Here is a 115,343-nt window from a genome sequence, read left to right on the forward strand (position 1 = left end):
TTTTATAAGGATATTAGGAAAGGATTAATTATTAACTTATCGTTTTCAAACAATGTTGAGGGAGTGAAGGACTAATTAATTCTTTATGGAATAAATAAGTAACAGGAGTCTAAAGAAAAGAAAAGGAAGGCTGTGTGGATTAAATGCAGGATGAAATAAAGAAATTTTCACTTGTGGGTACAGTCATAGCGGTAAGCTTAAGCAAAAAGCATACTTTCAGTAAAAAAAATCAAAATATCATAAAACTGGTAAAGGGGTTAGGGGTGGAAGGGGATGCCCATTTTGGTTCAAAAGTTAAACACCGATCAAGAGTGATACAAAACCCTGACCAGCCGAATCTAAGACAGGTTCATTTAATTCACAGTGAGTTATTTGAGGAGCTAGCAGTCCGGTTCCCTATTGAACCTGGACAAATGGGTGAGAATATTACAACAGCCGGAATTAATCTTCTTGAATTGCCCGTAAACTCAATCTTGTTTCTGGGTCATTCCGCTATGATCAAGATAACAGGACTGCGGAATCCCTGTGCTCAGATCGATCAATTTCAGCCTGGGCTTTTAAATGCAGTTATAGAGAAGGATGAAAATGGGAACCTCATTAGAAAGGCCGGCATAATGGGAATTGTTTTGGAGAGCGGGGAAGTGAAGCCGGGCGATGAAATCCGAGTTGAATTACCGCCAAAGCCTTTTAAAAAACTGGAACGGGTTTAATACGCGGCACAAGGAGGTTGAATAATTTTGAATAACCGGCTGGTTCCAATTTTAATTGGATTAATGGCTATACTGTATATTTTCATTGTTCCTTCTGAGCCACTGGCAATCAAAGTTACCTTTAAGCTGATTCCTATGGGACTCATTATTTTTTATGCATGGCAAAAACTCCCTGCCAGCCCTGGGCCGCCATTGCGTTTAATCGTTATCGGCCTGTTTTTCTGCATGCTTGGTGATGGATTCATTGCTGTTTCGTTTGTTGCCGGGCTTGGTGCTTTTCTTGTTGGGCATCTATTTTATTTGACTGGTTTTTTGAAGATGTCCCGGATGACAAAGTTCCGCATATCAGCCATCATCCCGATAGGCTTGTATTCTTTGATCATTGGCAGCCAGCTGGTTGCTTCCTTGTCCGGAGCAGGAAATGTTGCATTAGTGATTCCGGTTATGGCTTATATGCTGGTCATTTCCTTAATGGCGTTATCAGCCATCCTAACCGGGAACAGGCTGGCCATTGCGGGAAGCATTTTGTTTGTAATCTCTGATTCCATCCTTTCATGGAATATGTTTGTTTCAGACATTGTTTATTCAGATGTGCTTATCATGACCACTTACTACTCTGCTCAATTCCTGATTGCGAGAAGCCTTGCTTCATTCAGAGAAGCGGCAGGGCAAATCACAGCCATACCGGATGTTAAGCAGCGCCTATGATTACTAAACCAATAGTAAAAAAGACTTTCTGATAAAAAGGAAAGTTTTTATTTTTTTCCTGTTTCTTTTTCCAGACCTTGAAAACTCTCCATTCTCGTTATCCAGTACCCGCAGTAATAAAGAGTGAGAAAGATGACAAAATCATATAAAGTAGACCAGTTTTTTGGATCATAAAAGTCGATGGCATTAAAGAAATTCATCCCTCCAAAAGCTCCAATGGCAGAGAAGAGTATTCCTTTTAACAAGCTATTCATTTCAGGCTTTATTTGAAGGGCAAACATGATTCCGACTGGTGCTAATGAAAAGTGATATGGCAAAAATAAAAAAGGTGCCAGTGGAATAATGATCATAGGGTATGTCCATAATCCCAAAGATAATGCAGCTAAATCGATAATAAGAGACAATATGATGACTATAAACCCAGCTAGGAGAAGACGTCCGGTGCTGTCTTTTTTTCTATACTTAAACCAGATCAGCCAGGGAATGATAAACAATGCAAGTCCTGCCCACCATTGCCACGTATTGATAAATTCGTCCTTCACAATCTCCGCGAATACAGAGCTAATATTCGTATATTGTTCATATGCTTGTTCAGACCTGGACAGTCCTTTTTCAAATGCCATACCTATCACCCATTCATTCTAGTGTAGCTTCCAGTCGTCCATCCGTTTTTGGAAAGGTTTCCTAAGCTGTTCCTCCTGTGCTATTCAGGCTGAGAATCTGACGAAAACTATGCATTTTTCACCATTCTGTAGACAACCTATACAGTATAGGAGGTAAAAATAGATGCCTAATCCATTAGAAGCAATTTTTAATATGCTCAGAATTGCGTTTGATAATACCAATGAACCTAAATCACCTCTGCATGTCATTGAAGTTGGAGACATGTGGACGTATTTGGCATTGGTGGAGGAATTCATACGATACGAAGAAATTGGCTTAAACACGACTTCTGATGACGAAGTGAAAGAAATGCTTACCGATGTAGTAAAAATATGTGAGTCACAGGTCAAGAGATTAAGCACGTTTATGAGAAAAGAAGGAATTCCTTTACCTGACGTGACCTCAGCAAAACCCCATTCAGCTCCAAATGAGATTCCTTTAGGCGTTAAGCTGACAGATGATGAAATTACCAATGGGGTCGCATTTAAGCTAGTAACATGTTCCACTGCCTGTGCTAAAGGACAAGCAGACTCTGTCCGTAATGATGCAGGCAATATGTGGACTGAATTCTTTTTAGAATGGACAATGTTCGGAGCTACTTTAAAAACACTCATGAGGAAGCGCGGATGGCTGAAGGTGCCGCCGTATTACTACGCTCCAGGTGCTCCAAAAATGTAAAACCCAATTCATGCCGGAATTGGGTTTTTCTCTGGGCAGAGACCAAAAATCTGTCAAAGATTTACCATGCTATTCATAAGTATCTTAAGCGGAAAAAAAAGCCATTAAAAAATGTAACAGTTTATTTACAATCAATATCATTATCCTCTATAGTATATTGGATCCAATTTTTCTCAACAGGCTTTTAGACAAGTAATGCTATTTTTGCTGTTCATGAGGAAGAGAAGGACATATCCAGGTTTGAAAGCCTATTACTAATGCTTTAGACTAATGATATGGAAGATTTTTGTTATTTTAGGTTTAATAGTCTTATTTAAAAATAGAAAAAGTACTTTTGACCAATTGCTACTTTTTTAAACGAGGTGTACGTAATGGAGCTGAAAAAATATAAAGTTCTATTATTTGAGAAAATAAAAACGCAGATTACAGACTGGTTTGAAAATAATCTGTCTGAGAATATAAAAAAAGAAGAGGTATACAGGTTCCTGCATTCCATAAAGGGCACTGCTGGAACCCTGCAGCTCACCGGGCTCCATCAGCTGGCCGATAATCTGATCTTGGATATTGAAGATATGGATGAAAAAGAGGATTGGGATAAGGAGGCTTTGCGAAATTATCTTTTCGATTTAATTGAGATGAGCTATGAGTATGAGCATTTCGAAAGCTCTTTAAAGCAGCAGGCTCCGATAAGGGTGGAAAATGCCCCTCTTGTTCAGCTGATTGATGATGATATTTCCATGCTGATTCTTCTGAAAGATGCACTCGAAAGCAGGGGCTGGATGGTTATTGCCAGTACTGAGCTGGAGGTTGCAGCAGAGCAGTATTATGACCATCGCCCAGATTGTTTAATAGTAGATATTAATTTGGAAGGGGAAAGTGGTTTTAAGTTTTTGGAAAGTTTAAAGAAACATACTCGAAATAAGTATGTTCCAAAGATAATGATCAGTGTAAGCAATGATCGGGAAACCAGATTAAACTCCTATAAAATGGGTGCAGATGATTTCATCTCTAAGCCGATTGACATAGAGGAATTTCTATTAAAGATAGACAGGCACTTAGCAAATAAGAAATTATTTGATCAATCTGCAATGCTAGATGAATTAACCCGAGTATATAATAGAAGGTTTTTTGAAGACAGTTTAGCAGTATTTATGAATGAATTGTCCAGAAATCATCGGACCTTTTCACTGGCTATACTTGATCTTGATTTTTTCAAAAACATTAATGATACATATGGCCATCCGGCAGGTGATACAGTCCTTGCTGAATTTGCAAAGTACTTAAAAGAAAATGTCCGGCAAACAGATTATGTGTTCCGATATGGCGGCGAGGAATTTGTCGTTTTATTCTCTGGCGCTACAGATTCAGAGAGCAAAATAGCCCTTGAAAAGATTTTACAAGGGTTTTCGGAAAAGAGGTTTGAACAGTGCGGCAATTCATTTAGCGTTACTTTTTCTGCAGGAGTTTTTATGGTCGATCAGCCGGGGATAGAGAAAGAAACCATTGTAAGGGCTGCTGACCAGGCTTTATATGAAGCGAAACAAAAGGGAAAAGCAAGAGTGGAAATAGGTAAAGCCGATCCTATTGCAAAGCATAAAAAAAAGCTTTATGTCTCCGTTATTGACGATGACTCGATTATTAGAATGATGCTCACTAAGGTTCTCAGCAATATGGAGTTCGATCATGCAGACTTGGATATCCAGGCATTTGAAGACGGGCGAAAATTTCTGCATTCAAATCGTATAGAAGAAAAGGGGCCCCATTTTCTGGTTCTTGATGGGATAATGCCTGTAATGGATGGTCTTGAGGTTATGCAGGAAATGAAAAAGTCGAAGAGAGCTAAGGACATTCATGTTCTTATGCTGACAGGGCGAAAAAGTGAGCAGGATATAGCACGTGCACTGAAACTCGGAGCTGAAGATTACGTGACAAAGCCATTTAGTCTTACAGAACTGGAAGCTAGAATTCAGCGTTTAATTAAGAGGCTGATCTAAATGCTGAAGAATGAAATATTCTTCCTCGGTCTATTAGCTGCTGTCATTTCTGGATTACTGCTTCTCATTCTGTTGTACCTTGTCATAAGAAAATGGCTGGAAGATCGAGAGCGCAGAAAAATTAATGAATGCATTGAAACCCTTAGCCCGCTGATCTTCGAATTTATCTCAGAAGGAGAAATAAGCCGGCAACTTCATTTGGATAATGATATAAAAAAGAAGGCTGCAGAAGAGATTTTGTCTAAGTTCGCAGCCAATTTAACAGGAGAAGAGGAAACGGGAAAACTCAGGGAGTTTGCTGACAGGAATCTGAGAAATTACTTTCAGAGACAGTTGAAGAGCAGAAGGTGGAGTACTAGAATGAACGCACTCTACACTATCGAAGATCTGCATTTCATTGAGTTACAGCCTCAAGTTTTGGAATCAGCTATAAAAGAGAAAATATCACATGATGAAAGGGTACAATCCTTGAGAATACTTGCGGCATTTCAATTCGAAGGAATTCCTGATCTTCTTCTGTATAATAGTGAAAATCTATCGGACGGTGAATTAAGGAATATCATCCTCCGGCTGAATGAAAACTTGTTCAGTCGTTTAATTTCAGATTTCCATAGTGCTGCAAACCCATTGAAATACGCCATAATAGATTCTGCTGGAATAAGAAAAGAATTAAGATATTTACATTTCATTGAGTCAGTCTATGCCAGCTATGATGGGGAGACTCGTTTAAGAGCAGTAAAGGCACTTTCTTCACTAGGGATGGTTAAGGATATATCACCCTATCTGGACTTGCGTCATTCCGAGGATTGGAAGGAAAGGATGATGGCTGCGAAGCTCTTCGGTTCATTAAAGGAACCTGAACTCATGCCACATTTACTCGACCTTCTTCATGATCGTTCCTGGTGGGTGAGATCTCAGGCTGGGCAATCCATTATGATGTTCCCTCGCGGAAATGAAGAATTGCAGATTGTACTGGATACCTCGGATGATTCGTATGCAAGGGACATGGCCTGGGAATGGATGAACAAAGGAGAATTTGGTTGATTATGGCTCTTATGTGGGGAAATATATTGGTCGGATTTGCTGCATTTATAGCAGTCTTTATGGTGCTGGTCATTAGTTTCTATTCAATTATTTTAGTAATCTCAGTTTTTCAGCTAAGGAAGGAATATTTGCTGAACCGAAACCAGACATTTGACGAGTATATGAATGAATCCTTCGCAAAACCGGTTTCCATCATTGTACCAGCATATAACGAAGAAGCGGGGGTTGTTGCCAGTGTACGCTCCCTTTTGAGTATAGACTATCCTTCTTTTGAGATTATCGTTGTCAATGACGGTTCAAAAGATGACACCATTGAAAAAATGATTACACATTATCAAATGAAGGAAATTAATCCAGCTGTCAGGAAGCAGGTTGAAACAAAGGCTGTTAAAAAAGTTTACCAGTCCGCTTCTCTTCCAAATCTATTTTTAATAGACAAAGAGAATGGAGGAAAAGCTGATGCGCTGAACGCAGGAATTAACTTTTCCCATTTTCCTTATTTCTGTTCATTGGATGGAGATTCTGTACTGGAAAGGGATGCTTTCTTAAAGGTAATGAAGCCTATATTGGATTCTGATGGAGAAGTGATTGCTTCGAGCGGAAGCATCCGCATTGCGAATGGCTGTGAAATACAGGACGGCAATATTTTAAAGGTTGGCTTAGCCAGGGAGCCTTTAGTCATCATGCAAATAATCGAATACTTAAGGGCCTTTTTAATGGGCAGGATTGGGTTAAGCCGGCATAATTTACTTCTGATTGTCTCTGGAGCCTTCGGTGTTTTTTCCAAGCAATGGGTCATTGATGCGGGAGGCTATAAAACCAATACAGTTGGCGAGGATATGGAGCTCGTAGTAAGGCTCCATAGACTTATCAGAGACAAAAAGCAAAAGAAAAAAATCGTCTACGTCCCTGACCCTGTTTGCTGGACCGAAGTTCCGGAAAGCACAACATACCTTAGAAGACAAAGGCGAAGGTGGCATCGCGGATTATTTGAAAGTCTGTGGACACACAGGAAGATGACCTTTAATCCAAGATACGGCCTTATAGGGTTTATTTCCTTTCCATACTTTTGGATCGTAGAGTTTTTGGGCCCGATAGTTGAATTATTGGGATACATTTATGTGGTCATTTCCCTATTTTTGGGTGGTATCTATCTTGAGTTTGCCATCCTGATTTTTCTGCTATCGTGTTTATATGGTTCACTTTTCTCCATGGCCGCCGTTTTGCTTGAGGAATGGAGCTTAAGGAAATTTCCAAAAATCTCTGATTTAATCAAACTGTTTTTCTATTCATTGACTGAAACGTTATGGTACCGGCCTTTGACGGTTTTTTGGAGATGTGAAGGAATATGGCAGCTGGTCAAAGGCGATACAAGCTGGGGAGAAATGAAAAGAAAAGGTGTTTCCGGATGAGACAATTTACCAAAGGGCAAACAGCCGTTTTTCTGTTTGTTCTTGCCGTGCTGACCGTTGTTTCCAGTCCTTTCTGGTCATGGTGGCTAAAGCAGGATCAAAAACTGAATGTGTTTATTTTGGACAAAACAGTGCCGGATGATTCTTATCGGGAGCATAAGGGACTTATATGGATTTTAAATAATGAAAAATATATCAAATCAGATGGGGATCGATACAGTATTGAGGCTGATTATAGCGGCTTTAAACCAGGAATGAAAAATGAATATACGATTAAGCCATTACCGGACAATCTTGAAAAATATCAGGTTCTTTACCTTGCAGATACGTATGGGGTTTATGAGGAAGAATTCTATGGAAGCAATCCATTGGGAGAACGGTCTTCTAATCTATATGGCGGGCTGCAGGAGGAGGAAGTTATCCAGTTGGAGGAAACGTTAGTTTCCTCCAAAGGGAAAACACTCATTGCCGAATTCAATACGTTTGCAAGTCCTTCATCAGATGAGGCCCGGCACCGATTGACCAATTTATTGAATATCAGCTGGAGCGGGTGGATTGGGAGGTATTTCCCTGACCTGTCTGGCAATGAGGTTCCTATCTGGGTAAAGGAACACTATGGAGACGGAAATTGGGGGCTTAAAGGTCCCGGTCTCGTATTTGTGGACTCGAATGATTACGTTGTGGTTGTCGAAGAGAGTGAAATGGAAGGTAAAGGGGTTGAGTTCCGCCTTACGGATAAGGGCGAGGATTTCTTCGGAAAGAAGGTGGGAGCGCCCTATCGGTATTGGTTTGATGTGATCGAGGCAAGAAATGCGGATGAAGTACTGGCTGAGTATTCATTGCCTCTTACTAAGACAGGAAAAAGCAAGCTGCAGAATGCCGGAATCCCTGAAACCTTCCCAGCTGTTATTCAGCACAGCAACGCTGCTTATTCTTCCTATTATTTTGCAGGCGATTATGCAGATGAAGCAGAAGTGCCAACTATTTATCAGACGAGAGGACTGGCCAAGTGGAAAGAACATTTTAGTGCCAATGATTCTTTTTACTGGGAAGCGTACGTACCAATGATGAAAAAGGTGCTGCAGGTAAAGCCGCAGCTGGCAAATAGCAAATTCACTCCGAAAATAGATGAGACCAATGGAATACAATTCAATAGCCAAACAAGTGAAGATTATATTCAGATAATGAAAAATGGCACCTGGGAGGATCTGCTAATAAAAGGGGTCAATATGGGAATAGCCAAGCCTGGCCATTTCCCGGGGGAAACAGGAATTACTGAAGCTGAGTATTTCCGCTGGTTTAAAGCAATAGGTGAAATGAATGCCAATGCCATCAGGATATATACTTTGCATCCGCCGGCATTTTATGAAGCATTTCATAAATATAATCAGATTGCTGAAAAGCCATTATTTCTATTCCATGGTGTCTGGGTCAATGAAGAAACACTGGTTAAGGAGCAGGATGCTTTCTCAGATGCTGTAACTAAAGATTTTAAAAATGAAATGGAGAAAATGATTGATATTATTCATGGAAATGCTGTCATTGAGGAGAGGGCGGGGCATGCTTCAGGCGAATATACATTTGATATCTCACCATATGTGCTTGGCTTTATGGTTGGTATTGAGTGGGATCCTGAGGCCGTCAAAGGCACGAATGATAAACATAAGGGACTTCAGCAATTCTCCGGTGAGTATTTCCAGACAGCTGATGCCAGTCCGTTTGAAATCTGGCTTGCTGAAATGATGGACTATGCCGTAAATTATGAAACCGCGAGCTACGAATGGCAGCATTCAATGAGTTTTACCAACTGGGTAACGACCGATCTTCTGGAACATCCTTCAGAGCCGTCGGTTAAGGAAGATATGGTTTCTGTAAACCCTAATCATATAAAGAAGACAGATAGGTTTCATGCTGGCCTTTTTGCCTCTTATCATGTTTATCCATATTACCCTGACTTCCTTAACTATGAGGAGAAGTATGTCAATTACATCGATTCAAAAGGGGAAAGGAATAACTATGCAGGCTATCTTCATGATTTAATCGCTGTCCACGAGATGCCAGTAATGGTAGCGGAATTCGGAGTCCCTTCGTCCAGGGGGATGACCCATGAAAACGTTGGGGACATGAATCAGGGATTTCACTCCGAGGAGGAGCAGGGAAAAATAAACAGCCGGCTGTTTGAGTCCATTGTTTCTGAAGGTTATGCGGGCGGTCTCGTGTTTTCCTGGCAGGATGAATGGTTTAAGCGAACCTGGAATACGATGGATTATGATAATCCTGACCAGCGTCCATACTGGTCCAACAGGCAAACAAATGAACAGCATTTCGGCTTGCTGAGCTTTGAACCAGGTAAAAATGAAGCTGGAATATATGTGGATGGCATTACAGGTGATTGGAAAAAGCTGAATGAGAAACCTGTCTACAGTTCTGGCCGCAAGAATTCTTACTTGAAGGATATGTATGTTCGTTCTGATGAGGAACACTTATATATCCGGCTGGATTATAACCATCCTATTGACCTGGAGAATGAGACCACACGTTTACTGATCGATACCATTACAGAGCAGGGACAGACTTCGATCCCGGTTCTGACAGGAAAGGTCAAAACGGACTTCGGAGTTGACTTTATGGCAGAAATAGGCGGACAGGATAAATCCAGACTTTTAATAGATAGCTATTATGATACTTTTTATTATCATTATAGCCATATGCTGAATATGATTCCGAATGAAAGCTATGCCAATAAAAAGGATAATGGAGTCTTCCACCCTATCAGGTTAGCACTGAATAAGGAATTAACTATTCCATCCACTGGGGAAACGAAACCGTTCAAATCCTATGAGACAGGCAATTTACAGTTTGGGAATGCAAATCCTGCTCATGAACACTTCAATTCATTAACCGATATAAGTATTAGCAGGAGTAAAAAAGTAATGGAGATCAGACTTCCGTGGGCATTGCTTAATATAAAGGATCCAAGCCAGAAAGAGATAGCTGGGGATCTATGGAGAGAAGGGCTCGCAGGCAGCCAAACAATTGAGGGATTAAGAATTAGTGCCTTGTCGGAGGACAGAGAAGGTATCTTGGATTCTTTTCCAAAGATGCAAGATGGAGTGCTCCATGGAAAAGATTCTGCCTATTATTCCTGGGAACAGTGGGAGGAGCCAGATTACCATGAAAGGCTTAAAAAGTCCTATCATATTATGAAAAAATTATTTGACTCCGCAGAGTTGGGAGAGAAGTAAATGAAAAAGATATTGATTGCTGAGGATGAAGAAATTCTGCGCATGCTTATTGCTGATACTCTGGAAGATGGGGACTTTGAAGTCGATGAAGCTGAAGATGGAGAAGAAGCCCTGAAGCTGCTTGAAAAAAAGCAGTTTGATTTGGTCATTCTGGATTATATGATGCCTGGACTTACCGGTCTTGATGTCATCAGGAAAATCCGGGGTGAGCAGGCTCTTAACAAAGAAGTGAAAATATTAATGTTATCTGCCAAAAGCCAGCAAAATGAACAGGAAGAGGTTTTAAAGGCAGGGGCCGATTATTTCATGGTTAAACCATTCAGCCCTCTTCAATTATTTGAGAAGGTTGGAAAAATAGTAGATGAAGCTTAATCATTTTATAAAAAAGAGCCTGACCAGGCAGATTGTTGCGCTTATAGGAGTATTCGTCCTTCTCTTTCTGACGGGAACCAGTATTTTAATTTTGCTGCAAGAGCAAATAAACAGTTCTTATTACAAAGAACGCGAAAAGCTTATAAAAAAAGAAGAAATTGTTCAGCAAATTGATCATAACTTCAATCTCGTCTTTTTTGATGTCAGAGGCTACTTCGCCTTTGGGAATCCTGAATTAAAAAACCAGGCTGCTGCCTTAAGGCCACAGATCAGAAAACTTATCAGTGAATACAATGGCCTTGCTTCAACCAATGAGGACAAAGCCTTTGGGAAGGAAATGGATGAATTTGCGGATTATTATTTCATTGAAAGACTTCCCGTGTCCATCGAATATTTTGAAGCAGGCCGTATGGACGAAATCATTAAAATGGCAGATTCCGGTGCTACTGCAAGGATTAATACCTTTCAGGATGATATTCAGGTTTATCTGCAAAATTTGAATGATGAGCTGAACGGAAGGGTTCAGGATTTAATCCAAAAACAATCCTATATACAAACAGGTTTCTTTCTTTTTCTTGTTGTCATTCTGGTCATTCTGTTTCGGATGATCCGGATTATGTTCAAGCAGGTAGGACAGCCGCTTACTCAGTTTGCCAATGCTGCTGAAGAAATTGCCAGGGGAGGAAAGGCGGAACTGAATGTAGGGCAGGATCGTATGGATGAATTAGCAGTCCTGTCTGTTGCCTTTCAAAAAATGGTGGTGACCCTGCAGGAAAAAGAGCAGGATTTGCTTGCGCAAAATGAGGAGCTTATTGCTCAGCAGGACGAACTTCAAGCGCAGAGGGGAGAATTGGAAGATGCTCTTGGAACCATGCAATCAAATGAAAGAAAACTTGAGCGCCGGAATGAATTGATTAATGGCATCTCCAATTCATTAAAAAAACAGGAAGTGCTGGAAAGTATTGTAATGAATATGTCCAATGTCATTGAAGCGGACTGCGGGATAATTGTGATGCTTGAAAATGAAGAATCTGCTTCATTTGGAATTTCATCTTTTGGAGTAGAACAGTTCAAGAATCATTTGAGAAGCGGATTAATTGTGAGGCTGAAACAAACAAAAGAAGGTTTTGCTGTTAAGAGACAATTGCTTCAAGAAGAGAAGGGCTACCATGTAAGAACCGTTTTCGGCTATGACCTTTATTTGCCGGTTATTTCTTCAAATCAAGAGGTTACGGCTGTCATGGTTTTCACCAGATACGGCTTTCCTTTTGCACAGTCGCATATGGATGAATATTCGGCACTATCAAAACAGATTGGGCTGTCGCTCGATAAAATCAGTTCTTATGAAAACTCTGAAGCGAATAGAAAATTAAACCAGGATATTCTCAACACTGTAAAGGAAGGTCTGCAGTATGTTGACAGCGACGGCTGCATCCTGCAGGTCAACAAACAGCTTTGCGAAATGTTCCACTGTGAGGGTGGCTTTGAAGGGATTGTTGGACTGACTTGGGATAAATGGAGCGTACTTCTAAAACAGCAGGTAGAGGATGAAGATGGTTTTACCGAATTCATCTGGCGGGCCTTTAATGGTAAAACATCCAGCGGGGAAACGTTTGTATACAAAACAAAGGATAGAGGGCATATCTGCCAGATGTACTGTGAAGATCTTTATCAGAATAATGAGTGTGTTGGAACTGTATTGGTCCACAGGGATATTACAAAAGAATTTAAAGTGGATGAAATGAAATCGGAGTTTGTCAGCACCGTCAGCCATGAATTGAGAACACCGCTTGCCAGCATTTTAGGTTTCTCGGAGCTGCTGCTGAACAGGGAGCTCAAGGCGGAAAAGCAGAAGAAATATTTGATGACAATATTAAATGAGGCGAAGAGGCTTACGTCTCTAATCAACGATTTTCTTGATGTCCAGCGGATGGAATCCGGTAAACAAACATATGAAAAAAAATATATTGAGCTTATTCCTATTATTGAGAAAGTAATGGATAATCAGCAGGTGCAGACGGATGTTCACAATATTACATTAGAACCATTTAGTGGAAATGATGTCATTCTTGGTGATTCCTGCAAAATCGAACAGGTATTTTCCAATTTGATAAGCAATGCCATCAAGTATTCTCCATCTGGAGGTCCCGTCAATATAAGGTTGTTTGAAGAAAACAGCCTGCTTCATATAGAAGTGGAAGATCATGGATTGGGAATTCCGGAAAATGCAGCTGCGGATATTTTTAACAAATTTTACAGAGTGGACAATTCAGATCGACGCCGAATTGGCGGAACGGGGCTTGGGCTGTCCATTGTACAGGAAATAGTAAAGGCTCATGATGGAAATATAGGTGTCAAATCAAAATACGGGGAAGGAAGCACCTTCATAGTTTCTGTTCCAGCTGTCTATAAGCCTTCCCATGGACTGGATGAGAACATTCACCAAAGAGGCACACGCTATGAAGTGCTGGTTATTGAAGACGACCAAAGCCTGGCAGAACTGTTTATTCAGGAGCTTACGGAAAACAATTTGCATGCGAAGCATTTCAATAATGGAAGGGATGTCCTGGAGTATTTGGAAAATCACCTGCCTGATGCGATTGTTTTGGATATCATGCTTGATGAGGGGCTTGATGGATGGAGTATTATGAAGATATTAAAACGAAATGAAGTGTTAAGTCACATTCCAATCATTATTTCAACTGCATTGGATGAAAAGGAGAAAGGCCTGTCACTGGGAGCTCATGAATACCTGATAAAGCCTTACCAGGCGGGAAGCCTGTCGATGGCCATTATGCAGACACTGCTTAAGGTTGGAAAAGCCGGTCAGATATTGATTCCTGAGAATTCACCCGGTGATTGATTAATATAGGCTCTACATTAAAAAATTTTCCATGGAAAACCTTCCGGCATTCGTATTTAAAATAGAGAGCAGCTGCTCCCTGTTTAAAGATTCAAATTTCCGTAAAAGATTTATTAATAACAGGTTCCCGGATCTTTAGTCATCAAAATGACTCAAGGTCCGGTGCCTTTTTTTGTATGTTTCAGCTATTTTCAGCCGGGTACAAGAGATTAAAAGCAATTAATACTAAAAAAAGAATCTAGTAATTTATAGGGGAACCTATAGGAGGGATTCAATGGATAAGGTAGATACCAGACACATGGAAAATGACACTGAGGACAAGAGGCAGAAGGCGACTGGCACTCATGGAATGGCTGCTTCTGCAGTACATGAAGCAACAGAAGCCGGTGCCGCAATCTTAAGGAATGGCGGCAATGCCATGGATGCCCTTGTTGCCATTCAATTTGCCCTTAGTGTGGCAGAAGTGTTTAACACAGGAATTGGGGCAAGCGGATACATCGTCTATTATGATCAGAAATCAAAAAAGACAAAGGTGATCAACGGCCATTCACAGACTCCTTCAGGGGCAGATAAAGATCAGTTCTTAAATAAACAAGGAGAGATTACTCCTTACTTTCAGCAGACCATTGATGCCAAGTCAGTAGGCATTCCCGGTATCATGAAGGCTATGGATGAGGGGCATAAAAGGTTTGGGACAAAACTGATGGAGGACCTGATTGAGCCTGCCGTTAAACTGGCTGAAGAAGGCTTTAGGGTGAACTGGCAATGGGACGAAGTCATCGAAATTCTTCATATCAGGATGGGGGAAGAAGCAAAGAAGTTTTTTATGCCGGAAGGTGTTCCGTTAGTGCAGGGAGACTGGGTACAAAACAAAGACCTGGCAAAGACTCTTAGAATACTGCAAAAGAATGGGATACAAGCGCTTTATGAAGGTGAAATTGCAGATGCCATCATCAAGACGCTTAAAGAGCAGGGCGGTATTATGACGAATGAGGATCTGAAAAACTATCGGGCTCCAATTGAAGAACCGGTGATGGGAACCTACAGAGGCTATGATATTGCCGTTCCAGGACCACCTAATGGCGGAGGGATTGCCCTGCTGGAGCTATTAGGAATACTGGAAGGTTTTGAACTTAACAAGTATGGAGTATCTTCCTGGGAAAAGTATTATTTATTCTCAGAGGCAATGAGATTAGCATTTTCTGATAAGCTGGCTTATATGGGAGATCCTCATTTTTCTGAAATTCCGGTTGAAGGTCTGCTTCATAAAGAGTATTTAGAGGAACGGCGGAGAAAGATTGACTGGAAATCGAGAAATCCGGAAATTGACTGCGGCAACCCCTGGAAGTTCCAGGGCAGCGATCGTCCAAAGGGCGAAGTAAAGGTATATCAAACTGGACAAGATACTACGCATTTTACCGTTGCGGACAAATGGGGGAACATTGCAGCCTGCACATCTTCCAATGAGCATATTATGGGTTCAGGCATCATGGTACCAGGTTACGGATTTTTGCTTAACAATGATTTGACCGATTTTACACCTGAACCGGATCATATTAATAGCCTGGCACCAAATAAACAGCCGGTCAGCGCAAAAGTACCTGCAATAATATTCAAAGATGGAGTGCCTGTTTTAACGCTGGGCTCTCCTGGCGGCCCAACCATTGTTGCTTCAGTTTCGCAGGTTATCAGCCATATACTCGACTTTGAAATGGATGTAAAAGATGCAATCGAAGAACCAAGGATTTATAACAGTGTAGGACCTGATGTCTGGACCGAACAAGGCATTGGCCAAGGTGAAATTGACAAGCTCCGCAAAATGGGATTTCAGTTTGATGATACAGACAGGCCAATTGGGAATGTGCAGGCAATCCTGATGGATCCCAAAACTGGCATGCTGCATGGAGCTGCTGATTCAAGCAGGCCAGGATCAGCCATTGGAATTAACGAAGAGTAACCCGGTGATAATTTGAATAGGAGTGATTTCATTGAAACAATATGAAGCGTATTTGGAGGACAAAATGCCGGAAATGATGAACTTGCTCGAGGAACTGGTTAATATAGACAGCGGCTCTTATCATAAAGAAGGAGTGGACAAGGTTGGCAGTGTTTTGAGAAAGGAATTTGAGGATTTGGATATGGATGTTCTTGTTCACCGTGAATCAGAGTATGGAAACCATCTTGAGATAAAAGCTGAAAAGGATAGCGACCCTAAAATCATCATTATTGCCCATATGGATACTGTATTTCCAGAAGGTGAAGCAGAAAAGCGCCCATTCAAAATGATTGGGGATAAAGCCTATGGACCGGGAGTGAGTGATGAAAAGGCAAGCCATGTATCCGTGTTGTACGCATTGAAACTTCTTAAGGAAAGAGGATCGGACGCATATAAAAATGTACACCTTATTTTTAATAGTGATGAAGAAATCGGCTCACGAAAATCAAAAGCCATTATTAAAGAGGCGTCGATAGGTAAAAAATTCTCACTTGTCGTTGAATCCGGAAGACCAGATGACGGCATAGTCACAGAAAGAAAGGGAATTGGCAGATTTATCTTTGATGTTAAAGGAAAAAGTGCCCATGCAGGGGTTGAACCCGAAAGAGGACGAAGCGCCATTGATGAACTGGCACATAAAGTAGTGAAACTTCATGATTTAAATGATTACGAGAGAGGCTTATCGGTCAATGTGGGCTTAATTGACGGCGGCATCTCGTCTAATACCGTCGCTCCAGATGCAGAAGCGCAAGTGGATGTTCGAGTCAAGAACATGGAACAGGCAAAGGAGATTACGGCAAAAATCACAGAAATTGCAGAGGAGGAGGAAGTGCAGGGAACAGAAACCAGCTTATCAGGTAAAATTGGAAGACCGCCAATGGAAAAAGTGGCGGGAACGGACAAATTGATTGAGGAAATAAAGGCTGCAGGGGAAGAACTTGGAATGTCTATAAGGGAAGTCAGCACCGGCGGAGGTTCGGATGCAGCGTATACATCCACTGAAGGAGTCCCAACTGTGGATGGCATGGGGCCGCTCGGAGAATTTTCCCATAGTGAGACAGATGAGTATATCGATTTGAAAACGTTTCCGAAGCGAACGGCATTACTGGCAAGAACGATTGAGAGGTTAAGCAAAGTAGAATAGGAACGTTAAAGCCCGGCCAAAAGCGGCCGGGCTTTTTGATGGTGTTTGCAGGCGATTCTGTGAAGTAAGAAGAAAAGCATTATACCTGCTGATTTGATTAATTTTCACCTCCTATTCAATAAAAAAATAATCAAAAACATTAAATATTTATTGAAAAACGATAAATAATAGATTAAAATCAAATTGAAAATAAGAAGTGAGGTGCTTTTTATGGAAAAGGTAACAACGCTGTTTTTAAAAATAGCCGTTATTCTATTAGGAGTCCCAATTTTGGTTTTGTGCATTTTTTTAGTGCCTGAGCTGGGAAAGGTCGCAGGTGAATTGCTGCCGAAGTTTGCTTTTTTTAAGTATTGGGTTTACATCGTATTTTATGGGTCTACGATACCGTTTTACTTTGCACTGTATCAGGCTTTCAAACTTTTGCGCTATATTGACAAAAATAAAGCGTTCTCGGATTTATCTGTCATCGCATTAAAGAAAATTAAATACTGTGCCATCACCATTGCCTGTTTGCATGTGCTGGTCCTGCCGCTATTCTATGTTTTTGCAGAGATTGACGATGCCCCGGGTGTCATCTTCGTCGGAATGGTAGTTCCTTTTGCTTCGATGGTGATCGCAGTGTTTGCGGCTGTTCTCCAAAAGCTGCTGCAAGAAGCAATTGATATCAAATCAGAAAATGATTTAACGGTCTGAGGTGAGAACATGACAATTATAATCAATGTTGATGTGATGCTCGCAAAAAGGAAAATGAGTGTAACGGAACTTTCAGAGAGGGTAGGAATCACCATGGCCAATCTCTCTATTTTAAAAAATGGAAAAGCAAAAGCGATCCGGTTTTCAACTTTGGAGGCCATCTGCAAAGCACTGGACTGTCAGCCTGGAGATATCCTGGAGTACCGCAGTGATGAATAAGGGGACAGATTCATCGTCCCATGAAAGGGGAATTTCGGATGCAATTGACTATTCGCAAATTAGAAGCTCTGCCCATGAGATCATTGAAGCAGCTGTTTCGTTTCGGCTGGGAGCAGGCCTTGTCCTGTTTGTTTCCTGTTGTCATTTTTGCTTCTTTAGCTTTAACTAAATTCCTGCCGATGCCTTTTCTCCCGCGGTATGACTGGCTGCTGATCATCTGTCTTCTGATGCAGTGGGCGATGCTGAAATCAGGGCTTGAAACGAAGGATGAGTTGAAGGTTATCACTCTGTTCCACATCATTGGCCTTGCACTCGAACTTTTTAAGGTACATATGGGCTCGTGGGCATATCCGGAGGAGGGGTATTCCAAAGTTTTTGGGGTTCCTTTGTACAGCGGCTTCATGTATGCCAGTGTAGCAAGTTATCTCTGCCAGGCGTGGAGAAGGCTGAAGGTTGATCTGATCAAGTGGCCGCCATTCCTGGCAGTAGTGCCACTTGCCGCTGCAATTTATTTAAATTTTTTCACGCACCATTTTTGGATTGATATCCGCTGGTGGCTGTCGGGTTTGGTGATCATTGTATTTTGGAAATCCTGGGTCCGTTATGAGGTTGGCGGAAAGGGTTACCGAATGCCTATTGCGCTTTCTTTTGTTCTGATCGGGTTCTTTATATGGGTAGCTGAGAATATTGCGACATTCTTTGGGGCCTGGGAGTATCCGAATCAGGCAGAGGCGTGGAGCCTTGTTCATTTAGGGAAAGTGAGTTCCTGGCTTTTGCTGGTGATTGTCAGCTTCCTGATCGTTGCCACCCTAAAGCAGGTTAAGGGGAAGACTGCAGGGCAATAACCATCTAATTTACTTGGCATGATCAATCAGCATGGTCTCTATAGATAATCAAACAAGAACAAATAAACGGCAGCAATCGGAACGGAAAGAATTAATGCCCGCAGTTTATGGATATAGTGTAAACGGATCATCGGAAACATGATGGCCACAAATTGAAAAGACCACCAGATATTCCACCCATTATGATAGGTTATGAAATGAAAGCGGGATGCCAGCCATTCAGCCGCCCAAAACAAAACCATCCATCGCGCATAATAAAAAATTTTATTTTTAAGACAGCTGGGATAATTAGATAAAAACACAAAGCCAATTAAAGGATTAATAATAATGTTATGCAATAAGTGTACGCCCATCAGATTCAAAAGCCCTTTTTCAAGTTCCCATAAGTGAAAATGGCTATGAGAAATAAATTCATAAATAAAAGATGCCACGGAAATATACAGCATGGTGGGATAATATCTTTCCCAGTTTTTCCAGTCGCCTTTTATGTAAGAAAGAATGCTGACCAATAATACAAGGATGCAGTGCATAGGTTCACCTCATTTTACTGGTACCTATTATGGACGATATTTATCATAAAATTACCATAAACTGTAAAAATAGGTAATTTTTCCTTGTTGAATTGTGTGGGAACCGATTAATTATCAGTATGCTATTCAGCGGAAGTTCCTCTTTTCACCAAATACAGTGCGATAAACCAGGAAGTAACAGGAATCACCATTGTTACTTAAGGTCAGAAGTTCCTTTTTTTGCCGCATTCTTCTATGTTATATTAGGAGATAGGTCTCAACATGAGGGAGAGGATTATCCTGATCAATCACACAGAGGTTGATTATAAGAAGAAAATTTCTGAGAACATACTCAGCAGAAAGCATCAATTAATCAAGCAAAAAAAAGATTTAGAATCCAACGAGATTTCAGAATCAATGGGTACCAGATTACAGCAATGGCGGGAAAATATAATTGAGATTTATGCACATTCAATTGCAAGTGATAAAGAAACAACTTATAAAATTCTTAATGAATGGGGAGAGGAAGCTGTAGACACATTAGTGAATTATAGTCTCCCAATTGATATAGCACTAAAGGAAGTCAGGGATTATAGAAACCTCATTGGCCGTATTATCAGGGACGATGCATCCCAGCGGGAACTGACAATAGCACAATTCTATGAAATCATTTCAGACTTTGATTCTGTGGTGGATCGGGCTGTTCATTGGCTAAGTATTTCATATTCAAAGAAATTCTACACACGAATTAATTTAGCAGAAGCGGCAGCATTGGAATTATCGATTCCAGTTATTAAAATCACTGATAAAATCGGAATCCTGCCTTTGATAGGAGATATTGATACTCAAAGAGCCCAGGAATTAATGGAGAAGGCTCTTACAAAAAGCAATGAGTATTCTTTGGAGCATATCATTATCGACTTATCAGGCGTTCCTGTTGTGGATACGATGGTTGCAAACCGAATAATTAGAGTTGTAGAATCATTGATGCTTTTAGGTGTTAAAGCTACATTAACAGGAATCAGACCTGAAATTGCTCAAACAATGATTCATCTGGGGATCAATATTTCTCACATTGAAGTGGCCACAAGTCTTCAAAAAGCATTACAAAGCTTATTGAAGATTAAACTTTAAAATTACAAACCTTTTAATCATATAGATCGCATAAAAATTGGGTTGTTCATATGATTAATATAAATTCAGTTTTACAGGGATTGCAGAAGCAGTCCTTTTTTTATTGGCATTGCAGGTGGGATAACGCGACGGGTTCTATTTCCCTATTCGCAAATTGGAAGCTCAGCCGATGAGATTCCTAAAGCAGGTTAATGGCGGGCTGCCGGTCAGATGTTTATTTTGTCATATCAAAAAATAACTCCCCGCAAAGGGGATATTGAAATCTGCAGATTTCTTTTTCTGCATCAAGTTTTAAATCTATTGCTCACTAAATTTCTCAGAAGTATTCTTCTCTATTATTTTCCCGTCCATTATTAATTCAATTGGGACATCCTTACGGGGTGTCATTTTCAATATATAAAATAATTGACCATGTACATTTAAGTTTCTTAAGCTATTCAGCCGAATTTCCTCTTTTCACCAAATAGAGTGCGGTAATCCAGGAAGTAATGGGAATCACCATTGTTACTCCAATTCCTGCACAGAAGATAGTAATCATCTCGCCGCTGAAAATCTTTGAATTGATAATTTCACCTGGTGAATAGGATAGGTCTTTAAACCATATCAGCAGTGCTAAATACCCGCCAAAGAAGGCGAAAAATAATGTGTTGGTGCTTGTTCCGAGAATATCCTTGCCGATGCTGATGCCGGCTTGGAATAATTCCTTTCTGCTAATGTCCGGGTGATGATAATGAATTTCCCTCATTGGGGAAGAGATGGCCATGGCAGCGTCCGTTATGGCGCCTATGGTACTCATGATAATGACAGACGCAGCCACTTTAACGAAATCAACCCCAATATAAAGCGAAAATATACTCAACTCTTCTATTTCCTCTTCTCCAAATCCCTGAATCATGGCTTTTTCTGCAATGATGACAATGAACACAATGAGAACGACCGTAGTAATGATCGAAGCCAGAAATGCGGTTATCGTCTTAATGTTCACTTCATTTATAAAAAATAGATTGATACAGCCAATGAAGGCACAGGCAATTAATGTAACGATAATTGGATTGATGTTTGGATCGTTCATAAAGAAAAGGACGAAAATAATCACTCCGAAGTTGAGGAAGATCGCAAAAAATGATCTGGCCCCTTTTTTTCCGCCTATAAGGGTCATCAGAATAAATAATATGGCTGCCAGCACTAGTATTGCATTCATTTTTGTGCCCTCTTTCTATTAATGAAATATATGGCAGTATACAGGCCAATCGGAATGGTGATCACGATTCCGATTCCTCCGGCAAGTGCCCGGGCTATTTCCAGTGAAAGGTTCATGGATAGGCTGAATCCGAGCGGTGAGTCATTTTTTATATACAAAATAAGCATCGGAATGGAGCCGCTGATATAAGCGAAAAACAAGATATTCGTCATGGTGCCCATAATGTCTTTGCCCACTTCCATTCCAGAACGCTTTAGAGCCTGCACGGGAATGCTGTTATTCTTCTCATATAAGCTAAACAGTGAAGATGACATAGTAATGGCTACATCCATAACCGCTCCTAACGAGCCGATAAATAATCCGGCTAAGAACACCATTTGATAGGGCCGGGTTGTAAACTGGAGCTCTTCGTATCTCAGCCCTTTTCCGCCAGTTACCCAAATGACCAGATAAGTGATCAATAAAGACAAAAATGTTGCCGCAAGCGTTGCGATAATGGCAGCATATGTTTTTTCGTTAAAGCCGTTTACGAGCAGAAGGGAGGTAACGGCAAATAAGATGACTGCTGCACTGCATATCAGCAGCAGGCTTATTTCCGGATTCTTCAGATAAACATCTAATGCATAGGAAAGCAGCACGGCATTAACTGCGAGGCTGATGATGGAAAAGAGACCTTGCTTTTTACCGACAAAGAGCAGTATCAGGATAAAGATCCATCCTGTCAAAAGTATGTAATGATCCCGCTTCAGATCAAGGATATCTCCGCTTAATTCTGCAGCATCCGCTTCATTCTCCTTTATGGACACAAATAATTTTTGGCCGCTTTGAATTTCATAGTCATATGCTTTGGCTTTCGAATACTGATTTGTTAAGAGAATGTACTGTCCTTTTGCTTTTCCATTCGTAATTTCTGCTATGATCCGCTGTTCATATACGCGGTCTTCATTATCATAAATATCTGTTACTTCTTCAGAGTGAACAAGCTGGACTTCCTTTACTTCAGCTATTGTGCGTTCATAGAAAGAATCATTGTTCTGGACAAATAGTACGGAGGCAGCTATGCATATTGCCAATATGATATAAGAATAGACCTTTTTAATGGGGATGTTTTTCAAAATAAACCTCCGGAAGTATAAAAATAGAATATCTTTGCAACGGAATAAGGATATCAGTACCTTTTTCGGATAGTCAAGTTTATCAGAATTCAACGAAAGGCGGGAAAGAAGGATTCTCATTTAGTCAGATCGAATTACCTTAAACATAGCAATTAAATTATTTTTTATCAGGAGAGAAGAAAGGTGAATCTGGGCAATCCGATAGCTGTTGGAAATACAGCTGAAATCTATCAATATGATGACAAAATCGTTAAATTATTTAAAAAGCCTTTACCGCCATCAGAACATCTGCACGAAGCAAAAAAACAAGAATATGCCTCCTCGTGCGGGCTTCCTGTTCCTAAAATTTTCAAAGTAACAGAAATAGCCGGCAGACAGGCAATTATTATGGAGTATATAAAAGGGAAACCAGCAGGTGATTTGATACTTGATACAATGGAATCAGCAGAGATTTATTTAAACATTTGTGTAGATATGCAGCAAAAAATCCATGCTTTGCCTGCTGATGCATCAATAATTGGTTCGATGACTGCTAAGCTGCACAATCAGATTCAATCAGTGGAAACACTGAATAAAACTCAGAAAAGTTTTCTATTGAAAAAATTGGGCTCAATGAATTTTGAACCAAAACTGTGTCACGGAGATTTTCACCCATTTAATTTGATATTGAGAGATGGGAAGGTGTGCGTTATTGATTGGGCCGATTCGAGTTCTGGCGATGTTCGTGCGGATGTCAACCGTACGTTTCTATTGTTATCGGAAGTTTCCGTGAAACTGGCAGAAATGTATGTTCATAGTTATTGTAGAATTTCCGGTTTATCAAGAGACGAAATCTTCCAGTGGACTCCCATTATTGCTGCTGCAAGGTTATCGGAAAATCTATCTGCGGCAGAAAATACGAGATTACTGGAAATCGTTGAACAAACAAGTGGAACATAAGCTTGTACAAAAAAAAATCATCCAAAAGGATGAAAGAGAAGCAGCAGATTCATGTAACTATTTCTTTTGACCGTTCAGAATTTCCTTTTGCTGTTTTTCCTTTTTCTGATTTTCTGCATCCTTTTTGAAAGCCTCCATTGCTTTGTAAAAAATTAATGTCATTATGTTCACCTCCTTTTATTAGCATGTATCCCCGTGAAATTTTAAATAAAACTAAGAATAAAAAATTGATAATATTTGTTAATTTTCTTTGCGGAAAAATATTGACCACATTGGTCAATATTGATATCTTAAAAGTGACCAATGTGGTCATTTTTGGGGAAGGAGTGCAATATAATTAATACTACTTTTTACAGTTTGAAACCCGAAAAACAGGAACGGATTATCAATGCGGCCATGAAGGAATTTGTAAAGAGCGGATTTGAGAAGGCATCTACTAATGAAATAGTAAAGGATGCACAAATAAGCAAAGGCTCATTGTTTAACTATTTCAGCAATAAAAAGGACTTGTATTTCTTTTTGATTCAGAATGCAGTAAATATCATTGAACAAATCTATGTAGAAATAGACATGAATGAGAGGGACATTTTTGAAAGGATCAGTCAGGTGGGGTTCATTAAGTTAAACATCCAAAAGAAATACCCCCTTGTATTTGATTTCTTGAAGTCACTGCTTGAAGAAGATGCTCAGGATGTGAAATCGGATATAAATCAACTGCTGGCAAACATTCAAAAAGATGGCTTCAGAAGAATTTACGAAAACATCGACTGGTCAAAGCTTCGGGAGAATATAGAACCAGAAAAGGCAATGAATATCCTTAATTGGACCATGACTGGTTTTGCGGAGCTGCAAATTACCAAAATTAAGTCATTTGAGGATATCGGTAACGAGGTGTTTAACGAATGGGACAGCTATAAAGAAATTTTAAAGAGCTGTTTTTATAAAAACGGGGAGGAATGAGCATGAGCCTTTTAAAAGTAACCAATCTAACAAAAAAATTCGGCAAGTTTAAGGCATTGGATGGGGTAAATCTTGAGTTAAACGCAGGTGAGGTACTGGGGTTCATTGGCCCAAATGGGGCAGGAAAGTCCACCACCATTCGGGTGTTATTGGGAATTTTAAAGGCGACAGATGGAGAAGTAAAGCTTTTTAACAAGGATGCCTGGCAGGATGCTGTCGATATTCATAAAAGGGTTGCCTATGTGCCTGGTGACGTGAACCTATGGCCAAACTTAACAGGGGGAGAGGTCATTGATTTATTTATAAAATTGAACGGAACTGCCAATAAAGCAAAACGTGAGGAGTTAATAGAGAAGTTTGATTTGGATCCGTCCAAGAAGTGCCGAACCTACTCTAAAGGGAACAGGCAAAAGGTTGCTCTGGTTGCGGCGTTTTCCTCTGATGCTGACCTGTTCATTCTGGATGAGCCGACATCAGGACTCGATCCCTTGATGGAAAAGGTTTTTCAGGAATGTGTTTTGGATGTTAAAAGACAAGGAAAGAGTGTTCTCCTGTCCAGTCATATCTTATCGGAGGTAGAAAAGCTGTGTGACCGGGTAAGCATTATCCGTCAAGGGAAGATTATTGAGTCGGGAACTTTAAGTGAACTTCGCCATTTAACCCGGACTCAAATGCTCGTGGACACGAAGCTGCCGATTACAGGTTTAAATGAACTGCAGGGCATCCATGACATTCAAAAAAGTATACATGGGATGACGTTTCAGGTTGATACGACGGAAATGGATGCTGTGATCAAGCATATTTCGCCATTTGGCATCATCAGGATGGAAAGTGCACCGCCAACTTTGGAGGATTTATTTATGCGCCATTATGAAGGAGAAAAGGATACAGGAGGTGTCCGCTGATGGCAGGCAATCATTTGGCAAAAACCGCTTTCCTTTCAAAATTTATTTTTCGGCTGGACCGTTTGCGGATTCCAATATGGATACTGGCGCTCACCTTTTTTACGATAATCGTTCCAACAGCCTTTACTGGATTATACAGTTCCCAGCAGGAAAGGGACGCTATGGCACAAACGATGGCCAACCCGGCGATGACTGCCATGACTGGTCCCACGGATTTAAGCAATTATACTGTTGGTGTCATGACAGCCCATCAGATGCTTTTAATGACAGCTGCTGTGACCGGTTTAATGAGCATCCTGCTGGTTGCGCGGCATACCAGGGCTGATGAAGAGGATGGTCGCCTGGAATTGCTCCGTTCACTGCCAGTAGGGCGTCTATCCTATTTAAATGCAACCCTGCTTACAGTATCGGCAGCCTGCATCGGATTGGCTTTGATTAATGGATTCGGCCTTTATGCTCTTGGAATTGAAAGCATGGATCTCGAAGGCTCATTGCTTTATGGTGCTGCATTAGGGGCGGCGGGTATTTTTTTCGCAGGTGTAACAGCCGTTTTTGCTCAAGCTTCAGATAGTTCACGGGGAACAATTGGTTATTCAATAGCCGTACTTCTTATATCTTATCTTTTTAGAGCTATCACAGACATCAGCAATGAATCATTGTCCTGGCTTTCGCCGCTCGCGTGGGTAACCAAAGCAGAAGTCTATGACTCTAATAATTGGTGGCCTATTGTCTTAATGGCTGCTGCAGCCATAGTTCTTTTTGCGGTCGCGAATTATTTGAACGCTATTCGGGATCTGGATCGGGGATTTTTTCCATCCATGCCCGGAAAAAAATATGCATCCCGCTTTTTGCAGAGTCCAATCGGCCTTGCGTTAAGATTGCAGCGGACCGGAATCATTTCATGGGCAATAGGCATGTTTGTGCTGGGGGCCTCTTACGGTTCAGTATTAGGGGATCTGGAATCGTTTTTCGCCGATAATGAAGCCATGAAGCAGCTCCTAAAGCCAACAGAAGGAGTAACATTAGTGGAGCAATTCATTCCGATGCTGATGATTGTAATTTCACTGATGGCAACGATTCCTCCAGTGATGGCCATGAATAAACTTCGAGGTGAAGAGAAGAAGGAACGAATTGTTCATCTTTTAAGCAGAGCCGTTTCTCGGACCAAACTGTTAGGCAGCTATTTCGTTATTTCTGTCATTAATGGATTTCTCATGCTCTCGCTGGCAACACTTGGACTTTGGTCTGCCGGGACTGCTGTGGTGGAAGGCGGGTTATCCTTTGATATGATATTTGGGGCAGCATTGTCCTATTACCCAGCGATGCTGGTCATGATCAGCCTGGCCGTCTTTCTGATTGGATTCCTGCCAAAATTCACGGGTTTTATTTGGCTTTATGTTTTATATTCTTTTATTGTGCTGTATTTAGGAGGCTTATTCCAATTCTCTGACTGGATTGGAAGCCTTTCTCCTTTTGGCCATGTTCCGCAGGCGCCGATTGAGGAATTTTCAATTGTCCCGCTGCTGTTATTGTGTTTGGCTGCCGGCGTGCTGGCGTTAGCCGGGTTTATTGGGTTTAATAGACGTGATATTGAGCATTAAGTTAATGAGAGTATTGACAGTTCATAATTGAAATTTTAATACAATCGTGACTATTACCTCTGCATCAAAAGTCAGTAAATAGGATTGACTATTGTTATATGAAAAATAAAGGAGCTATCCCAATCTTTTTCTTTGGAATAGCTCCTTTAATTCGTTTAATACTATTCTGCAGGAATAAGGTATTTCCGCTTTAAGAAGCTGCTACTTATAACTGCAGAAATCTTTTTCATCGTATTCTCTCGTTTGTTTTTTTATCGTAATAATTTCGGCTGATTTTTTATTTTAAACTTTATGAATAGGGGCTTTAAAGATATTAATTTGTGGCTATTGACAAGGTATTACATACCTAAACTATTTGTGATTTAATAGTTTTATTCGCGTTTAAATCGTAATTATTGCGGTTTATGAAGAAGGAGTGAATTACTGGGATAAAATCAAAAATAGCTTAAGAACAGGCAGTTTGTGAAACAGGGTCAAGTTAGAGGAAGTACCAGAGGCTATTTTATGAATGATCGTTAAATATCTTTACCCTGTAAATCGTAATGACTCCTATTACGAAACAATATTATACTGGCCATGAATAAAGTATTACATGGCTTGCATTCAGATCATTAACATTGGTTCCGTCACGCTATACAACAAGAGTAACACCAGACAAACTCCGCAATAAATATTCAATTATTATACGATAAAAGGATGAAAAACAATGAAAAACAATGAAAAAAATCATGTGTTCAAGATGTCTTCTTTTAATAATTACCGGGTTATTCCTTCTGTTAACTACTGGCCTGCTCTTCAAAAGGAAGCAATTCAATTGCAAAAGATGAAAGAATGTGCAGGGAAAAAGATAACTGTTACCCCGCGCGAATTGGTGTAAAGTTAGTATGCGGATCTAAATTAGCCGATTTAAAACTGAAGATCTACGCTGCTAAAGCTTGATGTATTAATACATGGTGAATTGGATCGTCATGTTCCAGTAGAATTAAGCAAAAATTATTACAAATGTGCTGTTGATAAGGGGGAAAATGTAAAGATAGTAATTCTCCCAGATATAGACCACTTTAAAATAATTGAACCAACTTCTTCTGCATGGGCTTCTGTTATTAACTCGATATAGTCGCTTTATTGAGGGAGGTTAGTTCAACAAAAATACCTAGCCGTTGTTTTTTGCTCTGTTTAAGAATAATGGTGATTTTTGATAACTCTTCGAAATTTTACTTTAAGTTACCTGTCAGATGGTAAGAGATATAGGAATAGTATATTACTGGATTAAATAAAATTAAAACAGGAAGAAAAATGAGGTGATTTTATTTTAGAAAAACTCAGGAAAATTAATATGAAAACTGCTGTTTTTATGGGAATTATTTTTTACTCTTTGACTATCTTAATCCAATTTCTTATCATATGCAAAAGTATTCCATATACATGGGTTAATGGTGGAAGGTCTGAATCATTCGCTGAACATCTACCAATATCTGTTATAAATATCGTTATTTCTATTATTGGAGTAGTTTTTACGTTGATTGTTGGTAGAATTAAACTATATAAATACAAAAGAGTAATAACCGTTATATGTTGGTTTTTTGTTGTACTTTGGTCTTTTGGATTTATACAACAATTGTTTGGAACACCTTTTGAAAAAATGGTTTGTTCGTTAGTATTGTTTCTTGGAGTTATCTCGAACTTGCGTATGGCGATTGAAAAAAAATAGCTGTAACTATTTAATTAATAAGTTTGTGAACAATTACACTTAGGAGAAATAAGGATTAAAGTGTTAAAATTAATAAGGAAATCAAGAAGGAATTTGTACATTGTATTTTTTATAACCTTATTTCTTTGGTTTACATTTTATGATTTCTATACAGAAAACGATTTCTTAAATATAGTCCCTTCAATAGTATTTGTTCTGATATATGCTTTTTTTCTACAAATCTTAAATAGTAAAGATAATAATGAGAAGGAGGGATAGTAGGGTGCTTATAATCAAGATCAGCTACCGGATCAGGTAGCTTTTTCTTATTCAACAAACGGGGCAGGTTAGTTCAACAAAGAAATTTTTGATAAAATTTACTAAGGAAGATTCGGGGGGTTATATATATGATATTGGTAAGTTCTTGCTTAGCGGGGTTGAAGGTGAGATATAACGGCACACACAGTTTAAATAATGGAATAGCTAAACTTGTAGAAGAAAATAAAGCTATTACAATATGTCCAGAATTACTCGGTGGATTTTCAACTCCCAGAGAACCTGCTGAAATAATAGGTGGAAACGGAGAAGATGTACTCAATGGAAATGCTAAAGTAATTGAAAAGTCAGGAAAAGATGTCACGGAACTTTACATAAAAGGTGCTTACGCTACTCTAAATAAAGCTAAAGAAATAAATGCGACTGTAGTAGTTCTAAAGGAACACAGCCCATCCTGTGGCAGTTCAATGATTTACAACGGTGAATTCATTGGAAAAAAACTTGAGGGGATGGGCGTTACTTCTGCTTTATTAAAAAGAAATGGATTAAAGGTAATTTCAGAAGAACAATTTGCTGAAACCTTTCTTTAACTAAAATTAGCAGAGATCGTTTGTCCACATTTACCTTATAAGAAATGCCACTTCTATTTTCAAAGGAAAATTTGTGAAGAATGTACTTAGAGTAACCGGTGCGTTGATCCAGAAAGGATTGAGGCCCTTTTTGCTGAATTCCTTATTAAACAAACGGGGCAGGTTAGTGAAAGAGGGGGGTTCCAAAAAAACGGGAATTCTTTTAGTAATACAGAATATTTGTTATGAATAAACTGTGAGTTCAGGGTGTAGTACATGGTTATTAAAAGTGGGTTGCCCGGAGAAATTCTGGCTTTTTTAGTGAAATGAATCTCTATCTTATGTTTCCAAAATTTTTATTTGAATTTAACTTTTCTTTGAGTATAATTATCTAAATTACTCATAAAGGATGGACACCATGTTCAAAAAATTCTTTGGAAGAAACAATACAGTTGCTGACTTCTGGATTTGGTTTGAAAAGAGTTCACAAGACTATTATCGGTTAAAAGAAGAAAATTTAAATTCATTGTTCAACAAACTAAGTAAACAGTTATCTAAGATAAATGAAGATTTAGCATTTGAATTTAGTGTAGATCTTATCGAAGGAAAGAGAGAGTTTATAATAAGCGCTGATGGCATCTTGTCTGCCTTTCCAGACGTCATTGACCTTGTTGAAAATGCACCCCAACTTGAAGGCTTTAAAATAATTGCCTTCCGCCAAAAAAGTGCTGTTGATGATATATCCACTATAGAATATGATGATATAAGTTTAGGGGCTGATGATGTCTATTTTACTTACAGAAAAAATGGTGATACTTTAGACATTGTTCTATATCTCAGAGGCTATGACTCTGATTTTGAAGAATGGGAAAATGCTGCCTTTATATTATTAGACACTATTATTGGAGAGTATGATGTTGCTACTAAAATAGGAAGCATTGATATGCTACCTTATAAAGAAAGTCCTAATTTAAAATCCATTTTAGAATTACCTTCATTAATAGATAAGGAAGTAACGGGGATAAGCTTATAAGGCTTATCCTTTATTAGATAGCATCTCTTATTGTACTAAAGGGGCAGGTTAGTTGAAGAAGAGACCTTGAATGTTATCTCACTTTGTAGTCTTTCAAGAACTAATACAAAATAAAAAGGTACTTCACTATAGTGAAAGCACCTGTACTATAATTTAATCCCAGATTCGAATCCGTGGTACCCCTGCAGTTCTTAAATAATCCAAAAGCTGACCAGTGTGAATTGATTCGTGGTAAGCAATACGGAGGAGCATATCCCCCAAGTCTCTTATGTATCCTGAATCAGAGCGGTCTATCTTTATGTTTGTTAAATCTTCCTCAGAAAATGACTTGATTGTGTCGAAGAACTTATTGCGATATGGTTTTGCAAACTCCAATTCCGCGTTTACAGTAGTGAAAGGTCTGTTTTCAAAAGGTGAAATAAACTCAGAAAGACTTCCTCTATTTATAAGTGCTAGGTTATAGTAATGTTCGCTTTCCAGAACATGCCTGATCATCTCTATGCAATTCATGGCTTCATCATCAGGCTTCCATTTTAATTTTTCTTCAGGTATTGATGCCCACACATTAATGCTTCTTCTCCGAACTTCATTAAAGTTTAAAATAATTAGGTCAATTGAATTCAAAAGAACCCCTCCCTTAGTAGTCTTATATGAATTATACACGAATATATGTTCTGGTGGGCTTTTTGTTGAGGTTTAAAAGAAATTATTTTAACGAATTATTACAAGGGACTTGAGCCAGGTGGTATTCAAGCACTGTATTGTTAATGTTCTTACTAAACAAACGGGGCAGTTTAGTTGAAGAAGGAATTCCTTTTGTTTATATAGAAAAAATATAAATCAGGCTTTTAATCGGGGAATAAAATATAGAATCTTGGAAGGGTTTGAAGCAATTAATAGAAATAAGGTAACCAAAGGATTGGGAATTTAAAAAGATCTTGTCTCTCTCTCCACAAGCTGTATATGATGGTACATTAGGTAATGTAAAACCTTCGAATGAAAAAGTGAACCAACTTATTGAACCTCTTTTGCAGAAAGGAAGTTCTTATTTAATAGCAACAGAAAATGAAATTCTGATGGGATCGATTTTATTAGGGACAAGTAAGGACCAATTTACAGATGAGAAGTACGGTTTTATTTATGAATTATTTGTTTTAGATGAATTTAGAGGAAATGGGATTTCAAAAAAGTTGATGGAAACAGGTATTGAACATCTAAAGAAAGAAGGATATTCTGAAGTCCGTTTAAGTGCATTTGCAGGAAATCAAGCAATTAAACTGTATGAAAAATTAGGGTTTTACATAAGAACAGTAACAATGAGTATGCCAATTTAAAACAGCTGCCCTACTCAACTAACAGGGCAGGTTAGTTTAAGTAGGTCAGGTTTCTGGTGATGGGTTACGTAGATAGAACTGGCACTGCCCGATGATTAGTCCCTCATACCGATATTGTGGAGAAAATAAATTAAAAAAGAGCTATAAAGCTCTTTTTAGATGATTAGACTCTTAAGTGCAAAATATGTTGAGGACCTTTTGGGCCTTCATAAAATTCGTTCTCGTCTACAAATCCTGTTTTTAAATAAAGGTTATAAGCAGGTGTGTTTCTTTTATTGACACCAAGAACAATTTCATCAATACCAGGGAGATTTTTTCTAACAAACTCGGGTAATAGTTGAAGCCCAGTCTTTGCTAAGCCTTTTCCTTGATTTCTTGAATCAATTGAGAAGGATGTCAGCAAACGAGCGTTAGGATTAGTACTGTATTTTAACAGCTTCTCCCCATCTTCTAAAGAAAAATAACCTACAGTCATACTGTTTTCAAGAATTAATACATGTTTAGCAGTGTTGGAAACATTAGGGTTTTTGATTTTATCCAATGGTAAACTGGTAAATTGAAGTTGCTCTTCAGGTAAGTGGTAGTTGGATAGTTGCTCATCGTATTTATCGGTGTTCTCAAGCAATTCAACTGAATTTAAGGTATTAGACAGCATTATATCTACCCCCAATATTATGTAATAATTTAAGTATAGTCTTTAAACAGATAAAGAACAAGAAATACAGAACGTAAGTTCTTATTGGAGTTTTATAAAACGATTAGAAAACTTTTAATAAAGCGAGTTAGTGGAATACATTAAATTCTTACGGATAGGGAAATTCTCTAATTACTTGTCTCAATTCCTGCACTATTTAGTCACTTAATTGTTGAATATTAAATAAAGTCTGATAAAATTCACCTTTTTAATATTTAGATAAAAGGAGGCTTTAGATGGAAATTAGGCCGGTCAAAAGTCCAGATTACTATCGAATATCCCCATTACTTAACGAGTGGTGGGATGGTAGAAATATGGTCGATATGCTTCCGAAGTTGTTCTTCGATCATTTCACTGATACAAGCTTCGTTGCAGAAAAGGACGGAGAAATATTTGGGTTCCTAATAGGTTTTCTTTCTCAAACCCATCCTAATGAAGCATAGATACATTTTGTTGGGATAAACCCAGCAGTAAGAAAACAAAGTATTGGAAAGCAGTTATATAATAAGTTTTTTGATATGGTTAAAACCAATAATCGCCAAATTGTTCGCTGTGTAACATCTCCTGTTAATAAGACTTCGATTGCGTATCATACCAGGCTGGGATTCAACATTGAGGAGGGTGATAAGCTAATTGACGGAATATAAATAACTTCCGATTATGATGGTCCAGACCAAGATAGAGTCTTATTGGTTAAACAGTTGACTTAATCCCTGTTAGTATATAGAGAATTTTTTTCTTCAACAAAAGGGGCAGTATTGTTGAAGAAGGTGGAAGAAAGAAAGTAGTGAATTAATTAAGTATTCTATTAATGTGAGGTAGGATATGTTACCACCAAAACATATTGTTTCAGCAGCAACTATCGTACTTAATGAGCAAAAAGAGATTTTATTAATTAAAGGTCTTTGTAGAGGATGGGAAATGCCTGGGGAACAGGTTGAAGAAGGAGAATCATTAAAGGACGTGCAATCAGGGAAACAAAAGAAGAAACTGGTATTTGAAGTTTTAAAATTTTGTGGAGTATATCAAAATGTAAGTGATTCTATATAATTGGAGGAGTACTTTATACCGCAGGTTCTCTGTTTTATATTTGGAGGTTTTAAGTATCATCACACTATCTGGCATTTATTCACATTTATTCGTGATTGGCAGCAGTATATTTCACTTCTTCAGCGTTTTATAATATCTCCTGCCAGGAAACTAATATGCTACAACTCGACTTAGGGCGAGTTTTTTTTATTGTTTGCTGAAGTAGATAATAGCGTTCATAACCTTTCCAGTTACTACAATGCTCATAATATATTTCGAGTTTAGAGTCGTTGTTTATGTTCGTTTGATAGGTACAAATGTTGCCATAATAACGGCAACAAAAATATAAAGAAAACGCAGCTACAATATTTAAAAAGGTAAACTTTGCAGGCACACGACTGCAATAAGACTTATAACCAAGTTGAGTTCTTAACCGTCAATTACATAGTATGAAAACAGTGCTTTAATTAAGGAGGGTATAAAATGAATGAAAGTAAAGGTACAGAAATAAAACGCTCTTCAAAAGCAGAAAGCATTCTATCTCAGATCAATAGTAAAACTAAGCTAGGAGACTTACGAAAAATCGCGAAGGACATTAAAAAAGATCACGAACTAGCTATGGAACTATGGTCTACTGAAGAGTTTTTGCCCCGACTATTAGCAATCTTAATTATGGACAAAAAACTTCTTTCACAAGATGAGCTAAATAAGCTTGATAAGGATATGCAGACTCACACTTTTGATGAGCGAAATAACTTAATGGATTGGTTAATGGCTAATCAGCTCACCAAAGACAAGAAGAAAATTGCAATGATGGAGTCTTGGGAAAATAGTCCTTCTGCTCTTCAAAGGCGAGCTTTCTGGTATTATCAAGGGCGATTGAGATGGACTGGACAAACACCGCCTGATAATACCGCATATTTGCTATCTGCATTAGAAGCTAATATTACGCAGGAAGAACCGGAAGTTCAATGGGCTATGAATTTCACCGCAGGCTGGATAGGCGTTTATGATGAAAAGAATCGTGCACGCTGTATTAAACTTGGTGAGCAAACGGGTCTTTACAAAGATGAAATAGTAGCAAAAGGATGTACTCCCAGCTATTTGCCGGAGTTCATTAAGATTGAAGTTAACAAACGACATAATAATTAGTTACCTCTTAAAGATACATTAGTGTTTGATGCAAAGAATATTAGAAATCGGTAAAATATTAAATATAAATCTATCGACTTGTCCAGAGCTTCTTAACAGATTCTATGATGTGGTTACAAAATAACAGACCAAATCATTAGTAGAGTTGGTCTGTTATAATTGCAACAGTCTTAGACAATTCGGTAAGAAGGTTTTCCTTATTCAACGGGTGCTAATGGTTTAAGAAGGTTCTTATTTTAGTTCGGGCGCTTTTCGATGGTTAGTTCCTTCTTGATAAGCGTAGGCTAGTTTAATCAGTGTTGGCTCGTCAAATTCTTTTCCAAGCAGCTCGAGCCCTACTGGAAGGCCGTTGTCACTGAAGCCAGCAGGGACCGAGATTGCAGGGAATCCTGAATAAGGACTTAAGCGATTAGCATTCCCTGCACCTTGGCTATTGCCCACCTGTGCCGGTAGAGCACTCGAAGTTGGATAGAGCAGTGCATCAAGATCATGTTCATTAAAGGTTGCCATTAAGCTTTCCCTTGCCATTTTAGGACGATTGGTAACAATGTCTTGGTATTCCTCATCATTTTCTAATGATTCTCTTTCATTTCGGGATTTTAATCCACTTTCCAAGCTTGGATGGAATTTCCCGCTATCTATAATATCTGATAATGTTCTTACTGGTGCATCCGGCCCAAGGCCAGCCAAATAATCATTTAATTGAAATTTAAATTCGTATCCGCTTAAGCTTGGGTAAGAAAGAATTGGACGAAGGCTGGGAACTGTTACCTCGAACACCTCTGCTCCAAGGGCCTCCATGTCTGCAATCACTTGATCCATCACTTTATTGACTTCAGGATCATTCCCAAACAGGTCTCGTATAACGCCTATCCGAGCTTTTTTTAATCCATTTTTCTTAAGATAATGAGTATAGGTTTTTGGTACTTTTCCGATACTGGCTTCAGTAATTGGATCTGCCGGGTCATAGCCAGCAATTGCATCGAGCACGACAGCCACATCTTCAACGGTACGTCCCATCGGTCCGCCAACATCCTGTGAGAGTGCAAGTGGAATGATTCCATCGCGGCTGGCAAGTCCCATAGTAGGGCGAAGTCCAACCAGGTTATTAAAGGACGAAGGTATTCGGATGGACCCGCCAGTGTCTGTCCCTAATCCGACAGCGGCAAAGTTGGAAGCAACCGCAGCTGCTGTACCACCGCTTGAACCACCTGGGTATCTTGTTAAATCATATGGATTATAGGTTTGTCCGCCAAGAGAACTAATTGTTTGGAATCCGAAAGCAAATTCATGCAGGTTCGCTTTCCCTAAGATGATTGCACCTTGATCTCTTAATCTTTTTGTTTGATAGGCATCCTTTAGAGGGATGGAACCTTCAAGTGACAGGGATCCTGCAGTAGTTTGCATATCGTATGTATCATAGTTGTCTTTTAATATAACCGGAATTCCATGCAAGGGACCTCGAACTTTGCCCGCTTTGCGCTCTTTATCAAGTTGTTTCGCTTCTTCTAATACATTCTCGTCAACTGTTATGATGGAGTTAATGCTGTCATCGTACTCCTCAATTTGATTGAGATAGAACTGAACCAATTCCTCAGAAGTTAATCCCTCCTTCTGCATCGCATGCTGTAATTCAAATATCGTCGCTTCCTCAATCTCAACAGATAAAACTCTTTCAGCGACGGGACTCGCTGAATTAGAAACAGCACCTGCTGGAGCTGCGTACAGACCTAAAGCCATTACTAGAGCAGTGAAGAAAACTATAAATTTGTTATGCGACTTTTCCATTTGAAACTCCTTTCGTTTTTCGGAATAATTAGAATATACCAATCTATAAATATACTGTATATAAGAGGAAGGTCATAGAATATAAGGTTATATAGGGAGTTTTGACTAATTAGAAGGATTCGTTTTATTCCATTTGAACACGCTGTATAAATTCAGGTGCCAGTCTTTTTTTGTCCAGAGACGGGAGTTGCATAAATAAATTATTTATGATTTAATAACGTTATCAAATATAAATCGTAATTATTACGGTTTACATAATAAAAGGAGTGAATGCATTGGCAAAGAAATCAAAAGTGGCGAAGGAGATTAAAAGGCAGAACCTAGTCTTAAAATATGCTGATTTACGAAGGGAACTTAAGGAGAAGGGTGACTATGATGCGTTAAGGAAGCTTCCAAGGGACTCATCACCGACACGCCTGAAAAATCGCTGCCAGGTAACTGGAAGACCTCGGGGATATCTCCGCAAATTTAAAATGTCCCGAATCGCATTCAGGAAATTTGCTCATAAAGGACAGGTTCCGGGAGTTAAGAAATCAAGCTGGTAAAAAAATTGGAGGTAATGAGAATGAAGGAAAGTATTCATCCGGATTATCATAAAGTGGTATTCATGGATAGTAACAGTGGCTTTAAATTTTTGACAGGATCAACAAAAACAGCAAGTGAAACAATACAGTGGGAAGATGGAAACACCTACCCATTGATCAAGGTGGAAGTAAGCTCAGATACTCACCCGTTTTACACCGGAGTTCAGAAATTTACTGATCGCGGCGGGCGTACAGAACGATTTATGAAGAGATACAACATGAAAGAAAAGTAAGGTAGCCATGAGTCAAGTGAGGTGAAAGAGATGAATTCGCATTTGATGGAAATTATTTCAAGAGAAATCGTAAAATCACTTCCTCCAAAGCAAAAGGAGATTTATGAATTTGTCGTTGGGCTTGAAGATGAATTGGCTCAGGAGGCTTCGACATCTGAAGAATTTATGGCTCTTCTCGTGAAGCATTCACCTCATAGGCAGGCCGCAACTCATTTTAACCTTTCATTTGGCAAGCTCATGATGACCATGCACGAAATTGAAGACATGATAACCAGTCAGCTTGAGGAGAAATTAAGAAATGTAACATGGGTCGAATTAACTGACAGTGTCCGAACAAAAAGGAAGAGGAATAAAGTCAAATACTTTTATTTTTCGCTAAACGAAAGTCAATCTTAAAAAATTTTGCTCGATAAATCGTAATGATTTCGTATTAATGAAGCGGGAGGCTCATATGGTCTATGATTGGATCGTAGTAGGAGGCGGCATTCAAGGGACTACCATTGCAGCCTTCTTAGTTAAGAAAAATAAGGTATCACCAGGTAAGCTGCGCATTATAGACCCGCATAAAATGCCATTAGTTCAGTGGACTAAAAATACAGAAAAGATTGGCATGAAATTTCTTCGCTCTCCATTTGTCCATCATCTCGATGTCGATCCGTTTAGCTTAAGAAATTTTGCAGCGAATCACCAATGGAAAAAAAGTGAGTTCTATGGGATGTATAAAAGGCCTTCGCTTGAGATCTTTAATGAGCATAGTCAATCACTTTTCCAGGATCTCGGGCTGGGGGAGAGCTGGCATCAGGGATTTGTAACCGGCATCGACAGGGAAAACGAGGATTGGATTATAAGCGTAGACGAAGGAGATCGTCTAAAATCCAAAAATGTCGTTCTGGCGTTAAGCATAAACGATCAGCTATATTTCCCCGAATGGGCAGATTCTGTTATGAATGAGCAGAATCAGCTGTTTCACATTTTTGATGAAGCTGCCGATTTTTCTGCATTGCAGCCTCCAATTTCCGTTGTTGGAGGAGGCATTACAGCCGCGCATACTGCCATTAAGCTTTCAGCACTCTATCCTGGTCAAGTCACTTTAATAAAAAGACATCCGTTTAGAGTGTGTGATTTTGACAGTGATCCGGGCTGGCTGGGACCCAAGTATCAAAAAAACTATCAGCGAATCCAGGATTACTCAGAGCGAAGGGAAGTCATCAAGAAGGCAAGAAACCGGGGATCACTGCCGTCTGAATTATTTCATAAGCTTCGGAAGCTTGAAAATGATAAAAAGCTGAAGATTACAGATGGGGAAATCACCACCGTGAAGGAGAGCGAAAACAAAGAGCTGATCCTTTCAGTGGACACGAAGGAAGTCAAAGCGCATTCGATTGTTTTGGCGACCGGGTTCAGACCATCCAGACCTGGCGGAAGCTGGCTGGAGAGTGCCATTGAAAAGTTTGCTCTGCCGTGTGCGAAGTGCGGATACCCGATCGTCAGCCAATCACTGGAATGGTGTCCGCACTTATATGTCATGGGTCCGTTAGCAGAACTGGAGATTGGGCCGATTGCCCGAAATATCTCCGGTGCGCGCCAGGCGGCAGAAAGAATCGTCAGAAGTGTTTAAAAAAATTACAGGAGGCGTTTAAAAATGAGAGTTAACATCACACTTGCTTGTACAGAAACCGGGGACAGAAATTATATTACCACCAAAAACAAACGGAACAACCCTGATAGGATTGAATTAATAAAGTATTCACCACGTTTAAAAAAACGTACTTTGCACCGTGAGACGAAGTAAAAGAATATGATCATACATCAGCAGAGCTGGCGCGGAAATAAGGCTGGTTCGGAGTGAAATGACAAAGCAGCCATCCTTATTTACAGAGATTGAGCACAATCATACCGGATTGTGCTCAATCTTTTTTATATATCCTATTTATCTTTAAGCCAGAGTTTCCAGTCCCTTCTCTGTAATATGTGTACCGGATCTCCCCTTGCGGATCATGACATAGCCCAGCTGCTCTAACTCCTTGAGTCTGAGTCTTACCTGCTGTTCAGTGAGGGGCGAATTTGTTTTCCGGGTTAGAGATGACAGTTTTTTTCTGCTTGCTGGCATTCCGCTTTTATTTAGTTCGTCAATGCATTTCAGTAAGAAATGATGCTCGTTTTTTAAGTTTGAGAGGGTCCCCGGAATCAAAGGAGCATTTGCCGGAGATAGGTCTGCAGGCAAATCTGAAGCTGTCAGCTCATTGTGCTCCGAAACCGCCAGCATGTACTGAACGACATTCTTTAATTCTCTTATATTTCCTTTCCAGTCCATCTTTGATAGCAGCAATAAGGTTTCCTCTGTTATGGAAGCAGAAGGTTTGTGGCTCTGCCTTATGAACGCCCGAATTAAGATCGGGATATCTATTTTTCGCTGCCTTAGAGAAGGGAGGGAAAGTGACAGGACCTTTAAACGGTGGTACAAGTCTTCCCGAAACTTTCCAGCTTCTATCATTTCCTTCAGATTCCGATTGGTTGCGGCAATAATCCTAACATTAATTGGAATAATTTTATTGCCGCCAATTCTGCGGATTTCCCATTCTTCGAGAACTCGCAATAGCCTGGCCTGCAGTTTCATGCTGATATCCCCAATCTCATCCAAAAATAAAGTCCCTTGGTCAGCCTGCTCAAACAGTCCTTTTTTTCCGCCTTTTCGTGCCCCGGTGAACGCGCCATCCTCATATCCGAATAATTCACTTTCAAGCAATTCTTCAGGAAGAGCGTTGCAGTTAATCCCTAAAAAAGGTGCATTTCTCCTGCTCGATTCCGAATGGATGGCTCCGGCGAACAATTCTTTTCCTGTGCCGCTTTCTCCCTGAATTAAGATAGGCAGGTCGGATAATGAAAGTTTCTTGGCAATCCGAATGGTTTCCTGAAGGATCTGGCTCTCACCCAAAATGCTCTGGAATGTATATTTGGATACAAAACCCTTTTTCTGAAGCTCCAGCTTTACTCTTCTTTCCATTTCGATCGTTTCATCCATATTTTTGAATGTGGCAACAATCGTGTTATCATTTTTCATTGGAAAGCGGTGCACCAGCAAGTTTGTTTGTCTTACCGTAAAAGCTTCCTGATGACCAGATTCATCATTTAATAGAAATTCCAGCAGTTCGCTGTTTCTGAATACCTGGCCGATTTTTTTCTTAAACGCATATTCAGGTGAAATTCCTATCATTCTCTCAAGCTCTTTGTTGAAAACTGAAATCGAACCGGATCTGTCAAATGCCAAGATCCCATCATTTACTCCATCCACGACCCTTTTTAAATATTGATTGAGTTTATCGGCTTCCTGTTTCAAGGATGATAGTTTCTTGCTCAGTTCAATTATTTTTCCGGTGTACTTATCGGTGATATTTATTCTGAGGGTTTCCGGCAGTTCAAAATAATCTATAATAGCCATAATCGTGTGGATATCAATAAGACGTACACCGAGATTGAGTTTCGTCGGGATAGAAGAAGGGATTAGATCCATTTCTCCTGGAGTAACGGCAATCTCAATTGAATCGGGAACTTCTCCACCTGGTGAATAGGGAATATATCCGAGATGGCTGATTCCGAGTCTGTCCAGTGTTTCGATAGAATCCATGGTGCTCTGTGGAAAGTCATTTACAAAAAGGACATTTGTGTCCTTGGGTATTTCAAAAAGGTAATCGATATATTGATAATTTACGGTTCTGTGTGCTGTAATCACTTCACAGGAAGGAGCAATAACATGCTTTACTTCATCATGAATTAGGTAAGAAGAAAACACGATTAAGGCATCTTCGATTAATGGGGGCAGATATTCTTCCGACGCAAAGCTTTTTATCCGGATATACTTTCCGAGCATTCCTTTTAGCTGTTCTGTGAGCGCTTTACATGTCTCCCTTGTTCCGGCAAGCAGCACTAATTCATTTTTCATGGTAAGCTCCTTTAATGGTTGATTAATGGTTATTATTATACCAATTAAAACACCCATTAATAAACCAGTTTCTATTTTTTATCCTTTTATTCAGAATTTTCAACTTGGCACACAAATTGCATTAAGTATTACATCTAGAAATGAAGGGGGAAATAGAATGAAAGAAAAAAACAGAGCCTGGAAGGTGCCGCACACGTTTGTCATTGTTTTCTTTGTGGTCCTTCTGGCAGCCATGGTTACGTATTTGGTTCCCGTTGGCCAATTCCAGACGGAAGAAGTAACTTATACGCAAAACGGGGAAGAGTCCACCAAGACAGTATTGGTTCCCGACAGCTTTGAAATCGTGAAAGATGAACTAGGTAATCCTGTCCGACAGGGGACAAGCCTATTTGAGTCTGGGGGAGAAGCCGGGTTTTTAAATTATGTTTTTGAAGGACTCGTATCAGGAGATAAATGGGGATCCGCAGTTGGAGTTGTAGCATTTATATTGATCATTGGCGGAGCATTCGGAATTATAATGAAAACCCGTGCGATTGAAGAAGGCATTTTAAGTGTAATTGACAAGACAAAAGGCAGAGAAATCTTAATCATTCCGATTATGTTTTTCCTATTCTCGCTTGGAGGAGCTGTTTTTGGGATGGGAGAGGAAGCCATTGCGTTTGCGATGATCCTTGTGCCTCTTATGGTTGCACTTGGCTATGATGCGATCACAGGTGTGATGATCACCTATGTGGCAACGCAAATTGGGTTTGCAACTTCCTGGATGAACCCTTTCAGTGTGGCTATTGCACAGGGAGTTTCGGGGGTTCCTGTTCTGTCAGGAGCACCTTTTCGAATAGGCATGTGGGCTGTTTTCACATTAATTGGGATTATTTATACATGGAAATACGCTTCGGGAATTAAGAAAGATCCGTTGAAATCAGTGAGCTATGAATCAGACAGCTATTTCAGGAAAGAAATGAAAACAGGGGAGCTGAAGGTCCAATTTACTCTTGGACACGGTCTTGTTCTGTTAACCATAGCAGCCGGAATTGCCTGGATTGTATGGGGTGTTGTAGAGTATGCTTACTATATCCCGGAAATTGCCTCGCAATTTTTTACGATCGGATTGGCAGCGGGACTTATTGCTGTTTTCTTTAAGCTTAATAATATGAAGGTAGACGATATTGCTGAAGGATTCATTGAAGGGGCTAAAGATCTTTTGCCGGCAGCATTGGTTGTAGGCATGGCAAAAGGAATTGTGATCATATTAGGCGGAGACAGCCCGGATGCGCCATCTGTATTAAATACAATGTTATTTGGAGCTGGCCAGGTAATAGGAGATTTCCCTGCAGCCCTGTCAGCGTGGTTTATGTATCTTTTCCAATCTGTCTTTAATTTCTTTGTTGTATCTGGATCAGGACAGGCAGCCCTTACAATGCCTCTGATGGCCCCGCTGGCTGATATTGCCGGTGTATCCAGGCAGGTTGCCGTGCTTGCTTTCCAGCTTGGAGATGGTTTAACAAATATTTTTGTTCCAACATCTGCAGCCCTTATGGGTGCTCTTGGAGCAGCAAGGCTGGACTGGGGAACATGGGCAAAATTCATCATCAAATTTTTGCTGCTCCTCATGGGAGTTTCATCACTATTCGTGATTGGCGCAGTATTAATCGGTTTTTAACCAGACATCATATGTTAGACAGAAAGGGGTTTATCCTTGTTAACTCTTATAAAAAACGAAGAAATTTATTCTCCGCATTTTCTTGGGAAAAAGGATATCTTACTCGTTCATAATAAAATAGGCTATATCCGCGATTCCATTGAACTGCCTGAGCTTTCATTTGCGGATATTGAAGTCATTAATGCCGAAGGAAAAATGGCCGTTCCGGGATTTATCGATTCACATGTTCATATTATTGGAGGCGGCGGTGAGGGGAGCTATAAAACCCGGACACCGGAAATACAGCTGACAGATGCTACACTGTCTGGCATCACTACGCTGGTGGGTGTCATTGGTACAGACGGAACAACACGGACGATGGCCAGTCTTATTGCTAAAGCGCGGGCACTTGAGGAAGAAGGAATTACCTGTTATGTCCAGACCGGTTCTTATCAGGTGCCGGTAAAAACGCTGACTGGAAAAATTGAAGATGATCTCATTCTGATTGACAAGATTATCGGTGTCGGAGAGATTGCGATTGCTGATCACCGTTCTTCCCAGCCGACAGTTGAAGAAATGGCCAAAATTGCTTCAGCTGCACGTGTTGGCGGCATGCTTTCCGGTAAAGCGGGAATCGTAAATGTCCATGTGGGTGATAGTTATGATCATTTAAAGCTCCTGGAAGATATAGCGGAGAACACGGATATTCCAATCAAACAATTCTACCCGACACATATTAACCGTAATCCGCATTTATTTGAAGCTGGCATACGTTATGCCAAAAAAGGGGGATATGTCGATTTCACGACAAGCTCGATTCCAAAGTTTTTCGAAGAGGGGGAAGTAAAGTGCAGCAAGGCCCTCAGAATCATGCTGGACGAAGGGATTCCTGCTGGCCAAATTACGTTTACTTCAGACGGACAGGCCAGCCTGCCTGATTTCAATGAGCAGGGAGAACTAATTGGCCTGCAAATTGGCAAGGTTTCCACACTTTTTTCCGAAGTGCGGGATGCGATCCTTCAAGAAGGGGTCTCCATGGAAAATGCACTGTCTGTCATTACCAAAAATCCAGCGTCTATCCTCAAGCTTCACCAAAAAGGAAAAATTGAGGAAGGGAAAGATGCAGACCTTGTGATTTTGAATAAAGAAACACTGGCAATTGAAACCGTTTATTCCCTTGGAAGAAAGATGGTTGAAGACGGTAAGGCTGTTGTGAAAGGTACCTTTGAATAAAGACCATAAATGATTAAAGTATATTAAATGATATGATTGTTTTTCGCAACATCAAAAGTAGATATTTATCTAATATATGGCAATAGAATAAATAAAACCCCCCGGCACATACTAAAACTATGATTTGTTAAGTTTTGGAGGAGTGTCCGGTGGGTTTTTTTAAATCTAAATTAAAAAGGTTTAATAGGGACAATAAACAAAAGAAGAATGGAAATACTGAACGTGAATTAAGGATTGATGAACTCCTTCATCGCTGTAAAGAATCTGCGGATTTTGTTTCCTACAGATATTCAGAATCCAGCCCATTTTATATCCATTATTACCAGACTATTGTAGACATTAACATCCTGCATCAATATGTCTTGCCCTATATCAAAGAAAATGAGAGCAAATCCCTGTTTGATCTTCAGCAAGCTATTCCCATTGATAATACTGAAATTATAGATAATGTTCATGAAATAAGGGATAAGCTGCTGACAGGCTGTGTTGTCATAGAAGTAAAAGGTTCATTGCAAGAAGCTCTGGTCATTTCTGCTGTTTCGCTTGAGAAGAGGCCCGTCAGCATGCCGGAAGTCGAGTACAGTGTTGTGGGGCCAAAGGAAGCTTTCGTCGAATCGATTGATGCTAACATCAATCTGGTCAGGAAAAGGCTGCCTATTCCAGATCTTATCGTGGAAGAAGTAAAAATAGGCAGTCTGACGAAAACAAGAGTGGCTGTTCTTTATATTGAAGGAATTACGGACAAAGAAAACGTAAATACCATTCTGCAGCGGCTGAATGAGATTCAATTTGATCAAATCGTGGACAGCTCTTTTATTAACCAGATCATTTCCGATAACCACAATTCTCCCTTTCCTCATTTAATTGACACGGAAAGGCCTGATAGGGTAGCGAGTGTGCTCTCGGAAGGGAAAATAACGATCATTGTAGATGGCTCACCTCATGCCCTTACCGGCCCTACAACTCTCGTAGAGTTTTTTTCAGCTTTTGAGGATTACTTTTTATCATGGCATATTGCCTCCATTTTTCGGCTTGTCCGCTTGTTCGCCGTATTCTTTTCAGTGTTGTCGACTTCACTTTATGTCGCCGTGCTCACCTATCATTACGAAATGATTCCGGAAAACCTGCTTAACCCGCTTATTGCTTCAAGGAGCGGGATCCCGTTCCCGCCGATACTGGAAGCGATTATTCTGGAATTGACCATTGAGCTATTGCGTGAGGCTGGAGCAAGGCTGCCGACCAAAATCGGTCAGACGATTGGTATCGTAGGCGGTATTGTTATCGGAACTGCGGCAGTACAGGCCGGGCTGACCAGTAATGTGCTGCTGATCATCGTGGCGCTTGCGGCCCTGGCATCTTTTACAACACCTGTCTATCAAATGGGCAATACGATCCGCTTAATCCGTTTTCCTTTTTTAATCACTGCTCAGTTGTGGGGACTTCTGGGAGTTACCTTTTGTTTTTCATACATTTTGAGCCATTTGCTTAAAATGACTTCTCTGGGACGCCCATATTTGGCACCTGTCTATCCTTTGCGGCTGGATGACTTAAGGGATTCCCTCTTCCGCCTCCCGTTTTTCATGCAAACGAAGCGGCCTTTACAGGTCAGATCCCCTGTACGAACCCGTTTTCAGCCCAAAAAGCACGAGAAATCGAAAAGAGACATAGAAGATTAATTGGAGGAAATATGTTCCGATAAAGGAGGATAGCTGATGTTTCCATTGCCTAAAGAGGATAAGAAGGTATCTCCCTATTTTGTATTTTATTTAATACATGCGATGCAAATAGGTGTAGGGATTCTGGGCTTCGAAAGAATTATTGTCCAGTCGGCCGGCTATAGCGCCTGGATTGCAATCTTAACATCCGGCGCCTCCATTATCGGATTGGTATGGGTTTCCTATCGAATCTTGAATAAGGGGAATAACGACATCGTGGCCATCCACGCTGAAATTATGGGGAAATGGATTGGCGGTTTTTTCAGCTTTTTATTCTTGTTATACTTCTTTGCTTTTGCGTTGGTTGTACTTAGATCCTATGTGGAAGTACTCCAGGTTTGGGTATTTCCCGAAGTCTCAGAATGGATATTCATAATAATTATCATATTTTTAGCCTATTCCTATGTCACAGGAGGTTTTCGGGTTGTAACAGGGGTAAGCTATTTAGGGGTTTTATACGGCTTGCCGCTATTGCTGGTTAAATTTTATCCTTTACAGTATGCTGATTATGGTAATCTGCTGCCAATCTTGAATGCTTCTCCCGCAGAATTATTTAAGGCTTCAAAAGAGATGACTCTTAATTTTCTCGGGTTCGAGACGCTTTTTATGTTTTATCCTTTTATAAAAGATGGGCCGAAATCGGAAAAGTGGGCTTATTTCGGGGTGCTTTTCAGCATATTTATATACCTGGTCACTGCTTTTGTTACGTTTGTCTATTTTAACCAGGAACAGTTGAAAGGCACCATTTGGGCTACACTCACACTTTGGAAAATCGTGGACTTAATCATTGTGGAAAGGTTCGAATACATAGGAATTTCCGTATGGTTCTTTGCCATTCTTCCCAATATTTGCATTGGCCTCTGGTGTGCAAGCAGGGGAATGAACCGTCTGTTTCCCGTCTCTCAGAGAAGTGCCTTGAGGATTTTTTGCCTATTGCTGTTTTTCATCAGCGTTCTTTTAACAGATAGACAGCAAATTGATTTGCTGCAGAAAGCTGTCTCCCAAATCGGGCTATATAGCATCTATTTTTACTTGCCATGCTTAATGGTCTTACAATATATCATCATGAAGGTGAAAAAAGCATGAATGTTAAAAACTATTTATGCTGTTCCCTGATTCCAATCCTCCTGGCAGGCTGTACTCCCAGTCCAAAGGTTTTAGAGGATATCCAATTGGTGCAGACCATTGGCTATGATTATGTCAATGGTGAAGAATTTGAAGGAACAGCAGGCTCCTCCAATATACCTCCAGGTGAACAGTCCTTGCCTGTAAATGAGGTTTTTTCTGCGACAGGGAAGACCAGTAAACGGATCAGGCAAAAGATTCAGTCTGAAGCTGCAAGGCCCATAGTGGTTGGCAGGGTGGGACTGGTCATTTTCAATCAGGAACTTGCAGAGCATGGCATTGAAAATCAAGTAGACAGTTTGCAGAGAAACCCCAGCATTGGCCGGAAATTGCTGCTGGTTGTATCGAAAGATAAGGCGAAAGACATAATTGATTCCAATTACTCGCAAAGTGATTCTGTATCACAGTATTTAATTGATGTGGTTGAACAGAATCTTGAGCAGACTATTCCTGATGTGAATTTACACCGTTTTCTTGTTCACTATTACAGCAAAGATGCAGACCCTTTTTTACCTTTAATCGAAAAACAGGGTAAGCATTTAAAAGTCAGCGGACTGGGGATTTTTAAAGACGATAAGCTTGTTGAAACGATCAGCTTTGGTGACGCCTATATCTTTAAAATACTATATGAAAAATTCCGGCGGGGACAATTTGAAGTGGAACTTAGCGTCGGAGAAGATGTAAGTCTCGAAAACCTTTCATCAAAACCTAAAATAATGGTGGACAAGAGAAATGGGAAATATACAGCTGCTTTTAAGGTGAAAGTTAACGGCAGAGCAATGGAAGGGGTTGATTTAGATCTTACAGACAAGAAAACGATTGAGAGAATTGAAAAAGCAGTGGAAAAAGAAATAACGGAGAGAGCAGAGAAAATGGTCAAGAAGTTTCAGGAATTGGATGCAGATCCCCTGCGCATCGGGGAAAAGGCCCGGCAGCGCTCCGATTTTAATCGGAAAGAATGGAAAGAGCAGTATAGTGAAATGGAAATTAAAATCGAAGCAGATGTGAATGCTGTTCAATCGGGAATTATAGAATGATCATGTATATCATAAAAGAAATTGGCATCCGATAAGGGTGTCATTTTTAATTATAAAATTTTCAGAATTATTGTTGTTTTCCGAAGAAATATATGATAATTTAATTAAAACGAAGCGCAGGCTTCAAAAAACAAAAGAATACAGCTTAAACTTCATATTTTAAGGTGATCCTAAATGATATTAAAAGAAACCATAGAAAAAGAGTTTAATAACCTCTCCAAAGGCCAGCAGAAGGCAGCGAAGTATTTGCTCGACCATCCGAAGGATTTTGCCGTAAAGTCTGCGGGTGAGATCGGCAAAAGAATCGGGGTCAGTGAAACGACAGTCATCCGTTTCTGTTATTCGATTCAGCTTTCCGGCTATTCTGAGCTTCAGAAGATGGTAAGGGAACAGCTTTTGAAGGCGAATAGCACACTGGGGCAGTATTTTACGAGTAAGGTGGAACTGGCCGAAAAGCCGGAGTTCCTGGCAAGTGTGATGGAGAAGGATTGTCTGCATATACGGGAAACGATGCAGAATATCAGTCAGGATGATTTCGATGCTTTGGTTGACCGGCTGATCGAATCGAAAAATATATATATTACAGGACTTCGGTCTTCTTTCTCCGCAGCAAGCTGGCTTTCTTTTACCCTTGGAGTAGTAAGGGGAAATGCGAAGCTGATCCGGCCGGATACGGATGATCTGCTGTTGACGGTTACCGAAATGGATATAGATGCAACATTTATTGCCATTTCATTCGACCGTTATATGAAGGATACGATCAAATTGGCGGAATTGGCGAAAAAGCAGGGAGCTTTTGTGATTGGCATAACCGATTCAGCGATCGCGCCAATTAAAGAACATGCCGATTTGCTTTTTCAGATCCATTCATCGGAAAAATCGACGATTGATGCGGCACCCGCCCTCTTTTCCTTTCTGAATGCGGTGATTGCAGGGGTGTCCATTCAAGATCGTGACCGATTTGAAGCAAGGAAAGAACAATATGAAAAGCTGGAAAGTGAGCATTTTTTTATACAGCCGGGAGGGAAGTTAGATTGAAGGAAATGATTGAAGAGCTTAAACCCGCGTTAGAGATGGTATTTACACATTTGCACGAACATCCGGAAGTGAGCTGGAGGGAATATAAGACAACCGAGTTCCTGCAGAAATTTCTGGAATGCCGGGGATTCAAAGTTCAGCTGTTTGGGGATTGCACCGGTCTGGTTGTTGAAGTGGGGGAAGGGAGTCCATGTGTCGCGCTGAGAGCGGATATGGACGCACTTTGGCAGGAAGTGGACGGCAAGTTTCAGGCGAATCATTCCTGCGGACATGATGCCCACATGACGATGGGGGTCGGAGCCATGCTGCTGCTTCAAAAGGCAGGCTTCCCTAAAAAAGGCAAGCTGAAATTCATCTTCCAGCCGGCTGAAGAAAAAGGCACCGGTGCCTTGAAAATGATTGAGCATGGCGTGCTGGATGACGTGGATTACCTGTACGGTGTACATCTTAGACCCATCCAGGAAATTAGAGACGGGGAAGCATCGGCAGCCATTTACCATGGTGCTGCAAGATTTCTGACAGGGGAAATTATCGGGGAAGATGCCCATGGCGCCCGTCCGCATCTTGGCCAGAATGCCATCGAAATTGGCGCTTCTTTCATTCATGAAATCAAAAATATTCATTTGGATCCCATGGTCCCCCATACGGCTAAGATGACCAAGTTTCATGCCGGCAGTGACTCAGGCAATATCATACCTGGAAAAGCTTCCTTCAGTTTAGACCTGCGAGCTCAAACAAATGAAGTGATAAACGCACTGTCTGAAAAAATGGAAACGATCACGGAGTATTTATCCAAGCTCTACGGAGTCAAAATTACACTCGAGACGAAAGCGAATGTGGCAGCAGCCCAGGTAGATGAAGAAGCGCAGCATTTTCTGGAGAAGGCCATAATTGATGTACTGGGAGCCGGCCAATTACGGGAGCCAATTGTGACTTCAGGCGGGGAAGACTTTCATTTTTATACCCTCAAAAAGCCGAATATTAAGGCCGCAATGCTTGGATTGGGCTGTGATTTACAGCCTGGGCTTCATCATCCGGACATGACGTTTAATCGGGAAGCCATTTACTCAGGAGTGGAAATATTGGCCAGGGCGGTAATGGCCACTTTGGAGAAGGAGGAGTGAAGATGGCTGCTGTGACAATTGATTTGCGGGTATTAAAGACAGCATCCGATATGAGGCTCATTCAAAAACTGGAGGAGACAATCTGGAACATGGCTCCCCTGCCGGTTCATCAAACCATCACGGCTGCCCAGAATGGCGGGCTTCTCCTCGGGGCATTTATAGAAGAAGAACTGGTGGGATTCAGCTACGGATTTCCCGGTTTCAACAAAGGAAAAGGGTATTTATGCTCTCATATGCTGGGCATTCACCCCGACCACCAGGATAAGGGGCTTGGCGCGTTATTAAAGCAGAAGCAAAAGGAACTGGCCGCTGAGATGGGTTATGACCTGATCACCTGGACGTTTGATCCGCTTGAAAGCCGGAATGCTTATCTGAACCTGTCCAAGCTGAATGCGGTTTGTTCCACTTATGTGGAGAATTGCTATGGAGATATGGATGATAATTTGAATCATGGACTGCCGACAGACCGGTTAAAGGTGGAATGGTGGATTACCAGTCCACATGCCGGTGATCCGCTCAGGATTGAAACAGCGTCTGCCAAGAATCCGTTTGACTGGGGAATATCAGAGGACAACTTTCCTGTTTTATTAAATACGGAATGGGATGCTTCTGGAGGACCTGTACTTGTTCCGATTCCGGCAAACTTTCAAGCTATTAAAAATCAAAATTTCGAGCTTGCGATGGACTGGCGCTTCAAAACCAGAGGGATTTTTCAGGCGTTATTTTCAAAAGGATATGCCATGGCAGGTTTTGTAAAAGGTACAGAAGGCCCGGTACATTACTATGCATTAGTTCAAAGAAACGAGCTTAAGCTCAACTAACATGAAAAGGCGGGAATGAATATGAAAGTGACAGAAGTTGTATTGCGGCATATGAAAATGAGAATGAAAGCACCATTTACAACAAGCTTTGGCACGTTTCAGGATAAAGAATTTCTTTTATTGGAAGCAAAGGATGAGAACGGTGTTAGCGGCTGGGGAGAATCAGTTGCCTTTCATTCACCATGGTATAACGAAGAAACACTGAAAACGAACTGGCATATGCTTGAAGATTTCATCATTCCGAATCTATTAAACAAAGAAATGGAACACCCTGATGATGTGTCAGAAACCCTCTCCTACATACGGAAAAACAATATGGCGAAATCGGCATTTGAAGGGGCTGTTTGGGACTTATATGCCAAGCAGAAGGGAATTCCGCTTGCGAAGGCGCTTGGCGGGTCAGCGAATGAAATTGAGGTTGGAATCAGCATCGGGATTCAGGACCGTGTTGAGGATTTGCTGAACCTCATTGGTGAATATGTAGAGGATGGCTATAAACGAATTAAAGTGAAAATCAAACCGGGCTGGGATGTTGAGGTCATGAGAGAAGTGAGAAAGCATTTCCCGGATATAGCGCTTATGGCGGATGCAAACTCAGCCTACACACTTGATGATATTGAACTGTTAAAACAGCTGGATGAGTTTGATTTAATGATGATCGAGCAGCCGCTGGCCTCTGATGATATTATTGACCATGCTGTTCTTCAGAGGGAACTTAAAACACCGGTCTGTCTCGATGAAAGCATCCATTCCTATGAGGATGCGCGCAAGGCGATTGAACTAGGAAGCTGCAAAATTATTAATATCAAAATCGGCCGTGTCGGGGGCTTGACAGAATCCAAAAAAATTCATGACCTCTGCCAGGAACGCAGCATCCCGGTATGGTGCGGGGGCATGCTGGAATCCGGCATCGGCAGGGCGCACAATATTGCCTTAACCACACTATCAAACTTCATTATGCCTGGAGACACAGCTGCATCATCCCGCTATTGGGAGAAGGATCTGATTGAACCTGAAGTAACCGTAGAAGATGGGATGATCAAGGTTCCAGAAAGATCCGGTATTGGCTATGAACCGAATTATGAAACTATTAGAGAATTTACTGTTTTTGAAAAGAAATTTGCGTTGGGGGAGCAGAATGAACAAGCAGCCCTCATTGGCGGGAATAGTGCCACTCAAATCAAATAAAAAGCGTAAATGACACTCGGAGAGAGAGGATACTCTCTTTCTCTTTTAAACAAAGTTGTCGAAAAATTCAAATATTAAAAGGGGGAATAGGTTTGAAAAAGAGTATTCAGATTGCCGGGGCCTTTATTGGGGTCATTGTCGGAGCAGGTTTTGCTTCTGGGCAGGAGATTTTGCAGTTTTTTACGGGCTTTGGCTGGATGGGGATTGCCGGAGGCGTGCTCGCGACTTTTTTCTTTGCTTTTCTTGGCATGAATTTAACGCAGCTGGGAAGCCGTCTGCAAACAGATTCCCATAAAGATGTGATTTACCATATTTGCGGAAAGTATCTTGGGATGGCTGTTGATTTCATCATTACATTCTTCCTTTTTGGGGTGGCCGTCGTCATGCTTGCCGGATCGGGATCGATTTTCGAAGAGCAATTCGGCATCCCGAGTATGGCCGGGAATATTATTATGGCTGTGGTAACGATCCTGACAGTATGTCTAAATATCCAAAAAGTGATTTCAATTATCAGCCTGGTTACGCCATTTCTGCTGCTTATGGTGGTTATCATTAGCGTCTATGCCCTAAGCACGATGGGGCTGGATTTCTCAGAAGTTCAGAAATTGGCAGAAAGCCAAACGCCTGCTGCTTCCAACTGGTTTATGGGTGGATTATTATATGTTTCTTACAATATTGCGGCTGGTGCAGCGATGCTTGCTGTCATGGGCGGCACCACGAAGAATGAAAAGCAGGCTGGCTTGGGCGGAATCTTGGGCGGTGTTGGCCTGGGTGTCCTGATTTTACTGATCAATGTAGCCATGCTGGTCAAAATGGACGTGGTGGAGGGATCTCCAATGCCGATCCTTGCCCTTGCAAATGAAATTTCACCGGCATTTGGACTGTTAATGTTTGCTGTCCTGCTGGGTATGATCTACAACACTGCTGTTGGTATGCTGTATGCCTTCACAGCCAGGGTAGTAAAAAGGGAAAATCCTAAGTTTAACGTCTTTGTTGTATTATTTGGAGCTGCCGCTTTTGGCGCCAGTTTCATAGGCTTCATCACATTGGTCGGAACGGTTTATCCATTAATGGGGTACTTAGGATTTACATTGATTACGGCTATTGTCTTTGCTTGGGTTAGAGGGAAGAGGAAGGCTGTTGGGAGTATTGGTAATGGAGTTGCTTTGAAACAGTAGAAACCTAGAAAGCTCAGTTCTGCTGAGCTTTCTATAACCTCTTAAAATTTCGTCATACTTGCCTTGACTGGTATTCAATTCCTTAATAAAGATTGTAACCGCCATTCTCCGGTCCGCTTCCAGCTGAAGGAAAAGATACACCCATCGTACGCAAAGCTTCTTTAGCTTGAGATAGGTAATTTTCTGCCTGGTCTTGCCATCTGATGATCAAACTTATAAACGCCTTATACTCTGGACCTGCATTTTCCTCCATCGTTTTTAGTCCTTCCCGCACCTTTTTATCCTGATTTTCCGCATTCACGATGCAAGCCGCCATAGTGTCGATAATTGATTGCCGCTGTTCTCCATTTACTAGTCTATGTGCACATCCGACAGCGGTCACGCGGTGATAAGAAGCCGGAACCAGGTGGTTGTGCATCTCTGCATTACCTTTTAAATCTTTAGTCTCGGGAATATGAAAAAGTTCAGAACTCATGGAACAAACCATTTCTTCAGCATATAAACTTTGCTGCAGCAGTGTTAAAATATCTCCCCAGCTAGTTGCCCGATAATATGGATAATAATAAGGATTCAATCGAACCATCTCCTTTTATGGATATTGGAACCCCATCATTATAGATATGATTGTTAATCGGGGGTCATGTCATTTTGGGAAGTGGCGTTAGTCCATATTTGGATCTTTCAGGTTTAAAAATTGACTAACATACGAATCCCTTCCCCGATTTTTTTCACCCCAACCGCAATTTTCCTGTCATCCACCTGTGACACGCTTAACCGGATACGGTTTTCCTGCCTGTATTCAGGGAGGTACATACCTGTTGCATCCTGAACCAAAACATTTTTCTTTTGGAGATATTCCACAAGATGCTTTGCTTTTAATCTGCCTGGAAGCTCAATTGTTGAATAGAATCCCGAATCCCCGCCAGTAAAAGCAGCACCTGGAGGCAGATGCTCCAGGTACGCCTTTTTGAGAATGGTGCCTTTCTTTTTGTATTGCCGCCTGAGTTTTTCAATATGGGCTTTGAACATTCCGCTGCTTAAGTAAATCTCAAGTGCCCCTTGTGTGAGAACTGGTGTATGGACGTCCGCTGCAAATTTGGCTTGAGTAAAGCTTTTCATTAGTGCTTCCGGAAGAACGGCCAATCCCAATCGCAGCCCAGGCAGCAAAACTTTTGAAAAGCTTTTTGTGTAAATGACTCTTCCGCACGGATCAAAGGCAAACATGGGGTCTGCCTTTTTTCTGGTATCAAGGTCTCCCATATAGTCATCCTCGATAATGTAGACATCATATTTCTGAGCGAGCTCGACAATGTGCTTTTTTTCCTGGTTGGAGTAGCTGCAGCCTGTCGGGTTCTGGAATCGTGAAACTGTGTAGAAAAACTTGACGCTCCGTTCTCTGAATATCTTTTCTAAATAATTAAGATCTATGCCTTTCTGACTCACCTCAATCCCGATCGGCTTCAAGCCGCGCGAAATAATGGAATCTATGAAACTGAAGTGTGTTGGCTGTTCAGCGCAAATCTCATTTTTATTATTGGGAAAAGGCAGTGAGATTAATAGATCCAGAGCCTGCTGGGATCCTGATACAACGGCAATTCTTTCAGGCGGGGCGAAAACCTGCAAATCCTGAAGCTGAGCTGACAGCTGCTGCCGCAGACTCTCCAGGCCAAGGGGATGGGAATACTGAAACATTTCCTCTTTATAAAGCTCGATTGCCTGATTCATGCAATGCTGATAATCCCGGTATGGCATCTTGCTTTTATCCGGTCCTGCTGAGACAAAGTCTATTTTAATTTGAGTTTGTTTTTTGGGCATATCCGAGCCTACTGCAAAATAGCCGCTTTTGGGCACTGAATAAATCAGATGTGCCTTCTCCAATTCACTGTAGGCTTTCAGTACAGTGTTGATGCTGCAGTTGAATTCTTTGGCCAATCTGCGGATGGAAGGGAGCTTTTCTCCGGATTTCAGCCGTTCATCATCCAATCTGGATTGGATTTCTTCTATGACTTCATCATATTTATTGCCCATTATTATGCTCCTCTCAGGAATCTGTATGGGTACAGATAGCCGAAATATTACTTTTCTGTGTTCATTATGCTGTTTATAGTATAAGGGACAAATATGGAGCACACATCATGACGGAAATCCTATTTTATGAAGGAGGAAGAAAAGATGAAGTGGATGAGGAGAGCGGGGATGGCTGTTCTTGCGGTATTAGTGCTGCTGGCAGGTACAGGTGCTGAGGCATTAGGCGGAAGAGAAAACACGAAGGAGCTGCACATTGAAGAGGCTTTTGCAGGTAAAGAGGGAACTATGGTTCTCAAAAATCTTAAGAATGACAAGGTGTATGTCTATAACAAGGAGAGGAGTATAGAGAGATTGACGCCGGAGTCAACCTTCAAAGTCGCTAATGCCCTAATCGGGCTCGAGACTGCTGCAGTCCGAGATGAGTACGAGGTGAAAAGGTGGGATGGAGTCGAACGGGAATTCGAAAGCTGGAACCGGGATCATTCGCTTGCTTCTGCCATGAGGGAATCGGCTATCTGGTTTTATCAGGACCTGGCGAGGACGATTGGTGAAAAGAAAATGAATGAGTACGTTTCAAGGATAGGGTATGGGAACCAGGACATTTCTGACGGTATTGATTCGTTTTGGCTGGACAGCAGCCTGAGAATATCTGCAGCAGAGCAAGCTGATTTTATCGAAAAACTAGTTGAAGAAGACTTGCCTTTTTCACAAAAGAACCAAAAAACAGTCAAGCGAATGATGATTCAGGATGAACAGGATCACTTCATTTTACATGGCAAAACAGGGACAAGGCTCTCTGACATGGGACTTGGCTGGTATGTTGGTTTTATTGAAACAGAGAAGGGCACATGGGTGTTTGCGGTGAATATCGATGGAACAGGCACTGAGGCCAAAAATATTGCTTTGGAAGTATTGAAGGAGAAAAAAATTCTTAAGAAGTGAGCAGGATCAGGTAAGGGAAACCATGTCTATGGTTTCCCTATTACTGAACTTCCGCCACAAATGTATAGGAGATTTCACCGTTTTTCCATTCCGCTAAGACTTCATAAATATAAGTTCCTTTATCTGCTGGCACAGTTATTTGATTATCCTCCAGCTTGATTTCTTTTTCTTTTCCGGTTTCATTCCACAAAAATACTTTCATTACTGGATCATCTTCAATTTTAACTTTGACTTTCTGGTCCGGTTTTATACGAATTGGTTTAAGATGCTCTGCCATCTGATTCGGTGATGCGTGATCTGTTGTCACTGTTTCTGTTTCAAGCCCTTTTTTTCTGACCCACCGATAGCCTCCTTTTTCCATTGAATAGTCTGAGCCTTTCACTTCAACAGCTGCCGTCTTATCTGGCGGAAATTCAGCTTGATCCACCGATTTATCTGAACATCCAAATAGTAAGCTGGCAGAAAGAACTACTATTATTCTTACGAACTTAATGCCCCGCATCATGCCACCAGCCTTTTGAGAAATTAAAAACAGTTTAACTGAAAAAGGAATTCATATATATAGGTGGAATTAAAATAGTAAATGCCAGAGGAAAGGAATTTAAGAAATGAAGAAAATCTCATTAATACATTCGCAGGTTTTACCAGCCGTTGACTATGCTTACGCCTCCCATGTCCCTGCAGGAATGGATCTTTATTTTATGGCAGGAGCATGTCCGCTTGATCAAGAGGGGAGAGTGCCTGAGGGAATAAGATATGAAGAACAGGCCAAGCTATGCGTGGAAAACCTGAAAGCAGCCTTACAGGAATGTGGCGCTGAATTAACGGATGTGGCTTATACAAGAGTTCTAGTTGCATCCTCTGACCAGTCAGATTTGGTGGCCGTATGGCAGGCAGTTAGGGAAGAATTCGGTTCTCATGATGCTCCAAGTACATTGTCAGGTGTCACCGTTTTGGGTTATAGTGGCCAATTAGTTGAGATAGAAGCGGTTGCTGCTTTATCCCAAGACGCAGAATAAGCCGCCTAATTACGAACTGGACCCTCCTGCAAAAGCAGTCGAGTCCATTTTTCTTTAGCTCTTCTTTAGAACTTTAGCAAGAAGGATTTTGTATAAAGGTGAAAAAACAAAAGATTTAGAGGGAGAAGCGAATGAAAGTTGAAATAGCAGAATTAAATCAATTTGATATTCCTGGCCTAATAGATTTATCAGCATCGGTTGGATGGGATTATAATGAATATGAAGTTAGCACACTCTTGGAATCAGGGAGAGTTTTCGGTCATAAGAATTCTGAGGGGAAAATTGTATCCAGTTCAGCTATAATCCCCTATGACACTAAAGTGGCGTCGATTGGCATGGTTATTGTCCATGAAGAATTCAGGGGATTAGGTCTCGCAAAGGATGCAGTCCGGAAGTGTGCTGAAAGTATTAATGGGGATATGTCGCTAATGCTCATTGCAACGAAGGAAGGAAAGCCCCTTTATGAAAAAATGGGCTTTAAAACAGTGGATTTTATAAGCAAATTTCTTTGTGATCAATTCGTTCCTGTACATTCACAGGAACATGAAGGAGTTTTTATAGAAGACTTTAATCAGTCTGATTTTGCTAAGCTTGTTAATTTGGACGGGGCTGCCTTTGGGGATAAGCGAAGCATTTTTCTCCGTAATCGAATCAGCCAGTCCCAACAATGTCTTGTTGCTAAAAATAATAATGGAGAAATCATTGGATATGGATTATCCATACAGGGGCCAGTTAATTTAATACTCGGACCCATTTCAGCAGCTGATTCAGATACAGCTGCCTTAATCGCAGAAAAATTGGCTTTACATCATAAAGGGAAGCTGCGAATTGATGTTCCAGAAGGAAGAACGGATTTTATGACCTATCTGGAGCGAAGCGGTTTTGTTAAAACAAACACTCCTCCAGTCATGATGAAAAATTCAGCAGCTATGCCGCAGAGGAACAATACCTTATATGCTATTGCTTCGCAGGCTTTTGGATAGGTGAATCATGATATTAGCTAAGCGCAAATAAATAGCTTTATACGCTAGTAGAATTGGGCTATGCGCAAATAAAATATTTTATCCGAAAGTAAATTGGGTCTATCAGCAAGTAAATAATACTAGCACATAAATATAGTTTCTGAAATGGGCTGCTGGAAGCCCAATCTCCATTGAAACGGCTCAAATTGAAGATTTAAGCCGTTTTTCTTATGTAATTATCTTTAATTAACGCCTAGATTATCAGCAAAGCCGTCCCGATCGTAATCAAAATGGCGCCTGCAATGGTATTCATTGCCGGCTTCTCTTTTAAAATAATGAAACTTAAAATCATTGTCAGCACCACACTGAATTTATCAATGGGGTTCACGACACTAACTTTGCCGATGGCGAGAGCACCGAAATAGCACAGCCAGGATAATCCGGTTGCGGCTCCAGAGAGGAAAAGAAATAAATAGGACTTTTTTGAAATGCTTTTAAGCTCCTTAACAGTCCCCTGGAAGAATACGATGCCCCAGGCGAAAAGAATGATGACAACAGTCCGGATAAAGGTAGCCACATTGGAGTCGACGTCTTCAATTCCGATCTTCGCTAAAATATTGGTGGCTGCAGCAAATACAGCGGACAGGACGGCCAGGAAAATATATGATTTTGTATTAAATACTTTCTTTTTGCGGGTCTTTTTCCTGACTCGGCCAATTAAAACAAAGGTTCCAATGGAAATAATGATTCCGCCTGAAACAACCAGAGCTGTGGCGGGTTCCCTGAGAATAATAAAGGATAAGAGGATCGTTAAGACGACACTCGACTTATCAATGGGAACTACTTTTGATACATCTCCAATCTGAATCGCTTTAAAAAAGCAGATCCATGATAGGCCGGTTGTCAGGCCTGACAGGACCAGAAATACGTAGGATTTCACCGAAATAGTAAAGATGCTATCTGTTTCACCAGTAATAAGGACCATTAAAAAAGCCATGATGACCACCACAATCGTCCGTACGGCGGTAGCCAGGTTGGAATCAACCTTTTCAATGCCAATTTTAGCGAGAATAGCGGTGAAAGATGCAAATAATGCGGCCAGCAGGGCTAAAATTATGCTCATACACATGAACTCCACTTCTGCAATTGGTTAAGTATATATGTATAGAATATTATTTGATTCATTTAGTTAAAAAATTCTGTTTTCTTGTTGAGTATTCTATATTATAGTTTGGTTAAGCAAGGAGGAAGAAAATGGATCATATTGATAAAAGGAATCGCCTTGATGAAGAACCATTTAGCTTTCGGGTAAATAAAAATAGCACAGTGTTTCTTGATTTTAATGGAAAACAAGTGAAAACCCTAAAAGGTAAAGAGGCAGAAAAGTTTCTAAAAAGAATGAGTGATGCTGAAGATGAAAAGAGCAGGCAATTAATCATGGCAAAGATAACGGGGAACTTTAAACGGGGAAATGAACGGTGATTGAAATGGGCTAAAACAGCAGTGCAATCGGGCACTGCTGTTTCTATTTTATGTAAGCAGAATTCTACCTATGCTGGTCGAAAAGAATAGCGTTGCCATCCGGATCTTCGAGGGTGAAGCTTGCAGGGCCGGAGCCTGATTCATTTGCCTCATTTATAATAGAGATCCCTTGTTCCTTCAGCTGCTTTTGAAGGTCCCTGATGTCAGTGAATTCCTCTAAGTTTTCTGCGTTCTGGTTCCAGCCAGGGTTAAATGTAAGGATGTTTTTCTCGAACATGCCTTGGAATAGACCTATGACACAGTTTTCATTCTTCAGTATCAGCCAATTTTGCTCAATATTCCCGCCCAATGCTTCAAAACCAAGTTTTTCGTAAAATTCTTTTGACTTCTTAATGTCTTTTACGGTTAAGCTTACTGAAAACGCTCCTAGTTTCATGGTTCCTCCTTCGGTTTTCTTATTATTCAGATAACTAATTTTGAGTTTAATCGAAGTAATTTAATAATGCAATATTACTGTGAATAAAAAAAGCGACTAGCGCCGCTTTTTAATAATGTCTTCTCCTCCGAAACCGGCTGCAGGTAAAATCAGTTTGAATCTTCATATAAATATAAATGATTGTCGCAATGGTTCCTTCTTCGCCATGCAGGTTTGTTTTTGGCTTCAGGCATCTGAGAAATTCCTGGTCACAGCTGCATTTGGATCTTCCGCTTGCCCAGCATTTATCATGAGCCTTGCAGCAGGCATCCACTCCATTAATAGGGGCGCCTGGTCCGCTGCATCCGGGACCGCACCAACGGTACCCGGGGAAAAGGCAAGGAATCTGTTTTCTTCTAGTCACTAGTATCCCTCTTTTTTATATCAATTTAATGTATATGATATGGCAGAACCATAATAGACGTGTGGTTACTTATCTATTAAAAGAAGATTGTTTTCGTATTTAGGGCAGGGGCCCATACCCCATAGGCAACTGACGCATATCCTTTACTGTAGACAAATACAGAGGAGGAGTTCCGTTTGGATTATCAATACCAGCACATGCCGGTGACACAGGAGTTTGTTCCGCACAATGGCATGTATTTCACTGACCATCGAGTTCGTCCCGGATTTGGAATTGGAAGGCCCGGATTTGGTTTTGGCCGCCCGGGATTCGGGTTTGGAGGAGCAGGCTTTGGTCTGGGGCTTGGCTTTTTAGGAGGGCTTGCGACAGGAGCCTTGCTGGCACCGGGACCAGGATTTGGATATCCTTATTATCCATACCCGCCTTACCCGTACGCGCCATATCCTTACTATTACTAAGAAGGCAGAGCTTTGTCCCAGGGGCAGGGCTCTTTTTTTAATTGAATTAATTTTCAGATTTATTTAATATAAAAATAACGAAAGGAGTGTAAGAAAATGATTAAACAAGTCGGACAAATTATGCTATACGTTAACAATCAGGATGAAGCAGTAAATTTTTGGACTGAAAAAGCCGGATTTCAGGTATTGGCTGAAGAAGATAATGGCCAGGGGATGAGATGGATCGAAGTATCTCCATCAAAGGAGTCGGAGACGAGTATTATTCTGCACAATAAGGAATGGGTAGCGAAGATGTCGCCGGGATTAAACCTGGGCACCCCTTCGTTGATGTTTTTTACAGAAGATCTTGAAAGACTTCATAGCGACTTTTCAAACAAGGGCATTACGGTTGGAGAAATTGTAGAAATGCCTTCAGGCCGGGTTTTTAACTTTGCGGATGGAGAAGAAAATTACTTTGCTGTGATGGAGAGAAAGTGAAAAGTTTGAGTGAAAGCCGATATCGCGGCAATTGATCGAGCATTATATAGACTTGTCAGCTCACATTTTGATGCCGGGCTTCCATTGGGAGATAAAAGAAAAACTAAAAACAGAGTTTTTAGGATAAAAGCTTACGGAAAAAGAGTACAAAAAATAGTCAGGACCGCTAATCTAAAAAGTTTCTCAAGCATAGCGCCAGCTCCTTTCGATTAGTTGGTATATCTTTATTTTAAGCCTGCATTATTAAAGAAGGATAAAAGGTCTGTAAATTTATTGTTAATTGTTTTTTAGGGATGCGAGGGCATACCTTCTAAATTAGTCTAAAGCTCCATTTCCTCTATTATTTTGATATTCTTAAAGAAAGGGGGAAGGGAAATGAACAAAGTATATCTCGATTACAACGCAAGCACGCCTTTGGCACCAGAGGTTGCTGATCACATGTATCCTTTTCTGACAGACTTTTACGGAAATCCTTCCGCAGTGCACTGGGCAGGGCAGCCAGTAAAAGAAAAAATGAATCGTGCAAGGGAACAGGTATCTGACTTGCTGTCATGCACACCTGAAGAGATTATTTTTACCAGCGGCGGAAGTGAAGCAAACAACCTCGCATTAAAGGGCTATTTTTTCAAGCATCTTTCAAAAGGCAAGCACATCATTACATCAAAAATAGAGCATCCTGCCATAATCGAGCCTTTAAAATTTCTGGAGCGTTTAGGTGCTGAACTCACGATGCTGGATGTGGATAAATATGGAATGATTTCTGCTGGGGATATTGAAAAGGCCATTCGGGAAGACACCATCCTGATCACCATTATGCATTCAAACAATGAAGTGGGGACTCTTCAGCCAATAGAAGAAATAGGGGAAATCGCAAGGAGGCACAAGATTGCATTTCATACCGATGCTTCCCAATCCGCCGGAAAAGTGCCTGTTGATGTTAATGAGCTGAATGTGGATATGCTCACCATTGCCGGTCATAAATTGTACGCGCCTAAAGGGATTGGCGCCTTATATATCAAAAAAGGGATAGAGCTTGAACCGCTTATTCACGGGGCAGGACATGAGTTTGGAATGCGTGCAGGAACAGAGAACACACTGCTTGCAGCCGGGCTCGGAAAAGCCTGTGAGTTAGCTGGAAAACATGTCACGGAAGGCAGAATTGCTGACTTAACGAATTATTTTTGGGGTAAATTGAAGGAGGCCTTTGGAGAAGGAATAGTCCTAAATGGACATGAAGAAAAACGGCTGCCGAATACCCTTAATGTCAGTTTTATGAATCGGATTGGCCTGGACATTTTATCAGCCATTCCTCAGCTTGCAGCTTCTACAGGATCCGCCTGCCATGCAGGAAAAGTGGAATTATCTCCTGTTTTAAGGGAAATGGAGGTTCCGGAATACATTGGAATGGGTGCTGTCAGATTCAGTCTGGGGAAATATACGACAAAAGAGGAGCTTGATCAGGTGGTTTCATGGCTTAAAGAAGTAATTTAGGCACCCGCTATTCCATTGAAAAGACATCTGCAATCTGCATGATATCACCTGAAAAAATACAATACATATCTTCAGGGCCGGTTTCAATTGGCATTTTCGGAATGACCATCCCATCGTAGCCTTGTTTCGACAGGCTTCTGCAAAATAGGGTGTTGGCTTCATCTTTATTCAATAGGATCGCCTTATCTTGCCAGGTAAGGTGTCTTTTTTTTGTGCTTGCATAGTCGCAAAAGGGGTCTCTCTCATTCATGAAATGTTCATAAGAATCAAATTCTCTTAAGTTTGGTTCATCTATATAGACTTTATAGACAAATCCACGTTTTAACTTATCATATTGAACCACTTTCGGTGTTCCATCTTCCCAGAAGTCCGTTTCCGATTTTTCGCAGACTGTTTCTGTCCCCATGGCAAATGACTTAGCAGACTCAAAATCCGATGTACACCAGATCCCAAGTGTATCTAATTCCTCCATTTTACTTTGCCCTGCCTGCTCTTTTTGAAAGTGATCCAATTTCTTGATGGAACCGTAATAAACGATCAAAAGAAACACCTCCCGATAGTTAGGATGTGCAATATTTAATTATTTATTATATCCCTTTGTAATTCTTTCAGCTTTTGGAAATGCTAAGAGAAAAAGGAGGGACGTGTAGTCATGAATGATAGTCAGAACACTGCATTGACTGCAGCTGAAATAGCGCAGTTATGGTCGGCTTATTTGAACAGCAGCATGAGTCAGTGTATTTTCTTATATTTTTCAAATACAGTTGAAGACCAGAAACTACAGTCCATGCTTCAGGAAGGTCTTCAATTAACGGATGCACATTTACAGAAGCTGACTGGATTTTTTGAAAATGAAGGGTTATCCGTGCCTTATGGATTTAAGCCTGAAGAGGATGTGAACACTGCAGCTCCAAGACTGTTCTCAGAAAATTTCTCTCTCCATTTCCTTTATAATATGGCCATGTTTGCAGTGAATTTTTATGCTTTGGCCAAAACACTTTCTGTCCGTTCGGATATTGTGGAATACTTTAACACTTGTTTGATGGAAGTTAATGAGTATGAAACAAAATTAAAACAAATGCTGCTGGACAAAGGCTTGTATATGAGATCACCTCATGTCATCCCAGTAAAAGAAACCAGCTTTGTCGAAAGCAAAAAATTCATGGGTGGATTGTTCGGCGATAAAAGGCCCCTGAATGTTATTGAGATTACAAATATATATTCAAACTTGATAAGAAATGCCCTGGGAGAAATGATTATGATCGGGTTTAGCCAGGTTGCCCAATCCAAGGAAGTCGGGCAATTCATGGTAAGAGGAAGGGATATTGCAGCAAAACATACAAAAGTTTTTGCTGAGCTGCTTGAGGAAAGTTATCTGCCTGTTAGCATGTCTTGGGATATGGTTGTAACAGATTCCACTGTCCCTCCCTTTTCAGATAAATTGATGATGTTTATGACCACTTCGCTCATTGCATTAAGTGCTGGAATCTATGCTACAAGTGCTGCTTCGAGTGCACGAAAGGATATTTCGCTTAATTTCATCCGCTTGTCTGCTGAAATTGCTAATTATGCTGAAGATGGTGCAAACATTTTGATTAAAAATGGCTGGTTCGAGGAGCCGCCGCATCCGGGGGATCATGATGAACTCGCGAATAGATGAGAGTTGTGGGAGAATGTCCAGAATGGCGGCATCCTGCCGGCTATGGCGTTAATGGGCGGATAAAGGCACAAAAAGCCGTTGCTTGTGGGAAATGGCAGTTAATCGAGGGGAATAACACCAAAAAGGCGGGATCGTACCGGGAATGGTAATCAATCTTGAGTGATAACGCCAAAATTGCGGGGTTCCCAAGAGAAATGGTAGTTAATCGAGAGGAATAACGCCGAAAATGCGGGGTTCCCAAGAGAAATGGTAATTAATTGAGAGGAATAACGCCGAAAATGCGGGGTTCCCAAGAGAAATGGTAGTTAATCGGAGGAATAACGCCAAAAATGCAGGGTCCCCTTGAGAAATGGTAATTAATCGAGAGGAATAACGCCGAAAATGCGGGGTTCCCAAGAGAAATGGTAGTTAATCGAGAGGAATAATAACGCCGAAAATACGGGGTTTCCAAGAGAAGTAGTTAATCGAGAGGAATAACGCCGAAAATGCGGGGTTCCCAAGAGAAATGGTAGTTAATCGAGAGGAATAACGCCGAAAATGCGGGGTTCCCAAGAGAAATGGTAGTTAATCGGGAGGAATAACACCGAAAAACAAGGTTACCCAAGGAAATGGTCTTTATTCTCGCTCAATAACGCCCAAACCTTTCATCACCAGAACGGTAAGCGTCACAAACCTACATCAGCTAACTCTAGGTCTGAGCTTTTTCCGTGTAAAATAAAATCCCCCCAACTATACTAAAGAAGAAAATACTGTATGGGAGGAATCAGGTATGCATATTGAAATGTGGACTGACTTCGCTTGACCGTTTTGCTATATTGGCAAAAGGCATCTGGAGGATGCCATTAAACAGATTAATCATCCAATCGAAGTGACTTACAGGTGCTTCGAGCTGGACCCGACGGCAGAGCGGGATATTCAGGATAACATGTATGAGAAATTGGCGAAGAAATATGGGATGACGATTGAGCAGGCGAAAGCCAACACGCAAAACATGGTGCAGATGGCGAGAAACGCCGGGCTTGAATTCAACATTGATACCATCGTTCTTACTAATACGTTTGACGCACACCGTCTGACGATGTTTGCCAAAACAAAAGGGTTAATGAAAGAAATGACAGAACGGCTGCTGCGTGCTTACTTTACAGATTCCAGGCATATCGGAGATCCAGCGACGTTAGCCCAGTTAGCAGAAGAAGTTGGCCTGAACCGTGAAGAAGCTGAACAAATGCTTGCCGGCGATGCGTTTGCGGATGAAGTCCGTGCAGATGAGCAATTGGCGCAGCAGTACCGCATTACAGGAGTACCGTTCTTTCTTATTAATAAGAAGTACGCACTGAGCGGAGCACAGCCAACAGAGATGATCATTCAAGCACTGCAGAAGATTATTGCAGAGGACGAGATAACTGTTCTAAATGACAGTGACGGTATGATCTGTGATGATGACGGCTGTGAAATTCCGAAAAAATAATTCATTCATGAAAAGAGAACCAGTCAGGGACATGACTGGTTCATTTTGCGTACATAAGCCCAAGTTAATAAAACAACGTACCTTCTTTTTTCATAGGCATATGATGTGGTGATAATTCTGTGAAGGGAATGACAAGTATTGTATCATCCTAATGCGTATTCCTATCCTTACTACCCACAGCCTCATTCACCTGTATATCATACTGACGAGATGTTAAGAAGCAATCAGGATCATTTTCAGCAGCTTTGTGAAACGGTTCTTGAAGGAGTCAAAAGGGAGGCATCTGTACTTGAGTTATACACTCAGCTGGCAGAGCATGCTCCAAATGAAGAGCACAAGCAGAACATTATTCAGGCAATCGAAGGAAAGAAAATCTATTTAAACCATTTTTGCAACCTTTATTACAATTTAACAGGGAAACAGCCCGAGTATCAGGTCGGCCATGTTGCCATTGATCATTACCGTGATGGATTGCGCATGGCATATCAAATCGAAATGGAAGGTTTCGAGGAGAACCAAAGGGGTTCGGTGCTTACTCAGCTTCCACAGGTTCAAAATGTATTCTTATGGGCAATGAGCGGCGAACAGGAAAATGCCGCTCGATTAGTCTCACTGAATAACCGGGTGACCGATTTCGGTCCGCAGCCATTTGTCGTGGATATTGAGGAAGCAACGAAGAAAAATAACAACTTCCGGACAGCCCTATGGACTGGAAAGCATTTGCAGCTGACATTAATGAGCATCAATGTTGGCGAGGATATTGGCCTTGAGGTTCATCGGGAGCTCGATCAATTCCTGAGACTTGAAGATGGTGAAGGAATGGTATATATGGGGGACAGTCCTGACCGGCTGGATTTTCAGCGGAAAGTAGCGGATGATTTTGCGATTATCATTCCTGCAGGCAAATATCATAATCTGATTAATACAGGCAATAAACCACTTAAGCTTTATTCCATTTATGCGCCGCCGCAGCATCCGTTTGGAACCGTGCATAAAACAAAGGCAGATGCCATGGCTGCCGAGGAAGAACATCATTAGGGAAATTAAAAGAAGAGGGATGAAATGAAAGCAATCAGCTTTCGTTTCATCCCTCTTTACTATCTCATTACATAAATTGCACTTGTCTGGTAAGTATATTAATTAAAACAAATAGCTGGAGATATTTATGCAAAATTTAGTTAAAGTACTGATACCCAGACAACTAATGTTATTAATGATCCTGTCCACAGGCTTGCTTAACCATGTAATATTGATCCCTAATTTATTGACAGCTGCCGGCAGAGACAGCTGGCTTAGTGTGATTGCAGCTTATCCGATCTCGGTAATATTAATATGTCTTATCTATTACATACTCAAAAATTCTACAGATGATGGTTTCTTCCCAATGCTGAGAAAGCGGCTTGGAAAAATGATGTCCATTCTGCTGTCTATTCCTGTTATCGTCTTTTTGCTTACGAGCACTTATATAACGTTCAGGGACTTAGTGATCTGGTTAAATGCATTTTTCCTGGCAGATTCCTCTGTTTTATTGATTAACATCATGCTAATAATCGTTTGCTTCATTATGACACAGGCCGGTGTGAAATATATGGCGATCTCAAGCGGGGTGCTCCTGCCGTTTGTCATGCTATTTGGTGTATTTATTTCCATTACCAACACAAGATTGAAGGAACCCGGCCTGCTGTTTCCAGTCCTTGCAGATGGTTTTGAACCCATCATGATCGGGATTGTCTATACTCTTTCGGGATTACTTGAGGTTTATATTATTCTTTTACTGCAGCCTTATTCACAGAAATCCTTTAAGTTGAAGCATTTAATTTTTCTTCTGACTCTTTTAACAGGTCTGACTTTGGGGCCGCTCACAGCGGCAATCATGGAATTTGGACCTGAGGAAGCAACAAGATTCCTTTACCCTGCCCATGAGCAATGGAGAGTTTTAAGCATTGGTGAGTATATCTCTCATCTGGACTTTCTCGCATTATTTCAGTGGCTGAGCGGGGCACTTATCAGAATCGGATTATTTATGTATTTAGCAGGCACATTTTTTTCCGCTAAAAAGAAACATTATCGATTAAACCCCAAATTAGTCATTATTTTATACCTCATCCTGGTTGGTTTAATCAGCATAAAGATAGAAACTTACACTTTTTATCAGTTTATTTATAAGTATTATCTGCCCGTCAGCATGGTGTTTTTCCTATCTTATATCCTTTTGTCAGCGTTGATTGTATTAGTTTTGAAGAAAAGGGATGAAAAACATGGCAAAAACAAAACTTCTAAAGTCCAATCCTCACCATAATGAGAATGGCTGCCAAAAGACAGAAGAGTTAAAGCAGCAGTTTAGCAAAAGCGGCGATTTTGTGAGCAAATCACATGTTACCGAGAATGAAGAGTTTGAAATATTATTTTTTGATACACTGGTCGATACCCAATATTTGGATCAATACATTTTACCTATGATTGCAGCCGCGAAGAGCGGTTCGGCAAAAGAAAAGCTCAGGATATTATTTCAAGCTGACCTGGTAACAGGAAAATCAATTGAAGATTTATCGCAATTGCTTTTTGATGGCAATTATCTTTTCCTGGCTGATAAGGACCTGCTTAGTATTAAGGCAGCGAATATTCCGAAGCGCCAGCCCGAAGAATCTGCACTGGAGACTTCCATTAGAGGTCCAAAGGATGGATTTGTTGAAGATTTACAGACCAATATATCTTTAATCCGCAGAAGGCTCAATACCAGTACGTTATGTGTCGAAAAATATACCTTTGGTAAACGGAGCAAAACCAAAGTGGCTCTTATGTATATAGAAGACATTATTGATAATCGTGTTTTGGAAGAAATTCATAAAAGGCTTGAAAAGGTTGAACTCGATATCTTGACGAGCATCCATGAACTCGACTCTCTAATTAGAGATCGTCCTTTGTCGATTTTTCCCAGTCTCGATTATACCGGCCGCCCGGATTTTATTGTCCAGGCACTGAATCAGGGGCGATTTGCCATATTGGTGGATGGGAATCCCACTGTTACATATGCACCAATCAGCTTATTATTGCAGACGAAATCACCTGAAGACTATTACATGAATTATGCGTTTGTCAGTATGGAAAGAATGATCAGAATGATTGGGATAACGGTATCGGGTTTTCTTCCGGGGGTATGGATCGCTTTTTCCGCATTTAATATAGAACAGATTCCTTACCTGCTCGTTGCCACCATTTCTGTTTCCAGATTTGGGCTGCCTTTGAGTGCACCAATTGAAATGTTCATCATTCTCCTTTTGTTTGAACTATTTAATGAAGCAGGAATCCGACTGCCGAGGGCCATTGGCCAGACAGTTGCAGTACTGGGGGGCTTAATTGTCGGTGATGCGGCTATAAGGGCGGGATTAACCTCTCCAACGATGCTGGTAGTCGCGGCCATTACGTATATTTCGTCTTTTACTCTTGTGAGTCAGTCACTTAGTTCTGCCATTACTATTGTAAGGTTTTTCGTTATCATCATGAGTACTTTTTTAGGCTTATTTGGCGTCATCTTATGTTATATTCTTACTGTCTTATATTTATCCACAATCTCTTCATTTGGAGTTCCTTATCTTTCTTCTCTGGCTCCGATCAGCTGGAGAGAAAGCATAAAGTCATTTCTGATGCTTCCTGTTCAATTTTATAAATCACGTACAACATCCACCAGCCCTGACGATCCGACTAGGAGGGATAAGTGATGGCAAGAAGTATCATTCTAATCATTTCTGTATTCTGTATCATGCTTTCAGGCTGTTCCGGCATTAAAAACATTCAGGATTTAACTTATATTGTATCAATTGGTATGGACTATGATGATGATAATAAAGAATATACAGTCTATCTCCAAGGACTTAATTTTATAAATGTCGCGAAGCAGGAAGGCGGAAAATCTGCAGACCCAGTCCCTATTTTTGTGGCTTCAGCAAAAGGAGAAACGTTAAATTTAGCAGTAAGGAATCTCTATAAAATGTCCGAACCTCCACTATATTTCGGCCATATAAAAACCCTTGTCATTACCAATCGGATCGTTCAGCACAAGTTCAAGGAAGTTGTGGAGGAAGTCGGGAAGAATCGTTCCATTCGTCCTACACTTCATGTCGTCACAACTGATGAAGAAATTGAAGAGGTTTTTAATATAAATGCCTTGTTTAACTATCCTGCCGTCTATACCGTTTTATTTAAAAAGGATACTTACGAGATTGCCCAAAATGAAATTAGGCCGGTAACCATAATGAAATTTCTGCGGGATTATTATGAACCCATGAATTCATCGAGGCTGCCCTTTGTAAAAATAAATAAAACAAGCTGGAAAGCAGAAAAGGATTATCCGGTTTTATATTTTGACGGGTATTCCGTTTTTCAAAACAGGGAGTATAAGAAGGAGCTTGAATTTGAGGATTCTTTATTCCTTGATTGGCTGCTGGAAAAATATATTGCGATTGATGAAAGAGTAGAAGAAGAGGGTAAATTGGCTGCTGCAGTAAAGCTGGAAAGTCCAAAACTGAAAATAAAGTATGATGAAAATTCCGCCACCCCCAAATTTTCAATTGATTTATCCGTTCGCGCAGATTTATTGGAAAAAGTACAGGACATTCCAATAAGCAGGTTAACCAGCCTCGCTGAAGAGGAAATAAAAACAAAGCTAAAAACTCTTTATCAGGATGGAGTCGAAAATAAAATTGATTACCTGAATGCCGGCGAAAAATGGTTTCGCATGCATCCTGAGCAATTCGCAGAGTTAAAAAGGACAGGCAAATTTTTTTTGGAGGAAGACTCTCTGACTGACATTAGGATTAACGTTCAAATTTATAATTTCAACAGCTATAAATATATTGAATAAGACTGGGAAGAGGAGATGCCTCTTCCTTTTATTGCGGGTAAATTTGATCTATAAGAATAATTCCTCTCCATTTTGGGCACTAATCGAAGTATGAATGTTTTTCGGAGGGTGCTTTTATGAAAAAAGAAAACAAAAATTTATTCATAGCCGGGTTAATACTCGGGCTTGGTCTGGTAGGTGCGATTGATGGCATCGTCTTTCATCAGCTGCTGCAATGGCATCATATGATTCTCAGTCCAAATATCAAACTCGAAATTTTTACAGATGGTCTGTTTACGGCATTATTTTCGGCGAAGCTGCTTTGGGGCGGAATGAAGATTTTTCAGGATGCCCGCAAGAACGAATTGGGAACCAGCTGGAAGATCTTCACTGGAGGTATATTCATTGGGGGAGGCGCCTTTAATCTTGTCGAAGGAATTGTGGACCATCATATACTCCAAGTGCACCGTGTCAGGCCATTGGCAGAAAACCCTTTAGTCTATGATCTGGCCTTTCTGGCAATTGGATTATTGCTTGTTATAATAGGGGTTATGATTAAGAGGATGGAGAAGGAAGCATGATGAAAAAACTAAGAAGCTTGATCAGTTTTATCATTATTTTTTTAGGTTTTTTTTATTTTTACACCAGTCAAAATCCTCATAATCAGACCGGTGCAGCGGGTCACATGGCACATGGATATGTGGAAATTCCGAAAGAAAATGATATTCCGGCCGTAAACTTAACCGTAACCCCCGATGGTCCGGATACATGGCTTTTGAAGCTGGATCTGCTTCATTTTACATTTGCGCCTGAAAAGGTAGGCGAGAAGCAGCCAAGCTATAACGAGGGACATGCCCACTTATACATAAACGGCAAAAAAATCAGCCGCCTATACGGAGAATACTATCATTTAGGCAAACTGAAGGAAGGCAGAAATGAAATTACCATAACTCTTAATTCGAACAATCACGGAGCCTTAATGGCCGGCGGAAAACCCGTGCAGGCAACCAGGATCATTGAGATGAATTAGCAGGGAAATAGCCGTGAAATCGACCTGACATAGGAGAAACCATAGTTTTGTCATCAGTCATGCGACAAAGTTAGGTTTCTCCTTTGTTGAGTCCGGCGGTTATGTACTTTACCATTAGTAATAAAGTACTTATTTTGAAAGGATGAGTGTAAATGGCTCAATCTAATCTAAAAGTTGTTGTACAGAAGTTCGGTAACTTCCTGAGCTCCATGGTGATGCCGAATATCTCTGCTTTTATAGCATGGGGTCTTATTACAGCTTTATTTATACCTACTGGTTTCATTCCAAATGAAAGCCTTGCCAAAATGGTAGGGCCTATGGTGACATACTTGCTTCCGCTGTTAATCGGATACACCGGAGGTAAGCTTGTTCATGATCAGCGCGGTGCCGTTGTTGGTGCCATCGCGACAATGGGGGTAATTGCCGGGGCAGAAATTCCAATGTTCCTTGGTGCCATGGTAATTGGTCCTCTTGGCGGATATGTAATTAAGAAATTTGATCAATTGGTTGAAGGCCGAGTGCGTGCAGGCTTTGAAATGCTCGTGAACAACTTCTCAGCAGGAATTCTTGGTGCCATTCTGGCCATCCTTGCGTTTCTCGGTATAGGACCTGCAGTTGATGAATTCACAGGCTGGCTTGTAGCAGGTGTTGACTGGCTGATTGGCACAGGGCTGCTTCCGCTGACAAGCATCCTGATTGAACCGGCAAAGGTATTATTCCTGAACAATGCCATTAACCACGGCGTTCTGTCGCCAATCGGCGTTGAGCAGGTAAAAGAAACAGGACAATCCATCCTGTTCCTGCTTGAAGCGAACCCTGGACCTGGTCTTGGTGTTTTGCTTGCTTACATGTTCTTTGGAAAAGGCAATGCAAAGAAATCTGCTCCAGGTGCCGGAATCATTCACTTCTTCGGCGGAATTCATGAAATTTACTTCCCGTACATTTTAATGCGCCCAATGCTAATTATTGCGGTTATCCTTGGCGGAATGAGCGGTGTGTTCACACTGGTTCTTTTAGGCGGCGGATTGTTCGCTCCTTCATCACCGGGAAGCATCCTTGCCATTACCGCTGTAACACCTCATCATGCAAGTGCATATATTGCAAACTTTGCAGGTGTGCTTGTGGCTGCTGCAGTTTCCTTCCTTGTCTCTGCATTCATTATGAAAACAGGCAAGCAGGGTGAAGAAGATATTGAAGAAGCTGCGAAAAAGATGCAGGAAATGAAAGGCAAGAAAAGCTCTGTTTCAAACGTATTAGAAGGCGGAAAGACTGCCATGCCTGATAACGTATCTAAAATCTATTTTGCATGTGATGCGGGTATGGGCTCAAGTGCCATGGGTGCCTCACTGCTTCGCAAAAAGGTGAAGGAAGCCGGCATGGACATTGCAGTGACGAATACAGCGATTTCCAATCTTCCTGCAGATGCCGGGATCGTCATTACACAGGAAGAACTGACACCAAGGGCACGCCAGAAAGTGCCGAATGCATTCCATGTATCGGTTGATAATTTCCTATCAAGTCCGGAGTATGACAAGCTGATTGACGCATTGCAGTTCCCGGCTAACTCGGAACTCCACGAAATCGTTGAAGAAGCTGAAGAAAATGTTCCTGATATGACGGATGAGGAAATGGCTCATGAAGACGACTTATTGCGTCCGGAGAATATTTTCCTGAACAAAGAGTTTGCTGATAAGGATGAAGCAATCCGCTTTGCCGGAAGAGTGCTTGTGGATGCAGGCTATGTGGAAGAGAGCTATATTGAAGCGATGATTGAACGTGATAACATCACATCCACTTATATGGGGAATGATGTAGCAATCCCTCATGGAACGGAAGAGGCGAAAAAGGCTGTCATCAAATCCGGCTTTACTGTAATCCAGGTGCCTAACGGTGTTGATTTTGATGGTCAAAAGGTCCGACTGATCTTCGGAATTGCAGGAAAAGACGGCACACATCTTGAAATCCTTTCAGGCATCGCGGTAACATGTTCTGACATGGATAATATCGAGAAACTGGCTTCGGCTGAATCTGCAGAGACCATCATGGATATTATTGGAAAGAAATAACTTTACGAATAGAAAAGCGTTCTAATGCGCTTTTCTATTCAGTGTTTTTGTAACCTTTTATGTCATTAATTGTAGAAATGAGCTGATCTCATGTATATTACATCGAGGGAAAAAGCCATTATTGAATTGATTATAAAAACATCGGGCAAACACACGGCATTGTCGATTGCATCTTCACTAAATGTCAGCGTGAGAACAATCCAGAGGGACTTGAAGGCAGTTGAGAAAATTGTCAGTGAGTTCGGACTGACCTTAACCCGAAATGTAAATCAGGGACTTGTCATTGAAGGGAAAAATGAGCAGATTTTCAGGCTGATCCAGCATTTGACCAGCAGCGAACCGATCGATGAGCTCCCTCAGGAAAAGAAGCTGCGCCTTCTTTTGGCCATTCTTGAGGAAGACGTTTATAAGACTCAGGTGCTTGCCGGCTACCTCGGCATCAGCACGGCGACTTTGACGGCACACCTTGATGAACTTGCTGAATGGCTCTCCCGTTTCCAGGTGGACTTGACGAGAAAGCGTGGAGTCGGCGTAGAGCTTCACGGAACGGAAGCAAATAAACGAAGAGCGCTTGCCCATTTTCTCATTCAATACTTTCATGAAGAATTAATTGAGAAATTATTTTTGCTGGACAAAGGGAAGCTCGGGGAAGACAGAATACTGCATTACTTTGAAGCAGATGATCTCCTCCATGTTAACAGCATCGTTCAGACTGTATTTTCTGGCGCACCCGCCCGGTTTGCCGATAGCGGATATCTGGAAATTGTGCTGCATACCTGCATAACACTAAAAAGGGCACTCAGCGGGTTTCCAGTAGAACGGAAGGATCTTCCAGAGACAGAAGTTACGGTTGAATATGGGTTGATCCAGGAGGTCACAAGCAGGCTCGGACAGGCTTTTGACTGTGCGTTTTCTGAGGGGGACATCCTATACCTGGCTCGTATCCTTAAAGGCACCAAATGGAGCGGGACGGAGGCTTTTCCGTACGACAGCATTGTGCTCGCCCAAATGATCAGGAACGTGATTAAATCTGTTTCGGAACAGCTGCATGTGGATTTGAACAAGGATTTTTCCTTATTTCAGGGACTGCTCGCCCATATGGAGCCATCTCTATACCGGATCAAGCAGAATATGGAGTCTTATAACCCGCTTCGAGAAGAAATCAAGCGTAAGTATCCGGTTCTGTTCATGGCTGTGAAAAATAGTCTTGAAGAGGAGTTTACGGATATTGATCAATTTTCCGATGACGAGATTGCGTTTATCGTCCTTCATTTCGGTTCGGCCCTTGTGATGCAGGAAGAGCATCTTTCCATAAAGGCTCTGCTCATTTGTCCTACAGGCATCGGCACCTCCAAAATGCTGAAAAGCAGGCTGAAAAAAGAGGTGGCTGAAATTGATGTCATCGAAATCAAGTCGATTAAGGAAATGTCAGAGGGTGCCGATCTGAAGGAATATGATTTAATCCTTTCTACTGTCAGACTTCCTTTTATCCATGCAGAGTATATATTGGTGAATCCGCTGCTAAGTGAAGAAAACATACTTACGGTAAAAAACTACCTGAAGAACAACATTGAAAGCTTTACAAAAGGGAAGCAGTATCAGGAACTCGCGGAGCAGCAGACTGATCAGAGTAATGTCTCTTTAGCCGCCATGCTTGAGGAGATAAGAGATATTCAGGAGAGCATCCAGTCTCTGATTCAAAACTTCCGGTTTTACCGGATGGATGGGGAAGCAAGCCAGGAGCAAATTCTCGCAAAAATGCTGGCAAATGCAGAAGGAGATCAGCTGCTGACAAATCCTGAAGATGTACTTCAATCATTAAGGGAGCGGGAACAAAAAGGCGGTCTTGGCATTCCTGAAACAAATATGACTCTCTTTCACACGCGCAGTCAAAACGTCCGTAAGCTTATTTTTCAAATTGCCCATCTGCCTGATCCTTGCCTGGTAAAGGGAATGGACGGAAAAGAAGTGGCAATGAAAAACCTCCTGTTTATGCTGGCGCCAGATGAGCTAAGCAGAAGAGAGCAGGAAATATTAAGCTTAATCAGCACGAATATCATTGAGACAGAGGAAGCGATTTTACTATTTTCTTCCGCAAATGAAGAGATGATCTTCAAGAAGCTGGAATCGATTTTTACAGAATACCTCCAATCTCATTTTAAAATAAACCGGTAAAGGAATGATTCGATGAAACAGGCAGTGCATTTTGGGGCAGGAAACATAGGAAGAGGATTTATCGGAGCATTATTTTCACAGTCAGGCTACCATGTGACATTTGTCGATATTGCTGAAGGAATTATCAATCAATTAAACGAAGAAAAACAATATAAAGTGATACTGGCTGCAGATGAACCGGTAAGCTTGACCATTGAAAATGTGTCAGGATTGAATAATTTGACGCAGGAGGCTGAAGTGATTGAGGCTATTAAACAGGCTGATTTCTTAACAACAGCCATTGGGCCAAACATCCTTCCGCGGATTGCGCCGTTAATGGCGAAAGGCCTGGCTGCCAGAGCAGAAGCAGGGATCACAGAAGAGCTTAATGTCATCGCATGTGAAAATCAGATCTCGGCAACTGACTTATTAAAGGGTTATATTTTGGAGAATCTGGAGAGCGGTATTAATCTCGAAAATGTATCTTTCTTAAACTCTGCTGTAGACCGGATTGTTCCAATTCAGAACAATCAGGGATCACTCGATGTTCTGGTTGAACCGTATCATGAATGGGTTGTCGAAACAACTGAAGATATTCCGCATATTGAGGGAATGAAAATTGTTCCGGAGCTTGCGCCGTTTATCGAAAGAAAGCTGTTCACGGTTAACACAGGACATGCGGTTATTGCGTACTTTGGTTACCTGGCAGGGAAAGAAACCATCGATGAGACACTTGCTGACGGGGATATATACAAGCAGGTGCAGGCAACACTGAGCGAAACAGGTGCTTATTTAATAGATCGCTATGATCTGAATCCGGACGAGCATCAGAAATATATCGATAAAATTATCGGCCGTTTTGAGAATGCACGCCTGAATGACGGTGTCACGCGAGTGGGCCGTTCACCAATAAGGAAGCTTGGACCTGAAGACAGACTGGTCCGCCCGGCACTGCAGGCCCAAAAGGCAGGCCTATCCTTCACAAACCTGGCAAAAGCCATTGCTGCAGCCTTATTGTTTGATAACAGGGAAGATGATGAAGCGGTTAAGCTGCAGGACATGATTCAGGAAAGCGGAGTGGCATCTGTACTGAAAGAAGTATGCGGACTTGAAGAATCAAGCGAACTCACATGTGAAATTCTGAAGCAATATGAAGCGCTTAAAAATTAATGGAATGAAGACTGCTGAGAATGATCAGCAGTCTTATTTTTTTGGAGCTTTTTTCCTGGGACCATTGTAAAATATTTTACAAGTAAGGTACAGAGATGAAATTTACTAAAGTGTTTGAAGAAGAAGGTTTAAACTATCATTCTGTGATAACGAGGGAAGCTGTAGAGCCGTTATTATGGGTGAGAATGGGATTTTGCTGGTGCGTTCGAATCGTGGTGATTATAAATTCCCGGGAGGCGGTGTTATAGGGAATGAAGATTGCTATGAGGCGCTATTACGCGAAGTGTCAGAAGAAACGGGATACATACATGCAGCCGTGAAGAACAAACTGGGTACGGTTGTTGAACGGAAAATCGATGAGTTTGATGATATCGTGCTGTTTCAAATGAATTCTCATTACTATCTTTGTAAATTAGTGGATCATCAGCAACTTTGCCAGCAGCTTGAACGCTATGAGATCACACAGGAATTTTCCCCGGAGTGGGTGGCTATTGAAGAAGCGATTGCCAGGAATGAGGCGACAGCTAAACTGGATGGGGCAAATGGATGGTTAAGAAGAGAGAATGTTGTTTTGAATGCACTATTAGAACGATGAGAATGAGGTGGCAGCCATGCTTGAAGTGTTAACTGTGTCCGTCTTTAATCAGGAAAGAAAGGTTAGGATTTATCTGCCGGAGGATTATTACAGCAGCCATAAACGCTATCCAGTACTATACATGCATGACGGGCAAAATGTATTTGGTGCTGAAGAAGCAATTGGCGGAGTGTCCCTGGATCTGCATAAACATCTGGATCAATTCAAATCAGATTTCATCGTGGCGGCGATTGACCAAAATACAGAAGGCGAAGAACGGATTAATGAATATTGTCCATGGAAGCATGGAGATTTCAGCGAGCTGCTGTTAGGGTACAAAAGCGGCTCAGGCGGCAAGGGGAGTGATTATGCTGACTTTATCGTGAATGAGCTGAAGCCATTAATTGATGGAAAATATAAAACTATGACTGGCGAAAATTATATGGCAGGCATCTCTTTGGGCGGACTCCTCTCTGTTTATGCCGGCTGCAAATATCCTGATGTTTTTAAAAGAATCGCAGGGATGTCATCTGCTTTTTACCGGAATCAGGAGGAAATAGAAAAACTGGCAGGCATCACACCTTCATCAGGGAAAATATATCTGGATTGCGGCACTGCAGAGGCGGGGGAAAATAGTAAGATAAGTGAATTATTTTTGGAGTCTAACAATGCTGTTTATGAAAAATTAAAAAGCAGCGGATCTGAGGTTGAGCTTCGAATCGTTGAAGGGGCGGGGCATAATTATACGGCATTTAAGGAGAGAATAGCTGGTGTTATGGAGTTTTTCTTGAATTAGAAGTGTGGTTGGTTAATCGGGAAGAGGACTAACCAGGAAAAGGAGCAGGGGACGAGAGATGGGAAGTTAATCCGGGGGATTAGCTACTAAAAAGAGCGGAGATCGAGGGAAATGGTAGTTAATGAGGAGGAATAACAACCGAAAGGAGCGGAGATCGAGGGAAATGGTAGTTAATCAGGAAGAATAATGACCAAAAAGAGCGGAGACCGAAGGAAATGGTAGTTAATCAGGAGGAATAACGACCAAAAGGAGAGGAGACTGAGGGAAATGGTAGTTAATCAGGAAGAATAACGACCAAAAAGAGCGGAGACCGAGGGAAATGGTAGTTAATGAGGAGGAATAACGACCAAAAAGAGCGGAGACCGAGGGAAATGGTAGTTAATGAGGAGGAATAACGACCAAAAGGAGAGGAGATCGAGGGAAATGGTAGTTAATCAGGAGGATTAGCGACCAAAAAGAGCGGAGACCGAGGGAAATGGTAGTTAATGAGGAGGAATAACGACCAAAAGGAGAGGAGACTGAGGGAAATGGTAGTTAATCAGGAAGAATAACGACCAAAAGGAGCAGAGTGTGAGGGAAATGGTAGTTAATCCTCAGGAATAATGACCAAAAGTAGCAAAGCTCGAGTAGAATGGTAGTTAATCAAGGGGAATAGCGACCAAAAGTAGCGGAGACCGAGAAAATGGTAGTTAATCAAAGGGAATAACGGCCAAGAAAGCAGAGCATTAATTTAATATTGATCAAATTTTCAAAAAATATTGACAACTAGCCCAAAAACAGATAAATTATTAAATAATATAAAGTTATAACATTATATTCTTTCAAGGGAGATACATAAATGCAGATAGATAAAAGTTTACATATACCCCTATATAGACAAGTAGAGCAGATATTGGAAGAAAAAATAATTACAGGCCAATGGGAGGTGGGGAGCCAGTTGCCGACTGAGCAGGAGTTATCCGACCGATTCGATGTCAGCACTATTACGGTTAAAAGAGCTGTGATTGAGCTTGTGAATAAAGGTTATCTCTTCAGGCAGCGAGGGAAGGGAACCTTTGTATCCGGAGCTGCAAAAGAGCAGGACCTTAATTCCATTATTTCGCTTTCCACAGGTTCGGAACAGGAACACCCGCATGAAATGATCAGCTTTAAATATGAAATGGCAGGTTCTGAAATTGCGCAGAAGTTAAGGATTGATCCTGAGGACGAGGTAATCAGAATTGAGAGATTAAAAGTGGAAAACAATGATCCTCTTGCACTGGAATATACCTATCTTCCAGCGGGTAAATGTCAGGGGCTTACACCTGAAATGATTAATAACGACTTAATTTTTAACATCTTAAAAAACAGATTCCATATAGCACTAAACCGGGCTAAGGTATTTATCCGGCCTTATATTCTTCCCAGTCACCAGGCCAAGCTGCTTCATGTGGAACCAGGAACTCCGGTGTTTGAATGGGAGCGTACAACATACACAAAGCAGGAAGACATTATTGAGTTCTCTAAATTCTATATCCGCAGTGATAAAGAGGTTTATTATACAGAGGTTCAATTGTAAAAAAAATTGCTGAGACCCAAAGGACCATTTATAAATATAAAAGATATAAAGTTATAATATTATATCTTTATATTTTATATAGAAATCTATCTCTTTAAATAGATAGATCCAAATTTAAAAGGGGGTATCGCATTTATCAAGTCTTCATCTTAGAACAGCTCCTTAAGTTCACAAAAGCAAAAATAAACGAGGGGGAAATGAGTTGAAAAAGAAAGCTTATTTAATGTTATTGCTTTGTTTATTGCTTGTCACGGCTGCAGGATGCAGCGGCCAAACAGGAAGTTCTGCAGATGAAGGATCAGGAAAAAGTGATGAAAAGACACTTGTTTTAGCAGCATATGGAGGAAGCTATGAGCAAAAGATGAAGGAGGACTTGATCCCTAAGTTTGAGAAAGAGCATGGCGTAAAGGTGAAATATATTACTGGAAGCTCTGTTGATACCTTATCCAAGCTTCAGGCTCAAAAGGATAATCCTCAGATTGATGTAGCGTTCCTGGATGATGGTCCTCAAGCACAGGCAAAGGCATTTGGATTGCTGGCGCCATTGGATGAGAGTGTTGTTACGAATCTGGCAGATGTCTATGATATTGCAAAAGACAAAGATAATGTCGGTGTAGGATTTGGAATCATTTCAACCGGCTTGGCTTATAACAAGGATGTCTTCGAACAGAATGGCTGGGAACCGCCGACATCATGGAATGATTTGGCCGATCCGAAGTTTAAAGGAAAACTTGTACTGCCATCCATTGCCAATACGTACGGAGTTCATTTTCTTCTTATGACAGCAATTGCCAATGGAGGAAGTGAAGAAAATATTGAACCTGGTTTTGAAAAGATGAAGGAAATTGCCCAAAACGCGATCACTTTTGATAAAACAGCTGACGTATCCAACTACTTCCTGCAAGGGCAGACAGTCGCAAGTGCATGGGGAAGCAGCCGGGTATTTACCCTTCAGGACAGTGGATTCCCGATTGAGTATGTCATTCCGGAAGAAGGAGCTCCGGCCTTAATGGCAACCGTGAGTGTGGTGAAGGATGCTCCAAATGGGGATCTTGCACAGGAATTTGTCAATTTTGTTCTGGATGAAGAAGCTCAGCTTCTATTTGCCAACTCCTTGTTTGACGGTCCGGTTAATAAGAATGTAAAGCTTGAAGGAGACATCGTCGATAAGGTGGCTTATGGGGAAGAGGAGATTGCGAAATTAATCAAAGTTGACTGGGAAACTGTCAATGCAAAACGGGCAGAATGGACAGAACGGGCCAATAAAGAAATCGAAGTAGCCCATTAAAAGAGAGGGGAAACGAATGAGTTACTTAAGCCTGGAAAACGTGGTCAAGACCTTTAATAAAACAGAAGTGGTTAAGAAGCTCAGCCTTGACATCCAAAAAGGGGAACTGGTCTCCTTTTTGGGGCCTTCTGGCTGCGGCAAAACGACAACACTGAATATGATTGCCGGATTTTTGGAAGTGGATGGCGGGAAGATTGAAGTGGACGGCAAACCCGTTCATTTGCTGCCTCCCAATAAAAGAGAAATGGGCATGGTGTTCCAAAATTATGCTTTGTTTCCGCACATGACGGTTTTTGATAATGTCGCCTATGGGCTTAAGCTCCGGAAAGTGCCAAAAAGTGAAATCAGCAAAAGGGTGCTTGAAGCATTAGAGATGGTTCGTCTGGCAGGCTATGAAAAACGCTATCCAAAGGAACTTTCAGGAGGGCAGCAGCAGCGTGTTTCATTGGCGAGGGCCCTGGTCATCAAGCCAAAGGTGCTTCTTCTGGATGAGCCATTGAGCAATCTTGATGCCAAGCTGCGCCAGGAAATGCGTGAAGAAATTGTTGATATCCAAAAGCAGGTGGGGATTACAACCATATTTGTCACACATGATCAGGAAGAAGCATTGGCCATATCGGACCGTATTGCGGTCATGTATGAGGGGCGGATTGAACAGGTAGATGATCCGGCATCCATATATAACCATCCAAAGACTGACTTCGTGTCACAATTCATAGGGGAAGTGAATCACATTCAGGGGAAAGTCCTGGAAACCTATGAAAATAAGAAATGCAAAATGCATTTCTTTGGGAATGAACAGATCGTTTCAGTTCCATCTGTGAAGAATTCTGAAGTTCACTTTTTCATCCGCCCGGAAAAAATCCAAATTGCATTATCCGAATCTGATGAGGCTTTTCAAACCAAGGTGGAAAGGAAAATGTTTCTAGGAGCCAAGACAAGATATATCTTAAAGGTACATGACCGCCATCTGATTGCGGATATTTCCAATACCGTTCTAAATCCCACCGAAATAAAAGAAGGAAACAGTGTCTACACTTATTGGAACCCGGAAGACCTGCTGCCTTCGAGAATGGCGAGGTGACTCACATGCAAGCCGGAATCGGAACGGAACATGACTTATTGCTTCAGCAAAAGAAAAAGAATGTGAATAAAAAACGGCTTGATACGTGGCTGCTTTTACTTCCAACGCTGGGGATCTTCATTTTCTTCTTTTTGCTGCCATTGTTTTTCTTATTTATAACTAGCTTTAAAAGTTTTGATGCCAGTACAGGAGTGGGAAATGAGTGGACGCTACAGAACTACATCAAGTTCATGTCAGATCCTTTTTATCTTGGAGTGGTCTGGCGAACTGTAAAAATCGCTCTTTTAACAACATTGATTACTATCGTTATCTCTTACCCGGTAGCTTTTCAGATTTCCAGATCAAAGGGAAGAGCCAGAAATTATTTAACCCTTCTGGTGCTTTCTCCGCTTCTGATCAGCATGGTTATACGCTGCTACGGCTGGGTGATTCTGTTATCCAACAACGGTGTTGTCAACAATACACTATTAAAGCTGGGCTGGATTGATCAGCCTTTAACCCTCTTATACACCGAATTGAGTGTGGTCATCGGAATGGTGCATGTTCTTTTCCCGTACATGGTGCTGAGCATCATGGGCTCACTTGAAAAAATAGACCCTTCTGTCATCAGAGCCTCGCAGAATCTTGGGGCCAGCTCCTTCAGAACTTTCTTTTCCATTTTGCTCCCGCTAACCTTGCCAGGCGTTTTTGCCGGTTCGGTTATGGTGTTCAGCTTAAGCGTCAGCTCTTTTGTTACGCCGGCCATTCTTGGCGGTCCGCAGGTGAAGGTTATGTCTTATTTAACGTATGAACAGGTAGCTGTCATGCTGAACTGGCCGTATGGGGGTGCAATCGGCTTCCTGCTAATCCTGATTGCCACCATTACCATCATCGCATACAGCAAAATCCTTGCCAGGTCTGAGAAAGGAGTGGCCATACAATGAGCAGGAGGCTTCCCAAGTATTTCTTTAACTTTGTTTGTTTAATGGTTTATATTTTCCTGCTGGCACCAATCGTGGTTGTTTTGCTTTCCTCCTTAACAACTACCGAATACATTGTATTCCCGCCAGAAGGCCTGACTCTCAGATGGTACACAGAATTAATTGAACATCCGGAATTTATGCAGTCCTTTACACTGAGCATTATTGTGGCTTTCGGAACCGCCATTATTGCGACTGCCATTGGCACCCTTGCATCGCTTGCAGTAGTCAGGCGCCAATTTAAAGGAAAGACAGCGATTGTTCAATTAGTGGGATCGCCACTTTTAATACCATCGGTCGTGTTTGGTGTGGCTCTCTTGCAGTTTTACTCATGGATAGGTTTATCTGCCAGTCCGATTGCTTTAATTTTAGGGCATATCATTTTAACGGTTCCATTTGTGATGCGTCTGGTTGTTGCAAGCTTGGTAGGTTTCGACCGTTCTATCGAACAAGCAGCCTTGAACCTTGGTGCAGGACCGATGAAAGTTTTCTTTCAAATCACTCTGCCGATCATTAAATCAGGCGTGATCGCCGGCGCCATTTTTGCCTTTATTACTTCATTCGATGATTTAACAGTTGCCTTATTCATTGTCAGCACCGATGTCGTGACACTGCCAGTGCGGATCTACACATACATGCAATATCAATATGATCCGATTATTACATCCGTATCAAGCATCATGATTCTATTCACTGTTGTATTAATGCTCGTAATTGAAAGAGTGCTTGGTGTAGGGAAAGTGTTTTCCTCGAAAAATTAGATAGGAGAGGTCTTTATGCACATTGAGAAACATCCTGTTCTTGACAGACAGCTTCACAAGCCTGTTACCATTTATTTTAATGACCAGCCATATCAGGCCTATACGCACCAATCAGTTGCTGCTGCCTTAATGGCAAATGGAATTAAGAAATTGGGTGTCAGCCGTAAGCTGGTCCAATCCAGAGGATTATTCTGCTCGCGCGGGAGATGCTGCAGCTGTTATATGACCATTGACGGTGAGGATCATGTGCGAAGCTGCATGACAGAAGTTGAAAACGGCATGCGAATATACCCGAATAACGATGATCCCATGGTAAGGAGGGACATTGATGAAGACTGATGTACTGATCATTGGAGGCGGTCCTGCAGGCCTGTCGGCAGCAATTGAGACGGCATCAAGGGGACTGGATGTAACCATTGTTGACGAAGCTTCCAAGCTTGGCGGGCAGCTTAGCCAGCAGACTCAAGCGCTGCGTCCGCTTCCTTCCCTATATGAATCCATGCGCGGCTTTGAATTGGCAAATAAACTAATCGAGCAGATTAAGGATTATAATGTGAGACAGCTCCTGAATCACCGTGTTGTCGGATTTTACGCTGATGGAAGTGCCGGAATTACAGATGAAGAAAATGTATTTCCTGTAAATGCAAAAAAGATTATAGTGGCTTCCGGCGCAGCTGAAAAGGCTGTTGCTTTTCCAAAATGGACTTTGCCTGGGATTATGACAATCGGTGCTGCACAGACACTGATCAATCGTGATTTTGTGATGCCTGGGAGAGAAGCTGTGATTGTGGGCTCCAGTGATTTTGCCATGGAAACGGCTATACAGCTGATGGGTGTAGGAATCCAGGTGAAAGCAATTATAGAAAAACAAAGTGGAGCTTTGGCAAAAGAGCAGGAAAAAGTGAGCGAACTGTCACGGAGCGGAATTCCATTTTATTTTAATAGTTTTATAAAAGAAGCAAGAGGAAATGGGCAGGTGGAACAGATTGATGTTGCGCTGCCAGATGAAGTCATTACCCTGAATGCGGACCTCGTTTGTATGGATGGAGGCAGGGCACCCATACTGGATGTTTTTTATCAGCTGGGCTGTTCCTTTGGATTTCAAGAGGAGCTGGGCGGATGGATTCCGCAATATAATAATAGATTCCAAACCGATAGGGAAGATGTATTCATAGCCGGGAATGCAGCTGGCATCAGCACTCATGGTCCGCTGCTTTTAACAGGAATGATTGCCGGCATCAGTGCAAGTGAAGAACTGCAGGCAATCAGTGAGCTTCAGGCACATGAGATAAGAGAGGCACTTTGGAATGAACTCGAATTATTGGAGTACAAAGAAATGCACAGCGGAAGAGTCAAGCATCTCGAGAAATTCGCAAACCCAGTACTGAAAGATCAATTTATCTCCTAGATAGGAAAAGAGAGAAGAAGGTGAATAAGTTGGATAAATCGACGATCATCTGCAGATGTGAAGAAATCAGCTGTGAAGAAGTGGAAGAAGTTATCAGCAATGGTGGAAGGACCTTTGATGATGTGAAGAGGATTACCCGCTGCGGGATGGGTCCCTGTCAGGCAAAAATCTGCACCAGCATGGTGGCAGAAATTATTCACCAGCAGACTGGGTTATCACCTTCAGAGATTCCGCTGCCAAGAATGAGAATGCCTCTATCCCCCATTAAGCTTGAAACGCTGGCAACGAACAGTACCTCCTTTAGTGCGGTCAAGTCTGTTCTGGATGAGGTGGAATTGGAAGAAGGGAAGGTGAGGTAATTGGAAACCAATTATGAAACAATTGTCATCGGAGGGGGTGTAGTGGGCAGCGGAATTGCTTACCACCTTTCTGAACGGTACAAAGAAGGCGTGCTTGTGCTTGATAAAAAATACCCCATGTCAGGGACCTCCGGATCCACACAGGCCTGGGTATGGGTACATAATAAAACACCTTCCTGGTATGCAGAATTTAGTATGTACAGTGCTGAACTATACCCTTATCTGTCTAAAAAGATAGGGGATGTAGAATACAAGCGGACAGGGGGACTATCTCCTTTTTTCAATGAAAGTGATCGTGAAAAGGCACAGAAGCTTGCGGAATCTTACCGAAAAATCGGCATAAAAATCAAAGTGTTATCCAGGGAAGAAGTTCTCGAAAAAGAGCCCTATATGAATCCGGAAGTAGCAGGGGCTACTTACAGCTCCATTGATGGCAATGTCAATCCATTCCGCTTGATTGATATGTACATGCGGGCAGCTAAAAGAAATGGCGTCCGGTATTCTACTTATAATAAGGTAACGGAGATTAAAAAGCAGGATGGAAAATATTCAGTTGTATCAGATAAGGGTGCGTTTGAATGCAAAAATCTGATTCTTGCTGGCGGAACGTGGTCAAGAGAAATCGGTGACATGCTTGGAGTGAAGATTCCTGTTAATCAATTAAGAGGGCAAATCCTGGTGTCTGAACCATTGAAGCCTTTCTTAAATTTTACAATCAGCGGATTAAGGCAGGCAAACAATGGGGAAGTTCTGATGGGCTATTCAATGGAGGAAGCAGGCTTTAATCGGGCAACAACGCTTGATGTGATTCAGGAAACAGCCAATATGGCAGTCCAATATGTACCCGGATTAAGAAAAGCCAAAATTGTCCGCGCCTTTTCCGGAATCCGGGCCATGCCTGAGGACGGCTTTCCGATTCTTGGTAAAGTACCTGGCCATGAAAACCTTTATGTAGCAGCCACCCATAGCGGTGTTACACTTTCTCCTTTAATTGGCACCCTAATAACAGAATTAATCATGGATGGGGAAACGTCCATTCCGATCGACAGGTATTCTTTAAGCAGGTTTGGTTAAAGTGAATGTTATTAAGTTATAATATTATAACTTTTTAAATCAGTTGTCAGGAAAAACATTATGTAAACAAGATTGGAGGAATTTAGATGCCGCATTTGTTTATAAGGGGAATTTCAGTGGATCAGACGAAGGAAATCAGCACCCAGCTGGTGAAAGACCTGGCTCGGCTTTGTGACTGCGGAGAAGATAACTTTACACTGGAGGTTTTGAACTCAACTTTTGTGTTTAATAAAAATGAAGTTCCAGCCTATCCATTTATAGAAGTAAAGTGGTTTGACAGGGGTAAAGCGGTCCAAAACCAATTTGCCGTAATTGTTTCGAATCATGTTCAGTCGCTTGGAGTCCCGGAGGTTGAGGTGGCATTTACTGCCTTTTTAGAGGCTGATTATTATTTGAATGGGAAGAGTTTTGCGGAGTAAAAGGAGGGGAGTTCAGCCATGAAAATAGCAGTCATAGGCTCCGGAATTGTCGGTTCAAGTGCAGCCTATCACCTTTCCAGAGAAGGTGCAGAGGCAGTCATTATTGATAAGGCACATCAGGGACAGGCCACTGCAGCAGGCGCGGGAATCATTTGCCCGTGGATTTCCAGAGTAGATCATAAAGACTGGTACACCATTGCAAAAAGGGGAGCTCTTTACTACCCATCTTTAATAGCAAATCTTAAACAAGATGGAGAAGAGGATTTTGGATTTGGAATGGTAGGTGCTCTGGCAGTCAGCAGTAATTCGGATGAGCTGGATGCGATCGAACAAAGTGTCAGGCAAAAAAAGGCTGAAACCCCTGAGGTTGGGGAGATTACGAGATTAACAGCAGCGGAAGCCCGGGAACTTTATCCGCCGCTCCGTGAGGATCTGCAGGCTGTCCATGTTACGGGTGCAGCGAGGCTGGATGGCAGGCTGTTAAGGGACGCCATGCTAAATGGTGCAAAAAAACATGGTGCTGTATTACTTGAAGGTGAAGGTGACCTTGTATTTCATAAAAATAAGGTTACGGGAGTAAAAGTGAACGGGGATGTCATTGCTGCTGATGCAGTTATCGTTACTGCGGGTGCATGGGCTAAGGACTTACTTGCACCGTTGGGCATTGATCTTAAAATCGAGCCTCAGCGCGGGCAAATTGCTCATCTGGAAATGAACAGTGTGGACACTTCCAGTTGGCCGGTTGTCCTTCCGCAAAGCACCCATTACTTAGTAGCTTTCGACCATTCAAAAGTGGTGGCTGGAGCTACCAGGGAAACGGGATCCGGGTTTGATTATAGACTGACGGCGGCAGGTGTGAAAGAAGTTCTGGATGAAGTATTAACGGTTGCACCAGGATTAGCTGAAAGCACGCTAAAAGAAGTAAGGATTGGGTTCCGTCCGGCTGGACCTGATATTTTGCCGCTGCTGGGTACGGTTCCTGCTGCAGAGGGGCTGGTTATCGCAACAGGATTAGGGGCATCAGGGCTTACAATGGGGCCATACGTGGGCACCCTTGCTGCAGATCTTGCACTGAAAAGGGAGTTGGAACTGGATCTGTCACCCTATGATCCATTAAGAAAAGGCTTGGAAGCAGGAATTAAGTGAATCTAATAGTTAGATAAACAGGAGCTGCCATATTATTTTTATGGCAGCATATTTGTTTTTCCTATTCCTTCAACCGATCCGGCAATCCCTGAATGGAAGACACCACAACATCAAGCTTCGCTTCGATCCGGTTCAGCAGGAAAAAGGTGACAACGATCGGGAAGCCGAGTTCGCTGATCAATGTGACCATCTGTTCCACGGCAGCTGCTCCTTTCTGGTGAGTATTGTAAAAATGGCCGGGTTCCAAGGAATCCGGCCACTGATGATTATACTAATTCATATTCAGTTACATTCCGTTCAACTAATCTGGCACTTTCCGCTAAAACCAAATCTCCGCCATTGCCTTCAAATGCATTGGCAGCAATGATTTGCTCCATGGCTGCTTTTACCGCAGCAGGATCAATGGGTTCAATCGGGTTATCAACAGAAAGTTTTGTTGGCTTGCCCAGTTCAGAGATGAAAGTCATTTCTAATGATTTAGCCATTTAATATCCCCTCCTTATGTTTTTGGTTTTTTAATAGTTTGTTTAGCCTAAAATATCGAAGCTGTCATTTCTGTTGATTTCAGCTAATGGATAGCTGCTAAGTCCGGCGATCGCCTGTCCCACCGTGAAAAGCTGGTCTGCTGTGGCCGATTGCTTTACGCCGCTGTAGGTTTTTGATTTGTGAACCGGCTTGCCCTGCCCATTAAGGCCTGTTTCAAATACCAGGCGAAGTTTGGAATCAGTGATAATTGCTTGTGCCATCTTGGATCACCTCCTTTCACCATTTATATATATTTTTGAGGGGGAAAAGGACAGGGTGAATTTTAATTAAACTGCATTATTTTCTTCAGCTTCTCACGGGCACCTTGCCGCCAGTTTTTGACTGCAGACAGGGAGACCCGTTCTTTTTCAGCAATTTCCCTGACAGACAGCCCATCACATAAAGTATAGTGGAGCCATTTCATTTGGTTTTCAGATAACATTCCGCATTTTTTGTAAAGTTCCTGTGTGAGCTCTGGGCTTGGGACTGGTGAGGTGTCTTCGATGAATTCCCAGAAGTCTGCTTCCGGATAGATATATCGATCAATCTGCTTTGTTTGTCTCGTTAATTCCATCATCATATGTCCTTTTACCATACTGTAAGCGTAGGAAAGGAAGGCCCCTTTTTCATCGTCATGATTTTTCCACGCCTGCCAAAGTGTGATTAAACCCAGCTGGTGGAATTCCTCAGTATTTTTATAGATGTTCAATTTATGCATGATATCATGAATCATAGGTTCATATTGTGCTGATATCTGTTCAAAACTCTCCATGAAAATGTCCCTTCAAGGAAAGCGCGCTCTCTGTGTATTCCCGGGTAGCTCAAACATATCCTGACAGCTAATTTTTTACGAATCCAGCAAAAGTCGTAAATCGGCCTTTTACTCCCCCTAAGTCCGGAGTTAAGGGGTCTAAGTCTGAAGTTAGGGGGTCTAACTCCCAGCAAAGGGGCAGTTAGCTACTTTTTGTAAAAAAAATTTAGCGAAAAGGCATTGTCTTCAGCCGGAAACCCCATTTCATGCAATTCTTCAAAGTATTTTTCTTCAAATTTCTTATTCAGGATTCCATAGAAATAAGCAGCGGGCTTAGCAATGGCGCTGGTTTTCATTTTCCTGATCAGCTGCTTAAAGGAATGGATGGCTGTTTCTAAAATAGTGTTCAACTCACAATTATTTTTATAGGCTGCAAGTGATGCCATTCTCCAAAACTCCTCTATCTGCTTGGCTTCAGAAAAAAAGCACTTTACGGTGCTGCTAAATGATTGTGGTACACGGTCACTCGTAAAAGTGTGATCAAGGACGGTTTCGTTACGTTTAGTAATCTTTTGATTTTTATTAGTTTTAGAAAGATTGATAGTTTTATTAGGGCGGTCCAATTTATCCTTCTTAGGTGGTTCACTCTTTGGAAAACGATTAAAAACATATAAATTGCTGGACTGTGAGCCGTTTTTTCTCTCAGTTTCATGAACAGTAAAAATACCGATCTCTGCTGCCTTGGCAATCATTCTTTTAAAAGTTGAGCGGGAAATCCCATTGCCGTTATATTCTTCGTGAATCGCTTTTAATACAGTGCCAATCTTGGCATTAGATACCCCCGGGATTTTCGCAGCAAAACGAACCAGCCTCTTTAAACCAGCCAGCTCACCCTTAGAAAACTTGTCCTTATGCACCGATAGCCACATTTCCAAATGGGCATTAAACTCCTGAAGATCTTTAAACTGAGAAAACTGTTCAAACTGGTCCACACTGCCTGATTTCAAATTCATAAAAATGCACCACCCTTTCACCTTCTATATATAAATCAAGGGGGGACTTGGGCAGGGTGGTTTTGGAAACGGTGTGACAGATTTGTGAACGGGGGTTTTGTTAAGTGTGATGGAAAATTTATAGAGGCGAAAATGAGGAAAACATAGAAAAAATATATCGCCGTGAGAGGCTCATGATTCTGAAAAAGAGAAGGCAGAAGTAAAAACGAGGCATAGGAGGTCCATGTCTTTAATTGGCCCCATATTACATATTCTATTTCCTTGACAATGATAATCATTTTCATTTAAAATAGATTTTATCAATGATAATCATTATCACTAGAGTTAAATTACATACTACATTCAAGATGAAGGAGGGAGCTAAGTCGATTGAACAATATATTTGCGGCAGTTGTGGTTATCTAGCGGATATGGAAGCTGATGAATGTAACGATGGCAGCTGCTCTTGCTGCGGTTTGGATCTTTACGGAGCAGCTGAATTTGATATGTGGGAGAGTTGAATAATGAGTGAATTTTATATCGCAATAGAGCATTTTGAACATCAAATCGATTGCTTTTGTCCTGATGCTGATCATGTGAGTATACTGCATTTTCAAAAGGGAGATTTAATTGAGGTTACTCCTGATCGAAAATACACATTTTTGGGATGGTATACACTTGTGGTGATTAATGGACAGCAGGTGTTTTACATGGCAATTGAGGATATAGAGAGATATTTCATGAATGAATACATATCATCTCAGTTAGATATAGATTTGAAAATCAATTATCTTCAATATAAAATAGATCAGGATTTAGAAGCGGGGGACAGGGACTCTTTTGCTGAGAATAGCAGAAAGCTTAGCGAAACCTGGAGCCTGAAAGAGGAATTGGAATATTACTTAGCCAAGGCCATTTAATCAGAATAAAAATATAAAGCTGGCGTGAGAGCGTTAGCTTTTTTAAAGTCTCCAGTTACTCGTTTGCAGCCAAGTAATGGAAAAATTGCTTTACTACTATATGATTGTTTGCCATATTGACACCATTCACCAGTTTTAAAATCGAGATACCTCCTATCCTGAATTTTGCGTCGCTCTTGCTCAGCTTCAGAGACTTATAGAAGAACAGGGAGGAACAGTTGTCGGGAATTTCCTGAGAATAAAATTCAATTCGGAACCGGAAGTGCAGCCCTTTGTTCTCCGTTGGGAAAACTGCTGCTCAGTATTTCAAAAAAAATTCCCCCATGGGGAATGAAAGAGCAACTCATTATTTTGATTTTTTCTCATTCGACTTTTCCTTTTGAAGCTTTTCTTTTTCAAGACGCTCCGCATCCTTCTTGAACGCCTCCATCGCTTTGTAAAAAAGGAGAGTCATCGTTTTTCACCTCCTTGTCCTTTTACTTCGTTAATTTCTTACATTTTCCTTTGGAATTTCAATAATTGTTAACATTTGGCAGGTATTCATGCGTTTTAAGAGAATTCATTTTTAAAGGTAATGCGCTTACGTTTTTTTAAAAATAATTAAAGAATATTATTGCAATTTGTTTCCCACTATTGGTATGATAATTCTCCGCGCCAAATACATACATACAAAAAATGAAATCAAAAGGAGCTGATTGTGTGAAGCAGGAATTCATCGAAATTTTCAATGCCAGAGTAAACAACCTAAAGAATATTAATCTGCATATTCCAAAAGGAAAGATTACAATCTTTACAGGTGTCTCCGGTTCCGGCAAATCATCCATTGTTTTTGATACGATTGCCCAGGAGGCAGGCCGCCAGTTAAATGAGACGTACAGCAGTTTTCAGCGGCTTTTTCTTCCAAAATATAGCCGTCCGGAAGCAGATGAAATTAACAATCTTTCTACTGCCGTTGTAGTCGATCAAAAACGGCTCGGCGGAAATGCACGATCCACACTTGGAACCGCTACAGATATTAATCCTCTTCTTCGCCTGTTATTCTCCCGATTTGCAGATCCTCATATAGGGTACAGCAACGCCTATTCCTTTAATGATCCCAGCGGCATGTGTCCGACATGTGAAGGGATTGGGAGAATTATTACACTCAATCTTGATGCTGCTCTTGATAAGGAAAAAAGCTTAAATGAAGGTGCTATTCTGCTTCCGGGTTTTGGACCTGGAACATGGCAATGGAAAGCGTATGCGGAATCCGGATTCTTCGATATTGATAAGAAAATTAAGGATTATACAGAAGAAGAATTTAATAAGCTTATCCATACGGAGCCGGAAAAAGTAACAATCAGTTATATGAATAATGATATGAATGCAACCTATGAGGGCCTTGCAGTCAAATTCATGCGTCAGCATGTCAAGAGGGACAAAGAGACTTCAAAGGCTGGCGAGAAGCTCCTGAAGAATTTCAGCACCATGACTGATTGCCCGTCATGCGGAGGAAAACGCTACAATGAAAAGGTGCTTTCATCCACAATCAAAGGCTATACCATCCATGACCTGACATCCATGCAATTAGATCAGCTAATCCAGACGCTACCACAGATTACTTCACCTGAAGCAAAGCCAATTCTTGACGGGATCATGGAGCGATTGCAAAACCTTTGTGAGATTGGACTTGGCTATATGGATCTGACAAGGGAAACGCCAACACTATCGGGCGGTGAATCCCAAAGGGTGAAAATGGTAAAATATTTATCCAGTAACTTAACCGGCTTAATGTACATATTTGATGAACCCAGCACCGGCCTGCATCCGCGGGATGTCTACCGGTTAAATGAATTGCTGATTCGGCTGAGGGACAGAGGCAATACCGTTTTAGTTGTCGAGCATGATCCGGACGTCATCCAACTAGCCGACCATATCGTTGATGTGGGGCCGCATGCGGGAACACACGGGGGAGAGATCATGTATACCGGAAGTTATCAGGATTTCTTTTCTTCTGATACATTAACTGCCAATTACTTAAACCGCAGTGCAGAGATCAACACGAATACGCGACCGGTTTCCGAGTTTATGGAAAGCAGGAAAAGCAGCCTGCATAATTTAAAGAATGCGAGTCTTTCTGTTCCCAAAGGGGTTTTTACGGTTATAACAGGGGTAGCAGGATCCGGGAAAAGCACTCTTGTGAATGAAGTGTTTGCAAAAGATTTTCCGGAGGCCATCCGGATTGACCAAAGCCCGGTTCATGCCAACATCCGGTCCAATCCGGCAACTTTCACCGGCATTATGAATTCGATTCGGAAATCTTTCTCTGAAGCCAATGGAGTGGAAAGCGGATTATTCAGCTACAATTCGACCGGGGGATGTCCAACATGCGGGGGAACCGGTAAGGTTGAAATCAATTTATCTTTTATGGATGCAATGGAAGTTGAATGCAGTGACTGTCATGGAAGCCGTTTTAGGCAGGACGTGCTCCAGTACCTATATAAGGGCAAAAATATTGTTGAGATCATGGAGATGTCTATAGCAGATGCTGTGGAGTTCTTTGAGGCAAAAGACATTCAGAGAAAACTTAAAGCCCTGGAAACAGTCGGTCTTGGCTACTTGTCACTGGGACAGCCGCTGAGCACCCTGTCAGGTGGCGAATGCCAAAGGCTAAAGCTTGCAAAGGAACTGAATACAAAAGGGAGTATTTATATTCTCGATGAACCAACGACAGGATTGCATATGTCCGATGTCGCCAATATTCTGGAAATCATTAATAAATTGGTGGAAAAGGGCAATACCGTAATCGTCATCGAACATAATCTCGACGTTATCCGGAAAAGTGATTGGATCGTGGATCTAGGTCCTGATGGAGGTGCAGGGGGCGGTGAAATTCTGTACGAAGGTCCGCCAGCAGGAATTTTGGAATGTGAGCGTTCGGTTACGGCACAGCATCTATAATGGAAAGAGTTTCAAATGGCCATGTGATTTTCTCAATGGCCATTTTCTTCATCGGTTTAATGGAGGTGATTACAATGGATGAACTATTAAAAGACCTGAAAGAAGCAGGGGTACACAGTATTAAAGGTGATTCAGAAATTATTCTGGAAATCTTTCAGGATGAACGAATAAGTCCCAATAAAGTAGATTACTTAATAAATAGGCTTCTTACCATGGATGAAAGCAGAATTAAAAAAGTAAAGCTTGAGTGCACACAAGGAATCCTGGATAAATTAGTGCTCACTCGAGGAAAAATGAGTGTGATTGGTGAAAGAGTTATTTTTAAAAAGTCTTTTGTAGAATGTGAGATAGAAAATGTCCCTCATTATGAAGTTTGGCCGCTCCTTAACAAAAGTTCCGTTATTTTTTTATCTGAAGTTATGAATTTTACTAATGAGCAAACTGCAAACTTTTTAAAGAGCATGGAGACAGAGCTCCCAGAACAGGCTGATAAAATGTTTACCGTTTATCCAGTTAATTCAGAACCGGCTGGAGCCGTTTTTCCTCATTTGGAACCTGACCGGGACCGGGAAGGAAGGATGTTTTGGATCGGCATCCACCCTGATTTCAAGGGTAAAGGGTATGGTAAGAACCTGCATTTAATAGGGCTTCATAGATTGCAGTATGAATTTAAAGCTGAAAAATATCTCGGGGCAACCCAGGCCGAAAATGCCGCAATGAGAAAAATAATGGAAGCGAATGGATGTACACAGGATACCAATTCTGTTATTTCCTTAGTGTATTCATTTTCGGGATGCTGTAAGAAAACACAATTGGAGAGAATAGAACAATGAAAAGAGCATTAGCTATTTTTATCTTAATTATTGTATTGCTGCTGCTTTGGTTTATAGGGATATTAAGTCAGCAGGCTCAGGTGAATGAGGGAACGGCAGCAATGGAAGGAACAATCGTCATGAAAGAGAATGTAATACTGCTTATTGAAGATAAGGGGTTTACGGAGACAGATGCAAAAGCACGATCCGTTGATGAATTAATAGGAAAATATAAATCTGTCTATAAGTTGAATAATGCTGTTTTAACAGGTTTAAAGGGTGGAGATAAAGTGAAAATCTGGTACTCAGAAATACTGGAATCCTTCCCGGCACAAGTCAAGGTGTTAAAAATAGAGAAGTTGTAATAGAAAGAACGTTTTTGAAGGGGTTTTTCAAAATGGAACAATACACAGGCTTTTTCGTTACACTGATGCTTATTTTTATCATTGTCGTTTTCAGCAAGTATATTGTCTGGTGGTTAAAAAGTGTCATTGTGGCTTACTATATTGTGGTTTCCTATTATTTTATTACCGTTAAAAACAGGATTGATAAGGAATTCGAAGGAATATCCCCAGTGCCTGATACTTATTGGGACCAGAACTCAGGTTGGGTTGACACAATCACAAATTATCTATTCCTTCCGCTTGCAGCGATTCTGGTTTTCATTTATGTTAAGTGGTTTACCAAAACGCAGAGCAGGAAGGCTAAAATTCTTATTCTTATTAGTTTGATTCCATCTGCTTTGCTGTTTATGTTTTTCCTTATTTTATTTTCGTTTGCATACGGCTACAGGCCCTAAAGAGGGACCATACAAAGAAAGAATGTCCCTTACGCATCCGGGACATTCTTTTTATTTTTAGCGAGTCAGTTTAAGGCCAATCAGGCAGTCTATTTATTCAAATTTTCCTGCAGGTCCGAGTTCAGAAAGTTTTCTGTGGCATAAGCTGATGCCCCAAGTGCGGTGGAGTAGATCGATAAATCTGCAAATTTAATGTTTAAGTTTTCCTGGTTAAATCTTAAGGAACGATTCTCGACAACTTCCATTATCGATTCCAGTAAAAATTCTTTGGCAATGGCCAAGCGATTTCCAATGATAATTTGTTCGGGGTTGAATGTATTGATGATATTATTTATGCCAATGCCGAGGCTTCGGCCAATTTGACGGAACAGATCCTTTACTTCCTCATCATCTTCTTTCGCCATTTCAACTAATGATTCCAGGTTCAGATCATCCCGCTTTAAATTGGATTGAATATTCATTGCCTGGTTTAGCAATGCCTGTTCAGAAGCATACAATTCCCAGCAGCCTTTGCTTCCGCATCTGCATTCTTTTCCATCTAAATCAATTACCATATGGCCCATTTCACCGGAGAATCCTTCAGCACCACGATAGAGGCTGTTTTGTAAAATAAAGCCGACGCCTATGCCAATTCCTGCGCTTACATAAATGAGGTTTTCAAAATTTTTCCCGGCTCCAAAACGTTTTTCGCCGTACGCTCCGGCGTTTGCTTCGTTGTCGATGATAACGGGAAGGTGAAATTCTGCCACAATTTCTGCTTTTAAATTGATATCTGTCCAGCCCAGGTTAGGGGCAAGCAGGATATTGCTGCCTTCCTTATTTACGATTCCTGGTACACCAATACCGATTCCGATCACACCATATGGGCTCTCAGGGGTAAAGTCCAAAAGGGATTGGATGATTTCTTTTATAACAAGAACGGTTTCTTCATACCTCATGCTATTCATATGCTTCAAATTTTCGCTCACAATATTACCGGATAAATCAGTCATGACACCTAAAATATAGTTAACCCCTAAATCAATACCAATTGCATATCCAGCTTGTTCATTAAAGAGCAGCATCACCGGGCGGCGTCCGCCGCTCGATTTGCCCGGCCCTGTTTCGGAACAGATTTTTTCTTCTATCAGCTCGTTGACTAATGAGGAAACTGTCCCTTTTGTCAGTCCCAAATGCTGTGCGATATCCGCCCGGGAGATAGGGGATTGGTCGATGATCGTCTGCAGAACGCGTGATTTATTTTTCATTTTTACCAGCTGCTGATTCCAAGTCATTATTTTTCTCCTCAAATTCTCAATTTCTTTGTCTATTACAATCATATTCCATTTATACCATAATTAAAAATAAAAATAAAACTTAGTTCATTCGATAGACAAACTAAGTTTATGGTGTTAAAATCAACATGTAAACAAATGAAAGCGATAACACACAGAAAAATCAGTATAAATTGGAGGAATGAAAAATGAACTATTTCAAAAATGTGAGTGGAGTAAAATACGAAGGTCCAGATTCAAATAATCCATTAGCGTTTAAATATTATAATCCTGAAGAAATGATTAACGGCAAAAAAATGGAAGATTTTCTCCGTTTTGCAGTATCGTACTGGCATACGTTCACTGCGGAAGGCACAGATCCTTTCGGAGATGGAACAATGATCCGTTCATATGACAGATTTTCCGGAATGGATTTAGCCAAGGCACGTGTAGAAGCTTCCTTTGAATTCTATGAAAAACTGAACGTTCCATTTTTCTGTTTCCATGATGCTGATATTGCGCCTGAAGGGGATTCATTAAGGGAAACTTTTAAGAACTTAGATGAGATTACGAACATGATTAAGGAATACATGAAATCCAGCAGTACAAAACTATTATGGAATACCGCTAATATGTTTTCACATCCGCGCTGGCTGCACGGTGCGGCGACAGCGCCTAACGCTGATGTTTTTGCCTATGCTGCAGCAAAGGTGAAAAAGGGACTTGAAATCGGCAAGGAGCTGGGTGCTGAGAACTATGTATTTTGGGGCGGCCGCGAAGGCTACGAAACACTGCTGAATACGAACATGAAGCTTGAACTTGATAATCTTGCGCGTTTCTTCCATATGGCAATCGATTATGCAAACGAAATTGGATTTGACGCACAATTTCTAATCGAGCCAAAGCCGAAGGAGCCTACCAAACATCAATATGATTTTGATGTGGCAACCAGTTTATCATTCTTGCAATCTTACGGCTTAAAAGACTACTTCAAATTCAATATTGAAGCTAACCACGCGACCCTTGCCGGCCATACATTTGAGCATGAACTGCAGACAGCACGCATAAATGGAATGCTTGGTTCAGTGGATGCCAACCAGGGAGATACCCTGCTGGGATGGGATACGGACGAATTCCCGACAGACATCTATTCCACATCACTCGCCATGGTTGAAATTCTTAAAAATGACGGTCTTGGAACAGGCGGCCTAAATTTTGATGCGAAGGTTCGAAGAGGATCATTTGATCCTGAGGATCTGTTCTATGCTCATATTGCAGGAATGGACACATTTGCGGTTGGTGCAAAAGTTGCACAGCGTTTAATCGAAGATAAAGTATTAGATAACTTTATTGCTGACAGATACAGCAGCTATACAGAAGGCATCGGTCTTGACATCGTTGAAGGAAAAGCAAACTTCCATAAGCTTGAGAAGCATGCCCTTCAGCTTGAAAAGATTGAAAACAAATCCGGAAGACAGGAACAGCTAAAAGCTATCTTAAATAAATACATTCTTGAAGCTTATGCGATTGTAAAAGCATAAGAGATTAATAGAAAAGATTAAATGTACTGGGAACACGAAAGTGTCCCAGTACATTTTTAAAAAATAGCATACATTTCATTTATCAAAAGGATGATCAGCCATGAAATATGTAATCGGGATTGACCTTGGCACGAGCTCGGTAAAAGTTTTATTAATGAATCAAAAGGGAGAAGTATGCAGCGAAGTTTCCAGGTCTTATCCGCTCATTCATGGAAAGTCGGGTTATAGTGAACAGGATCCTGCTGAATGGGCTGATAAAACAGTCGATGCTCTTAAAGAACTTACAGAACAATTCGATGGAGATGCGGAAGACATACAGGGAATCAGTTTTTCAGGACAAATGCACGGTCTTGTTCTTCTTGATGAAGAGTATCATGTTTTGCGAAATGCGATCCTTTGGAATGATACACGTACAACAGAGCAGTGTAAGCAGATCTATGACTTGGCTGGTGAGAAGCGACTGCTGGAAATCACAAAGAATCCTGCACTGGAAGGTTTTACATTACCAAAATTACTTTGGGTGAAGCAATATGAGCCTGAAGTATTTGAAAAAGCGGCTGTATTTTTACTCCCTAAAGATTATCTGCGTTTTAAACTGACTGGAAAGATTCATAGTGAATATAGCGATGCCGCGGGCACTTTGCTCTTGGACGCCGGCCGGAAAATGTGGAGTGAAGAGATGTGCAAGCTGACAGGGATTGATATAAACATCTGTCCGCCACTTGTTGAATCTCATGAAAGTGTAGGGACTTTAAAGCCTGAGATTGCTGAGAAGACGGGATTATCTCCTTTAACGAAGGTATTTGCAGGAGGAGCTGACAATGCCTGCGGTGCGATCGGTTCAGGAATTCTGTCAAAAGGCAAAACATTATGCAGCATTGGCACATCAGGGGTCGTTTTATCCTATGAAGAACAAAATGACAAGGATTTTCAGGGGAAGGTCCATTATTTTAATCATGGTGAAGAAAATGCCTACTACACAATGGGTGTAAGCCTGGCAGCGGGACATAGTTTGAGCTGGTTTAAAAATACGTTTGCAGAAAAGGATTCATTTGACTCCCTGCTGGCTGAAATAAGCGAGGTTCCGATTGGATCGAATGGTCTATTGTTTACCCCATATCTGGCCGGCGAGCGAACGCCATATGCAGATTCACAAATTAGGGGAAGCTTTATCGGTATGGACTCTTCACATAATCGAAACGACTTTGTACGATCGGTCATTGAAGGAATTACCTTTTCATTAAATGAATCAATTGAAATATTCAGGGAAAGCGGCAAGCTGATCGATACCGTCATTTCAATCGGCGGCGGAGCCAAAAGTGATGCCTGGCTGCAAATACAGGCAGATATCTTCAATAGCACCATTGTAAAGCTTTCAAGTGAGCAAGGCCCTGCTGTAGGTGCGGCAATGCTCGCGGCATACGGATGCAAGTGGTATGAATCTCTGGAAGCCTGTGCTGATGACTTCATTTCATACGAAAAAACGTATGTGCCGATACCTGAAAACGTTAAGAAATATCAGGAGCTTTTCCAGTTATACAAAGAGGTTTATGTACAAACCAGAAAATTGAATGAGGGATTGGCCGGTTTCAGGAAAAAGTAAGCTGTCTTGAGGGAGAAGGACATGAACATAACTGAAAGTATCTTTGGCGAGTTGAATAGACACATAATTAAATCTTATACAATCAGCAATGATCATGGAATGAGCGTATCGTGTATCGACTACGGGGGAATCATTACGGGAATATCTGTCCCTGATCGTGAAGGAAATATAGAGAATGTGATCCTGGGTTTTGACACACTTGAAGAATATATAAATCATTCACCATTCTTCGGCGCAATTATCGGAAGGGTTGCCGGAAGGATAGCAGGGTCGGACTTCACACTTGATGGAACTGCGTATAGTCTGCCGAAAAATGATGGGGAACACCACCTTCATGGAGGTGCAGGTTTTCACCAAGTGATTTGGGACTCGGCCGCCGAAAAGGGCTTGAATGAGGCAAACATCAAGTTCTCCTATATAAGTCCGGATGGAGAAGAAGGGTATCCCGGGACACTTGAGGTAACGGTAAACTATACACTGAACAATGATAATGAACTGGTCATTAGTTATGAAGCGATATCGGATATAAAAACGATCATCAATCTGACAAACCATACTTATTTTAACCTGAGCGGAGACTTAAAGCGGGACATTCTTGAACACGAGGTGACAATAAAAAGTGATCACTTTCTGGAGCTTGATGAAACATTGATTCCTACCGGGGAATTCATACATGTTGAAAATACCCCGTTTGATTTCAGGGCTGGTAAGAAAATCAAAGAAGGCGTAAAATCCGGACATCCGCAGAACATGCTTGCGGGCGGAGGCTATAATCATCCATTTCTATTGAATTCAGGTGAAATGACTGTAGTGGATTCTGCAAGCGGACGAAAATTGGCTGTGGAAACGGACAGGCCTAGTGTTGTTTTATATACAGCGAACATGCTTGGAAGCGATTTTAAAATCAGGGGTGTTCAGTCAAAAAGCCATTTAGGCCTATGTCTCGAAACACAATGTCCGCCTGATTCTGTTCATCATGAACATTTTCCTTCTATTGTCCTGGAGAAAAATGAAGTCTATAAAACAAAAACAAGTTTCAAGTTTCACGTTGTTTAATCATTTCGAATAGAAAGGAGTAAAGATAGATTTGAAAATAGGGAATTGTAAGCGCTCTATCCTGGTTCAAATCTGTCTTTAAAAACTATGAAACAGAATCGGAACTCTCTTTATATTGGTTCACTTACATTGGTTGCTGCGATAGGCGGTTTGCTTTTCGGATATGATACAGCAGTTATTTCAGGAGCTGAAAAGTCACTGGAAATTTATTTGATCGAGAGTTTGGGATTAGGGTCGCTGCCTCATGGGGCGACAACCTCCAGTGCTTTAATTGGCTGTATAATTGGCGGTTTAATATCCGGTTATTTTGCGTCGAAGTTTGGGCGCAAAAACTCGCTTATTGCTGCAGCTGTCCTTTTCTTCTTATCTGCTTTAGGCTCGGCTTTTCCTGAATTTTTATTTTTCACTAAAGGGGAACCGACCATCTCGTTATTGCTGACTTTTAATCTTTATCGCATTATTGGCGGTATTGGGGTAGGCTTGGCGTCAGCCATTGTTCCGATGTATATCGGTGAAATTGCACCTGCCGATATCCGCGGACGCCTGGTTTCATTCAATCAGTTCATGATTATTTTCGGAATGCTTGTCGTGTACTTTGTCAACTGGGGCATTGCCAGCGGCCGTCCATTAGAATGGATCAATGATGTCGGCTGGAGGTACATGTTTGCTTCAGAAGCCATTCCGGCCCTTGCCTTTGGTCTGCTGCTGCTCCTGGTTCCGGAGACACCCCGTTACCTGGCCATTAAAAATGATGATGATAAGGCTCTTGCAGTCCTTACAAAAATTAATGGTGCAAACGAGGCAAAAACGATCCTGGGTGAAATCAAAAAGTCGGTGGCAGCCTCAGCTAATGATCCGGCAGAAAAGCTGTTTGCATATGGAAAATTAGTGATTGTAATAGGAATTCTGCTGTCTGTATTCCAGCAATTCGTCGGAATTAATGTGGCTCTCTACTATGCACCGCGTATCTTTGAAAGCATGGGAGCAGCAAAGGATGCCTCGATGCTGCAAACGATTGTCATGGGTATCATAAATGTCATCTTTACAGTTGTGGCCATTTTAACTGTAGATAAATGGGGGCGCAAGCCATTATTAATTACAGGATCCATTGGAATGGCAATCGGGATGTTTGGTGTTGCAGGAATGGCTTTTTCCAATATAATCGGCATGGGCACGTTAATTTTTATCATTGTTTACACAGCGTCTTTCATGCTTTCATGGGGGCCGATCTGCTGGGTATTGATCTCGGAAATTTTCCCTAACAAAATCCGCGGACAGGCAGTTGCGGTAGCTGTAGCAGCGCAATGGGCCGCAAACTATTTCATTTCATCTACTTATCCGATGATGATGGAATTCAGCGGCGGCTTAACTTACGGCTTCTATGGACTGATGAGTGTTCTTTCAGCCATTTTTGTATGGAAGTTTATACCTGAAACGAAAGGGAAGACTCTTGAGAATATGGAGAATTTCTGGAGAAAGACTGCTTGAGATGAAATAGCCTATTCCAATAGGGAATAGGCTGTTTTTCATTTTTAACATTTTTGCATGGATAAAAACTGTGTTGATTTGGATGAATAAATGAAAGCTTAGATAACTAATTCCTCAAACGTCCTTTATTCTGGTCTCTAAAAAGCTCTTAATCTTTGTGGTCACTTCCGGACTAATATAGACTCCTATTTCTTTTACTTCCTCCATAATCTTTTCTTCTTTAACTCCAATATATTGATAAAACTCAATCAATGTCTTATGGGTATGCTCCAGCTGGCTTCCAATTTCTAATCCTTTTTCCGTTAATGTGACTGTTCTGTACGGCTGGAAATGTACGAAACCGCATTTTTTTAGTTTTGCAGCCATTTTTGAAGCAGACGAAACGGTCACATTAAGCAAGCCCGCAATATCTGATATAGTCGCATGTCCATATTTTCTTTCTAATTTATATATCTCTATTACATATCTTTTTATGCTTTTTAGCTCCAAGACATTTCACCTTCAATTCTTAAATTAAAGAATGGGAACCTGTTTATGCTTTACAGAGAAGTTTAAGTAAAGGGAAGCATGTTCAATAAAATTAAACATATGATGAAATAATAAGGTTGCGGAGGATTACCATGTCATTGATGCCTATTCTTTTTTCTTCGCTTTGTACAGGCTTAGGAGCACTGCCAATTTTATTAATAAAAGATATTTCCCACAAAGGCAAGGATGTACTGCTTGCCTATACGGCTGGAATTATGGTGGCAGCTTCCGCTTATGGTCTAATTCCATCAGCTATTAAGCTTTCTAATCTTGCTGTCTTGGTCATTGGAATATTAGTTGGAACTTTTGTACTGACCTTGCTGGAAAGTGTTATCCCGCATGTTGATTTGGACAATTCCCGTCATTCATCGAAGCATGCACGTGTTGTATTATTGTTTTTAATAGCGATGTCACTTCATAATTTGCCTGAAGGTCTGTCAGTCGGAATAAGCAATGTAAGCAGCAGCCAGGATCTGGGGCCGCTTGTAGCTTTTGCAATTGGACTTCAAAATGTCCCTGACGGATTCCTGGTGGCCTTATTCCTGGTTACACAGAATATCAGCAGGTTCAAAGCCATTTTATTTGCGGCCCTGACAGGAATGATAGAATTATGTGCCGGATTAATAGGGATGTTTTTGGGCGGATCCTTTGAATTTATCATTCCTTATGGACTTGCTTTCGCAGCAGGCTCTATGCTCTATGTGGTCTATAAAGAATTGATACCTGAAAGCCATGGAGATGGGAATGAGAGGGCATCTACACTGGCTTTTATTATGGGTTTTCTCTCCATGGTGGTTTTAACAGAATGGTTCAGATAATTTGGGTGCAGTGCTTTTGTCATGTCATTTATTATGAAAATGGACACCTCTCCAAACGGAAGAGGTGTCTTTGGTTTTTTTCAGTACTAATCTTTTATTTGTTACTTCGTCAAGCCTTCTCTAATGGTTTTAATATTCCATTCCATCATCGAGATGTACGTATCGCCATCTTCACCCGGCTTTGCCAGAGAGTCTGTAAACACTTTTCCCATGATCGGAACATTGGTTTCATCGGATACAGCTTCCATGCTTCTTGCATCTATGCTGGTTTCCAGGAATAGTCCTGTAATTCCTTTTTCATTAATAATATCTACAATTCTTGTAATTTGTTCTGGTGTTCCCTGGTTTTCCTGGTTGATTTCCCAGATGTATTCTGCCTGGAATCCGTAGGCTTCGCTGAAATATTTAAAAGCACCTTCACTTGTAACGAGAACCCGTTCAGATTCCGGGATTTCGTTAAATTGTGCCACAGCTTCATCATGCAGCTTTTGAAGCTTTGCAATATATTCTTCCGCGTTTTTTTCGTAAACCTCTTTATTATCTGGATCTGCCTTGATCAGCCCATCTCTGGCATTTTCCGCGTATTTGATCCCGTTCCGGATGTCGAGCCATGCATGGGGATCTTCTTCACTTTCCTTGCCTTTCGTGGTTAAGTGCATGGCCTCAACTCCTTTGCTCATCAGGAAGACCGGCGCATCTTCACCGTCTTTTCCGGCCGTTTCCATCAGCTTGTTGAACCATGAGTTGCCGGCCTCGAGATTCAGGCCGTTATAAAATACAGCATTTGCATCGGTTGTTTTTTGCACATCTTCAGGAAGCGGGTCATATTCGTGGGGATTGGAGCCGATTGGTGCCAGGCTATGAATCTCAACCAAATCTCCGCCTACATTTTTCACAATGTCATACACAATCGAATAGGTGGTGACAACGTGGATTTTTCCATCATCATTGGCAGTTGTGCTTTTACCGCTGCTGCAGGCTGACAGGAATAACACAGAAAGAAGGGATGCAGCTAATAATAGAAATCCTTTTTTAATCATAGTCTTACCTCCTGAAATTTTGATATTATGATAATTAAACTAATGAAGCTCTCTTTTTCTTTACTTTCAGCGTTTTCCATATCAGCCCATGCTTAGGGGAGAATAAGAAAACGAGAATGAAAATAGCGGTGGATGAGATGACTATCGTTGCTCCTGAAGCTAAGTTGTAGGTGAAGCTGAAGTAAAGTCCAACGATGGATGAAATCACCCCAATGCCGGATGCAAGGAAAATCATCACCCACAGCCGCTCGGTTAAAAGATATGCTGACGCTGCAGGAGTGATCAGCATGGCAACAACCAGGACTATGCCTACTGTCTGGAGGGATGCAACGGTTACCATCGTTAAGAGAGTCATTAGGAAATAATGAATGAATCGAACGGGCAGTCCGTAAGCTGCGCCCATCGTCGGGTCAAACGATGTGACCAATAATTCCTTGTAAAAGAGGTAAACAGCCCCCAATACAATCAGGCTGATGCCCAATGTGATCCACATATCGGATGATCTTACCGCCAAAACATTCCCAAATAAAATATGGTACAAATCTGTACTGCTTTTTAGCATCGTAATAATAATGATTCCTGAAGCAAATGCGGCCGTAAACATAATGCCAATTGAGGTATCATGCTTAATCCGGCTGTTTTGCGAAACGAAGCCAATAGCGATCGCCGTGATTACACCGCTGATCACTGCCCCGAAGAAGAAATTGACACCCAGCATATACGAAATGGCGACGCCGGGAAGTACGGCATGTGATATGGCGTCTCCCATAAGAGCCATTCCCCTCAGGATGATAAAACAGCCAATGACTCCGCAGATAATTCCTACCATAACTGATGTTAATAGCGCTTTTTGCAGAAAACCATATTGCATCACCGCTTCAATAAAAGCCATTATAATGACACCCCAATCTCATTCATAAAAGCAAATTGCCCCTGGTATGCTTTTGCAATTACATCAGGTTTAAACACTTCTTCAACAGTTCCGAAACTGATCAATTCCTTATTTAGCAGGATTAACTGATTGAAATAATCGTTAGCCTTACTTAAGTCATGATGTACGACAATCACCGTTTTTCCCTGTCTGCACAGCTCCTTCAAAATATTCACAATCGTTTCTTCGCTCGATACATCAACCCCGACAAACGGCTCATCCAGAAAAAAAAGATCCGCTTTCTGGGCAAGAGCTCTCGCCAGAAAAACTCTCTGCTGCTGGCCGCCTGACAGTTCACCAATCTGTCTTTTGCTGAATTCCTGCATGCCGACTCGCTGAAGACATTCCATGGCCCATTCTTTATCCTTCTTCTTTGGACGCCGGAACAGTTTTAAATGGGGGTAGGTTCCAATAAGAACGGCATCAAGCACTGTGATGGGGAAATCCCAGTCTATGTCATTGCGCTGCGGGACATAGGCGATGCTTTTGCGAACTTCAGTAATGGGTTTTCCCAGCACCGTTACTGCACCTTTATCCTTTGGTATGAGATTCAGCATGGCTTTTAGGAAGGTTGATTTGCCTGCGCCATTCGGTCCGATAATGCCCACCAGATTCCCGGTATTCACCGATAGGCTGACACCAGTTACCGCTTCATTTCCAAAATAGGAGACGTGCAAATCCTGTATGGAGATAGCTGGATCGTTCATTTTTTTATCCTCCTTCATTTTCCAAACTTAAATGGATTCAAATTAATTGTTATTATACAAATTAACGTCATATGGACAAGATTTATGGATATGTTTAAAAGTTTTGCCTTAATGCAAATTATATGCGAATGATTAACAATGTCAACACAAAAAATTATTTTTACTGAAAATTTAATGTTGGCATTAAAATAGCTGAATTATGATTTAAGGCTCTGGCAATCAACTTGTTTAATGGTAAAATTAGGTGAGTAACTGAAAAGTTAGATTGTAAAATTGTAAGTATATGAAACTTTTTACCCTTTTTGATCGTTTAATTAGTAGAAGGCGGGATTGGTTTTATGATCGAAGATGTTTGGGCCGCTCTGATCGTTATGGCCTTTTCTTACGCATTGGGCAGCATAACTGGAGCTTATTATGTGGTTAAATATTTGGCTAAAGAGGATATAAGGTATATAGGGAGCGGGAATGCAGGGGCTACCAATGCCGGAAGAGCATTCGGGAAGACTGGATTTTTGCTGACCATAGCAGTTGATGCGGGAAAGACATGGGGAGCTTTATATGCAGCTGGACTCTTGTTTGAGGGTGATGGTGTATTTATTCTTAGCGCTGTTTGCGTGCTGTTAGGCCATCTTTTTCCAATTCAGCTGCGTTTTCATGGCGGAAAAGGAGTGGTTGTCTATCTGGCATCTGCCTTGTATCTGGAGCCTCTGACGATAGCGATAATGGCGATCACAATGGGAATTATGTTTGCATCTCTTCGAAAGTATACATTATCGGGTTTTATCTCGATGGCTTCTATTCCCATAACAGCCTGGGTGATTGGGGATTCATTCATTATTGCGGCAGGACTGCTGCTGATGCTTATCATTGTCCTAATTTCCCATACAAATTTCATCATGCCTAAGCATAGGAGGTAAACTATGAATATTATCTGCAAAATCGCAGCCGATCATGATGAATTTGAACAAATTCATCAGCTGAACTATCAGACATTTGTGGAAGAAATTCCTCAGCATAAGCAAAATGAAAATCAGCTCCTAATCGATAAATTTCATGAAGAAAATACATATGTGATTGCCAAGGCTGGCGAGGAAGTGGCAGGAATGATCGCCATTCGAGCGAAAAGGCCATTTTCGCTTGATTACAAACTTCCTAATCTCGAAGACTACTTGCCTGTTAAGGGAGAATATTGCGAGGTACGCCTGCTGTCAGTCAAAAAAGAATACCGCAGCACCCGTGTTTTTTATCAGCTTTGTGAAAAGCTTGTGGAGCTTTGCCTTGAAAAAAATTATTCGATGGCCCTGATCTCGGGGACGGTCAGACAGCTGAAATTGTATGAGCGGATTGGCTTTTTGCCTTTCGGTCCTCTGACAGGAGAGGAGGGCGCCCAATTTCAGCCCATGTACTTAACAAAAGAGAATTTCGAACGTTCAACAAAAGTTTTCAAACGCTTAATGGCCAGAAACTCAGAGCAGTCCGGGCAGCACTCTTTTTTGCCGGGACCAGTCTTTATTCATGAGAAGGTGAAAAACGCTTTTGCCAAAGAAGCCGTATCACATCGCCATCATGACTTCATTGAGGACTTGAAGGAGCTGCGTTCTCACTTATGCAGGATGACAGGTGCCTCTTATGCACAAGTTATTGTCGGGACGGGAACACTTTCGAACGACCTTGTCGCTGCCCAGCTGAAAAACATGGAGGGGAATGGGCTGATACTCGCCAATGGTGAATTTGGCTATCGTCTCATTGATCATGCCAGAAGATTTCAACTATCTTTTCAGACGATTGAAAAAGACTGGAATGAACCGATCCTGCATGAGGAAATTGCATATATGCTGACAGAAAATCCTTCTATAAACTGGGTCTGGACGGTCCATTGTGAAACCTCAACAGGGTATTTATTCGATATAAGCAGAATTCAGGAGCTATGTGCGAAGCATGGTGCCGAGCTTTGCGTGGATGCATGCAGTACAGCCGGAATCGTTCCGCTTAATCTAAAAGATATTTATATGGCATCCTCCGTCAGCGGAAAAGGATTTGGCTCGTACCCGGGGCTTGCGATTGTATTCCATAGAGACAGAATTAAAGGGAACAGCAGTGTTCCCAGATACCTGGATTTAAAGATGTATGAGGACAATGAAAGCATTCCTTATACCCATTCTTCCAATCTGGTCTACGCATTAAAAGAGAGTATAAAGCTGATAGATTATGACAAGGTAAACAGATTGTCTTTCAAAGTAAGGGAGAGGCTTGCAGACAAGGGTTTTTCCGTTCTGGGCGGGGACGATTATTCGCCAGGCATCCTTACTGTCCATTTGCCGGAGGGCGTTTCCAGCAGGGAATTTGGCGACATATGCAAACAGAATGGAACTCTTCTAAGCTATGAAAGCGGGTACCTGCTTGAAAGAAATTGGGTTCAGGTGGCTCTGATGGGGGCGCAGGAAGAAGAGAAGGTCATGGCTTCTATTGAAATGATGGCAGGTATTTTCGAAAAACACTATGAAAAGCGGTATGATTATGAAGTTATTTAAAAAGCTTCCTTCCATTTGGGCTGCCGTTATTTTAATCTGGATCAAGACGGCTGCAGTATCCTTTATCGGATTCAATTTGCACCCGGAGAACTGGACAGATATTTTATTTATGCTATTAAGCCCTATTGGGGCCATTATGGTCATTCTCGGAATTCCTTATTACTTTAAGCGAAAGGCCAAACCGGGAGCTATTTTTGCAGCGATGGCAGTTTTGACCGGCATTCTTTTTGGGGACCTACTATATTATCGCTTTTATACTGATTTTGTAACCGTTCCGATCCTTTTTCAGTTTAAAAATGTAGGAGGGATAGGACCGAGTACTTTTGAATTGATCAGCCCATGGGATCTTCTGTTATTGGCTGATCTGGTTGTTTTTTGGCTTTACTATTTAGAAAGGAAATCAGCAGGTGAGCAGGTTACATATAAATCAAAAAGGCTTTATGGTGCTGTCAGTCTGATGTTTGTTCTAATAACCATCACTCTTGGCTTGGTGAAAGTGCCTCATTTATTTTCGGAATCCTATAATCGCCAGCAGCTTGTTAAGCATATAGGCTTGTATCAGTATCATCTATATGATATTGGAATCGCTGCAGCAAACCCGCTCAACCGCGCTTTTGCAAGTGCAACAGATGCTGAGGCTTCTGCTGAGTATGTGCAATCACATGAAGATAAGCCATCAGATTACTTTGGTGCCGCAAAAGGTATGAATGTCGTTCTGATCAGCATGGAGTCCACACAGAATTTTGTGATCAACCAGAAGGTGAATGGGCAGGAAATAACGCCTTTCCTTAATTCACTGATTGAAGACAGCTTTTATTTCAGCCGGGTCTATGATCAGACAGCACAGGGCAAAACATCGGACTCGGAATTCATGGTTGATACGGGCCTTTATCCTTTGTCCAGCGGCTCGGCATTTGTCCGGAAAACGGAAAACGCTTATCGGAGCCTGCCGCATATATTAGCTGAAAAGGATTATTACTCAGCCGTTTTCCACGGGAATGACGCTTCGTTCTGGAATCGGGAGGCCATGTATGATTCCTTAGGATACAACCGTTATTTTTCAAAAGCCGATTATATGGTGAGTGATGAGAACTCAGTGAACTACGGGATTAAAGATATTCCATTTTTTCAGCAATCCATTCAGCATCTCGGTAACCTGCAAAAGCCTTTCTACGCAAGGTTTATCACATTAACAAACCATTTCCCGTTTTTGCTGGAGGAGGAAGATCAGTTTCTTCCTGAGGCCAGCACCAGTGAAATGGTGGTCAATCGCTATGTCACAACCGTCAGATACCAGGATGAAGCCATTAAAACCTTCTTCCAGGACTTAAAAAAGAAGGGACTCTATGAAAATACGATGTTTGTATTGTATGGCGATCATTATGGCATCTCTGACAAGTATGAGCATGGTGTGCTTGAACTGCTGGGGCAGGAAGATACGATTGTGAACCGCATGCAGCTCCAGAGTGTGCCGCTGATTATCCATGTGCCGGGTGTGGAGGGCAAAACGTTCTCGAACCTTGGCGGGGAAATCGATATCAGGGCAACGATTCTTCATCTGCTCGGCATAAGTGCTGATGAAAATTTCAGCTTCGGGCAAAACCTGTTTACAAGGGATCCCTATCATCCCGTTACCTTCCGTGATGGAAGTTTCATAGCGAAAGACTATTTGTACAAATCCGGTAAATGCTTCGATAGTAAATCGGAAGAAGAAGCGGATATTACAAGCTGTGAACCTTTAATGGATATCTCCAGGAAAGAGCTCGGCTTTTCTGATGATATTGTGCATGGGGATTTAATGAGGTTTATGGAATAAAATAGTAAATAAAGAGAGAATTGCAAGGAATCCGTTTTTGACCGCTAAGAGAAGTGATTAGTATTACGGTATTTTAGGAATGCTGCCAATAGGCAATAAGGTTCATTAAAAAGAAAATTTGCGTAATATTATTAAAGTGGTTCCAGCTATTCGCTGGAGCCATTTTCTTTGCAGATTCGTGAAAAATCTTCATCTGCTTTGTGCTACTTAATCGATTCTAAAGTATGAATGTTTTGGGAACTTTTTATAGAAAAATGAGCCAGAAGAGGGAATTCAAAAAAATGAATCTTTCCCCAATTAACAAATAGATTTCTTAATCAGGGTGATTATCCATGCAATCTTTCAAACAATGCATATTTTAAAGTAAATGGGACAAGGAGGTGATTTAGATGTCATGTGGAAGAAGAAGATTTGATGATGTAGCAGGTGCATTTGATCGTGATGACAGAAGAAGAAGAGATATTGATGTGGATAATGTGTTTATCCGTGCGAATAGGGTTATTGTTGTCGAGGATGATAGAAGAGATCGCAGAAGAGATGATGATGATAGAAGACGGAGAAATAGGTGTCCTTGGTAAACTGAATTTAAGGGTATGGTCAAAGCTGTTGAGAATTTGCTTTCTCAACAGTTTTTACATATTTATTAATTCCAGCTTCGTTTTCTTATAGTATGTCAGATAATCAGAGGTGCAAGTCCAGGCAGAATTTATGGCTGTTTGATGTAAAATCTTGGCTGCAGCAAAACGGAGAAATATAATATTATAAAAAAGAAGGATCCAGCTTGCATGTTGTTATGCTGGCTGAATCCCCATGCATTTTAAATTAGTCTTATGCTTGCCTTATTTAGAAGAAATGGATCGATAGATGCGTTTGATTGTTTCCATATGCATCGCTTCATGATAAAAGCCAAATAGAAATGCCTCTCCAGTTGTGTGAAAAGTTATTCCACCGCGATTTGTATAGGGGCTGGGAAGTTTTTGGTGAAGATGACCATGAAGAAATGTCTTTATTCTGGGTTTTTGTTCGGATAAGACAGATGCAATTTCCTTGAATGAAGGCGGTGTTTCGGTCCAATCGGCAGGCTTTGTTCCAGCGCCAAATAACCGTTCATAGTTCATCGGGACGTTCATTTTTTCACCTGATATTCCAAAGACCAGCTTTTCCTGTACAAATGCAATGTGACCGAAATTCCAGCGGATACTATTGCTGAACCCTTCGGGAATGATATCAGAAATTTCTTCTGGAATACGTATGATCGATTTTTCAGTTATGCCCCGCACTGTTTCCATATGGCTAAAAATAGTCTGTTCCAAGAAACTCACCCTCCATTTCATGCTCACTGCATAAAGTTCTAGGCATACACTTCATTTTCCTACATCTAAATTTATTTTTATCTTTGGAAATTAATAACCTTAAGTCTCAAGTCCTATAATCATATACAGCGCAGGCTTCTTAACCAAAAAGACGTGTCTCTTTATTATTAAAATATAATCATATTTTTGATAAGGAGATACGTTATGTCTAATCAAAAAATCTATATACTCCTTACGGATACCGGAACGTTATTTACGCGGCTTATTAAGCTTTACACAAAAAAGCCTTATAATCATGCTTCTATATCAATTGATCCTGAATTAAAAGAAGTGTACAGTTTTGGCAGGAAAACGGCGAAAAATCCATTCATAGGCGGTTTTGTTAAAGAAAATATCCGAGGAGAATTTTTTAGTAACTCAAGGTGCACAGTCATTAGCTGTTCTGTTACAGATGCCCAGCAGAACAAGCTAAAAGCATTCATAAACAAGATAGAATCAGAAAAAGACGATTACGGCTATAATCTGCTGGGGCTATTTGCGATCATGTTTAATAAACAACTTTTAAGAAATAATGCTTTTTTCTGCTCTCAATTTGTAGCAACTGTCTTACAGAGGAGTGAGATTGTCCATTTTACTAAACCGCCCTCACTTGTTATACCGCATGAGTTTATGGAAATGGAAGATTTTCAAGTTGTTTTTCAGGGAAACCTGAAAGAGTATTTTCTGAATATAGACAGCCGGACTATAGATATTAACACATACATTTCATCCCATGGCCAGGAACAGTTCGGACAATCAATGGCCATTTCCTAATGTGCTGCAATAATTTCGATTCTTTTTATACGCTAAAGGTGTCATATTCATAGACTTGCGGAATTTTTCAATAAAGTAACTGCTGCTGTTGAATCCTGCTTTAAAGGCAACTTCTGTGACATTCGAGTCTCTTTCTTGCAGCAGGGGGAGACTTTTTTGTATGCGATAATGAATCAAGTAGTTAATGGGTGTCGTCTTTAAGATTTTTTTAAAGTATCTGCAGCATTCAGAATTACTCAGCCTGCCGGCTTTGGCAATATCAGCAAGAGTAACTTTTTCAGCGAAATGCTGATGAATCCAATTCAGCATTGCCTTCATCCGCATATGCTTTTCAACTTCAGTCTGGCTGTATTCCAATTGAAATCCGTTCCTGATTAACTGCTGCCAAATGAATGTGAGCAGACTGGTTATGTTAATCTCGTAAAATGGAGGATTGTCATTAATTAATTTCTTGATTTCTATGATGCTTTCTAATATGCTTTTTCCCCAATCCTCGCTGCGGTTCAGGATGATGTATGGAAGATTTGTTGCTGATATATATGGATAAATATAACTGCTGTATAATTCCTGGGGAAGCAGGAAATGAGGGGAGACATTTAAACAAATATAAACGCAATCTCCGTTTAAGTCCTCGGCCGAATGGAGACAGCCGCTATTAATGAAAATGCCTTCACCTTCTTTAACTGCCAGTTTTTCCTCATTGATTTGGACAATAGCTTCGCCTTTTACTGACAGGATAAATTGAATCTCCTCATGCCAGTGCAAAGGGATTTTGCCTTGGATATTATCTGCAATCTTCGTTTCGTAGCAGGCGACAGGCATCACCACCGTCCTATGGCTCGTTAATTCCTTCAGGCGTTCATCCACTTTAAAGTCTTTAATCTGCAAAAAAGCCACCTCAATATTGTTATACTTTTTTATGATATCCAGCTATTTTTATCACAGAATTTGGTTTATTATAACACTATTATTATATTTAAGGTGGAATCAACATGAAAGGACGTTCAAGGAGTACGGGTTTATTGCTTGTTATTTTTGGGGCTTCATTCTGGGGAGTTGGAGGAACAGTTGCCCAAAAGCTTTTTCAGGAATTTGGAATCTCTGTTGATTGGCTTGTCACAGCCCGGCTTCTGGTCGCAGGTGTTCTTCTTTTGGCCGTTCAATTTTTACTGAAAGATCGCTCACAGGTGTTTGGAGTGTGGAAAAATAAAAAAGCAGCTGCCATGCTTTTGATCTTTGGCCTGGAGGGAATGCTGGCCGTACAGTACACCTATATGGCTTCCA

114 protein-coding genes and 2 pseudogenes (1 of these 116 running past the window's edge) are annotated in these 115,343 nt (G+C 41.2%); 89 read left to right on the forward strand and 27 right to left on the reverse strand.

Features of this window, described 5'->3' with window-relative positions; all coding sequences use genetic code 11:
• Window positions 1-143: 143 nt before the first annotated feature.
• Together AC3WTL_RS03280 and AC3WTL_RS03285 are read left to right on the forward strand one after the other, a co-directional pair.
• Window positions 144-710, forward strand: coding sequence for an MOSC domain-containing protein (locus AC3WTL_RS03280; RefSeq protein WP_222500873.1), 567 nt, complete (start codon window positions 144-146; stop codon window positions 708-710).
• A gap of 27 nt (window positions 711-737) precedes the next feature.
• Window positions 738-1,418 (forward strand): lysoplasmalogenase, encoded by a 681-nt coding sequence (locus AC3WTL_RS03285; RefSeq protein WP_222500872.1) that lies wholly within the window; start codon window positions 738-740, stop codon window positions 1,416-1,418.
• Between the two features lie 47 nt (window positions 1,419-1,465).
• On the opposite strand, the gene AC3WTL_RS03290 is transcribed toward AC3WTL_RS03285, so the two are convergent.
• A complete protein-coding gene (locus AC3WTL_RS03290; RefSeq protein WP_222500871.1) occupies window positions 1,466-2,041 on the reverse strand; it encodes a CBO0543 family protein in 576 nt (191 codons plus the stop codon).
• A 163-nt stretch (window positions 2,042-2,204) separates the two neighbouring features.
• On the opposite strand from AC3WTL_RS03290, the gene AC3WTL_RS03295 reads away from it, so the two are divergent.
• The 12 genes from AC3WTL_RS03295 to AC3WTL_RS03350 all read left to right on the forward strand — a co-directional run bounded on the left by AC3WTL_RS03295 (window position 2,205) and on the right by AC3WTL_RS03350 (window position 18,586).
• Window positions 2,205-2,759 (forward strand): DUF3231 family protein, encoded by a 555-nt coding sequence (locus AC3WTL_RS03295; RefSeq protein WP_222500870.1) that lies wholly within the window; start codon window positions 2,205-2,207, stop codon window positions 2,757-2,759.
• A gap of 371 nt (window positions 2,760-3,130) precedes the next feature.
• Complete coding sequence (locus tag AC3WTL_RS03300) at window positions 3,131-4,753, forward strand: GGDEF domain-containing response regulator (RefSeq protein WP_492369000.1); 1,623 nt, start codon at window positions 3,131-3,133, stop codon at window positions 4,751-4,753.
• A complete protein-coding gene (locus AC3WTL_RS03305; protein ID WP_252218327.1) occupies window positions 4,754-5,797 on the forward strand; it encodes a HEAT repeat domain-containing protein in 1,044 nt (347 codons plus the stop codon). It begins immediately after the preceding gene.
• Between the two features lie 11 nt (window positions 5,798-5,808).
• Window positions 5,809-7,209 carry a glycosyltransferase family 2 protein gene (locus AC3WTL_RS03310; RefSeq protein ID WP_394584230.1) on the forward strand — a complete coding sequence of 467 codons (1,401 nt, stop codon included), beginning with the start codon at window positions 5,809-5,811 and terminating at the stop codon, window positions 7,207-7,209.
• The gene (locus tag AC3WTL_RS03315; RefSeq protein ID WP_492369001.1) at window positions 7,206-10,454 is read left to right on the forward strand and encodes a hypothetical protein; all 3,249 of its coding nucleotides are present in this window, start codon (window positions 7,206-7,208) and stop codon (window positions 10,452-10,454) included. Before AC3WTL_RS03310 ends, AC3WTL_RS03315 begins: the two co-directional genes overlap by 4 nt.
• Window positions 10,455-10,826 (forward strand): response regulator transcription factor, encoded by a 372-nt coding sequence (locus AC3WTL_RS03320; RefSeq protein WP_222500860.1) that lies wholly within the window; start codon window positions 10,455-10,457, stop codon window positions 10,824-10,826. It begins immediately after the preceding gene.
• Complete coding sequence (locus AC3WTL_RS03325) at window positions 10,816-13,689, forward strand: ATP-binding protein (RefSeq protein ID WP_492369002.1); 2,874 nt, start codon at window positions 10,816-10,818, stop codon at window positions 13,687-13,689. Before AC3WTL_RS03320 ends, AC3WTL_RS03325 begins: the two co-directional genes overlap by 11 nt.
• A 274-nt stretch (window positions 13,690-13,963) precedes the next feature.
• Window positions 13,964-15,646 (forward strand): gamma-glutamyltransferase, encoded by a 1,683-nt coding sequence (gene ggt, locus AC3WTL_RS03330; RefSeq protein ID WP_492369003.1) that lies wholly within the window; start codon window positions 13,964-13,966, stop codon window positions 15,644-15,646.
• Window positions 15,647-15,677: 31 nt separating this feature from the next.
• Window positions 15,678-16,829, forward strand: coding sequence for a M20 family metallopeptidase (locus tag AC3WTL_RS03335; RefSeq protein ID WP_248347670.1), 1,152 nt, complete (start codon window positions 15,678-15,680; stop codon window positions 16,827-16,829).
• Between the two features lie 210 nt (window positions 16,830-17,039).
• Window positions 17,040-17,522 carry a DUF2975 domain-containing protein gene (locus AC3WTL_RS03340; protein ID WP_248347669.1) on the forward strand — a complete coding sequence of 161 codons (483 nt, stop codon included), beginning with the start codon at window positions 17,040-17,042 and terminating at the stop codon, window positions 17,520-17,522.
• Window positions 17,523-17,531: 9 nt separating this feature from the next.
• Window positions 17,532-17,741, forward strand: coding sequence for a helix-turn-helix domain-containing protein (locus AC3WTL_RS03345; protein ID WP_035329715.1), 210 nt, complete (start codon window positions 17,532-17,534; stop codon window positions 17,739-17,741).
• Window positions 17,742-17,815: 74 nt separating this feature from the next.
• Window positions 17,816-18,586: a DUF817 domain-containing protein gene (locus tag AC3WTL_RS03350; RefSeq protein ID WP_222500945.1), complete on the forward strand. Its 771-nt coding sequence runs from the start codon at window positions 17,816-17,818 to the stop codon at window positions 18,584-18,586.
• A gap of 38 nt (window positions 18,587-18,624) precedes the next feature.
• Here the strand turns inward: AC3WTL_RS03350 and AC3WTL_RS03355 are convergent, their stop codons facing one another.
• On the reverse strand, window positions 18,625-19,116 hold the full coding sequence (locus tag AC3WTL_RS03355) for a CBO0543 family protein (RefSeq protein ID WP_492369004.1): 492 nt from the start codon (window positions 19,114-19,116) through the stop codon (window positions 18,625-18,627).
• 261 nt (window positions 19,117-19,377) lie between these two features.
• On the opposite strand from AC3WTL_RS03355, the gene AC3WTL_RS03360 reads away from it, so the two are divergent.
• Window positions 19,378-20,229 (forward strand): STAS domain-containing protein, encoded by an 852-nt coding sequence (locus AC3WTL_RS03360; RefSeq protein ID WP_492369005.1) that lies wholly within the window; start codon window positions 19,378-19,380, stop codon window positions 20,227-20,229.
• A 433-nt stretch (window positions 20,230-20,662) separates the two neighbouring features.
• Here AC3WTL_RS03360 and AC3WTL_RS03365 read toward each other — a convergent pair whose 3' ends face one another.
• Complete coding sequence (locus AC3WTL_RS03365; protein ID WP_492369006.1) at window positions 20,663-21,430, reverse strand: YibE/F family protein; 768 nt, start codon at window positions 21,428-21,430, stop codon at window positions 20,663-20,665.
• Window positions 21,427-22,545: a YibE/F family protein gene (locus AC3WTL_RS03370; RefSeq protein WP_492369007.1), complete on the reverse strand. Its 1,119-nt coding sequence runs from the start codon at window positions 22,543-22,545 to the stop codon at window positions 21,427-21,429. The genes AC3WTL_RS03365 and AC3WTL_RS03370 overlap by 4 nt, the downstream gene beginning before the upstream one ends.
• Before the next feature lie 183 nt (window positions 22,546-22,728).
• Here AC3WTL_RS03370 and AC3WTL_RS03375 point away from each other — a divergent pair, with 183 nt between their 5' ends.
• The 8 genes from AC3WTL_RS03375 to AC3WTL_RS03410 all read left to right on the forward strand — a co-directional run bounded on the left by AC3WTL_RS03375 (window position 22,729) and on the right by AC3WTL_RS03410 (window position 30,518).
• Window positions 22,729-23,484 carry an aminoglycoside phosphotransferase family protein gene (locus AC3WTL_RS03375; protein ID WP_248347664.1) on the forward strand — a complete coding sequence of 252 codons (756 nt, stop codon included), beginning with the start codon at window positions 22,729-22,731 and terminating at the stop codon, window positions 23,482-23,484.
• 315 nt (window positions 23,485-23,799) lie between these two features.
• Window positions 23,800-24,444 carry a TetR/AcrR family transcriptional regulator gene (locus AC3WTL_RS03380; RefSeq protein WP_248347661.1) on the forward strand — a complete coding sequence of 215 codons (645 nt, stop codon included), beginning with the start codon at window positions 23,800-23,802 and terminating at the stop codon, window positions 24,442-24,444.
• 2 nt (window positions 24,445-24,446) lie between these two features.
• Complete coding sequence (locus AC3WTL_RS03385) at window positions 24,447-25,349, forward strand: ABC transporter ATP-binding protein (RefSeq protein WP_248347660.1); 903 nt, start codon at window positions 24,447-24,449, stop codon at window positions 25,347-25,349.
• The gene (locus tag AC3WTL_RS03390; RefSeq protein WP_492369008.1) at window positions 25,349-26,950 is read left to right on the forward strand and encodes an ABC transporter permease; all 1,602 of its coding nucleotides are present in this window, start codon (window positions 25,349-25,351) and stop codon (window positions 26,948-26,950) included. The genes AC3WTL_RS03385 and AC3WTL_RS03390 overlap by 1 nt, the downstream gene beginning before the upstream one ends.
• Window positions 26,951-27,656: 706 nt before the next feature.
• Window positions 27,657-27,827: a hypothetical protein gene (locus AC3WTL_RS03395; RefSeq protein ID WP_222500839.1), complete on the forward strand. Its 171-nt coding sequence runs from the start codon at window positions 27,657-27,659 to the stop codon at window positions 27,825-27,827.
• Window positions 27,828-28,286: 459 nt separating this feature from the next.
• The gene (locus AC3WTL_RS03400) at window positions 28,287-28,661 is read left to right on the forward strand and encodes a hypothetical protein (RefSeq protein WP_222500837.1); all 375 of its coding nucleotides are present in this window, start codon (window positions 28,287-28,289) and stop codon (window positions 28,659-28,661) included.
• Between the two features lie 386 nt (window positions 28,662-29,047).
• Complete coding sequence (locus tag AC3WTL_RS03405; protein WP_248347658.1) at window positions 29,048-29,506, forward strand: 2-thiouracil desulfurase family protein; 459 nt, start codon at window positions 29,048-29,050, stop codon at window positions 29,504-29,506.
• A gap of 397 nt (window positions 29,507-29,903) precedes the next feature.
• Complete coding sequence (locus tag AC3WTL_RS03410; protein WP_248347656.1) at window positions 29,904-30,518, forward strand: hypothetical protein; 615 nt, start codon at window positions 29,904-29,906, stop codon at window positions 30,516-30,518.
• Window positions 30,519-30,671: 153 nt separating this feature from the next.
• On the opposite strand, the gene AC3WTL_RS03415 is transcribed toward AC3WTL_RS03410, so the two are convergent.
• Complete coding sequence (locus AC3WTL_RS03415) at window positions 30,672-31,142, reverse strand: DinB family protein (RefSeq protein WP_248347654.1); 471 nt, start codon at window positions 31,140-31,142, stop codon at window positions 30,672-30,674.
• Between the two features lie 311 nt (window positions 31,143-31,453).
• Here AC3WTL_RS03415 and AC3WTL_RS03420 point away from each other — a divergent pair, with 311 nt between their 5' ends.
• The gene (locus AC3WTL_RS03420) at window positions 31,454-31,852 is read left to right on the forward strand and encodes a GNAT family N-acetyltransferase (protein ID WP_248348182.1); all 399 of its coding nucleotides are present in this window, start codon (window positions 31,454-31,456) and stop codon (window positions 31,850-31,852) included.
• Window positions 31,853-32,015: 163 nt separating this feature from the next.
• Here the strand turns inward: AC3WTL_RS03420 and AC3WTL_RS03425 are convergent, their stop codons facing one another.
• Entirely contained in the window at window positions 32,016-32,507 is a 492-nt protein-coding gene (locus AC3WTL_RS03425) for a GNAT family N-acetyltransferase (RefSeq protein ID WP_222502001.1), read from the reverse strand.
• A 275-nt stretch (window positions 32,508-32,782) separates the two neighbouring features.
• On the opposite strand from AC3WTL_RS03425, the pseudogene AC3WTL_RS03430 reads away from it, so the two are divergent.
• From AC3WTL_RS03430 to AC3WTL_RS03440, 3 genes and pseudogenes are all read left to right on the forward strand, one after another.
• Window positions 32,783-33,193: pseudogene (locus AC3WTL_RS03430) on the forward strand (GNAT family N-acetyltransferase).
• Between the two features lie 178 nt (window positions 33,194-33,371).
• Window positions 33,372-33,593: pseudogene (locus tag AC3WTL_RS03435) on the forward strand (NUDIX domain-containing protein); the annotation flags it as partial.
• Window positions 33,594-34,058: 465 nt separating this feature from the next.
• The gene (locus tag AC3WTL_RS03440) at window positions 34,059-34,727 is read left to right on the forward strand and encodes a DNA alkylation repair protein (protein WP_248347652.1); all 669 of its coding nucleotides are present in this window, start codon (window positions 34,059-34,061) and stop codon (window positions 34,725-34,727) included.
• A 231-nt stretch (window positions 34,728-34,958) separates the two neighbouring features.
• On the opposite strand, the gene AC3WTL_RS03445 is transcribed toward AC3WTL_RS03440, so the two are convergent.
• Window positions 34,959-36,515 carry an amidase family protein gene (locus AC3WTL_RS03445; RefSeq protein ID WP_248347650.1) on the reverse strand — a complete coding sequence of 519 codons (1,557 nt, stop codon included), beginning with the start codon at window positions 36,513-36,515 and terminating at the stop codon, window positions 34,959-34,961.
• Window positions 36,516-36,790: 275 nt separating this feature from the next.
• Here AC3WTL_RS03445 and rpsN point away from each other — a divergent pair, with 275 nt between their 5' ends.
• From rpsN to rpmG, 5 genes are read left to right on the forward strand one after another with little or no spacing between them, the layout of a single operon-like run.
• Window positions 36,791-37,060, forward strand: a complete 270-nt coding sequence (rpsN, locus tag AC3WTL_RS03450) for a 30S ribosomal protein S14 (protein WP_222501341.1) — start codon at window positions 36,791-36,793, stop codon at window positions 37,058-37,060.
• 20 nt (window positions 37,061-37,080) lie between these two features.
• Window positions 37,081-37,332, forward strand: coding sequence for a type B 50S ribosomal protein L31 (locus AC3WTL_RS03455; RefSeq protein ID WP_197249709.1), 252 nt, complete (start codon window positions 37,081-37,083; stop codon window positions 37,330-37,332).
• A gap of 30 nt (window positions 37,333-37,362) precedes the next feature.
• A complete protein-coding gene (locus tag AC3WTL_RS03460; protein ID WP_248347648.1) occupies window positions 37,363-37,728 on the forward strand; it encodes a hypothetical protein in 366 nt (121 codons plus the stop codon).
• A gap of 55 nt (window positions 37,729-37,783) precedes the next feature.
• Window positions 37,784-38,950 (forward strand): FAD/NAD(P)-binding protein, encoded by a 1,167-nt coding sequence (locus AC3WTL_RS03465; RefSeq protein ID WP_248347647.1) that lies wholly within the window; start codon window positions 37,784-37,786, stop codon window positions 38,948-38,950.
• 24 nt (window positions 38,951-38,974) lie between these two features.
• Window positions 38,975-39,124 carry a 50S ribosomal protein L33 gene (rpmG, locus tag AC3WTL_RS03470; RefSeq protein ID WP_222501332.1) on the forward strand — a complete coding sequence of 50 codons (150 nt, stop codon included), beginning with the start codon at window positions 38,975-38,977 and terminating at the stop codon, window positions 39,122-39,124.
• 144 nt (window positions 39,125-39,268) lie between these two features.
• On the opposite strand, the gene AC3WTL_RS03475 is transcribed toward rpmG, so the two are convergent.
• A complete protein-coding gene (locus tag AC3WTL_RS03475) occupies window positions 39,269-41,272 on the reverse strand; it encodes a sigma 54-interacting transcriptional regulator (RefSeq protein ID WP_492369009.1) in 2,004 nt (667 codons plus the stop codon).
• Between the two features lie 157 nt (window positions 41,273-41,429).
• On the opposite strand from AC3WTL_RS03475, the gene yfcC reads away from it, so the two are divergent.
• The 10 genes from yfcC (at window position 41,430) to AC3WTL_RS03525 (ending at window position 53,370) form a co-directional block, all read left to right on the forward strand.
• A complete protein-coding gene (gene yfcC, locus AC3WTL_RS03480) occupies window positions 41,430-42,932 on the forward strand; it encodes a putative basic amino acid antiporter YfcC (RefSeq protein WP_248347645.1) in 1,503 nt (500 codons plus the stop codon).
• 36 nt (window positions 42,933-42,968) lie between these two features.
• Entirely contained in the window at window positions 42,969-44,144 is a 1,176-nt protein-coding gene (gene iadA / locus AC3WTL_RS03485) for a beta-aspartyl-peptidase (RefSeq protein WP_492369010.1), read from the forward strand.
• 149 nt (window positions 44,145-44,293) lie between these two features.
• On the forward strand, window positions 44,294-45,820 hold the full coding sequence (locus AC3WTL_RS03490; protein ID WP_222501324.1) for a spore germination protein: 1,527 nt from the start codon (window positions 44,294-44,296) through the stop codon (window positions 45,818-45,820).
• A 36-nt stretch (window positions 45,821-45,856) separates the two neighbouring features.
• The gene (locus AC3WTL_RS03495; protein ID WP_492369011.1) at window positions 45,857-46,945 is read left to right on the forward strand and encodes a GerAB/ArcD/ProY family transporter; all 1,089 of its coding nucleotides are present in this window, start codon (window positions 45,857-45,859) and stop codon (window positions 46,943-46,945) included.
• A complete protein-coding gene (locus AC3WTL_RS03500) occupies window positions 46,942-48,021 on the forward strand; it encodes a Ger(x)C family spore germination protein (protein WP_492369012.1) in 1,080 nt (359 codons plus the stop codon). Before AC3WTL_RS03495 ends, AC3WTL_RS03500 begins: the two co-directional genes overlap by 4 nt.
• 174 nt (window positions 48,022-48,195) lie before the next feature.
• Window positions 48,196-49,059, forward strand: coding sequence for a MurR/RpiR family transcriptional regulator (locus AC3WTL_RS03505; RefSeq protein ID WP_492369013.1), 864 nt, complete (start codon window positions 48,196-48,198; stop codon window positions 49,057-49,059).
• A complete protein-coding gene (locus AC3WTL_RS03510) occupies window positions 49,056-50,183 on the forward strand; it encodes a M20 peptidase aminoacylase family protein (protein WP_492369014.1) in 1,128 nt (375 codons plus the stop codon). Before AC3WTL_RS03505 ends, AC3WTL_RS03510 begins: the two co-directional genes overlap by 4 nt.
• Before the next feature lie 2 nt (window positions 50,184-50,185).
• On the forward strand, window positions 50,186-51,004 hold the full coding sequence (locus AC3WTL_RS03515; protein ID WP_492369015.1) for a GNAT family N-acetyltransferase: 819 nt from the start codon (window positions 50,186-50,188) through the stop codon (window positions 51,002-51,004).
• A 21-nt stretch (window positions 51,005-51,025) separates the two neighbouring features.
• The gene (gene menC / locus AC3WTL_RS03520; RefSeq protein ID WP_492369016.1) at window positions 51,026-52,192 is read left to right on the forward strand and encodes an o-succinylbenzoate synthase; all 1,167 of its coding nucleotides are present in this window, start codon (window positions 51,026-51,028) and stop codon (window positions 52,190-52,192) included.
• Between the two features lie 92 nt (window positions 52,193-52,284).
• Window positions 52,285-53,370, forward strand: a complete 1,086-nt coding sequence (locus tag AC3WTL_RS03525; RefSeq protein ID WP_248347642.1) for a hypothetical protein — start codon at window positions 52,285-52,287, stop codon at window positions 53,368-53,370.
• Between the two features lie 82 nt (window positions 53,371-53,452).
• On the opposite strand, the gene AC3WTL_RS03530 is transcribed toward AC3WTL_RS03525, so the two are convergent.
• Both AC3WTL_RS03530 and AC3WTL_RS03535 read right to left on the reverse strand, forming a co-directional pair.
• The gene (locus AC3WTL_RS03530; RefSeq protein WP_492369017.1) at window positions 53,453-53,944 is read right to left on the reverse strand and encodes a hypothetical protein; all 492 of its coding nucleotides are present in this window, start codon (window positions 53,942-53,944) and stop codon (window positions 53,453-53,455) included.
• 113 nt (window positions 53,945-54,057) lie between these two features.
• Window positions 54,058-55,398 carry an aminotransferase-like domain-containing protein gene (locus AC3WTL_RS03535; RefSeq protein WP_222501312.1) on the reverse strand — a complete coding sequence of 447 codons (1,341 nt, stop codon included), beginning with the start codon at window positions 55,396-55,398 and terminating at the stop codon, window positions 54,058-54,060.
• 144 nt (window positions 55,399-55,542) lie between these two features.
• Here AC3WTL_RS03535 and blaOXA point away from each other — a divergent pair, with 144 nt between their 5' ends.
• Entirely contained in the window at window positions 55,543-56,340 is a 798-nt protein-coding gene (gene blaOXA / locus AC3WTL_RS03540) for a class D beta-lactamase (protein ID WP_492369018.1), read from the forward strand.
• Between the two features lie 40 nt (window positions 56,341-56,380).
• Here the strand turns inward: blaOXA and AC3WTL_RS03545 are convergent, their stop codons facing one another.
• Complete coding sequence (locus AC3WTL_RS03545; RefSeq protein ID WP_492369019.1) at window positions 56,381-56,845, reverse strand: hypothetical protein; 465 nt, start codon at window positions 56,843-56,845, stop codon at window positions 56,381-56,383.
• 103 nt (window positions 56,846-56,948) lie between these two features.
• Between AC3WTL_RS03545 and AC3WTL_RS03550 the strand changes: the two genes are divergently transcribed.
• Window positions 56,949-57,359, forward strand: a complete 411-nt coding sequence (locus tag AC3WTL_RS03550) for a RidA family protein (RefSeq protein ID WP_492369020.1) — start codon at window positions 56,949-56,951, stop codon at window positions 57,357-57,359.
• Window positions 57,360-57,490: 131 nt separating this feature from the next.
• Window positions 57,491-58,342 (forward strand): GNAT family N-acetyltransferase, encoded by an 852-nt coding sequence (locus tag AC3WTL_RS03555; RefSeq protein ID WP_492369021.1) that lies wholly within the window; start codon window positions 57,491-57,493, stop codon window positions 58,340-58,342.
• A gap of 232 nt (window positions 58,343-58,574) precedes the next feature.
• Here the strand turns inward: AC3WTL_RS03555 and AC3WTL_RS03560 are convergent, their stop codons facing one another.
• The gene (locus tag AC3WTL_RS03560) at window positions 58,575-59,444 is read right to left on the reverse strand and encodes an EamA family transporter (protein ID WP_048011571.1); all 870 of its coding nucleotides are present in this window, start codon (window positions 59,442-59,444) and stop codon (window positions 58,575-58,577) included.
• Window positions 59,445-59,575: 131 nt separating this feature from the next.
• On the opposite strand from AC3WTL_RS03560, the gene AC3WTL_RS03565 reads away from it, so the two are divergent.
• Window positions 59,576-59,803, forward strand: coding sequence for a hypothetical protein (locus tag AC3WTL_RS03565; RefSeq protein ID WP_492369022.1), 228 nt, complete (start codon window positions 59,576-59,578; stop codon window positions 59,801-59,803).
• Between the two features lie 64 nt (window positions 59,804-59,867).
• Here AC3WTL_RS03565 and AC3WTL_RS03570 read toward each other — a convergent pair whose 3' ends face one another.
• Window positions 59,868-60,239 carry a VOC family protein gene (locus AC3WTL_RS03570; RefSeq protein ID WP_492369023.1) on the reverse strand — a complete coding sequence of 124 codons (372 nt, stop codon included), beginning with the start codon at window positions 60,237-60,239 and terminating at the stop codon, window positions 59,868-59,870.
• A gap of 109 nt (window positions 60,240-60,348) precedes the next feature.
• Window positions 60,349-60,642 carry a phospholipase A2 family protein gene (locus tag AC3WTL_RS03575; protein ID WP_227887547.1) on the reverse strand — a complete coding sequence of 98 codons (294 nt, stop codon included), beginning with the start codon at window positions 60,640-60,642 and terminating at the stop codon, window positions 60,349-60,351.
• 233 nt (window positions 60,643-60,875) lie between these two features.
• Between AC3WTL_RS03575 and ymaG the strand changes: the two genes are divergently transcribed.
• The 3 genes from ymaG to AC3WTL_RS03590 all read left to right on the forward strand — a co-directional run bounded on the left by ymaG (window position 60,876) and on the right by AC3WTL_RS03590 (window position 63,068).
• Entirely contained in the window at window positions 60,876-61,100 is a 225-nt protein-coding gene (ymaG, locus tag AC3WTL_RS03580) for an inner spore coat protein YmaG (RefSeq protein WP_492369374.1), read from the forward strand.
• 96 nt (window positions 61,101-61,196) lie between these two features.
• Window positions 61,197-61,577 carry a VOC family protein gene (locus AC3WTL_RS03585; protein ID WP_492369024.1) on the forward strand — a complete coding sequence of 127 codons (381 nt, stop codon included), beginning with the start codon at window positions 61,197-61,199 and terminating at the stop codon, window positions 61,575-61,577.
• A 375-nt stretch (window positions 61,578-61,952) separates the two neighbouring features.
• The gene (locus tag AC3WTL_RS03590) at window positions 61,953-63,068 is read left to right on the forward strand and encodes a cysteine desulfurase family protein (protein ID WP_492369025.1); all 1,116 of its coding nucleotides are present in this window, start codon (window positions 61,953-61,955) and stop codon (window positions 63,066-63,068) included.
• 7 nt (window positions 63,069-63,075) lie between these two features.
• Here the strand turns inward: AC3WTL_RS03590 and AC3WTL_RS03595 are convergent, their stop codons facing one another.
• Entirely contained in the window at window positions 63,076-63,618 is a 543-nt protein-coding gene (locus tag AC3WTL_RS03595; RefSeq protein WP_492369026.1) for a hypothetical protein, read from the reverse strand.
• A 102-nt stretch (window positions 63,619-63,720) separates the two neighbouring features.
• Here AC3WTL_RS03595 and AC3WTL_RS03600 point away from each other — a divergent pair, with 102 nt between their 5' ends.
• The 24 genes from AC3WTL_RS03600 to AC3WTL_RS03715 all read left to right on the forward strand — a co-directional run bounded on the left by AC3WTL_RS03600 (window position 63,721) and on the right by AC3WTL_RS03715 (window position 88,882).
• Window positions 63,721-64,728, forward strand: coding sequence for a DUF3231 family protein (locus AC3WTL_RS03600; protein ID WP_492369027.1), 1,008 nt, complete (start codon window positions 63,721-63,723; stop codon window positions 64,726-64,728).
• Between the two features lie 814 nt (window positions 64,729-65,542).
• Window positions 65,543-66,196 carry a DsbA family oxidoreductase gene (locus tag AC3WTL_RS03605; protein ID WP_346769933.1) on the forward strand — a complete coding sequence of 218 codons (654 nt, stop codon included), beginning with the start codon at window positions 65,543-65,545 and terminating at the stop codon, window positions 66,194-66,196.
• Window positions 66,197-66,334: 138 nt separating this feature from the next.
• Window positions 66,335-67,234, forward strand: coding sequence for a cupin domain-containing protein (locus AC3WTL_RS03610; RefSeq protein WP_492369028.1), 900 nt, complete (start codon window positions 66,335-66,337; stop codon window positions 67,232-67,234).
• Between the two features lie 127 nt (window positions 67,235-67,361).
• Window positions 67,362-68,495: a GerAB/ArcD/ProY family transporter gene (locus AC3WTL_RS03615; RefSeq protein WP_048011582.1), complete on the forward strand. Its 1,134-nt coding sequence runs from the start codon at window positions 67,362-67,364 to the stop codon at window positions 68,493-68,495.
• The gene (locus AC3WTL_RS03620; protein ID WP_492369029.1) at window positions 68,455-69,915 is read left to right on the forward strand and encodes a spore germination protein; all 1,461 of its coding nucleotides are present in this window, start codon (window positions 68,455-68,457) and stop codon (window positions 69,913-69,915) included. Before AC3WTL_RS03615 ends, AC3WTL_RS03620 begins: the two co-directional genes overlap by 41 nt.
• Entirely contained in the window at window positions 69,915-71,057 is a 1,143-nt protein-coding gene (locus tag AC3WTL_RS03625; protein ID WP_492369030.1) for a Ger(x)C family spore germination protein, read from the forward strand. The genes AC3WTL_RS03620 and AC3WTL_RS03625 overlap by 1 nt, the downstream gene beginning before the upstream one ends.
• 116 nt (window positions 71,058-71,173) lie before the next feature.
• The gene (locus AC3WTL_RS03630; protein ID WP_492369031.1) at window positions 71,174-71,617 is read left to right on the forward strand and encodes a DUF2243 domain-containing protein; all 444 of its coding nucleotides are present in this window, start codon (window positions 71,174-71,176) and stop codon (window positions 71,615-71,617) included.
• Window positions 71,614-72,066, forward strand: a complete 453-nt coding sequence (locus AC3WTL_RS03635) for a hypothetical protein (protein ID WP_492369032.1) — start codon at window positions 71,614-71,616, stop codon at window positions 72,064-72,066. The genes AC3WTL_RS03630 and AC3WTL_RS03635 overlap by 4 nt, the downstream gene beginning before the upstream one ends.
• 152 nt (window positions 72,067-72,218) lie before the next feature.
• The gene (locus tag AC3WTL_RS03640; protein ID WP_492369033.1) at window positions 72,219-74,132 is read left to right on the forward strand and encodes a PTS mannitol transporter subunit IICBA; all 1,914 of its coding nucleotides are present in this window, start codon (window positions 72,219-72,221) and stop codon (window positions 74,130-74,132) included.
• Window positions 74,133-74,222: 90 nt separating this feature from the next.
• Window positions 74,223-76,307 carry a BglG family transcription antiterminator gene (locus AC3WTL_RS03645; protein ID WP_492369034.1) on the forward strand — a complete coding sequence of 695 codons (2,085 nt, stop codon included), beginning with the start codon at window positions 74,223-74,225 and terminating at the stop codon, window positions 76,305-76,307.
• A 12-nt stretch (window positions 76,308-76,319) separates the two neighbouring features.
• Window positions 76,320-77,456 (forward strand): mannitol-1-phosphate 5-dehydrogenase, encoded by a 1,137-nt coding sequence (locus AC3WTL_RS03650; RefSeq protein ID WP_492369035.1) that lies wholly within the window; start codon window positions 76,320-76,322, stop codon window positions 77,454-77,456.
• A gap of 175 nt (window positions 77,457-77,631) precedes the next feature.
• Complete coding sequence (locus AC3WTL_RS03655) at window positions 77,632-78,051, forward strand: NUDIX hydrolase (protein WP_492369036.1); 420 nt, start codon at window positions 77,632-77,634, stop codon at window positions 78,049-78,051.
• 16 nt (window positions 78,052-78,067) lie between these two features.
• Window positions 78,068-78,826, forward strand: coding sequence for an alpha/beta hydrolase (locus tag AC3WTL_RS03660; RefSeq protein WP_492369037.1), 759 nt, complete (start codon window positions 78,068-78,070; stop codon window positions 78,824-78,826).
• An 838-nt stretch (window positions 78,827-79,664) separates the two neighbouring features.
• Window positions 79,665-80,384: a GntR family transcriptional regulator gene (locus AC3WTL_RS03665; RefSeq protein WP_492369038.1), complete on the forward strand. Its 720-nt coding sequence runs from the start codon at window positions 79,665-79,667 to the stop codon at window positions 80,382-80,384.
• A gap of 202 nt (window positions 80,385-80,586) precedes the next feature.
• A complete protein-coding gene (locus tag AC3WTL_RS03670; RefSeq protein ID WP_492369039.1) occupies window positions 80,587-81,672 on the forward strand; it encodes an ABC transporter substrate-binding protein in 1,086 nt (361 codons plus the stop codon).
• A 16-nt stretch (window positions 81,673-81,688) separates the two neighbouring features.
• Window positions 81,689-82,756 carry an ABC transporter ATP-binding protein gene (locus tag AC3WTL_RS03675; RefSeq protein WP_492369040.1) on the forward strand — a complete coding sequence of 356 codons (1,068 nt, stop codon included), beginning with the start codon at window positions 81,689-81,691 and terminating at the stop codon, window positions 82,754-82,756.
• A gap of 5 nt (window positions 82,757-82,761) precedes the next feature.
• Window positions 82,762-83,679: an ABC transporter permease gene (locus tag AC3WTL_RS03680; RefSeq protein ID WP_048009191.1), complete on the forward strand. Its 918-nt coding sequence runs from the start codon at window positions 82,762-82,764 to the stop codon at window positions 83,677-83,679.
• The gene (locus AC3WTL_RS03685) at window positions 83,676-84,476 is read left to right on the forward strand and encodes an ABC transporter permease (protein WP_492369041.1); all 801 of its coding nucleotides are present in this window, start codon (window positions 83,676-83,678) and stop codon (window positions 84,474-84,476) included. Before AC3WTL_RS03680 ends, AC3WTL_RS03685 begins: the two co-directional genes overlap by 4 nt.
• A 15-nt stretch (window positions 84,477-84,491) precedes the next feature.
• Entirely contained in the window at window positions 84,492-84,815 is a 324-nt protein-coding gene (locus AC3WTL_RS03690) for a (2Fe-2S)-binding protein (RefSeq protein WP_135147719.1), read from the forward strand.
• Window positions 84,805-85,884, forward strand: coding sequence for an NAD(P)/FAD-dependent oxidoreductase (locus tag AC3WTL_RS03695; RefSeq protein WP_492369042.1), 1,080 nt, complete (start codon window positions 84,805-84,807; stop codon window positions 85,882-85,884). The genes AC3WTL_RS03690 and AC3WTL_RS03695 overlap by 11 nt, the downstream gene beginning before the upstream one ends.
• A 20-nt stretch (window positions 85,885-85,904) precedes the next feature.
• Window positions 85,905-86,243: a (2Fe-2S)-binding protein gene (locus AC3WTL_RS03700; RefSeq protein WP_231593977.1), complete on the forward strand. Its 339-nt coding sequence runs from the start codon at window positions 85,905-85,907 to the stop codon at window positions 86,241-86,243.
• Window positions 86,244-87,317: an NAD(P)/FAD-dependent oxidoreductase gene (locus AC3WTL_RS03705; protein WP_163139921.1), complete on the forward strand. Its 1,074-nt coding sequence runs from the start codon at window positions 86,244-86,246 to the stop codon at window positions 87,315-87,317.
• Window positions 87,318-87,403: 86 nt separating this feature from the next.
• The gene (locus AC3WTL_RS03710) at window positions 87,404-87,736 is read left to right on the forward strand and encodes a DUF1904 family protein (RefSeq protein WP_492369043.1); all 333 of its coding nucleotides are present in this window, start codon (window positions 87,404-87,406) and stop codon (window positions 87,734-87,736) included.
• Between the two features lie 18 nt (window positions 87,737-87,754).
• Entirely contained in the window at window positions 87,755-88,882 is a 1,128-nt protein-coding gene (locus AC3WTL_RS03715; RefSeq protein ID WP_492369044.1) for an NAD(P)/FAD-dependent oxidoreductase, read from the forward strand.
• Between the two features lie 61 nt (window positions 88,883-88,943).
• Here AC3WTL_RS03715 and AC3WTL_RS03720 read toward each other — a convergent pair whose 3' ends face one another.
• From AC3WTL_RS03720 to AC3WTL_RS03740, 5 genes are all read right to left on the reverse strand, one after another.
• Entirely contained in the window at window positions 88,944-89,081 is a 138-nt protein-coding gene (locus AC3WTL_RS03720; RefSeq protein WP_113884848.1) for a YvrJ family protein, read from the reverse strand.
• A 67-nt stretch (window positions 89,082-89,148) separates the two neighbouring features.
• Entirely contained in the window at window positions 89,149-89,367 is a 219-nt protein-coding gene (locus tag AC3WTL_RS03725) for a DUF2922 domain-containing protein (protein WP_048009200.1), read from the reverse strand.
• Window positions 89,368-89,409: 42 nt separating this feature from the next.
• Complete coding sequence (locus AC3WTL_RS03730; protein ID WP_048009201.1) at window positions 89,410-89,628, reverse strand: DUF1659 domain-containing protein; 219 nt, start codon at window positions 89,626-89,628, stop codon at window positions 89,410-89,412.
• A gap of 62 nt (window positions 89,629-89,690) precedes the next feature.
• The gene (locus AC3WTL_RS03735; RefSeq protein WP_248347609.1) at window positions 89,691-90,179 is read right to left on the reverse strand and encodes a sigma-70 family RNA polymerase sigma factor; all 489 of its coding nucleotides are present in this window, start codon (window positions 90,177-90,179) and stop codon (window positions 89,691-89,693) included.
• Window positions 90,180-90,364: 185 nt separating this feature from the next.
• A complete protein-coding gene (locus AC3WTL_RS03740; RefSeq protein WP_250800437.1) occupies window positions 90,365-91,171 on the reverse strand; it encodes a hypothetical protein in 807 nt (268 codons plus the stop codon).
• 503 nt (window positions 91,172-91,674) lie between these two features.
• Here AC3WTL_RS03740 and AC3WTL_RS03745 point away from each other — a divergent pair.
• The 5 genes from AC3WTL_RS03745 to AC3WTL_RS03765 all read left to right on the forward strand — a co-directional run bounded on the left by AC3WTL_RS03745 (window position 91,675) and on the right by AC3WTL_RS03765 (window position 96,621).
• On the forward strand, window positions 91,675-92,070 hold the full coding sequence (locus tag AC3WTL_RS03745) for a hypothetical protein (protein ID WP_492369045.1): 396 nt from the start codon (window positions 91,675-91,677) through the stop codon (window positions 92,068-92,070).
• 699 nt (window positions 92,071-92,769) lie between these two features.
• On the forward strand, window positions 92,770-95,010 hold the full coding sequence (locus AC3WTL_RS03750; RefSeq protein WP_248347602.1) for an excinuclease ABC subunit UvrA: 2,241 nt from the start codon (window positions 92,770-92,772) through the stop codon (window positions 95,008-95,010).
• Complete coding sequence (locus AC3WTL_RS03755) at window positions 95,010-95,843, forward strand: GNAT family N-acetyltransferase (RefSeq protein ID WP_492369046.1); 834 nt, start codon at window positions 95,010-95,012, stop codon at window positions 95,841-95,843. Before AC3WTL_RS03750 ends, AC3WTL_RS03755 begins: the two co-directional genes overlap by 1 nt.
• The gene (locus AC3WTL_RS03760; protein WP_248347599.1) at window positions 95,840-96,187 is read left to right on the forward strand and encodes a DUF3221 domain-containing protein; all 348 of its coding nucleotides are present in this window, start codon (window positions 95,840-95,842) and stop codon (window positions 96,185-96,187) included. Before AC3WTL_RS03755 ends, AC3WTL_RS03760 begins: the two co-directional genes overlap by 4 nt.
• Before the next feature lie 32 nt (window positions 96,188-96,219).
• Window positions 96,220-96,621 carry a hypothetical protein gene (locus tag AC3WTL_RS03765; RefSeq protein WP_248347598.1) on the forward strand — a complete coding sequence of 134 codons (402 nt, stop codon included), beginning with the start codon at window positions 96,220-96,222 and terminating at the stop codon, window positions 96,619-96,621.
• 89 nt (window positions 96,622-96,710) lie between these two features.
• On the opposite strand, the gene AC3WTL_RS03770 is transcribed toward AC3WTL_RS03765, so the two are convergent.
• The gene (locus AC3WTL_RS03770) at window positions 96,711-97,895 is read right to left on the reverse strand and encodes an ROK family protein (RefSeq protein ID WP_492369047.1); all 1,185 of its coding nucleotides are present in this window, start codon (window positions 97,893-97,895) and stop codon (window positions 96,711-96,713) included.
• A 188-nt stretch (window positions 97,896-98,083) separates the two neighbouring features.
• On the opposite strand from AC3WTL_RS03770, the gene xylA reads away from it, so the two are divergent.
• The 4 genes from xylA to xylE all read left to right on the forward strand — a co-directional run bounded on the left by xylA (window position 98,084) and on the right by xylE (window position 103,562).
• Window positions 98,084-99,415: a xylose isomerase gene (xylA, locus tag AC3WTL_RS03775; RefSeq protein ID WP_492369048.1), complete on the forward strand. Its 1,332-nt coding sequence runs from the start codon at window positions 98,084-98,086 to the stop codon at window positions 99,413-99,415.
• A 100-nt stretch (window positions 99,416-99,515) separates the two neighbouring features.
• Window positions 99,516-101,018 (forward strand): xylulokinase, encoded by a 1,503-nt coding sequence (xylB, locus tag AC3WTL_RS03780; protein ID WP_492369049.1) that lies wholly within the window; start codon window positions 99,516-99,518, stop codon window positions 101,016-101,018.
• A gap of 21 nt (window positions 101,019-101,039) precedes the next feature.
• Window positions 101,040-102,074, forward strand: coding sequence for an aldose epimerase family protein (locus AC3WTL_RS03785; protein ID WP_492369050.1), 1,035 nt, complete (start codon window positions 101,040-101,042; stop codon window positions 102,072-102,074).
• 87 nt (window positions 102,075-102,161) lie between these two features.
• Window positions 102,162-103,562, forward strand: a complete 1,401-nt coding sequence (gene xylE, locus AC3WTL_RS03790; protein ID WP_492369051.1) for a D-xylose transporter XylE — start codon at window positions 102,162-102,164, stop codon at window positions 103,560-103,562.
• A 114-nt stretch (window positions 103,563-103,676) separates the two neighbouring features.
• Here xylE and AC3WTL_RS03795 read toward each other — a convergent pair whose 3' ends face one another.
• Window positions 103,677-104,051, reverse strand: a complete 375-nt coding sequence (locus AC3WTL_RS03795; RefSeq protein WP_053071336.1) for a metal-dependent transcriptional regulator — start codon at window positions 104,049-104,051, stop codon at window positions 103,677-103,679.
• Between the two features lie 131 nt (window positions 104,052-104,182).
• On the opposite strand from AC3WTL_RS03795, the gene AC3WTL_RS03800 reads away from it, so the two are divergent.
• A complete protein-coding gene (locus AC3WTL_RS03800; protein WP_492369052.1) occupies window positions 104,183-104,908 on the forward strand; it encodes a ZIP family metal transporter in 726 nt (241 codons plus the stop codon).
• A 101-nt stretch (window positions 104,909-105,009) separates the two neighbouring features.
• Here the strand turns inward: AC3WTL_RS03800 and AC3WTL_RS03805 are convergent, their stop codons facing one another.
• Genes AC3WTL_RS03805 through AC3WTL_RS03815 form a run of 3 tightly spaced genes read right to left on the reverse strand, consistent with a single transcriptional unit; the run spans window position 105,010 to window position 107,586 of the window.
• Window positions 105,010-105,948: a metal ABC transporter substrate-binding protein gene (locus tag AC3WTL_RS03805; protein ID WP_492369053.1), complete on the reverse strand. Its 939-nt coding sequence runs from the start codon at window positions 105,946-105,948 to the stop codon at window positions 105,010-105,012.
• A gap of 34 nt (window positions 105,949-105,982) precedes the next feature.
• On the reverse strand, window positions 105,983-106,840 hold the full coding sequence (locus tag AC3WTL_RS03810) for a metal ABC transporter permease (RefSeq protein WP_135148216.1): 858 nt from the start codon (window positions 106,838-106,840) through the stop codon (window positions 105,983-105,985).
• A complete protein-coding gene (locus AC3WTL_RS03815) occupies window positions 106,840-107,586 on the reverse strand; it encodes a metal ABC transporter ATP-binding protein (protein ID WP_135148215.1) in 747 nt (248 codons plus the stop codon). Before AC3WTL_RS03815 ends, AC3WTL_RS03810 begins: the two co-directional genes overlap by 1 nt.
• A 338-nt stretch (window positions 107,587-107,924) precedes the next feature.
• Between AC3WTL_RS03815 and AC3WTL_RS03820 the strand changes: the two genes are divergently transcribed.
• From AC3WTL_RS03820 to AC3WTL_RS03835, 4 genes are all read left to right on the forward strand, one after another.
• Window positions 107,925-108,503 (forward strand): glycerol-3-phosphate acyltransferase, encoded by a 579-nt coding sequence (locus AC3WTL_RS03820; RefSeq protein ID WP_492369054.1) that lies wholly within the window; start codon window positions 107,925-107,927, stop codon window positions 108,501-108,503.
• Window positions 108,504-108,506: 3 nt separating this feature from the next.
• Window positions 108,507-110,117, forward strand: coding sequence for an aminotransferase class V-fold PLP-dependent enzyme (locus AC3WTL_RS03825; RefSeq protein ID WP_492369055.1), 1,611 nt, complete (start codon window positions 108,507-108,509; stop codon window positions 110,115-110,117).
• Window positions 110,104-111,933 (forward strand): LTA synthase family protein, encoded by a 1,830-nt coding sequence (locus AC3WTL_RS03830; protein WP_248347580.1) that lies wholly within the window; start codon window positions 110,104-110,106, stop codon window positions 111,931-111,933. The genes AC3WTL_RS03825 and AC3WTL_RS03830 overlap by 14 nt, the downstream gene beginning before the upstream one ends.
• 389 nt (window positions 111,934-112,322) lie before the next feature.
• A complete protein-coding gene (locus tag AC3WTL_RS03835; protein WP_048009257.1) occupies window positions 112,323-112,511 on the forward strand; it encodes a hypothetical protein in 189 nt (62 codons plus the stop codon).
• Between the two features lie 261 nt (window positions 112,512-112,772).
• Here AC3WTL_RS03835 and AC3WTL_RS03840 read toward each other — a convergent pair whose 3' ends face one another.
• Window positions 112,773-113,246 carry a DinB family protein gene (locus AC3WTL_RS03840; RefSeq protein ID WP_248347578.1) on the reverse strand — a complete coding sequence of 158 codons (474 nt, stop codon included), beginning with the start codon at window positions 113,244-113,246 and terminating at the stop codon, window positions 112,773-112,775.
• Window positions 113,247-113,450: 204 nt separating this feature from the next.
• Between AC3WTL_RS03840 and AC3WTL_RS03845 the strand changes: the two genes are divergently transcribed.
• Window positions 113,451-114,059 carry a hypothetical protein gene (locus AC3WTL_RS03845; protein ID WP_222501914.1) on the forward strand — a complete coding sequence of 203 codons (609 nt, stop codon included), beginning with the start codon at window positions 113,451-113,453 and terminating at the stop codon, window positions 114,057-114,059.
• Here the strand turns inward: AC3WTL_RS03845 and AC3WTL_RS03850 are convergent.
• A complete protein-coding gene (locus AC3WTL_RS03850; RefSeq protein WP_163139839.1) occupies window positions 114,042-114,947 on the reverse strand; it encodes an AraC family transcriptional regulator in 906 nt (301 codons plus the stop codon). The two genes, AC3WTL_RS03845 and AC3WTL_RS03850, sit on opposite strands and share 18 nt — an antisense overlap.
• Window positions 114,948-115,051: 104 nt before the next feature.
• Between AC3WTL_RS03850 and AC3WTL_RS03855 the strand changes: the two genes are divergently transcribed.
• Window positions 115,052-115,343: the start of a DMT family transporter gene (locus tag AC3WTL_RS03855; protein WP_492369056.1), read on the forward strand. Its footprint extends 662 nt past the window's final position; 292 of the gene's 954 nt are visible here — the first part of the coding sequence; it begins with the start codon at window positions 115,052-115,054; its stop codon lies off the right edge, out of view.

It is taken from the genome of Cytobacillus sp. EB106-05-05-XG126, assembly GCF_058791715.1.

Coding starts and splice junctions, on each gene's coding strand:
- AC3WTL_RS03280 (WP_222500873.1), top strand. CDS start 144: ATGCAGGATGAAATAAAGAAATTTTCACTTGTGGGTACAGTCATAGCG.
- AC3WTL_RS03290 (WP_222500871.1), bottom strand. CDS start 2,041: ATGGCATTTGAAAAAGGACTGTCCAGGTCTGAACAAGCATATGAACAA.
- AC3WTL_RS03295 (WP_222500870.1), top strand. CDS start 2,205: ATGCCTAATCCATTAGAAGCAATTTTTAATATGCTCAGAATTGCGTTT.
- AC3WTL_RS03300 (WP_492369000.1), top strand. CDS start 3,131: ATGGAGCTGAAAAAATATAAAGTTCTATTATTTGAGAAAATAAAAACG.
- AC3WTL_RS03305 (WP_252218327.1), top strand. CDS start 4,754: ATGCTGAAGAATGAAATATTCTTCCTCGGTCTATTAGCTGCTGTCATT.
- AC3WTL_RS03310 (WP_394584230.1), top strand. CDS start 5,809: ATGTGGGGAAATATATTGGTCGGATTTGCTGCATTTATAGCAGTCTTT.
- AC3WTL_RS03315 (WP_492369001.1), top strand. CDS start 7,206: ATGAGACAATTTACCAAAGGGCAAACAGCCGTTTTTCTGTTTGTTCTT.
- AC3WTL_RS03320 (WP_222500860.1), top strand. CDS start 10,455: ATGAAAAAGATATTGATTGCTGAGGATGAAGAAATTCTGCGCATGCTT.
- AC3WTL_RS03325 (WP_492369002.1), top strand. CDS start 10,816: ATGAAGCTTAATCATTTTATAAAAAAGAGCCTGACCAGGCAGATTGTT.
- ggt (WP_492369003.1), top strand. CDS start 13,964: ATGGATAAGGTAGATACCAGACACATGGAAAATGACACTGAGGACAAG.
- AC3WTL_RS03340 (WP_248347669.1), top strand. CDS start 17,040: ATGGAAAAGGTAACAACGCTGTTTTTAAAAATAGCCGTTATTCTATTA.
- AC3WTL_RS03345 (WP_035329715.1), top strand. CDS start 17,532: ATGACAATTATAATCAATGTTGATGTGATGCTCGCAAAAAGGAAAATG.
- AC3WTL_RS03350 (WP_222500945.1), top strand. CDS start 17,816: ATGAGATCATTGAAGCAGCTGTTTCGTTTCGGCTGGGAGCAGGCCTTG.
- AC3WTL_RS03355 (WP_492369004.1), bottom strand. CDS start 19,116: ATGCACTGCATCCTTGTATTATTGGTCAGCATTCTTTCTTACATAAAA.
- AC3WTL_RS03360 (WP_492369005.1), top strand. CDS start 19,378: ATGAGGGAGAGGATTATCCTGATCAATCACACAGAGGTTGATTATAAG.
- AC3WTL_RS03365 (WP_492369006.1), bottom strand. CDS start 21,430: ATGAATGCAATACTAGTGCTGGCAGCCATATTATTTATTCTGATGACC.
- AC3WTL_RS03385 (WP_248347660.1), top strand. CDS start 24,447: ATGAGCCTTTTAAAAGTAACCAATCTAACAAAAAAATTCGGCAAGTTT.
- AC3WTL_RS03390 (WP_492369008.1), top strand. CDS start 25,349: ATGGCAGGCAATCATTTGGCAAAAACCGCTTTCCTTTCAAAATTTATT.
- AC3WTL_RS03395 (WP_222500839.1), top strand. CDS start 27,657: ATGAAAAACAATGAAAAAAATCATGTGTTCAAGATGTCTTCTTTTAAT.
- AC3WTL_RS03400 (WP_222500837.1), top strand. CDS start 28,287: ATGAAAACTGCTGTTTTTATGGGAATTATTTTTTACTCTTTGACTATC.
- AC3WTL_RS03405 (WP_248347658.1), top strand. CDS start 29,048: ATGATATTGGTAAGTTCTTGCTTAGCGGGGTTGAAGGTGAGATATAAC.
- AC3WTL_RS03410 (WP_248347656.1), top strand. CDS start 29,904: ATGTTCAAAAAATTCTTTGGAAGAAACAATACAGTTGCTGACTTCTGG.
- AC3WTL_RS03425 (WP_222502001.1), bottom strand. CDS start 32,507: ATGCTGTCTAATACCTTAAATTCAGTTGAATTGCTTGAGAACACCGAT.
- AC3WTL_RS03440 (WP_248347652.1), top strand. CDS start 34,059: ATGAATGAAAGTAAAGGTACAGAAATAAAACGCTCTTCAAAAGCAGAA.
- AC3WTL_RS03445 (WP_248347650.1), bottom strand. CDS start 36,515: ATGGAAAAGTCGCATAACAAATTTATAGTTTTCTTCACTGCTCTAGTA.
- AC3WTL_RS03455 (WP_197249709.1), top strand. CDS start 37,081: ATGAAGGAAAGTATTCATCCGGATTATCATAAAGTGGTATTCATGGAT.
- AC3WTL_RS03460 (WP_248347648.1), top strand. CDS start 37,363: ATGAATTCGCATTTGATGGAAATTATTTCAAGAGAAATCGTAAAATCA.
- AC3WTL_RS03465 (WP_248347647.1), top strand. CDS start 37,784: ATGGTCTATGATTGGATCGTAGTAGGAGGCGGCATTCAAGGGACTACC.
- rpmG (WP_222501332.1), top strand. CDS start 38,975: ATGAGAGTTAACATCACACTTGCTTGTACAGAAACCGGGGACAGAAAT.
- AC3WTL_RS03475 (WP_492369009.1), bottom strand. CDS start 41,272: ATGAAAAATGAATTAGTGCTGCTTGCCGGAACAAGGGAGACATGTAAA.
- yfcC (WP_248347645.1), top strand. CDS start 41,430: ATGAAAGAAAAAAACAGAGCCTGGAAGGTGCCGCACACGTTTGTCATT.
- AC3WTL_RS03495 (WP_492369011.1), top strand. CDS start 45,857: ATGTTTCCATTGCCTAAAGAGGATAAGAAGGTATCTCCCTATTTTGTA.
- AC3WTL_RS03500 (WP_492369012.1), top strand. CDS start 46,942: ATGAATGTTAAAAACTATTTATGCTGTTCCCTGATTCCAATCCTCCTG.
- AC3WTL_RS03505 (WP_492369013.1), top strand. CDS start 48,196: ATGATATTAAAAGAAACCATAGAAAAAGAGTTTAATAACCTCTCCAAA.
- AC3WTL_RS03515 (WP_492369015.1), top strand. CDS start 50,186: ATGGCTGCTGTGACAATTGATTTGCGGGTATTAAAGACAGCATCCGAT.
- menC (WP_492369016.1), top strand. CDS start 51,026: ATGAAAGTGACAGAAGTTGTATTGCGGCATATGAAAATGAGAATGAAA.
- AC3WTL_RS03535 (WP_222501312.1), bottom strand. CDS start 55,398: ATGGGCAATAAATATGATGAAGTCATAGAAGAAATCCAATCCAGATTG.
- blaOXA (WP_492369018.1), top strand. CDS start 55,543: ATGAAGTGGATGAGGAGAGCGGGGATGGCTGTTCTTGCGGTATTAGTG.
- AC3WTL_RS03545 (WP_492369019.1), bottom strand. CDS start 56,845: ATGATGCGGGGCATTAAGTTCGTAAGAATAATAGTAGTTCTTTCTGCC.
- AC3WTL_RS03550 (WP_492369020.1), top strand. CDS start 56,949: ATGAAGAAAATCTCATTAATACATTCGCAGGTTTTACCAGCCGTTGAC.
- AC3WTL_RS03555 (WP_492369021.1), top strand. CDS start 57,491: ATGAAAGTTGAAATAGCAGAATTAAATCAATTTGATATTCCTGGCCTA.
- AC3WTL_RS03560 (WP_048011571.1), bottom strand. CDS start 59,444: ATGAGCATAATTTTAGCCCTGCTGGCCGCATTATTTGCATCTTTCACC.
- AC3WTL_RS03565 (WP_492369022.1), top strand. CDS start 59,576: ATGGATCATATTGATAAAAGGAATCGCCTTGATGAAGAACCATTTAGC.
- AC3WTL_RS03570 (WP_492369023.1), bottom strand. CDS start 60,239: ATGAAACTAGGAGCGTTTTCAGTAAGCTTAACCGTAAAAGACATTAAG.
- ymaG (WP_492369374.1), top strand. CDS start 60,876: ATGTATTTCACTGACCATCGAGTTCGTCCCGGATTTGGAATTGGAAGG.
- AC3WTL_RS03585 (WP_492369024.1), top strand. CDS start 61,197: ATGATTAAACAAGTCGGACAAATTATGCTATACGTTAACAATCAGGAT.
- AC3WTL_RS03590 (WP_492369025.1), top strand. CDS start 61,953: ATGAACAAAGTATATCTCGATTACAACGCAAGCACGCCTTTGGCACCA.
- AC3WTL_RS03600 (WP_492369027.1), top strand. CDS start 63,721: ATGAATGATAGTCAGAACACTGCATTGACTGCAGCTGAAATAGCGCAG.
- AC3WTL_RS03615 (WP_048011582.1), top strand. CDS start 67,362: ATGCAAAATTTAGTTAAAGTACTGATACCCAGACAACTAATGTTATTA.
- AC3WTL_RS03620 (WP_492369029.1), top strand. CDS start 68,455: ATGGCAAAAACAAAACTTCTAAAGTCCAATCCTCACCATAATGAGAAT.
- AC3WTL_RS03625 (WP_492369030.1), top strand. CDS start 69,915: ATGGCAAGAAGTATCATTCTAATCATTTCTGTATTCTGTATCATGCTT.
- AC3WTL_RS03630 (WP_492369031.1), top strand. CDS start 71,174: ATGAAAAAAGAAAACAAAAATTTATTCATAGCCGGGTTAATACTCGGG.
- AC3WTL_RS03635 (WP_492369032.1), top strand. CDS start 71,614: ATGATGAAAAAACTAAGAAGCTTGATCAGTTTTATCATTATTTTTTTA.
- AC3WTL_RS03640 (WP_492369033.1), top strand. CDS start 72,219: ATGGCTCAATCTAATCTAAAAGTTGTTGTACAGAAGTTCGGTAACTTC.
- AC3WTL_RS03645 (WP_492369034.1), top strand. CDS start 74,223: ATGTATATTACATCGAGGGAAAAAGCCATTATTGAATTGATTATAAAA.
- AC3WTL_RS03650 (WP_492369035.1), top strand. CDS start 76,320: ATGAAACAGGCAGTGCATTTTGGGGCAGGAAACATAGGAAGAGGATTT.
- AC3WTL_RS03655 (WP_492369036.1), top strand. CDS start 77,632: ATGGGTGAGAATGGGATTTTGCTGGTGCGTTCGAATCGTGGTGATTAT.
- AC3WTL_RS03660 (WP_492369037.1), top strand. CDS start 78,068: ATGCTTGAAGTGTTAACTGTGTCCGTCTTTAATCAGGAAAGAAAGGTT.
- AC3WTL_RS03665 (WP_492369038.1), top strand. CDS start 79,665: ATGCAGATAGATAAAAGTTTACATATACCCCTATATAGACAAGTAGAG.
- AC3WTL_RS03675 (WP_492369040.1), top strand. CDS start 81,689: ATGAGTTACTTAAGCCTGGAAAACGTGGTCAAGACCTTTAATAAAACA.
- AC3WTL_RS03680 (WP_048009191.1), top strand. CDS start 82,762: ATGCAAGCCGGAATCGGAACGGAACATGACTTATTGCTTCAGCAAAAG.
- AC3WTL_RS03685 (WP_492369041.1), top strand. CDS start 83,676: ATGAGCAGGAGGCTTCCCAAGTATTTCTTTAACTTTGTTTGTTTAATG.
- AC3WTL_RS03690 (WP_135147719.1), top strand. CDS start 84,492: ATGCACATTGAGAAACATCCTGTTCTTGACAGACAGCTTCACAAGCCT.
- AC3WTL_RS03695 (WP_492369042.1), top strand. CDS start 84,805: ATGAAGACTGATGTACTGATCATTGGAGGCGGTCCTGCAGGCCTGTCG.
- AC3WTL_RS03710 (WP_492369043.1), top strand. CDS start 87,404: ATGCCGCATTTGTTTATAAGGGGAATTTCAGTGGATCAGACGAAGGAA.
- AC3WTL_RS03715 (WP_492369044.1), top strand. CDS start 87,755: ATGAAAATAGCAGTCATAGGCTCCGGAATTGTCGGTTCAAGTGCAGCC.
- AC3WTL_RS03725 (WP_048009200.1), bottom strand. CDS start 89,367: ATGGCTAAATCATTAGAAATGACTTTCATCTCTGAACTGGGCAAGCCA.
- AC3WTL_RS03730 (WP_048009201.1), bottom strand. CDS start 89,628: ATGGCACAAGCAATTATCACTGATTCCAAACTTCGCCTGGTATTTGAA.
- AC3WTL_RS03735 (WP_248347609.1), bottom strand. CDS start 90,179: ATGGAGAGTTTTGAACAGATATCAGCACAATATGAACCTATGATTCAT.
- AC3WTL_RS03740 (WP_250800437.1), bottom strand. CDS start 91,171: ATGAATTTGAAATCAGGCAGTGTGGACCAGTTTGAACAGTTTTCTCAG.
- AC3WTL_RS03745 (WP_492369045.1), top strand. CDS start 91,675: ATGAGTGAATTTTATATCGCAATAGAGCATTTTGAACATCAAATCGAT.
- AC3WTL_RS03755 (WP_492369046.1), top strand. CDS start 95,010: ATGGAAAGAGTTTCAAATGGCCATGTGATTTTCTCAATGGCCATTTTC.
- AC3WTL_RS03760 (WP_248347599.1), top strand. CDS start 95,840: ATGAAAAGAGCATTAGCTATTTTTATCTTAATTATTGTATTGCTGCTG.
- AC3WTL_RS03765 (WP_248347598.1), top strand. CDS start 96,220: ATGGAACAATACACAGGCTTTTTCGTTACACTGATGCTTATTTTTATC.
- AC3WTL_RS03770 (WP_492369047.1), bottom strand. CDS start 97,895: ATGACTTGGAATCAGCAGCTGGTAAAAATGAAAAATAAATCACGCGTT.
- xylA (WP_492369048.1), top strand. CDS start 98,084: ATGAACTATTTCAAAAATGTGAGTGGAGTAAAATACGAAGGTCCAGAT.
- xylB (WP_492369049.1), top strand. CDS start 99,516: ATGAAATATGTAATCGGGATTGACCTTGGCACGAGCTCGGTAAAAGTT.
- AC3WTL_RS03785 (WP_492369050.1), top strand. CDS start 101,040: ATGAACATAACTGAAAGTATCTTTGGCGAGTTGAATAGACACATAATT.
- xylE (WP_492369051.1), top strand. CDS start 102,162: ATGAAACAGAATCGGAACTCTCTTTATATTGGTTCACTTACATTGGTT.
- AC3WTL_RS03800 (WP_492369052.1), top strand. CDS start 104,183: ATGTCATTGATGCCTATTCTTTTTTCTTCGCTTTGTACAGGCTTAGGA.
- AC3WTL_RS03805 (WP_492369053.1), bottom strand. CDS start 105,948: ATGATTAAAAAAGGATTTCTATTATTAGCTGCATCCCTTCTTTCTGTG.
- AC3WTL_RS03810 (WP_135148216.1), bottom strand. CDS start 106,840: ATGGCTTTTATTGAAGCGGTGATGCAATATGGTTTTCTGCAAAAAGCG.
- AC3WTL_RS03815 (WP_135148215.1), bottom strand. CDS start 107,586: ATGAACGATCCAGCTATCTCCATACAGGATTTGCACGTCTCCTATTTT.
- AC3WTL_RS03820 (WP_492369054.1), top strand. CDS start 107,925: ATGATCGAAGATGTTTGGGCCGCTCTGATCGTTATGGCCTTTTCTTAC.
- AC3WTL_RS03825 (WP_492369055.1), top strand. CDS start 108,507: ATGAATATTATCTGCAAAATCGCAGCCGATCATGATGAATTTGAACAA.
- AC3WTL_RS03830 (WP_248347580.1), top strand. CDS start 110,104: ATGAAGTTATTTAAAAAGCTTCCTTCCATTTGGGCTGCCGTTATTTTA.
- AC3WTL_RS03835 (WP_048009257.1), top strand. CDS start 112,323: ATGTCATGTGGAAGAAGAAGATTTGATGATGTAGCAGGTGCATTTGAT.
- AC3WTL_RS03845 (WP_222501914.1), top strand. CDS start 113,451: ATGTCTAATCAAAAAATCTATATACTCCTTACGGATACCGGAACGTTA.